Genomic DNA, 113,039 nt, shown 5'->3' with positions numbered 1-113,039 from the left:
GTTTCTGGCGTGACAATGGCCATTTCCTCTACCGGCCGGTCGAGGGCGACTTCAGCGCCGAAGTCACCGTCAAGGGCGATTACAAGGTGCTCTATGACCAGGCCGGGCTGATGCTGCGGCTGAGCGAAACGCACTGGATCAAGGCCGGTATCGAATACACCGACGGGCTGGCCTACTTTTCCGTCGTCGTCACCAACGATACGTCCGACTGGTCGCTGGTCACCATCCCCAACGACCCCAATGGCGTCCGCATACGCTTGACCCGCCACGCCGAGGCCATCCGCATCCAGTATCTGGATGCCACCGATGGCCACTGGAAGCCGGTGCGGCTCGCCTATTTCCCGGTCTCGAAATCCGTCGATGTCGGCATGATGTGCTGTTCGCCGCAGCGCGAAGGGTTCGAGGTCACCTTTTCCGGCTTTTCGGTCGGCCCGCCAATCTCCCGGCAATTGCACGACTGACGGCGATTTCGATCGAATCGATCAGCGAAGTGGTTCGGCATTGAACACCTTCTGGACGATCAGCCAGCGGCCATCGAGGAAGAAGCACGACAGCAGGTCAGTCACTTCGCGTGGCGGGATTCGCAGGCTGAGCTTGAGGAGCGCCATGTCGCGCACCAGGTTGATGGAGAGAATCTGGTCCTTGCGCTCGACTCCGGTTTCTCGCGGCGACTTCAGCGTGCGAACGATGTCCAGCCAGGCGGCAACAGGGGTAACGACGACAGTGTCGTTTTCGCCTTTCCGTGTAACGAAGGCCGCCTCGTGCAGGATGGAAGCGAATTTGTCGGCGTCCATGTCATGGGCCGCGTCGAAATAGGTTTGAGCCAGGGCGGCCAGCCCCTCGGTTCCCGGCAATTGGATGTCTGACGTGGTCATGATGGCTTCCCTTCAGGTCTGGCAATGCGCTTGCTATAAGGGTTTCCCCGGCCGCGTTTAACTGGCGCGCCCTTATCAGCCTTGTTAGCTGAACTACACAATCACGGGTGACCATGGACCCTCTCCTTCCGTCCGCGGGCGATTTCAACCAGCTTCGCGCATTCGTCGCCGTGGCTGGCTCGCTCAATTTCAGTCGCGCCGCGGAGAAGCTCGGTGTGTCGTCCTCGGCGCTGAGCCAGATGGTCCGCGGGCTCGAGGAGCGCGTCGGTGTCAGCCTGTTCAATCGGACGACCCGAAGCGTCTCTCTGACCGAGGCGGGCGCCAACCTTTTCGCGCGCGTGAAGCCCGCCGTCGATCAGCTCGGCGAGGCGTTGGGAGAAACAAGCGAACGGCGGGCCCACCCCGCCGGGACAGTGCGGATGCATTGCTTTCACAGTGCCGCCAGCCTCTATTTGACGCCGATCTTGCGGGCGTTCAGCGACGCCTATCCTGAGGTGGTCCTGGACGTCGCGCTCGACGATACCGTGGTGAACATCGTCGCCGAGGGCTATGACGTTGCCATCCGGCTGGGAGAGGTCATCGACAAGGATCTGATCGCGGTGAAACTCGGTCGCGAGCTGCGGCAGACCGCGGTCGCCTCCCCCAACTATCTCGCGCGACGCGGCACGCCTGCTCACCCACGCGACCTGCTCGCCCACAGCTGCATCGGCTGGCGATGGCCTGGCCAGGCGACCCCGTACAAATGGGAGTTCATGGCGGACGGCAAGTGGTTCGAGGTCGCCGTGGAAGGGCCCGTCATTGCGAGCCAGAAGGATTTTGGCGTGCAGGCGGCGGTCGACGGGCTCGGCATCGCCTTCGCCAGCGAACATCTGATCGAAGCGCATATCGCGGAAGGACGTCTCGTCCCGCTGCTCGAGGCCTGGTCGGCGCCCTTTCCTGGCTACTACCTTTGTTATCCGGCGCAGCGGCAGATGGCGCCGGCGCTCCGCGCCCTCATCGATACCATCCGTCGGGGGACGCGGGGTCAGCCAGAGGTGACCAGTTCCTAGCCGTCGGCGCGATGCTGGAAGAACTGCAAGAACAGTTCCCGCTCAGTGGTGATGTCGAGCTTTTCGTAGATGCGGCGGCGGTGGTTCTTTACCGTTCCGACGGTGATGCCGAGCCGCCCGGCGATGTTGGCGGTCGGATGACCCGCCAGGATCAGTTGCACCAGTTCGCGCTCGCGCAGCGAAAGCTCCGGCCACAGGCTTGCAGGGATGGTCGGCTCTTGCCGGGGCGAGGCGCCGGGGCCGGTCGGTGCCGAGGTGCGGGAGAATTCGGCTCCGCGCGCCTTGGTGTCCAGCGCATGCAAGGCTTCGAACACCGGCAACCGCTCATCCAGCAGCGCAATCTCGCTGTCCTTGAAGGAGGCCGTCGAACGGTCGAGGAAAATGCCGAGGCACCAGTCGCCGCCATCGGCCAGCATGATGCCGACCTCGTCGCAGATTTCCGACTGCGCCAGGAAGCCGGCTATGTACTGGCCACGCTTGGCTTCCTCGTCGGCCAGGCCCTTGAGCGGCAGGATGCCCAGCCTGCGCTTGCGTCGCCACGAGGCGTAGAAAGGGTCGAAGACGTAGTAGCTGGCGAGATAGCGCTGCACCATCTCGTCGGAGAAGCGCCGGTGTTTGATGAACTCCGGCGTCTGCGTGGCCGAATAGCGTGTCACCGTCACCAGATCATGGTCGATGTCCGCGCCGATCAGGTCGATCAGGCAGTCGACATGCCTGTCCGTACCGGTGGCGGCGATCGCCTTTGCCAGCGGCCCCCAGATAGTGCTCATGCGCATGCCCTTTTCTCGGCGATGTCAGCCGCACGGTCATTGTGTCTTTAGGCATATGGCGCGATCCGGCACCGAGCCTCTAGCCTGCGGTCATTCTCGAAGAGGGAAGGCGACCCGTGGACCAGATCACTACCAACCCCATCGTTATCGGCATCGACGCCGGTGGCACCATGACCGACACCATCCTTGTCGATCAGGACGGCCACTTCAAGATCGGCAAATCGGCGACCACGCCGAAGGACGAGGCCGAAGGCTTCCTTGCCTCCGCCGAAGACGCGGCCGATGCCTGGGGCATCTCGCTGGAGACGCTCTTTTCCGGCGTCAACGTCGTGCTCTATTCCGGCACCGGCATGCTCAACACGCTCTTGTCGCGCACCGGCCGCAAGCTTGGCCTGATCACCACCAAGGGCCTCGAGGACATGATCCTGATGGGCCGCGGCCTGCAGGCCTGGGCCGACTATTCCTATGCCGACCGCCTGCATGCGGTGACCCACCAGCATCCCGATCCATTGGTGCCGCGCCGCCGCACTCATGGCGTCACCGAGCGCATCGACCAGTTCGGCGACATCATCCTGCCGCTCTACGAGCACGAGGTGCACCTCGCCGCCAAAAAGCTCATCGCCGACAAGGTCGAGGGCATCTGCATCATGACGATCTTCTCGCACGTCAATCCGACGCATGAGAAGCGCATCGCCGAGATCTGCCGCGAGGAGGTCACTGCTGCCGGCGCCGATATCCGCGTCTACACCAGCCATGAGGTCCGCCCGGTCATCCGCGAGCAGTCGCGCCTGAACTCGGTGCTGATCGAGGCTTATGCCACCTCGCGCGGCCGCAAGCAGCTCAAGGGCATCGAGGACGTCGCCAAGAAATACGGCTTCAAATATGGCGTGCAGACGCTGCTCTCCTTCGGCGGCCTGACCTCGATCAACCATCCGCGCCTGCATGAAACCATGATCTCCGGCCCGATCGGCGGCATCCTCGGTGCGGCCTATGTCGGCAAGCTGATCGGCAACGACTCGCTGATCTGCTCGGATATGGGCGGCACTTCCTTCGACATGGGTGTCATCACCCGCGGCCAGACGCGGATCGAGAATGAGCCGCTGATGGACCGCTTCAAGCTCAACGTGCCGACGCTGCATCTCGACACGATCGGCGCCGGCGCCGGCATGATCCTGAAGGTCGACCCGCTGACCAAGAAAGTCTCGCTCGGGCCGGAAAGCGCGGGCTCCGATCCCGGCCCGATCTGCTTCGCCAAAGGCGGCACCGAACCCACCATTGCCGATTGCGACGCAATCCTCGGCCGCCTCAACCCGCACTATTTCCTCGGCGGCAAGGTCGTGCTGCAGGTCGAGAAGGCCCGCAAGGCCTTCCAGGAGAAATGCTCCGACATTTTGGGCGTCGGGTTGGAGGAAGCCGCCGAAGGCATGATCGACATGCTGGAGGCCGACGCCAACAATGCGTTGCGCCGCGTCATCTCCGGCCAGGGCATCCACCCCTCGGAGTTCACGCTGCTCTCCTATGGCGGCTCGGGTCCGTTGCATCTCGCCGGATGCTCCAGGGGCATCGGCTTCAAGGATATCATCACCTTTCAGTTCGCCGCCGCCTTCTCGGCATTCGGCTGCACCACCGCCGATTTCATGCGCCGCCACTCCGTGTCGACGCAGCACGACATCGGCGCGCGGGCCAGCGATGACGAGCTCACCGCCTTCGGCAAGAAGGTCACCACTGTCTGGGACGATCTGACCAAGGCGGCGGTCGACGAAATGATCGAGGACGGCCACGCACGCGAGAAGATCAAGACCGTGCCGTTCCTGATGATGCGCTACACCGGCCAGCTCGAGGACGTCGAAGTGATGGCGCCGCTGTCGGCCATCAATTCCGCCGACGATATGCGCAAGGTGATCGACGAGTTCGAAGCGGTCTATGCCAAGGTCAACCATCGCGTCTCGCGCTATGGCGAAGCCGGCTTCTCGATCACCGAGCTCGGCCTCATCGCCACCGCCGACAAGGTCAAGCCGGTGCTCTTGAAGCGCCCGCTCGGCAAGTCGGATCCGGCATCGGCGCACAAGGGCGTGCGCGAGGCCTATATTGGCGGGCGCTGGCACAAGGCCAATCTCTACGAGATGGACCTTTTGCAGCCCGGCCATGAGGTCATCGGCCCGGCCATCATCGAACACCCGGCGACAACGCTCGTCGTTCACCCGCAAGACCGTGTCCATGTCGATGAATGGACGCTGCTGCACTACACCCACGCTTGAGAAGGGCGAACGCCATGCTGGACAAACCCGCCTCCGCCCTGCGCATCCGCGAACGGCTGATCGAATCCGAACGGCTCATGGAAGAGACCGGCTGCTATGACGGCATCACCGAACTCCATCTGCGCAACCAGGATCCACTGAAGTTCGAGACGCTGCACACCAAGCTGCGCGCCTATTGCGTGTCGGCACGCGAAATGGCCCGCCGCATCTCGGCTTCGCCCGGCGTGCGCGAAGTCGGCGAAATGGTCGTCGCCATCTACACGCCGGAAGGCGATGCGATTGCGCTCTCCAACGGCATCATGGTGCACGTGCACACGATGAGCAGGTTCATCAAGTGGATGATCCGCAACGGCTACGAGGAAAACCCCTGCATTCGCGAGGGCGACATCTTCGCCAACAACGACGCCTTCATTGGCACCGTCCAGGTGCCTGACGTGATGGACGTGGTGCCGATCTTCCATTCCGGCAAACTGGTCGGCTGGGCGGGCGCCGTCTGCCACGAGCTCGAGGCCGGCGGCATCACGCCCGGCGGCGACGTGGCGCTGGCACAGGAACGCTTCACCGAAGGCCTGTTCGTCTGCGCCGAAAAGGTCGGCGAGAATGACGAGATCCGCCGCGACTATGTCATTCGCTGCGAGCGCAATCTGCGCATGCCGATCTACTGGGTGCTCGACGAAAAGGCCAAGGTCGCCTCCTGCATCGACATGCGCGAAAGCGTCAAGGCGCTGATCGACGAGATCGGCCTCGACTACTGGATGCAGGTGTCGAAGGAATTCATCGAGGAGGGCCGTCGCGCCCAGCTCGCCCGCACGCGCCAGCTCACCGTCCCCGGCATCTATCGCGGCCACACTTTCTACGGCCACGTCACCGCCGGCAAGCCGGGCTACCAGCCGCTCGGCGATCCCGACTGGCTCTACAACATCCCGATCGAGATGGAGATCACCACCGACGGCAAGATCATCATGGATTTCGAGGGCACGCAGCCCTGGGGCTACCATTCGATGAACTGCACGCCGGCCGGCATGGATGGCGGCATGTTCGTGACGCTGACCCAGCACATGAATTTCGAAGGCCTGGTCAATGACGGCGCCTGGATGGCGACCGAGCTGAAACTGCCACACGGCACCTGGACCAACCCCGACAATGAAATGGTGGCGACCGCCACCTCATGGGCCTTGCTGCTGCCAGCCTATGGCGTCTTCCAGCGGCTTCTGTCGCGCTCCTTCATCGGACGCGGCTTCGTCGAGGAAGCTTTCGTCGGCCAGGTCAACAGCCCGATGATCGAAATGGGCGGCACCAGCCAGTACGGCAAGCTGTTCGGCATGGCGCATTTCGAATGCGCGGCCGCAGGCTCCGGTGCACTGGCCATCAAGGACGGGCTCGACACCGCCTATGTCGGCTGGAACCCCGAATCCGACATGGGCAACATCGAGATCTGGGAACAGAACATGCCGATGCTCTATATCGGCCGCTCGATCGTTCCCAATTCCGGCGGCGCCGGCAAATATCGCGGTGGCTGCTCCTTCATCTCGACCTGGCTGGTCAGCAAGACTGATCATTTGCGGCTGGTGACCTCGGAGCATTCGTCTCGCGTCTTGGACAATGGCGGCATGTGCGGCGGCTATCCGGCGCCGACCTGCCAGAAGCATCGCGCGGTGCGCAACTCCAACATCTTCGAGCTCGCCGCAAAGGGCGCGCCGCTGGCGCATCACACCGGCACCAACCCGCACCGTTCGGAACTCGAACTGCGGTTTCAGGGCGAGCATGTGACGATGGAGGGGCCCTACATCACCGCCCCGCACAAGACCGGCGACGTCTTCACCCATTCCTACAATGGCGGTGGCGGCTACGGCGACGTGCTGGAGCGCGATCCGCTCAAGACGGCCATGGATGTCGAGAATGGCTATCTCACCAAGGAAGCGGCCGAGGGCATTTTCGGCATCATGCTGGACGAGGATGAGGAGGGTTATCCCGTCGCCAATCTCGAAGCCACCAAGCGCCACCGCGCCGAAATGCGCGCCAAACGGCTCGCCCAGGCAAAGCCGGTGTCGGAGTGGATCGCCACCGAGCGCAGCCGTGTCGAAAAGGCCGACTTCGCGCCCGAGGTGAAGAAAATGTACGCCAGTGCGATAAAACTGTCGTCGCGCTTCACCAAGGATTTCAGCGATTTCTGGAACGTCGACGCCAAATCGATGTTCATGCCGGGAGCAAAGCCATGACCTCATACAGCAAGGAAGTCATTGCCGATCTGGTCGCGGGCACGCTGCCCTGGCCGCAGACGCGCCGCGTCATGAGCGCCTACAAGGACGACGACCGCTTCTTCAAATATGTCGCGGTGCTGCAGGACCGCGTCGGCTGGAAAGACCCCATCCTGCTGCCGGTCTCGGACCATCTGTTCATCTGCCAGAGCGGCGATGAGCGCGTGACGCGCTGCGAATGCGGCCACTCCTTCGGCGACTATCGCAAGAACTGGAAGCTCAAGGCTGCGATCATCGTGCGCAACACCGAGGAGGCCCTGCGCGAAATCTATCCCAACAGCGATATTCCCGATCCGCAGTGGATGGAGATCCGCGAATTCATCTGCCCGCAATGCGGCACCATGCACGAGGTCGAGGCTGCGGCGCCCGGCTATCCGATCGTCCACGATTTCCAACCGGACCTCGAAGGGTTTTATCGCGAGTGGCTGGGAAAGCCGCTTTAAGGAAACTGATTTTGTGACCATGTCGCCGGCAAGGTAGCGCTCCTTGCCGGCGCCAGCCTATGAATAGCGCATCGGATTTCGGCATCGGAGACCGGCCACCCATGACAGACCTTTCCGGCCGCAGCGCGATCGTCACCGGCGGGTTCTCCGGCATGGGCTTCGCCATTGCCACGGCGCTGGCGCAAGCTGGCGCCAATGTCGCTGTCGGCTCCTACATTGCGCCCGCCGACGCCGATAGATCGGACGCCGCCTACTACCCGGGCGCCGACGAAATCGAGCGCGTGCGCGCGGCCCTGTCGGCCCACGGCACCAGGGTCCATGCCGCGCATCTGGATGTCCGCGACAGCGAGGTGACCAACCGGTTTGCAGCCGATGTGCAAGCCGCAATCGGACAGGCTGACATCCTGGTCAACGCCGCCGGAACCACCGCCGAGCAGCCGGTCTGCGGCCATTCCGACGCGCTCTGGGACAAGATCGTCGACACCAACCTCACCGGTGCCTTCCGCGTCACCCGAGCCGTGTTGCCAGGCATGATCGAGCGCGGCTGGGGTCGCATCGTCAACATAGGCTCGACCGCCGCCACCGTCGGCTGGAAGGACAATCCAGCCTACTGCGCCTCCAAGGCCGGCCTGCTCGGCCTCACCCGTTGCGTGGCGCTGGAGGGCGCGGCGCACGGCGTCACCTGCGTCATGATCAGCCCGACCTGGGTCGAGACCGAACTGATGCGCCGCAATGTGGCGCAGGTCGTCGAGCGCGAGGGCAAGGGCCGTACGGCGGAAGAAGCCATGGCCGAGATCGCCAAAGGCAATCCGCAGCAGCGCCTGCTGCAGCCGCAGGAGATTGCGGCGCTCGCCGTGTTCCTGTGCTCGGATCTGGCCAAGGGCATCACCATGGAAAACATTCAGGTCACCGGCGGAGCGCTGTGGTAGCCGCCACCCCCTGGATTTTGAGGGAGCAGGCCGTATTCACGCCACTTGGCTGTTGCATGGTCGTTTTGGCTGGCGCGCCTTTTGCCCGTGACAACATTTCCGGTTGAGCCGCCGGCGATAGGGCGCTAGATTATGCTGCAGTGCACAATCGGTGCCGGAAAGCCGCTGTGGGCGTTTGCGCCTGCTTCCGAGACCAACGGATGAAAGATCCGGCATGAAGATCCCGAAATCCATTCTGATCGATCCGGACAACAACAAGGCCTATGCCGCCTTTGCCGTTGCCGTGTCGGTCTTTGCCTTCGCCTATTCCACCAATTTCGGCCAGATCCTGATCCTCGCCTACTATCTGGTGTGGCTGCCGCTGCTGTTCGTCGATTACCGGCGCTTCGCGCGCGATCTTTCCAGCGCTTGGTTGCCGCTGCTCTTTGTCACCTATGTCTGCCTGTCGCTGTTCTGGTCGCAAGCGGCCGGCACCAGCGCGCGGGCGGGGCTGCAGTATTTCTCCCACATTCTGTGCGCCTACATCGCCGCGCGCACCATCAGCACACGCGCACTGGTGCTGGGCTCGCTGATCGGCATCTTCATCGTGCTGCTTTACTCGCTGAAAGTCGGCGCCTATGCGCTCGACACGATCGACGGCACCACCAATTTCGTCGGCGCCTTCGGCTCCAAGAACCAGATCGGCTTCTTCGCCTCGCTGGGCATCTTCTTCTGCCTTGCTTTTCTGGCCTTCTACCGGCGCAACTGGATGAGCTTCGTGTGGACCGCGCCGATCATGCTGTTGTCGGTCTATCTGCTGGCGATCGCCCATTCGGCGACGTCGGTTGCTTCGTTGCCGGCGGTGATCGGCGTCGTTGCCTTGCTCACCATGAGCAAGGTTCTGTCGCGCCGTTATCGCCGCGTGCTGTTCGTCGTCGGCGCCGGCGCGCTGGTGGCGGGTGTGGTGGCCGCGCTGAACCTCGGCCTGCTCGACGTCGTGCTCGGCATCTTCGGCAAGGATTCGACGCTGACCGGCCGCACCTATCTCTGGGAACAGGGTTGGGAAGCCGCACAGCAGCGTCCGCTGCTCGGCTATGGCTATGCCGCCTACTGGATACAGGGCTTTGCCGATCCGGAACGGCTGTGGGCGGAGTTCTACATCTCGACCCGCACCGGCTTCCATTTCCACAACACCTATATCGAGACGCTGGTCGAGCTCGGCTTCGTCGGCGTGGTCATGCTGGCGCTGATCATCCTGCGCTCCTTCTATGGCCATGTCTCGAAAGTGGTGTTCGGCGATTGGAGTGCCGATTCGGTGGTGCTTGCCGGCGCGGTCGGCATGATGCTGATCCGCTCCTTCTTCGAGGTCGAGATCCTCGGCCCCTATTTCATGGCCTCGTTCATCGTCTATTACGGCCTGTTCAAGCTGCGCCCGGTGCCGGTTGCCAGGGCAAGTCGGATCTATGCTCCGGTGCAGGACGAAAAGGCCACCAACGGCCGTATGCCGGCACGCGTCTGACAGCCGCAAAATAGATTCTTGCGAAGCGGGACCCCACCCTAACCCTCCCGCGCCTTTGCGGATCAGGCTCAGCTGAACATCAGTAATATGCCGAGGTAAGCACAAACGAAGTCTCCCTCCCCCTTGTGGGGAGGGATTAAGGGTGGGGGTACTGTAGGGCGAAAGTCCCCGCTATATGCGGCCATCCTCGGGGATCAGGCGACGGCCCGCTTGCGCAGCATCAGCCGTTGCAGGAAACGCCGCAACGGCTCGTCATAGATCCGCGTGGAAATGTCGGCGATGACGATGACCGCAGCCGCCATGACGATTCCGAACCAGGGATGGTGCGCGAACGGGTCGATCGCGGCGGCCTTGCCGGCGCCGGCGATGATCATCAGCATCGGCGTGTGGATGATGTAGATCGGGTAGGAAATCCGCCCGAGCCAGCCGTAGAGGCCTGACAGGCGTGGAGCCGTCGGCGCTACGGCGCCGACCACCACCAGGGCCGGGAAAACGAAGACGATGCAGGCGAGATCATAGGCGACGCGCGCGCCGCCGTCCGGTGCGATGGCGAAAACGACAAGCGTCAGCGCGATCGCGGCCTCGACCCACCAGCCATGCCGCAGGAACCCGAGCCCGCTTTGATAGCGCGCCATGGACCGGCAAAGCAGCACACCGAGAAAGAACGAGAAACAGACGCGCGGCAGCCCGCTGATGATGGTCGAGCCGGTCATGCCGAAGTCGAGCGTGCCGGCCACGATCGAGGCGACTACCAGCAGCACGAGGCTGACGGCGATGAGGACTGTCAGAACACGTTTCGTCAGCAGGACGAAGACGGCGACATAGGCGATGTTGACGATCAGCTCGAAGAACAGCGACCACGACGCCGGATTGAGCGGAAAGATGGTGTGATAGGCATCGCTGACCAGCGGGATGAAGAACATGCCTGTCGTCAGCATCGTGCCAATCTCGGAGATCGGCATGTATTCGGCCGGGATCAGCCGGTTCTTGACCATGAGATAGAAGAAGCCAAGCAGCGTGCCGGCAAGGTAAAGCGGGTAGAGACGGATCAGGCGGATCGCCACGAACGTGCCGAAACCCATGCCGTTCTCGATCTTGCGGTCATAGGCATGCGCGATGACGAAGCCGCTGAGCAGGAAGAACAGGTCGACCGCCAGATAGCTCGACGGCAGCACCTTGCCCTCGGCCAGGAACGGCGAGAAGTGGTAGAGCATCACGCTGATCGCCGCCACGCCGCGGATGGCGTCGAGATTGAGGTAGACGTGGCGCGGGGCGGCGGGTTGCATGGGATGCCTTCAAGCGGTCGAAACGGAATTGCTCGCCCGCGCCCTTGGCGCGAACGAGCCGAATGCATTCCTCCTGCCCCGTCGTGTCAGTCTCGTCGCGCGAGCCCGAGCGGCGAGAGCTACTGGCTGGCCGTCGGCGCCAGCTTCACCTTGATGACGTCGCCCGGCAGCACCGGCGTGTCTTCCTTGGCGTCGATCTCGCTGGTCTTGCCGTCGGCAACGCGCACCAGCGAATAGGTGAGCGTCGGCTCTTCACTGTTGTTTGTGATGGCGGCAGTCGTGGCGGGATCCGATGCCTGGGTGATCAGCCCCTTTTGCATGTTGACCCTGAGTGCCGCCTCGTTCAGGTCGGCCTCGACCTGCTGCCGGTCGGCGGCAAGGCTCGAGCTCAACGTGTTCTGGGCATCGATGGCGTCCTGCGTCGCTTTGCTGATCGACTGCTTGGCGGTGAGGATCGCCGTCTCATAGTCCAGGATCTTGCCTTGCAGGTCGGTGACCGATTGCTGCGAGGACAGCAGGCGCGCGTTGGCGACCAGGCCCTTTTGCGCCAGCGGACCGATGCTGTCCGCCTGCTGCTGCGCCAGGTCGACCTGCTTCTGCTGGTTGACGATCTTTTTCTGCAGCGCTTCGATTTCGGACTGCAGGACCCCTTTCAAATCGTCGAGCGCCTGCAGCTTCAGCTTCAACGCCTTCTGGTCGGAGGTCAGGATCTGCATTTCGTCGGCGACGATGGTCGGCAACCGCGGATCGCCCTCGACCTCTTTCGGCGCCTCGAAGCTCGCCTGTCCCGCGAGGTCGGCATCGATGCGTGCACGCCTGACGATCAGCCGCACGCGCTGGTCGTCGTAAATGTCGAAATTGCCCTTGGCGGTGACCAGGTCCTTGCCGAGCTGCGAGCCGTAGTCGGCGCTGCGCCTGATGCCGCCGGCTATGCTGATCGCCTTCAACACGGTCAGCTCGGGCACATAGGGGAACTGGCCAGGCGTCTGGATTTCGCCCGAGATATAGAACGGCCGGAACTGCACCATTTCCACCGAGGCTTCCGGCTTGTCCGACAAGGCAAGTTTGCGCTGCAAGGCGACGCTGACAGCCGCCGCAATCTCCGACGTGGTCTTGCCGGCAGCCGGCAATTCGCCGACGAACGGCACCGACAAATTGCCGGCCGGACCGACCGAATACTCGCCGTTCACCGCCGACCAGTCACGGAACGTGCCTTCGACGGTCTGCCATTCGGCGACGCGGATGTTGAGCTTGTCCTGCGAGCCGAGCCTGTACTCGTCGGCCATGGCCGGAACCGTGAGCGAAAGTGCGAGGCACGTGGCGACGAGCCGTGCCGGCCGCATCGGGCCGGCAAGGCGAAAATACGCTGATATGTCTGTTTTCAACTGAACGTTTCCGATCCGTTTTTGGCCCCATCCGCCCGATAGGCCTGCCGCAGCGGTTGACCACCGCGGCTGCAATGCAAGACCGGCCCGTCGCCGCATGGCTTGGGGCCGGATTGACTTCGGGCCGGACCGGCCCGATTGCTGACCCGTTGCGGTCGGTCAGTAGGAACCGCGCGACATCCATACCGCTGGCACGGTCTTGAGGATGATGCGAACGTCTTCGAACAGCGACCAGTTCTCGACATAGTGGCGATCGAACGCAACGCGGCTGTCATAGGAGACATCGTTGCGTCCGCTGACCTGCCAGAGCCCGGTCAGGCCCGGCCGCGACTTCAAATAATAGACCGCGGCGCTGCCATAGATCTCGAGCTCGTCGCGCACCACGGGACGAGGCCCGACAAGGCTCATGTCGCCCTGCAGGATGTTGATGATCTGCGGCAGTTCGTCGAGGCTGAGCTTGCGCAGAACTGCGCCGACGCGGGTGACGCGCGGGTCGTTCTTCAGCTTGCGGGTCGCGATCCACTCGGCGTTGGCTTCCGGATTGGCCGCCAGATAAGCGGTCAGCACGCGTTCGCCGTCTTCGACCATGGTGCGGAACTTGAGGCAGGGGAAAATCCGACCGCCGCGTCCGATTCGCTTGTGTCCGTAGAAGATCGAGCCACCGTCGGAAAGCTTGACCAGAAGGGCCACCATCAGGAACAGTGGGCTGAGCGCCACCAGGCCGATAAGTGAACCGAAAATATCGAAACTGCGCTTTAGCAGCCCGCCGATTGGTGGCGGAAAATCTACGCCGACCTGCGAAAATGCCGCATTGGCCGACTTGGCAACATCCCTCATGCAAAAGCTCCATACGTTGAACGGATGGTTTATGTCACGATACCAAAAAAATGCTGCAGCGCAACACACAATTTCCCATACGAGTGAAATAGTCACGTCATGAATTGACTAAATAATAAACGTCTCCTGCCCAAATTTTGCCCTTTATGGCACGTTTGTGACGAACAACGAGCAACACAAGAAAATGCAGTGCCGTTTTGGGGCCGATTTTGGGCGAATCGTCCTTTGCCGCAGAGAGAATGGCTTTAACTGATTTTTGAATCCATCGTTTTGCTAATGTAATCAAATAAAATACTAATCAACATCATACATTCTACTGCAGCATAAATTGCGTGGCGAGTTAGGCCACCACCCCTGCGTGTGCATCGCAGCATGGCAGAGTCCAGCGCCCTTGCGGACTGAAAATTATCCCCGGTTGCCCTTGCTGTCAGTTTCGCGCCTTAATAGAGTCGCAAATTATTTCTGTTAGAGTCTGGATGGGTTGGGAGGGCCGGAAGCAACCGGCCGAAAAAGAGCAGCTGAATAAGCTCGCATGGCGAATGGGGAGATACTCGGGTGGGTAAGTCATCGCTTTTGCATGCTCGGGCCGGTTGACGGGCCGCCGATCATGTCATTACCAAAATTCGTCATTGGAATGGTTTTCGCCCTCGCGATTGTAGTCGCGTGGTCCTATGCCGACGGCGCGACGGTCACCACAACGGTGCTTCGCGTCATTGGTTGCGCTGTCCTCATCCAGATCGGTTATTTCCTGCTGGTCTATGTGATGATCGCCAGGACCGCGCCGACATCGGCCGACAGGGCTCGCGACGCCGAACGAAGCGTGGGCGCGGAAAAGGCGGCCGAAGGCAAGAAGCTCTCGGCCAGGCGCAGCGTGCATTGAACACAGGCTGAGGGCGGCGCAGTGCCGGCCTCGGATCTTCTTGCAGCCGGACTCAGCTTGCCTCGGCCGGCTCCGGTTCTGATTGCTCGCCTGAAAGCATTTTGGACAGGCGGCTGCCGGCCTTCGCCTTCAACCTCTGATATTGCCCGACTTCGACGATCCGGCCGGTTTCGATCGCAACCACCCAGTCGGCGAAGGCTATCATCGATGGCCTGTGCGCGATGGTCAGGATCGTCATCGAACCGCGCAACCCATCGATCGATTTGGCGATCAGGGATTGGTTCTGCCAGTCGAGCGCGCTGGTCGCCTCATCGAGAATGAGCAGCAAGGGCTTGCGCAGCAGCGCGCGCGCCAGCGCAATGCGCTGGCGTTCGCCGCCCGAAAGCCGCACGCCGCGATCGCCGACCACCGTGTCGAGCTTCAGTTCCAGCCGTTCGACGAAGTCGGCGCCATGCGCGGAGCGCAGCGCGGCCCACAGTTCCTCGTCACTGGCTTGCGGCGCGGCGAGGCGCAGGTTGGAGGCGATGGTGTCGTGCAGCAGGAACACGTCCTGCGGTACATAGGCCACCTGATCGCGCCAGCGCCGCCGGTTGGCAGCACTGATCTCGACCCCGTCGGCGAGGATCTTGCCCGCGCTCGGCTCAAGCAGGCCGAGCAGCATGTCGGCAAGCGTGCTCTTGCCCGAACCTGACGGCCCGATCAGCGCCGTCACCTTGCCGGCAGGCAGGCCGAAGGTGACGTCGCTCACCACCGGCTTGCCGCCGGCCTCATAGGCAAAGGAAACATTGCGGATGTTGAGCCCGATATCGAGCGACAGCTTGGCGTCGGATTCCGCGCTCGCCGGTTCGCGCTCGGCATCGAAACGCGCCTGCATGTCGCGCATCGAAGCGTAGGCGGGCAGATTGATCAGCACCTGCTGCGCCTGCATCTGCATATCCATGAAGCGCGGCGCAATGCGCATGAATACCAAAAGCAGCACGACGATCTCCGCCAGCGAGAGATTGAAGCGGACCAAAGCGACATAGATGAACAGGCTGAGGCCGATGACGCTGGCGACCTGGAACAAAGCCGTGCCGATAGTGCTGTTGCGGACATAATTGATGTTGTCCGTCTTCATCTTCTCTAGCGTCGCGCGAAGCTGCGCGTAATAGGTCGCCTCGACATTCAGGCTCTTGGCCACCTTGATGCCGCCGAGAAACTCCGAGACCGTGCGGTATTGCTCCTGGCGATTGGTGGTCAAAACCCGACCGAAGGCGCTGGCCCGCGCCCGAAATGGTTGCAGCGCCAGGAACATGATTATGCCGATGACGATGGCGAACGCGGTCATGACAGGCGAAATGAACAGCGACACCACGAGATAGCCTGCCGACAGCACTGCGATCTGCACCAGCATCAGCAGCGAGAACGCCGCCGACTGCACGCGGTCGATGTCGCCGGTCAGCGCATGGTCGAGATCGGAGCTGCGCATGCGGGCAAAAATGCCCCAGCGCGCCCTGCCGATGCTCTCGAACAAATTCATCCGCAGGCGGTTGATGAAGTCGAGCAGCAGCCGCGCCATGTAGACGGATTTGTAGCGGTTGAACGCCGCTTGCAGCGCGACAAGCCCGACCAGCAGGCAAAGCACCGTCGTCAATTGCAGCGTCCCGTCCGGCGCCAGCCAGCGCACGAACTCGTTGTTCGGCAGCTTGACCGCAAAATTCTGCTCGGGCCGTCCGACCAGATGCAGCAGCGGCACCAGAAGCAGGATCGAGATGCCTTCGGTCAGGCTTCCGAGGATCAGGAACAGCAGCGCCGTTAGCGTTCTGCGCCCGCCGATCCTGGCCATGACGGCGCCTAAGCCGGCAACGTCACGGTAGAACGACAGCTCAAAAATCTTCGATGCCGACATGTCTCGTCACCGCGGCCGGTTGCCGGCCGTCAGATCGTTTTCGATCAGGGCGATGGCTTCGTCGATGCGCTCAAGCCCGGTCGGCACTTCGAGGCGGCAGACTCCGATCTGGCTGGCCAGCGCCGCGCATTGGCGAAGATGCGTCGTGGCAAAATCGCCGACGAGCGCCGGACGGCCGAACCGCGTCACATAGGAGAATTTGATGATTGCCGGCAGGGCACCGATGCTCGGCAGCGGCGTGATCGCGGCCTTGTCGCCGCGCTCGAGGATGTAGATCCGCGTCGCAGGCACCGCATCTGCCGAAAATCCCCCATGCAGGCGATGCTGCATCTTGTCGATGGCCGCATGCACCTGCGGACGTATCTCTGCTTGGCCGAGCGGTATGGCGGCGGCGGCATCGGCGGCGAGTTTTAGTTGCGGAAAGCCCGGAACGATCATCGGCTGTTCGGTGAGATCGAGCGCCACGACATCGTCGGTCAGCAAGCGATGTCCGGCGCGGATCATCGCGCTCGCCGTCGTCGATTTGCCGGCGCCCTTGTCGCCCATGAAAACAGCGCTCTTGCTGCCGACGGCAATGGCGCTGGCATGCAGGATGAGCAGGCCGCGCTGGTGCAAGAGCAGCGCCATGACCGGGCCGAGCAGCGGAAACGCCAGCAGCGCATCGTCGACATCAGGCGCCGGCTCGACCTCGATGCGGCAGGCGTCGGTGATCAGGAAGGCGCCGACCGTCTGCCACGCGAGATATTGCTGCCGCGGCTCGAAGCGGAAAGCGGTTCCGGTCTCGGGCGAGGGTTTTGGCCGGTCGATCGGGCCGACCGTGATCAGGACATCGACAGAGGCCGGCGCGCTCGGCTCGAGTTCGGGCAATTCTATCTGCGAAGCGATAGTCAGGCCATAAGCCCTGTAGAAGTGCTGCGCGCGGGCAGCGCTTGGATGCCGGTCATCGGCGGCGAGCGACATGTTGGCCGGCATCATGCATGGCTCCCGCGCAGTTGCACCTGCCGCAGCCACAGCGACAGCGCGATTGAGCGCCAGACATACTGGACATCGGGCAAGGTGGCTTCGTCCGGTTGCCGCGAGATCCGGCCATAAGCGGCGGTCACTTCGGGCAGGTTGACGTAAGGGGCAATCAGCGCCGCATCCGCCACCAGCACCTTGTCGAGAAGATCGCGGTGGTTGCCGAGCATGCCTTTGACCAGATTGGAGGTGAAATCGATCTTGTCACGCCGCCACTGCACCGCCGGCGGCAGAATCCCTTCCATGGCGCGCCGCAGCACCGAACGGCCAAAGCCCTGGTTCAGCTTTTCCGCGCCGGGCAGCGCCAGGCAGAACTCGACCAGCAGCTTGTCCCAGAAGGGATAGCGTGGCTCGACGCCGAAATTGGCGGCGGCCTTGTCGAGAACCTCGAATGCGTGCGGCACCATGCCGTTCGACAGCAGCCAGCGATGGGTCAAGGTCTCGCTGGCGCTGACCGCGGGCGGCATGTAGCCGGCCCGACGAAACCGCTCGACGAGGTCCGTCCGCCTCGCCAGATCCGGATTAATCAGGCCGCGCCAGCTTGTCGCCGGCCGTCCAGCGGGATGGCGCCGCAATTTGCTGAGCGCACGGTTCGCGAACCGCCTGATTTTCGCGATGCGCCAGGCCGGCCCATAAAGGGTGAGAAACTGGTAGTAGAGGCCGAGCATGCCGTCGCCATAGGTGTTGGAGGCGCTGCGCAGCTCGCGCCACAGCTCCATCCATCTGCCGGCGTCGGCGAGTTCGTGCAGATGGCCGTGGCCCTGCGAAACCACCTCGTCGCCGCCATGGCCGTCCAGCAGCACTTTCATGCCCTTGGCGCCCGCGGTCCGGTAGATGTCGCGGGTCAGCGACAGGCCAGGCGCCAGGAATGTTTCTTCCTGCTCTTCCAGGATGCGTTCGAACTCGGCGAAAGGGGCGTAATTGCCGACTGAAATCAAGGTGCCGTCGACCTTCTGCTGCCCAAGCACCGCTTCGATGAAAGGCCGCTCGTCCATCGGCGAACCCTTTTCGAACACCAGCGAGAAGGTCGGCAGCCTCGGCTTTCGCTGCGCGGCATTCTGCAGGCCTGCCACGCAGGCGATCGAGGAGGAATCGAGCCCGCCGCTCAGCATCGCCCCGACCGCCGGCGTGCCACGCATGCGGTTGCGGACCGATTGCGAAAACAGATGGCGGAATTCTTCGGCCGCGTCCGCGCGCATCGGCCTCCGCGACGGCTCGATCTGCCAGTAGCGGCGCAACACCACCTGGTTGCCGGTCACCGTCAGGCTGTGGCGCGCCGGCAGGCGGAAGATGTCGGCGTAGGCGGTCGATCGCGGATCGTCGGGCAGCCCGGCCAGAAATCCCGAAATCTGGTGCTCGCTGATGCGCATGTCGACGCCGCCGACATCGAGGATCGGCCCGATCTCCGAGGCAAAGACGAAGCGCCGGTCGCTCGAATGGTAGTAGAAGGGTTTGACGCCAAAATGGTCGCGCACGCAAAACAGCTGCTGGCGCTCGCCGTCCCAGATGGCAAATGCAAAATCGCCTTGCAGATGTTCGGGGCAGGCTTCGCCCCAGCGCAGATAGGCGCGCATCAACAGCAGGGCGTCGGCAACAGAGCTGTCCCTGACGCCGAGCCTGGCCAGCAATTCTTCGCGATTGTCCAGGCGGCAGTCCGCCGTGATCGCGAGCTTGCCGCCGGCCATCGTCTGCGGGCCGGGGCCGGCTTCATCTGTGGTGTTGAGCCAGGCGTGGCCAAGAACGACGCCCTGGTCCATCCACCACGAACTGCCGTCAGGCGCGCGATGCTGCATGCGGGCAAGCATGCGCTGGATATCGGCCGCGGCCGCCGGCTTGCCTTCCTGCCTGAGCAGAATTCCGGCGACGCCGCTCATCGGTCACTGGCCGTGGTCGACGAGATGGGTAAACCTGCCAAGCGAGCCGCCAAGCACGATATGGTCGCCGCTGACCAGCCAGGCATGCGCCTTCAATTCAGTGCCGGTATCGCGCTCGATGCCGATGCGGATCTTCGAAGCGTTGCCCTGGCGGGCAAGCAAATACTGGCCGGAAAGCGCCTGGGTGAGGCAGCTTGCGCCCGGCACCAGCCGCGCCGCGGCCGCAACGCCCCAGGCGACGCGCCTGAGGTCCCCGATGCCGGCCGGCTCGCTCGCGTCGAGCCGCGTCACCACACGGCGCACCCGGTTGTAGGAAAGCATCGTCAGCCCCAGCCGCACCACGACGACCACCGCGAGGCAGTGGGCGAGAAAGAGCATCTCCGGCCCGCTCAGCGAGAGAACTCTAGACAAGTTCCTCATCATGGAGCCTCGCAAGTCCGGCATCCGCTAGGCCTTTCAACAATCCGTCGACATCGGCTTTGCAGCGTTCGGGCTCGACATTGTAGCGCTCGAGCACGGCGCCGCGGATCTCGGAGATGGGCTTCGGCTCCTGGATCAGTTCCCAGATATAGGCGCCGACGCTGTTCAGGCTGTAATAGATGTTGGATCGCATATCGAGCAGCGCCAGGCCGTTGCCGAATTCGCAGGCCACGGCATCCTTGCTCGCGCTCACCCGATCATGATCCGAGGGTTTCCAGTCCATCCTAAACCTCGCTCACACGACACTGCTTACAACACCAACGCTTCGGCAATTCCGGACAAGACGCGAGAGCCGGGACCTGAGCCCCGACTCTCCTTAATGCGCTCTGTTTCAGAGTCCGGACTTTGTCACCCCAACGAGAAGAGTCTCAGGAGAAGGTGAGTTCGCCGACCGGCGTATGTGCCGGAAACGAGGCGTCGAGAGCCGTCGAGCCGCTACCGCCTTGCGTGATGGTCTCGATCGAGCCGTGGACCGTCAGGCTTGGGGTTTCGTACTCATGCTTTTCAACATTCTGTTCCATTTTACTCTCCAATTATGGACTGGAAGCGGCCTGTCGATTGCCGACAGCGAGACATTGCTGCACCGCAATAGCTGCATGGCAGCATTTATGAGTCAAGCCTGATTTACCTGCCGTTAATCAATTCTCGGTTGCGGCTGCCTTCAAGGGTGATCAAAACGCTTGCATCTGCACTCTAGCCGCGCAGCCCAGGGGGATTCAACGACCTATCCGTGACGCTTAATTAAGCATCTGATTTAATTGCATTAAAATTTTCGCCTAGGATGCCTGTCTTTTGGGCTCGGCCGAATTCGGACAGAATTGTTGCGGGGCGTGCCGCAGCATGGCCGGATTCGGCCGACGATCGCGTCCGCTTGTGCAGTTGTGTCGCTAAACGCTCAGGTTGCAAGGAAAATTGGCCCTGAAGGAAAAACTGGACGCGGCACATGATTTTGGCGATGCTTTGCTTCGCACTTGCAATATAACTCGCCTCACAAAATCTTTTGCGGAGATGCTGCAGCATATGGCCTTGCAGGAAGGGACCTTCGAAAGGTTGCGCGCCGCCGGCTGCGCCGACGAAGTGGCCTATGTGCAGGCGTGCCTGCGGCTGTTCTTCAACGCGGAGGCGAGCGCCAGCACCGCGCCTGCACCGGCCATCTCCGTTGCCGATGTTTGCGACATCGCACGGCTGAACAAGGTCGCGACCTTTGTGCTGAAGGCTCTGTCGCGCCCACCTGTGGGCCAGACCCCGCCTGGGCTACTCGCGTGGCTCGACACCTACCGCCGGCGAACGATCGCGATGAACTCGTCCGGCATCATGGATTCGATGGCCATCGACAAGGCGCTGCGCGACCGCAAGATCGATTTCGTCTTCCTGAAGGGACCATTCCAGCAGCAGCTGCTTTATGGCGACCATTTCATGAAGCCGTCCGGCGATGTCGACATACTGGTGTCGCCGGCCGGCTTCTTCAAAGCCCGCGATGCGCTGCGCTCGATCGGCTACGAGGTCGCCGGCAAGTCCCGCTCCGTCTGGTGGGTGCGGTTTTTGGGCGAACAGCACATGGTTCGCATTGAGGGCCAGAAACCGTCCACCGTCGATCTCCATTACCGGCTGCAGCAGCCCGGATCGCCGAGCCCACGCGACACGGACGGCTTCCTGCGCCGCAAGCGGGCGCTTGCGATCGCCGGCTCCAGCGTGCCTTTCATCTCGGCCTCCGACACTTTGCTCTTGTCCTGTATCAGTGTCGCCAAGGCACTGTTCAACCGCGAGCCATGCGCAGGCTATGTCTGCGATATCAGGGCTGCCGCCAGCCGCCTGAGCGAGGCCGAACAGCAGACTGTGCTCGACCACGCGGCCGAGCAGGGGCTGGCCGACACATTGCTGCTGGGCTTGCGCGCCGCCGACGTGCTGCTTGGCGGCGCCGGCACACTGCTGTCGGATCGGGCGACGCGGATCCTGTCACGCATCGGCAATGAAGATCTGTTCCACATGGTCATCGCGCCGTGGCTGTCGTCGCTGAGATGGCCGCAGCGGCGCACGGTTTTGTGGGAACTGTGCGGCCGCGAACCGGTCCGCTACCTGACCGAGGCCGGCTGGGCTGCGTCCGCCGACCTCAGCCGGCGGATTTTCGAACGACCGGAAGGCCGGTGATGATGGCTATCGCAGAACGGCAGCAGGCAGAGACGATTCCGTCCCGGTTGGGTGGCGACGGATCATGGGAGGATGGGTTGGGGCACCCTGCGGTGGACAAGGCGCAGGGCAAAGTCAGCAACCATCCATGGAATTGAAAGGCGTCCCCATGTCCGTATCAGAATCCCAGGTCTGCGTGATCATCGCGGCCCGCAACGCGGCCCGGACCATTCCCGCAGCCATTGGGTCTGCACTGCGTGAGCCGGAGGTGGCGGAAGTCGTCGTCGTCGACGATGCCTCCACCGACGACACCGCAAAAGTCGCCGCTGCCGCCGACGATGGCACCGGCCGGCTGTCGGTCATCCGCCTCGACGTCAACCGCGGGCCGTCCTTTGCCCGCAATGCCGCCATTGCCGGCTCGAAATCGCCTTTCATCAGCATTCTCGACGCCGACGATTTCTTCCTTGAGGGCCGGTTCCGCCAGTTGTTTGCCAGTACCGACTGGGATTTCGCCGCCGACAACATCATGCTGATCCGCGACGATACGGCGACCGATGTCTCGAAGATTGTCGCCCCCGCCTTTTCGGCCGAGCCGGAGTTCCTCGATTTCGAGCGCTTCATCGAAGGCAACATCTCCAGGCGGCGCGTGCAGCGCGGCGAACTCGGCTTTCTCAAGCCGGTCATATCGAGGGCTTTCCTCGACCGGCATGGGCTGCGCTACGACGAGAACCTGCGTCTGGGTGAAGACTATGAACTCTATGCCCGCGCCTTTGCGCTTGGCGCGCGATTCAAGGTCATCCGCTCCTGCGGCTATGGCGCGATCGTGCGCGCCGATTCGCTCAGCGGCCGCCACAAGACGCAGGATCTGAAGCGCCTTGCCGATGCCGATCTGGCGCTGCTCGAGATCGACAGTCTGCCGGAAGGCTCCAAGGCGGTGCTGCGCAAGCACGAGCGGCATGTGCGCGACAAATACCGGCTGCGCAATTTCCTCGATGTGAAGGCCGAGCGCGGCATGGCGTCTGCCGCCGCCTATGCGCTGGCCAGCCAGTCGAACCTCATTCCCATCGTTCGCGGCGTGGCCTCGGACAAGCTCGATGCGTTGTTTCGTCACGTCGGTTTGTCACCGAGACAACAACCAGTGCCGCCCTTGCGGTACCTGATGGCGGGAACCAGCACGTCCGTGGACAAGTAGGCCTCTCCAGTCCGCGGCGACGAGCACGGAAGCTGAAAAAATTGCCTTGCTGAAACTCGGAGGTTGCCTACGTGCTCCGACGATGGCACTGTATGTTGCGGTGCAGCAATTTTGGAAGGCCAAGCGGATGGCTTCAATTTTCGGCTTCAGGTCCAGGGACCCGGCCCGGGACAAGCAGACCGATCTGGCGCGTTTCGACCGTCTGGCAAAGCTGCTGGATCAGATCACGGCCGAGATCGCGGCCGAGAAAACCGGACTGGAGAATCGCTACCGGTCGAAGTCCACCAACGCGGCCTTCCTGGTCGAATCGATGGAGAACGGTTCAGCGTCGGCAAGCAAGCGGTCGGAAGTCGGCAATTTGACGAAGTCGATCCTGAACTGCGAACAGCGCATTGCCGAATTGGTGCGCCAGACCAGCCGGATGAAGGAACTGCGTCATTCACTCGACGCGATCGTCGAGGAAAATGGGCAGGGTTCCGAGCAGCAAGGCGAATACGTCAAATCCGCGGGCCGCTGAAGCCGGTCATACGAGGCACAGAAGAGAAAGTTCGGGGGACGGAGGATCGGGATCGGCCCGTTAGCAATGTGGGCCAGTCGGTGACTTTGGGTTGGGGCGGAACAGCACAAAGGTGAATTGATATGAACGCAGACCCGAAGACGACCTCCATCGTGGCAATCGATGCCATGGCGTCGGCGCAGCCAAATCGGCAATTGCGTCTTCTATCCGTCGGTGCGCTTCTGCTGGCGGCAGCCGCAGCATTCTTCGGCGCCGCGCAGCCGTCCCGCGCCCAGGATGCCTCCCCGGAGATGCAAAGCGCGCCATCCTTTGTCGACGATTTCAAGAGTTTCGATCGCTCGCGCTGGTATGTCTCCGACGGTTGGTCGAACGGCAACCACCAGAATTGCACCTGGTCGAAAGGCTTGGTCAAACTTTCCGACAACATGCTGACGCTCGGTTTCGAAAAGCGCAAACTGAAGGACCGCGAGTTCGCCTGCGCCGAAATCCAGACCAAGCAGCGCTTTGGCTACGGAACCTATGAGGCGCGGATGAAGACCGACACCGGTTCCGGTCTCAACGCCGCTTTCTTCACCTATATCGGCCCTGCCGACAAACAGCCCTGGTATGAGATCGACTTCGAGGTCCTGACCAAGGATACCTCCAAGGTGCAGGTCAACAGCTACATCGCCGGCAAGCCCAAGAACGAGAAGCTGGCCGAGGTCGAAGGCGGCGCCGACAAGGGCTTCAACGACTATGCCTTCATCTGGGAAAAGGACCGGCTGCGCTGGTACGTCAACGGCAAGCTGGTCCAGGAAGTGACTGACCCGCAAGAATTGCCGACCCATTCGCAGAAGATATTCTTCAGCCTGTGGGGCAGCGACACGCTGAAAAACTGGATGGGCGCCTTTTCGGATCCCGGCCGCCAGGTGTCGATGCAGGTGCAACGCGTCGCCTTCACCGCGCTCGGCCAGCCGTGCCAGTTTCCAGAATCGCTGGCATGTAGTGTAAGCAGCATAAAGTAGATCTGAACCGGCTCGGCCATATCAGGCCAAAGGGCGTGAACAGGAATTAACCCGAATGAATTTGACGGTCTTTGGAATTGGCTATGTCGGTCTCGTGCAGGCCGCGGTGCTGGCGGAAGTCGGGCACCAGGTGGTGTGCGTCGATGTCGATGCCAAAAAGGTCGAGCGGCTCAACCAGGGCTTCGTGCCGATTTTCGAGCCCGGACTGGAGGCCCTGGTCAAGGAGAACCACGCCGCCGGACGCATCCAGTTCACCACAGACGCCGCAGCCGCGGTCAAGCATGGCGAAATCCAGATGATCGCGGTCGGCACGCCGCCCGGCGAGGACGGCTCGGCCGACCTCAAATACGTGCTGGCGGTGGCCGAGACCATCGGCCGCGAGATGGACAGCCCCAAGATCGTGGTTGGCAAGTCGACCGTCCCGGTCGGCACCTGCGAAAAGGTCAAGGCCAAGATTGCCGAGACGCTGAAGGCGCGCGGCCGCCAGGATCTGGCTTTCGACGTCGCCTCCAACCCGGAATTCCTCAAGGAAGGCTCCGCCGTTTCCGACTGCATGAAGCCCGACCGCATCATTGTCGGGACCAACAGCGAGGACACCGAGGCGGTGATGCGCGAGCTCTACGCGCCATTCAACCGCAACCACGAGAAGATGATCGTGATGGACGTGCGCAGCGCCGAATTCACGAAGTACGCCGCCAACTGCATGCTGGCGACGAAGATCTCCTTCATGAACGAGATGGCCAATCTGGCAGAGCAGCTGGGCGCCGACATCGAGGAGGTGCGCAAGGGCATCGGCTCGGATCCGCGCATCGGCTACCACTTCATCTATCCCGGCCTCGGCTATGGCGGCTCGTGCTTCCCCAAGGATGTGCGCGCCCTGATCAAGACCGCCGAAGGCGTCAAGTTCGACGCCAGGTTGCTGCGCGCCGTCGAGGAGCGCAACAACGAGCAGAAGACGGTGCTGTTCGACAAGGTGCACCGCTATTTCAAGGGCAACCTCAAGGGCAAGACCTTCGCGCTCTGGGGCCTCGCCTTCAAGCCCAACACCGACGACATGCGCGAGGCGCCGGCGCGCGTCCTGATGGAGGCGCTGTGGCAGGCCGGCGCCAATGTGCAGGCCTATGATCCCGAGGCGATGCAGGAATGCCAGGCCATTTACGGCCTGCGCGACGATCTGCTCTTGTGCGGTACCAAGGAGGCGGCACTGCGCGGCGCCGATGCGCTTTTGATCGCCACCGAGTGGAAGAGTTTCCGCGCCCCGTCCTTCGACGCGGTGAAGGATGCGCTGACCACGCCGGTCATTTTCGACGGCCGCAACCTCTACGATCCCAAGGTCATCGCCCGCCACGGCATCGAGTATTTCTCGATCGGCAGGATGGCGGCGTAGTCTAAACGCCGCAGAGAAAATCGGCTGACCGGGGGGTGGGCCTGGACGAACGACAAAGACGCCATGGGGTGGGGCGTGTCGCAAGAAAGGCAATATCTGATGGTGCTTGACGTCAAACCCGAGCAAATCGCCAAGGAACATTTCGATCTCGTCGTCATCGGTTCCGGTTTCGGATCGTCCTTCTTCCTGCATGCCTTCGCGCAGCGCCGCAAGGCGCGCGTCCTGGTGCTGGAGTGGGGCCGCCACAACACGCATGAATGGCAGCTCGAGCAGAATGCCAACACCGACATCGATGACGAGACGACCTACAAGACCGACAATGCCGACAAGCCCTGGAATTATACGATCGGGCTTGGCGGCGGCACCAATTGCTGGTTTGCGCAGACGCCCAGGTTCCATCCGAGTGACTTCCGCCTGAAGAGCCTCTATGGCATCGGCAATGACTGGCCGATCTCCTATGACGAGCTCGAGCCTTTCTATTGCGAGGCCGAAGAGGTCATGTCGATTTCGGGCGATCCCGACATGGCGACGATGCTGCCACGCTCAAAACCGTTTCCGCAGCCGCCGCATCGCATGTCGACGCCGGACCGGATGATGAAGGCGGCGCAGCCGGGCCAGCATTTCGTCATGCCGACCGCACGCGCCCGGTTGCCGACCGCACAGCGCACATCGTGCTGCGCCAATCTGCGCTGCTGGCTCTGCCCAGCCGATGCGAAATTCACCGTCAACAATGGCCTCATGCACGTCTTCGAGCATCCCGACGTTTCGGTCTGTCTCGGTGCGGAAGTGCGGCGGCTCGATCATGTCGGCGGTTCCGTGCGCTCGGTGACGTTCATGCATGACGGCAAGGAGTACACCGTCAGCGGCGACCTGTTCGTGCTCGGCGCCAATGCCATACAGAGCCCGGCGATCATGCTGCGCTCCGGACTGGGCAGCGAGTTCGTCGGCCTCGGCCTGCACGAATCCTATGGCTGGAATTTCGAGGTCTATCTCGACGGTGTCGACAATTTCGACGGCTCCACCATCACCACCGGGTTGAATTTCGGCCTCTATGACGGCCCGCACCGGGCCGAACATGCGGCAGCCCTGGTCTATTTCGAAAACCGCTGGCAGCACGGCATGCGGGCGGAGAAGGGACGGCTGCGGCAGACGCTGCCGATCGTCATGGTGACGGAAAACCTGCTCGACCCGGACAATCACGTTGTCCTCGACGAGGACGAGAACGCCTTCGTCTCCTTCAAGGGGGCTTCCGACTACGCCGTCCAGGGCATGGCGAAAGCGCTGGACAAGCTGCCGGCACTGCTCGCCCCGCTGCCGGTGGAACGGATTTTCGACCGCGGCATAAGACCGACGGAATCGCATGTCCAGGGGACGCTGCGGATGGGCACGGGCCCGGCCGATTCGGTGGTCGACCGCGACTTGATCCACCACCAGTTGAGGAACCTCGTCGTCGTCGGCACAAGCACCTATCCGACCTGTTCCTGCGTCAATCCGAGTCTGACGGCGGCAGCGCTCTCGATGCGGGCGGCAAGCCGGATAGCGGCATGAAGGGAGCTGCCGGAATGATGAAGATATCGCGCCGTGCAGCACTCGCCTTCGTCGCCGGCGGGGTCGCCTCGACCGGCATCGCCTATGCCGCCGTGTCCTCCTTCTCGGACGAGGACCTGGTCCTGGTCACGCTCGAAAAATACCTCGGCAAGTTGAATATGCGGGTCGAGCATCTGCAGCAGTTCGTTGTGGAATTTCAAAACCGCAATCCCTGGATATCCCCGAGCGGAAACCTGGGCGACGCCGTCACCTTGCTCGAGACGGCAAAACTGGGTCAGGCGCGCCAGCTTCTGCCGCGGGAGAAGCGCCGCTATCTCCATCACTTCGACCGCGTCGTGCTCGCCGAATTCCACATGCTGACCGACTACGCCTGGCGCAGCTCGCCGAACGATCCCATCCGCTTCACCGGGTGGCAGTCATGCACCAATCCATTCGCCAATCTGGAGCCGCCCAAGGTCGCTTGAGCAACGGCAACGGCGTCGTCTGCGGCCGTCCAGAATAACGACAAGGAACACAGTCCGATGAAAGTGCTTTTTGCAGGAGGCAGCGGCTACCCACCCGAGTTCAGCGGCGGTGTCCAGTCCAGCACCCACCATCTGGCCGAGCAGTTGCTCGAACATGGCCACGAAGCCTCGGTGCTGGCCGCTTTGTTCGGCGACGGCATGTTCGGCCTCAAGGCGCGCGCCAAGATGAAGCTCTTGCGACAGCGCGGCGCCATCGATTCCCACCTTGGCTACCCCGTGGTACGGGCCTGGTTTCCGTGGGAGGCGGCTGGCTTTGCCGTCAAGAAGCTCAAGCCGGATGTCGCCGTGGTCCAGTGCCACAACTCGGTTCCGATCGGCAAAGCCCTGCAGGCCGAGGGCGTGCCGCTGGTTGTCTATCTCAGGAATGTCGAGTTCCACGAACTCTCCGGCGACCTGCGCGACCTGAAGTCTGCGCTGTACATCGCCAATTCCGAATTCACGGCGCGCACCTACAAGGAAAAATTCGGCATCGAGGCGACGGTCATTCCGCCGACCATCAACCCGGCGCATTACGCGACGCCAACGACCGGGCAATTCGTCACGCTGATCAATCCCTATGAGGAAAAAGGCTTCGATCTTGCGGTGCGCATTGCCGGCGCATGCCCCGAAATCCCGTTCCTGTTCGTCGAGAGCTGGAAGTTGGAGGACGACCATCGCGCCCGCATCGAAGCGACCATCGCACCGCTCGGCAACGTCACGCTGGAAAACCGCACCAGCGACATGAAGACCGTCTATGGCCGCACGAAGATTCTGCTGGCGCCCTCAAAGTGGGAAGAGGCCTGGGGCCGTGTGGCGTCGGAGGCCCATTGCAGCGGCATTCCCGTCGTCGGCTCGCGCCGCGGCGGCCTGCCCGAAGCGATCGGCTCCGGCGGCGTGGTGCTGGACTATGACGCGCCGCTCACCGACTGGGCAGCAGCGGTCAGTCGGCTGTGGAACGACAGCGAGGAATACAAGCGGGTATCAGCGGCGGCACGCGCCTTCTCCGAGCGGCCGGCGCTCAACCCGGAAGCGCAGTTCGCGACCTTCTTCTCGCTGATCGATCGGGCGGCGCAACAGCGCTCGCGCAAGGCCGCGTAGCGCCAGCGATATCTAGGCCGGCCGCTTGACCCGGTTCTTCAAGCTCTCGTAGCCGCGTTCGCCGAGCAGTGTGCGCGCTGCCTTCTTGACCACGGATTTGCGCCCCTCGGGCGAATTGATCTGGCGCAGTCTGGCCGGCAGGTTGCGCGCCGCCTGCTCCAGCGCCGGCAGCGACAGCGTGTCGGGGAAGGAGACGATGTTGGTTTCGACGCACAGCACCGGCTTGCCCGACAGTTTGGCTATTCTGAGCGCCTGCTCGTGTTCGCTCTCGATGAACAGGATGGCGTCCGACTTGCGGTAGAACTCGGCCTTGAAGCTGCCATGCGCGCCGAGCCTTTGCCGCTCCGCCTTGCTCGGCAGGTCGAGCATGATCAGGTGGTCGTATTTGATCTCGTGTTTGGCGAGCCAGGCTTCGGTCAGCTTGCGGTATTTCTCCAGCCGGCTGGTGACCAGCCAGCCGATCTTGCGGGTCGGTCCGAGCAGGGTCCGCGCCTCGGCCAGGAACTTCTCGTAGATCGGCCCGTCGTCGTTTTCTTCCTCGGTCGGATCGAGACAGAGCACGCCGTCAATGTCGACGCAGCATTGCTCGAGGAAGATGTGGTGCATGAAATTCCACTGGAACATCCGGGGATGCGGCACGACCTCGAGCACGACATCCGTCTCCTGGTGCTGCGGCTGCAGCCCGAACACCGCGGCGTAGATGAAATCGCCCTGGATGCCGGCGGCAGCGATCTTGTTGCGGGCATCGCGTATGGCGTTGCCGCCGGCGATGCTGTCGTCGATCACCAGGATCTTGCGCATGTCGGCATGCTGCCGGTCGAGCGCTGCGCGCCGCTTGGTGATGCCCGACGTGTAGATCCTGCCGGCGAGAAAGCTGTCGAGATCGGTCATTGGAATGTTGGCCGTCAGGCTGACAAGCGTCGCCGCGAGAATGCCGCTGCGCGGCACGCCCACCACCAGGTCGATGTCGCGCGGCAACCGGTGCAGATTGCGCAGGATGGCGTCGTTCATGTCTGAGATCGATCGGTAATTCATGGTGCTAGCCCTCAAATAGACGCGCGACAAAACATGGTCACTTCGCCTCGCTGGGTGCCGGGGCAAAGCCCCGTGCGGGTATCAATTTTATGGCCTCCCGGAGTGCCTCGCGGCCGGCGCTGAACACAAGCGAGACGGCAATGGTGATGACGTAGGCGAGCACGGCTCCTCCAGCCAGCGCGATGACCGGCTGTGCCGGCAGCAGCGGCTTGGCGAACCACACGGCGGCCAGCGCCAGATGCGCGCCGAGCACGAAAGGCGCTGCCCCGTAGAGCACATGGCGGGCCTGCAACGGTCCGCTCTTGCCGACATAGAGCCACAGGAATGGTGTGCGCATATATTCGCTGACCGCATAGGCGACCGCGACGCCGAACGCGCCATATGGCAGGCCGATTACGAAGGCGATCACCGATGTCACCGCGGTGACGATGCCCCAGCGCATGAAATCGCCGGAGCGGCCCTGGCTGACGAACAGCCAGCCCGCGGGATTGTTGAGCGGCTGCAACAGCCCGGCAAAGCCGAGCGCCAGGAAGATCGAGGCGCTTGCACGCCATTGTTCGCCAAGCACGAAAGGAATGAGCACGTCGGACATGGCAGTGGCGAAGGCAACGCCCGGCAACGCCACCAGCAGGATCAGCGGCATGACGCGCAGATAGGCGCTGCGGTAGCGGTCCGGCTCGTCCTTCAGCCTGGACAGCGCCGGCACCATCACCTTCGACAGCGGATTGGTGATCTGGCTCAGCGGAAACAACAGCAGCTTGTAGGCACGGTCATAGAGACCGAGCTGCGCCTCGCCCCAATATTTGCCGATCAACACATTGTCGAGATTGCGGGCAAAGAAGTTGGCAAAGTTGAAACCGGTAATGCCGGCGCCGAAATTGATCAGCGCCCTGATGCCGTCGACCTTGCGCGGCAGGCCGGGGCGCCATTGCGAGCTTGCCCAGTAGCAAAGCGTCGGCAGCACGGCACCCGTCAGCGTGCCGGCGAAGAGCGCCCAGTAGGAGCGGTCGATGAAGGTCCAGGCGATCGAGACGGCCAGCCCGAAGACCGCGCTTGCCACCTCGATTGCCGCCAGCCGGGCGAAATGCATGCGACGCGTCAAAAGCGCCAGATGCTGCGCGCCGAGCCCATAGGCCATGATCTGCAGCCCGAACGCGGCCACCAGGCCCGTCACCCGCGGTTCGCCATAGAAGGCTGCGACCAGGGGTGCCGCGCCAGCAAGCACGCAAGCCAGCACGGCGCTGACCGCGACATTGACCCAGAAGAGGTAGTTGACCTCCTCGTGCCGGATCCCGGTCTTCTGGATGGTCGCCTGGGTCAGGCCGAAATCCTGGAACAGCGCGATGAAGGCGAGCACCGGCGCACACATCGCCACCACGCCGAAATCCTGCGGCGACAAAAGCCGCGACAGCACGATGACTGAGACGATCTGCGTTGCGACCCGGACGCTTTGCGCCATGGCGGTAACGACAGCGCCGCGTCCGACCGATTTGCGCAGTGAGCCCTCGGGCGGATCGAATGCACTGGTTTCCAAATTCAGGATTCCTGATTTTACGCCGGTCCGACAATCGTCACGACCGGCGCCCGCCGCCATCAACAAACTACAGCAATACGTTTTTGCAGTGCAACAAAAAACGTGCACTTATTGCTACGGCGCACCAAAAATGTTGCGATGCAGCAAAAGCTGGGTTAGCATTCCCTTGGGTGGGCCAACAGCGGTCGAGTTTTCATGCTGCATGTCTTGTACCTTGTGCACGACGTTTCCGACCCGGCCGTGCGCCGGCGGATCATAATGCTCAGGGCAGGCGGCGCGCGGGTCACATTGGCCGGCTTCCGTCGGACCACAAATGCTGTTCCCGACGTCGAGGGTCTGCAGCCGATCGACCTTGGCGCGACGCGTGACGGCCGATTCGGCCAGCGCATGGCGGCGGTCGCCAAGGCGGCGCTGTCGATAGGCTCGAAGCTTGCGGCGATGCCCAAGCCCGGCCTCATCATCGCGCGCAATCTGGAAATGCTGGCGCTGGCCAGGCGTGCGAAGGCAGTCTTCAGCGGCGTGCCGATTGTTTACGAATGCCTCGACATCCACCGCCTGGTGTTGCGCAACGACATGCTGGGCAAGGCGCTGCGCACCGCGGAGCGTTATCTCGCCCGCGACGTGAAGCTTCTGGTGACCAGTTCGCCGGCCTTCATCGCCAACTATTTCAAGCCGTTCGGGCAAGTCGCCGCACCGGTGGAACTGGTCGAAAACAAATATTTCGAAACCGCGCCGATCGCCACGGACGATCGCCTGAAGGCGGAAAACCCTGTCGCGCCGCCCTGGCGCATTGGCTGGTTCGGCGCGCTGCGCTGCCGCCGCTCACTGGAGCTGCTCGCCGATTTCACCCGCCGCCAAAGCGGGTGCTTCGAGGTCGTCCTGCGGGGCCGTCCGGCACTTTCTGAATTTCCGGATTTCCACGCTTTTGTCGAAGCCGAGCCCTACCTCTCCTTCCGTGGCCCCTACCGCAACCCGGAAGACATGGCGGCGATCTACGGCGAAGTGCATTTCTCCTGGGCCATCGACTTCTTCGAGGAAGGGCAGAACTCGGAATGGCTGTTGCCCAACCGTCTTTATGAAGGCTGCCGCTTCGGCGCCGTGCCGATCTCGATGGGCAACACCGAGACCGGGCGCTTCCTCAACCAGCAGGACATCGGCATTCTGCTCTCCGAAGCCACACCCGAGACGCTGGAAACCGCGCTCGGCCGGATGGACCAGGAGCGCTTTGGCAAGGCCAAAGCGCGCGTGCTGGCCCGCAATCCGAGAACCTGGAGCTACGACCGCAGCGACTGCCGCGCCTTTGTCGACAAGCTGCGTGGTCTGGCGGCGGCACCCGGCGGCCCCTTCGTCACCGAGGCATTGGCTTAGGGATGATTGGCGATGGGAAAAGAGCAGAGCATGGGAAGACGCCGATGACGCAAACCGGAGCGCTTCCGCCAAGCCTGATCGTCATTCCGTGCCTCAACGAGGCGGCGCATATCGGTGCGCTGCTCGAACAGCTAAGGCCGGCCTCGCTAAGGCTCGGCGCCCGCATCGTCGTTGCCGATGGCGGCAGCACCGACGGCACTTTGGCCATTGTCGAGGCGGTTGCGGCCAAGGACCCTCAGGTCATCCTCCTGCACAACCCGAAGCGCATCCAGAGCGCTGCGATCAACCTTGCCGTCGCCAGCTACGGCGCCGGCGCCGAATATCTCATCCGCATCGACGCGCATGGCGGCTATCCCGCCGACTATTGCGACCGGCTGGTCGAGGAGGCGCTGGCCACATCGGCGGATTCGGTTGTCGTGTCGATGCTGACCAGCGGCAGCGGCGCGGTGCAGAAAGCGGTCGCGGCGGCTCAGAATTCCAAGCTCGGCACCGGCGGCTCCAAGCACCGGCACCTCTCGGCCGGCGAATGGGTCGACCATGGCCATCACGCGCTGATCCGCATTTCAGCCTTCACTGCGGTTGGCGGCTATGACGAGACCTTCAGCCACAATGAGGACGCCGAGCTCGATTACCGGCTGCGCCAGGCCGGCTACCGCATCTGGATGAGCGGCAAGACGCAGATGGTCTACTATCCGCGTTCGTCGCTGAAAGGCCTGTATTTCCAGTATCTCGGCTATGGCCGCGGCCGCGCCAAGAACGTGCTCAAGCACCGCATGATCCCGAAGGTCCGGCAGATGATTCCGCTGCTGGTGGCGCCGGTCGTTCTTCTCGCGGCATTTTCCTTCATCCATTGGCTGGCGGCGGTGCCGCTGCTGGTCTGGGCCTCGGTCTGTCTCGGCTATGGCATCGTGACCGCGATTACCCAGCGCAATCCCAACAATGTGCTGGCCGGTATTTCGGCCATGGTCATGCATTTCGGCTGGTCGGTCGGCTTTTGGCTGCAACTGCTCGGGGCGCGATCGCAGCGCAAGGTGGCGTGATGAGCATGGCCTCCAGGGATCGTCGCATCGACATCTGCGTCTGCACGTTTCGCCGGCCGGAACTGGCCGACACGCTGCGCTCGCTCGCTGCTCTTGCCATGCCCGCCGGCTTCGGCATCGGCGTCATCGTCGCCGACAATGACGACGAGCCGACCGCCGAGCCGCTGGTGACCGCCCTAGCGAGCGAATTGCAGCTGCTGGTCCGCTACCGGCATGCACCGGCGCGCAACATCTCGGTCGCCCGCAACGCCTGTCTTGACACCAGCACGGCGGATTTTGTCGCCTTCATCGACGACGACGAAACCGCCTCCTCGCAATGGCTGGCCGAATTGGTCGCTGCGGCGGAGACAAGCGGCGCCGAGGCCGTGCTCGGTCCGGTGCGGGCGCTCTACCGCCCGGATGCGCCGGACTGGATGCGCAAGGGCGATTTCCATTCGACCTTGCCGGTCTGGGTGCAGGGCGAAATCCGCACCGGCTACACCTGCAACGTGCTTCTGAGGATGAGCGCCGACAGCTTGCGCGACCGGCGTTTCAGCCTGGCGCGCGGCCAGAGCGGTGGCGAGGATACCGAGTTCTTCGATCGCATGGTCAGGGACGGCGGCCGCATCGCTTTTGCGCCGCAGGCCTGGGTCGAGGAAGTAGTGCCGCGTTCGCGCGCCGCATTCGACTGGCTGCGCCGCCGCCGCTTCCGCTTCGGCCAGACGCATGGCCACCTCATCGGCCAAAATGCCGGTGCTGTCAGACGCGCGAAGAATATCGGCCTTGCCTCGGCCAAGGCCGCCTACTGCTTCGGCATGGCGGCACTCACCGCGATCAGCCCCGTCCGCCGCAACCGCAGCGTCTTGCGTGGCATCATGCATGTCGGTGTCGTCAGCGGCCTGGTCGGTATCAGCGAGATCCGCCAATACGGCCTGCCATCCCCACAGCAAGGAGGCAAGCGTGCAGCCTGACGTCTCCTTTGTCATCGCCGCCTACAATGCCGCGGCCACGCTTGACCGGGCGATCGCCAGCGCCATCGCCCAGCGCGATGTCAGTGTTGAAATCATCGTCGTCGACGACCAGTCGCGCGACAACACGCTCGACGTCGCGAGAGCCTACCCGCAGGACATCGTCCGCGTCGTCGCACTGCCCGCAAATCGCGGACCGGGTGGCGCCAGGAATGCCGGGCTCGAGCTGGCCTGCGGCCGCTGGGTCGCGGTGCTCGATTCCGACGATGCCGTCCTTCCCGGGCGGCTTGCCGCCATGATCGCGCGGGCGGAAAAGGCAGGCGCTGTGATCGCCGTCGACAACCTCCAGGTGGTGCGCGAGGACGGCGTCGCCGAAGCGACGATGTTTCCCGCCGAATATCTGGAAGGCCTGCGTGAAATCACGCTCGCCGACTACATCGCCGGCAACATCGTTTTCGAGTCCACGTTCAATCTCGGCTATCTCAAGCCGATCTTCCAGCGCCGCTTCCTGACCGAAAACGGACTTCGCTATGATGAAAATCTGAGCATCGGCGAGGACTACATCCTGCTCGCCAACGCGCTGGCCAAGGGTGGCAAATGCGTGGTCGAGCCGACGACCGGCTATATCTACCACATCCGCACAGGTTCGATATCGCGCGTGCTCGAGCTTCACCATGTCGAGGCGATGCGCAAGGCCGATGCGGTCTTCGCCGAGGCGAATTCCATGGACGCGGCTGCTGCGGCCGCCTTCGCCAGGCGCGCCCGCAGCCTGCGCAAGGCGGCATCGTTCCTGTCGCTGGTCCAGCACATCAAGGCGCGCTCGCCGTTGAAGGCGTTACGCACCGCGCTAAGTGATCCGGCGGCTGTCAGGCATATGTCGATGCCGATCGCCGTCCGGCTACGGAGGGTGGCGGCACAGTTTGCCGTGGGGACGGGGAGATGAGGCATGCGGGCCAGAGCATGATCCCGAAAAGTGGAAACCGGTTTTCGGAAAAGATCATGCTCCAACAATGAATCAGCCGGCGATAGGTAGAAATCTTTTTCTCTCAGAAGGAATACCAGATGCAGAAAGTCAGGAAGGCAGTCATCCCGGTGGCGGGGCTCGGAACACGGTTCCTGCCGGCGACCAAATCGATGCCCAAGGAAATGCTGCCCGTGGTCGACCGGCCCGTCGTCCAATATGCGGTGGACGAGGCTTTCGAAGCCGGTATCGAGCACATTGTGTTCGTCACCGGCCGCAATAAGGCGGTCATCGAGGACTATTTCGACCTGCATCCTGAACTGATCGGAACGCTTGAGCAGACCGGCAAGAAGACCCAGCTGGAGGCACTTGAAAGCATGCTGCCGGTGGCCGGCGCCACCAGCTTCATCCGCCAGCAGTCGCCGCAGGGCCTCGGCCATGCGGTGTGGTGCGCGCGCGAAGTCATCGGCGACGAGCCGTTTGCGCTGCTGCTTCCCGACATGGTGTCGTTCGGCGGCCGCGGATGCCTGGCCGAAACCGTCGACCTCTATCGGCAGACCGGCGGCAACGTCATCGCCGTCGAGCGCTGCGAGCCGTCTGAGACCAGCAAATATGGCATTGTCGGCCGTGGCGCCGAGGTCGGCGGCGGCTTCGAGGTGACGGCCATGGTCGAAAAGCCTGCGCCGGCCAATGCGCCGTCGAATTACTACATCAACGGCCGCTACATCCTGCAGCCTGAGATTTTCTCGTTGCTGGGTAACCAGCAGCGCGGCGCCGGCAACGAAATCCAGCTCACCGACGCCATGGTCCGCCTGGCGAAAAGCCAGTCTTTCTATGCCCAGCCGTTCCACGGCCGGATGTTCGACTGCGGTTCCAAGGAAGGCTTCATCGAGGCCACCATCGCCTTCGCGCTGGCGCGCGACGACATGAAGGGGCCGGTCTTCAAAATGCTTCAGGAGTTCGTGCGGTCGCATGAGCGTCAGGAAGTGGCCGCATAATGCCCATCTTTCGAGGGCATATGCGTTTGGACGATGGCGCAGCTCATGCTTGCGCGCCTGGCCGTTCAGGTCCGGCACCAGATGGCATGAAGCTTGCGTTGCATATCTTGCCCCCGATCTCCGCAGCTTCGGATGAGACGGGGACTGACCCCGTCTCGCTCCGGCGCCTGTAAAAAAGAATTGGACCGAAGATGAACTATGCCAGCTTTCCTCTCGACAAGAGGATGCCATTGCCCAACACCGATCAGGAAAAGGGTGAAGACTTCATCGACGTCGAGCGCCTGCTTGGCATGGCGGCGCGCCAGGTCAAGGTGGTGGCGGTCTGCGCCATCATCGGCCTGTTCCTGGGCGTGCTTTATCTGCAGACCACGCCCAAGCAATACATGTCGGTCGCCAGCGTGCTGATCGACGAAGGCCTGAACAAGGTCGTCGACGACATCTCGGCTGCCTCCGTCACCATGCAGACCGACGCCGCCCTGCTCAGCCAGATCGAAATCATTACCTCGGCGCGGTTGGCTTCGGTGGTGGTCGACAAGCTGAAGCTCGACGAGAACGCAGAGTTCATGAACCCGCCGCAATCGGCGCTGGTCAAGGGCATCGGCTTCGTGCGCGGCGTGATCGGCTATTTCCGCTCCAGTTCCGCCGACCAGATCCCAGGCATGGAAAACGTCGACGAGGCGACACGCCAGGCCATGATGCAGACGGCGCGCCACGACTACGCCGTGCTGAAGTTGCAGAGCGAGGTGCTGGCGCAGCGCAACGGCCGCTCCTATGTGCTGGCCATCGGCTACCAGTCGACGAATCCGGCGCTGGCCACCGCCATTACCAAGGCCTATGCCGATGCTTATCTGGCCGACCAGCTCAACGCCAGCTTCGACGCCACCGAGCGCGCGGCGGTCTGGCTGCAGGGCCGGTTGACCGAGCTTCGGCAAAACTCGCAGGCAGCGGCGCTCGCGGTCGAGAAGTTCAGGTCCGAGCACGGCCTGGCCGCCAACAGCGACGGCCAGCTGATCAGCGACAAGCAGATCGCCGACCTCACCGCCCAGCTCATTGTCGCGCAGGCCGATACGGCGCGCGCCAGCGCCCGCTACCAGCAATACAAGGCGATCGTCGAAAGCGGTTCCGACAACGCCTTCAACGATTCCGCCATATCGAGCGACCAGCCGGCGAGTTCCGTCATTGCAACGCTCAAGACCCGCTATCTCACCGTCGCCAAGCGGCTTCAGGACGTGACGGCCAATTTCGGCGCCGACCATCCGCAAGCCGTGGCGTTGGCCAAGGAGAAGGCCGATCTGTCGACACAGATTTTCGGCGAGTTGAAGCAGCTGACCGAAAGCTATCGCAACGAATATGAAGTCGCGCTTTCGCGCGAGACGTCGCTGAGGCAGAAGATCGCCGACGCTGCCGGCAAGAGCTCCATCGACAACCAAAGCCAGGTCAAGCTGCGCGAACTCGACCAGCAGGCGCAGGCGCTGACCACGCTCTACCAGACCTTCCTTGGCCGCTACGAGGAAGCCTCGCAGCAGCAGTCTTTCCCGGTCGGCAAGGTGCGCATCATCTCGGATGCTTCGCAGCCGCTTTCCGCCTCGAGCCCGCGCTCCTCCAGGGTGCTGGCGCTGTCATTGGTGCTTGGCGTGCTGCTTGGCGCCGGCTTTGGTGGCCTGAACGAGTTCAACGAACGCTTCTTCAGGACCGGCGAGGACATCCGCGATCGCGTCGGCCTCAAATTTCTCGGCTATCTGCCGACAATCGGCGGCAGGCTGGGCAAGGATACTGACGACGGTGCGGCGGATGCCAAAGGCACCAACACCTTGTCGGCGGCCGAAAAGCGGGCGCGCATGCGGGTCAGCGTCGACGCGCCGGCATCGATGTTCTCCGAAACGCTGCGCAACGCCAAGATCGCCTTCGATGTCGTCATGGAAGGGCAAGGCAGCCGGGTCATCGGCGTGGTCTCGGTCCTGCCCGGCGAGGGCAAGTCGACGGTCGCCGCCAATCTCGCCGGATTGCTTGCCGCCAACGGCTCGAAGACCCTTCTGATCGATGCCGATCTGCGCAATCCGGGCCTCAGCCGCAACCTCGGCATGGAGGCCGAGCAAGGGCTGATGGAAGCCGTGGTCAACGGCCAGACCTGGCAGTCGGTCGGCAAGGTCGACCGCCAGACCAAACTGGCGATCATCCCGGCCGTGCTGCGTGGGCAGTTCTCGCACACCAGCGAGCTGCTGTCGTCGGCCGGCATGCGGCGCTTCATCGACAACGCCAAGGAGACGTTCGAGTACATCGTCGTCGACCTGCCGCCGCTCGGGCCTGTGGTCGACGCCAAGGCCTTCGCGCCGCTGGTCGACGGCTTCGTGCTGGTCGCCGAATGGGGCCGCACGCCGCGCGCCATGGTGCGCTCGCTGCTGGAGCAGGAGCCTTACGTCGCCAACAAGGTCGTCGGCGCCGTGCTCAACAAGGTCGATCTGAAGAAGCTGGCGAAATACGGTTCGCTCGGCGGCTCGGAGAAATTCTTCGACCGCTATTCGAGCTATTATCTCGAAAAGTCAGACCTGCGTGCCAAGACGGCCGCGTAAAGCCAGCGCAGAACGAGTTCAAGCAGGCCAGTGTTAGACGCTGGCCTGCTTTGGTCCCTTGGCTTGCGGAATGGGGCAAGACGCCGGCGCCGGCGGTATGGCGCTGCTGACGGGTGGCGAGGGATAGTACTGCGTCGTTTGCTGAACCTGCTGTGCGGCAACCGTCCCTTTCAGCAGCTGGATCAACATCAGCGCTTCGTCCAGTCCCGACGAAATCCCGCCGCCGGTCAGGCGGTTGCGGTCGAGCACGAAACGCGGGTGGCCTTCGGCGACGATGACTTTGGGAAAGCGCTCGGCGAAGCAGGGAATGAACGCCCAGTGCGTGGTCGCATTGTATCCGTCAAGCAGCCCCGCGGTGGCGAGCAGCATGGCGCCTTCGCACACCGAGCATACCATCGGCGTGCGCTTCGCCTGCTTGATCAGAAAATCGAGATATCTGCGCTTGGGGTCGTCAATGATCTTGGCAAAGCCTTCGGGTCGCCGCCTGGTACCCAGAGCGCATCGTATTTGCGCGCTTCGGCAAAGCCTTTGGTGACTTCAAAGGCGAATCCGTTGCCGCGGAACCGTTTCATGCCCGGCTTTTCGGCAAGCAGATCGATGTCGAATCCGGCCCAGCCGAACATTTCGAACGGACCTGTCACGTCGAGCATATCGACATGATCGTAAACCGGAATGCCGATCCTCATCGTCGCGCTCCTGGCAAAGCCTCATTCAACTGTCGAATGAGAGTATTATTGCCATGGTTACCTCGAATTCGAAGCATGGGATAGAGAATCGCCCGGCCTTTTTCTGGACAGGCTCTGCCTCAGGAAAAGATCAGCTTGCCGAATTTGTCGGCGATCCTGACGGCCGTCAGCCGGCCGCTGTGAAAGGCGCCGGTGTCGATATCGAGCCTGCGTCCGTCGAGCCGGGGGATGTCGACAGGCGTGTGTCCGTGCACCACAAAGCGGTCGAGCAGATGGGCGGCGTCGAAGAACTCGTCGCGGATGTTGAGCAGGTCCTGCTCATCCTGCGCCACAAGGTCGATGCCCGGCCTGATGCCGGCATGGACGAAGACGAATTTGTCCGAACAGAGCAACACCGGCAGGCTGCGCAGGAAGTCGATATGGCTGGCCGGGATGACCTCCCTTACGCGCCGGTCGACCTCGTCGCTGGATGCATAGAGGCTGGCAAGCCGCGCCGGATCGACGCCATAGGAGAACAGCGTCTCGCGACCGCCGACCGCCAGCCAGCGATCGCGCGAGAGATAACCGTCGAGATAGTGCAGCATCGCCACTTCATGGTTTCCCGCCAGGCAGACGCGCAGGAAGCCTTGTGGCGGCGGCGCCAGAAGATGGTCGAGCACGCGCGCCGATTGCGGCCCGCGGTCGATATAGTCGCCGAGCATGACGATGATCTTGCGCCCGCGAAATTGCAGGCCGTCGAGCGCGATCTTCTCTTCCAGCGACAGCAATTCCTTGTAGCAGCCATGCACGTCGCCGATCGCGTAGACGACGGTGTCCTCCATATCCATTTCCAGGCGCTCGCGCGGCGCCTGCCTTGGGGGTCTGGATCGCTGAAACAAGGCCACTGGGGCTCGATGCCTGCCGAAAGTCGGGTTTCGTTTCCGCGGATGCGCCCTCGTGGCGCACCGCAAACCCGTGGATACAGGGCAGGCGTTGGAAATTCCATAACGTTGGCAGGCAGCTTTCGCCGGCCGGCCTCAAGGCTTGGTGATCAGGCGGCCTTGAGGCGGTAGCGGAACACGGTGTGGTCGAGCAGAAGCCGGATGCGCGGCTCGGCCTCGATCGCCACCAGCCAGCTGGCGGCAATCATCGTCGCCCCGGCAACGGCGATCGAAAGCGGATAGGGCACGCCGGCGCGCATCATGGCGCCGATCATCGCCGCGCCGACGACGTCATGCAGGAGATAGAGCGGATAGGTCATCAGGCCGATGCGGCGCCAGCCGGACCAGGACAAATCGAGCCGCAACGACCATGCCATCGATGCCACGGCGGCGAGGAAGATTACGATTGGCGGCGCATAGGGCATCGCCGCTTCGACCTTGATGGCATGCACGTCGACGGAACTCATGATCTCCAGCACGCCGCCGGCCAGAAACACCGCGGCAAAGCCGAGCCGAGCCGGGGTCACCGCCTTGAACCGCATCAGCCACAACAGGACGCCGAGCGCAAAGAAACAGCCATGATGCACCAGCGTCAGCAGCAGCCAGCGCGTCTCGGCGAGGTTGGAAAGATCGAGGGGATAATACAGGCACCAGAACAGCGTGCTGACCAGCCCGATGACGATGGCGACCGTTTCCATCAGGTCGAAGCGGCCGAGCCTGAGCAATGTCCAGACAATGGCGTAGAAGGCGATCTCGATGCCGAGCGTCCAGTAGACGCTGTCGACCCACGGATCGAAGGGAACGAACAGCCCGGTGCGCAGCAATCGGATTACCGCATCTGTCGGCCAGCTGAGGCCGAGATAGAGCAGCACGACAGCGGTGATCGGGGCGCAGACCCAGACGGCCGGCGCCAGCCGCTTCACCCTTGCCTCGAAGAACCGCAAGGGCGTCGAGCGCTCGGCGCTGAAGGCGATGACGAAGCCGCTGATGACGAAGAAGATTTGAACACCGACCCAGCCGGAGCCGACAAAGGCCATTTCCGGATGCGGCGGGATACCGCCGGTGGCGCGGGCCGAAATACCGTCGGGAAACGCCCATACCCAAAAGCCGTAGTGGTAGAACATCACCATGACGGCGGCCAAAAAACGCAATATGTCGACGCCGCCGAATGTCGTCTTGTGCTGAGCCATGCCGTACCTTCGGGATGGCCCCCCGCGCAAACTTTAAAGTCTGTTGCTGCATTGCACAACAGACGATTGCAGTGCGGGATGATTTTGCCGCCACGCTTCTGTGCGGCTCCGCCCCCGCAGCGCCGGTGGTCAGATCCCGATGCCGCGGTCTTTGAGCGCCGCGGTGATCTCGTCGAAGATGACGGGGTCGTCGATGGTCGCCGGCATCGTCCACGCTTCCTTGTCGGCGATCTTCTGCATGGTGCCGCGCAGGATCTTGCCGGAGCGCGTCTTGGGCAGGCGCTTGATCGTCACCACCGTCTTGAAGGCGGCGACCGGGCCGATCCGTTCGCGCACCAGCGAGACCACCTCGCTTTCGATGGCAGCGGCATCGCGGGCGACCCCGGCATTGAGCACGACGAAGCCGAGCGGTATCTGGCCCTTCATTTGATCGGCGATGCCGATGACGGCGCATTCGGCGACATCGGGATGCGCCGAAAGCACCTCCTCCATGGCACCGGTCGACAGCCGGTGGCCGGCGACATTGATGATGTCGTCGGTGCGGGACATGACATAGAGGTAGCCGTCCTCGTCCATCATGCCGGCGTCGGCGGTCTTGTAGTAGCCGGGGAACTCCTCGAGATAGGCCTGCCTGAAGCGGGCGTCGGCGTTCCACAGCGTCGGCAGGCAGCCCGCCGGCAGCGGCAGTTTCACCACCACATTGCCCAGAGTGCCGCGAGGCACCTCATGGCCGGCATCGTCGAGGATGCGGATGTCGTAGCCCGGCATCGGCACGCCGGGCGAGCCGTATTTGACCGGCAGCAGGCCAAGGCCTGCCGGGTTGATGGTCATCGGCGAGCCGGTCTCGGTCTGCCACCAATGGTCGACCACCGGCACGTTGAGTTTCTGCTCCGCCCATTTGATGGTTTCGGGGTCGGCGCGTTCACCGGCGAGGAACAAGGTGCGGAACTTGGACAGATCGTATTTCGGCACGAATTCGCCCTTGGGGTCCTGCCCCTTGATGGCGCGAAAGGCGGTCGGCGCCGTAAACAGGGCCACCACGCCGTGTTCGGCGATCACCCGCCAGTAAGTGCCGGCGTCGGGCGTGCCAATCGGCTTGCCCTCGAACAGCACGCTAGTCGCGCCATGCAGCAGCGGCCCGTAGACGATGTAGGAATGGCCGACCACCCAGCCGACATCGGATGCCGCCCAGAACACCTCGCCCGGCTTGACGCCGAACTCGTTTTCCATCGTCCATTTGAGCGCGACCATATGGCCGCCATTGTCGCGCACGATGCCTTTCGGCTGGCCGGTCGTGCCGGAGGTGTAGATGATGTAGAGCGGGTCGGTGGCGAGCACCGGCACGCAGTCGACATTGGCGCCTGCAGCGCGTTCGCGGGCGACCGCGTCGGCGAAATCGATGTCGTAATGGTCCTTCAGATCGCAGCGCAGCTGGTCGCGCTGCAGGATCAGGCAGGCGTCCGGTTTGTGCTTCGACATCTCGATCGCCTTGTCGAGCAGCGGCTTGTAGGCAACGACGCGTCCCGGCTCCAGGCCGCAGGACGCCGAGATGATCAGCTTCGGCTTGGCGTCGTCGATGCGCGTCGCGAGCTCGTGCGAGGCAAAGCCGCCGAACACCACCGAATGCACCGCGCCAATGCGGGAGCAGGCCAGCATGGCGATCGCTGCTTCCGCCACCATCGGCATGTAGATGATCACGCGGTCGCCCTTGCCGATACCGCGGTTCTTCAGCACCGACGTCAGCGCCACCACTTCGCGCTTGAGCTCGGCATAGGTGAATGTCTTGACCGTGCCGGTGATGGCGCTGTCATGGATCAGCGCGATCTGGTCGGCGCGGCCGCCGGCGACATGGCGGTCGAGAGCGTTGTAGCAGGTGTTGCAGGTGGCGCCGTTGAACCAGCGTCCGTAAACGCCCGCACTGGCATCGAACACGCTGGTCCAGGGCGAATACCAGTCGATCGCCTCGGCGGCATCGGCCCAGAATTTTTCCGGGTCGCGTTTCCAGCCGTCGTAGACCTCATGGTAGCGTGACGCCATTCACCCCTCCTCGGGAAAATTCCCTACCTGCAATAGCCTATGCGGGTTTTTTCGGCCATGTCTTCCCTCAAATGCCATGTGGCTCCCGAAATTCGGCGGATAGTCGATCTCGCCTTGGCCACAAATTGCAGGCACGATTGCCTGGGTTTGAAATCGGGGCAGGGCGCGCAATGATGGTGCGATACGGGGTTGGATCTGCCGTTGCAGCAGCGTTGCTGTTGACAATCGTTTCCGCCGCCCAGGCTGGCGATGCCGCGGCCAGGCGCATCATCGGCTTTTCGCCCGACGGCAATTATTTCGCGTTCGAGCAATATGGCGAGATCGACGCCGCCGTTTCCGGCTGGTCGCAGATCGATATCATCGACACGAGAACCGACGAATTCGTCGGCGGCAAGCTGATCCTCATCGTCGACGAATCGGAAGAGGCGACAACGACGGTGGAGCAGGCACGCGCACAGGCGGCAAAGCAGGCCGCGCCCATCCTGGCCAAATATGCCATCGCCGCACGCGGTGAGCGCACGGCCTTTGACAGGTTCACCTTCCCGGACGACACGGTCGAGTACAACGACATCTTCCGCCTCGAGCAAGCTGGACAGAAATGGCTGTCGCCGTTCTACGACGAAACGGGGATTTCGACCTTTCAGCTCGATGAGATCCTGGCCGACTCGAAGACGCATTGCTCGGCAAGCTTCGACGATGCAAAGCCGGACGACCAGCAAGGCGACAAGACACTCCAGGGTGACAAGGCACTTCAAGGTGACAAGACGGGCAAGGCGCTCGGCTTCCGCCTGTCGCTGCAGGGCCAGGACGGCAACCCGTTCAAGGTGCTGCACGAGGACAAGGCGGTGCCCGGTTCGCGCAATTGCCCGACCTCCTACAGCCTGTCGGAATCCTACAAATACACCCCACCCGGCAAACCGGCCGTGCTGGCGGTGCTGGTGCAGCGTTTCAGCCAGGGCTTTGAGGGGCGCGACCGCCGCTTCATTGCGGTGACCGGGCAGGCACGCTGAGCCGCATCCTGCCTTGCGGCAGGCAGCAACCGCTTATGAGCCCTGAAACAGGGCATCGTGTCAGACATCAGTTCTTAAAGCGGCAAAGCCGCCAGCATCAGACCGACGCCACCGGCAATCAATATGGCGGCTGCCAGTGCCTTCCGATGGCGTTCGAACGCCGTCGGAGCACGCTCCCAATTGTAACGCATACCCAATGCTCTCCCAAAACCCGGCGACTCCATAGCTTACTTAAGGTAAGAAAAGCAAGACTTTGACACCGTCCGATAGCCGGCTTGACGGTTTGCGGCAGTGATTATCGCGACTATTTCTGGGGTGCTTTCCTGCCTTCAGACCTTGAACGATGTGGAAGCTACCACAACCCAGGATTGGATGTCCCCACCATGTTTTGGTTGCGTGTGTCGTAGAGGCGTTGCCGTTGCCGGATTGCCACAGGTCGGTCAGACTGACCTGTTCTCCTTCCCGCCCGCACAATGGACAGCGCCGCATCGCCGCGCTATCTGCTCTCCAGCAAAATGGTCTGGAGGGCGCCATGGCCCAAATCGCTTCTGAAATGGTCCTGCGGCTGGCGGACGACGCCTCGGTCCAGCATGTCGGCGACGGCGCTGTTGTGCTTTTGGCGCGCAGCGGCCAGCTTTACACCTGCAACGGCACCACCGAAGCCTTTCTCGACAAGGTCGACGGCGCCCGCAGCCTCGACCAGATCGTCGTCCTGCTTTCCGATGAGTTCGAGATCGACAAGGATACGCTCGACCAGGACATGGCGGCGTTGGCCGCCGAGCTGGTGAGCGAAGGCATTCTGGCCGACCCGGCTCTCTGATGGCGGACGGCGTTCTCCTGCGCACCCTGTTTCGCGTCCATTTGTGGACAAGCGCGCGACTGATGCCGGTCCTGATAGGCCACCGCAGCTTCGAATCGGTGTTGAAATGGGCGCCGCTCAGCGCGCCTACCCCCTATCGCGGCCTGTCGTCCGCCTACATCGTGGCTGCCGTCAACCGCACCGTCAGACACCCCTGGCTGATGCGCGATCGCAGATGCCTCAGGGAAGGCCTGCTCGCCCACCGCTTCCTGCGCTTTGCCGGCTTCGATCCGGACCTGCGCTTCGGCGTCGATCCGAAGTCGATGCAGGAACCGCGCATGTCGGCCCATTGCTGGGTCTGCCTCGACGGCCGGCCGGTGGTCAGCGACAGCCTCCCCGGCATGGTGCAGATCTATCGCCATCACGCCGATGCCGGAAAGGCGCATGCCGCTTGACCGGTTCGGCGGCCACGTTCTGTTTTGACCTCAAGGGTCAGGTCATCAGCATATCGGCCTCGCGGGCCGATCTCTGGCCGAGCTTCGACCTTTTGCTTGGCACGTTGCGTGTGGCTGACCCCGTCGAGCCCGCTTTCCGCGTCAACATCGTCGAGACATCGGAGTTACAGGAATCGCCTGCCGGCAAACTCGCTTTCGACGGCGAGGTGCCGGAGGACGGCCATTGCCGGCTGATCGATAGCGGCGGCATCGTTCACCTGATCTTTCCCGGCCTGCAGACCGCCTCGATCAATGCCGATGAGGGCTGGGCCGAGATCCGCGTTCATCCCGACGCCAAGGTCAAATGGACGTTGCTGATGATGGTGCTGGATGCTGCGCTCGATGCCGGCGGTCAGCACATGCTCCACACCGCCGGCCTGACATTGCCCGGCCGCGAGGCACTCGTGCTGATCCACGCGCCGAGCGGCACCGGCAAGTCGACGACGTCGCTGGCGCTGGCCTCGCAAGGCTTCGGCCTGTGCTCGGACGACGCCATGATCCTCAAGGTGTTGGCCGACGGCGGTATCACCGCCTGGGGCTTGCCGCGCAAGGTGAAGGTCCACCGCAACACCGCGGCAATGCTGCCTTTCGTAGTCCCCTGCCTTGGCGACAAATGGGACGCCAATGGCGAGCAGGCCGTTTCGCTGGAACGTCTCGCCGAGATCATCCGCGTCGAGGAGACAGTTGACAGGCCGGTTGCGGCGCTGCTTCATCTCGCCCGCTCGGCGGATGCGCAAACCAGGCTCGTACCCATGACTAGGACTGACGCCATGGTGGCGCTCGCCACCGACAATGTCAGGACCGGCATGACCGGCCTTTTGCCGGCGCAGAAGCGCCGCATGGCAACGATCGCAACGCTGGTCAAAGCGGTTCCGACCTTTACGCTGGAAGTCGGCGCGAACCCGGCCGAGGCGTCAACATTGATCCGCGCCGCACTGGCAGACTAAGGCGCACTCAATCTTCAGATCCAAATCTTCGTATCGGAAGCGCCGGCCTTCGTTGGCCCACGGGCCGGAGCTTTGGTCGCAGTCGCATAAGCAGTCGGGTTAGCCGGTTGTAGGTCAAGTGAACAACGCGGCCGTCTGCGCAATCAAATGCCACAACGCCCCATCGGTGCATCGACGCCTTGCCGGTCACGGGTCGGGGCCGCAGGATAGGCTGCGCCAGTCGAACCGGTTTTCCGTTTACCAGCACGTTGACCGCAACGCTCGGTCCTACGATGCGGCATAGTCGTGCGACATGGGCGGTCGACCATTCGCGGCCAACGATCAGCGGGTTTCGCCCCAGCTGCGCCCAAACATACTCGCCGCTGGGCTGGGGCATGCCGGTCAGCCTGCCACGGCAATGCTCGGGTGCGGCGTCCGCCACCAGCCTGGCCATTGCGATGGCTGTAGCGGCTGAGACCGTCGCTGCCGAATGCCAATCCTCTCGGGATAACGCGACCTGCGCCAGAATATCACCCTGGTCGAATGCCGCTGTCATCTTGTGAAGCGTCACTCCGCCGTGGATTTCGTGGTTGCCGTCGATGACCAGCCTGTGAATCGGATGCGGTCCGCGATAGTGCGGCAGCAGCGCCGGATGCAGGTTCACCCCGCCCTTTGGAAACAGTGCCAGCACCGTCTGCGGGATCAGCCCGCGAAAACCGAAGCAGATCAGGAGATCGGCCTTGAGCGCAGCCAGCCGATGCCCCAGCTTTGCCCAATCATAGGGCGGACTAAACTCGATCGGCGGTGGGTGTCTGTGACCGAGATAGCGCCTTAAGATCGGCCAGCGGCGCCGGCGCCGCCGCCATGTGCTGAAGCTCGACTGCTTGCCCGGCAGCGGGCCGGGAACGACAATGGCTGCAATGCGATGACCTTTCTCAACCCAGGCAGCCAGCATCGGTGCGGTGATTGAGGAGATTTCGCAGACAAACACCGCCGAGAGCGGCGCTTCCGGATCCACGGCCTGCTCAGGCTGCATGGGGTTTGGATCGGGTAAGCCGCTGGACCCAGCGGAAGGCGTCACGGCGCAGACGCGAATGCATCCTGTCCCTGGAATTGACGCCCAGCAGCGTATCGCCGGTGATCAGCCATTTGGCCAAACGTATCGACAGGTCGGGCTTGATGCGCTCAGCCAGCTCGATCGCGCGCGGTGCATTGAACAGCCGGCCCGTCACATTGAGGACCGTCGCCAGTTCCAGCTCGATGCCGCTCATCCGCGCCGCCTCGAACAGCCGGTCCTCATCCGCGGGTGACCGCAGTGCGCGTACGCCCTGCAGCACGTCGACACAGAGCTGCAGCCGGTGGAACTTGTGCCCGCCCGCGGCGTGCACGATGGCGATGGTCAGCAAAGCAGCCGGCGTGTCGCCCTCGTCACTGTCGATGATCTTCAATTCGCGAAAGCCGAGCGACAGCCGCCGCCGCATGCCGGAATCATGCACCAGATTGCCGTGCAGTTCGATCAGCAGGCTGGAATTCTCCTTCTCCAGCCATTTGAACTCCTGCAAATCCTGCGACTGCGCCTCACCGCTCCAAAGATCGAAGCCGCATCCGGCAATCACCGCGTTGGCCTCGGCGATGCTGGCCGGCTCGACCAGGATGTCGATGTCGGTGAAGGGCCGGTCGGCGGCGTGGCGGTAAAGTTTGAGCGCGAACACCGGCCCCTTGACGATCCGGGCCGGAACGCCTTTCGCCGCCAAAGCCTTCATGATGCGGTCGCCATGATACTGCAGCAGCATCGACTGGCCGGTCGCCAGCGTCGACTGGTCGCGCAGGTCCGACAATTTCTGCTGCAACGCGGCTTCCGCCGGCAGCTGGGCGTCGCCGATTTCCCTGAGCTTGCGCAGCATGATCGGCAGCACGCCGTGGAACTCGGCATTGGCGAGCAGCGCCAGCAAGGTTTTGGCAGCAACGTCATTGCCAACAGCAGCCGGCGCCTCCGGATCGGCGAAGGTCAGCAGCAGTTTTTCATCGGCAGGCGCAAGAGATGGCAGCATCAAACCCGGATGACGTTCGACCAATCGAGCAATTCCAGGAAAGTGTGAAGCGGTTTTCCGTCCGGAATTGCGTCAAGACAAGAAGCCAGAGCAGTTCGCCTTTTCGGTGAGCTGCCCTAGGAGGGCGTATGTTGCAGAAAAGCATGCATGAAGCCAGCGTGTGGTGGCAAAACCCGGCTCATGAATTGACTTTCCGCGGTTTCCGTCCATTCTTTTGCATTGGAATCTGGAGGGCATTGGAATGACCAAGAAAAAGTATGAGGCGCCTGTGCTGCGCAAGGCGGGAAAATTGTCCAGCCAGGTGGCCGGCGGGGTGTCAAAGGCGCCGCCGCCCTAAGACTTCTGCGACTTTCAGTTTGCTGAAGCCGGAGCCAGTGGCCTTGTCGGGGCCACTATGGACTTGCCGGCAAAGGGGGAAATGCGATGACCAGGAAGCCATACGAAGCGCCGGTGCTGCGCAAGGCGGGCAAGCTCTCCAGCGTGACCGCGGGCAACGGTCCGTCCGGTCCCGCGGGCTGACGGTCAAGGCAGCCATGGAGCAGGGGGACTGAGATGACCAAGAAACAATATGAGACGCCGATGCTGCGCAAGGCCGGCAAACTGTCCAGCGTCACGGCGGACACGGTTCCGTCGGCCCGATAGGCTGACGGCTAAATCGCCCGTCAGCATCTCCGCACGCAAAGCTTTCCTGCTAGAGCCCCCAGCGCAGTGCCGCCGTATGCACCGGCGCATCCCATAAGGACGTCGTTTCGCCATCCAGCATGGTCAGCGTGATCGAGCAGCCGGCCATGTCGAGTGACGTCACATAGGAGCCGACCAGCGAGCGGGTCACTGTCACGCCCTGCCTTTCAAACATCGGTCGGGCGCTGTTGTACATCAGATAAAGCTCCATCAGCGGCGTGCCGCCGAAGCCGTTGACGAACAGCAGGGCGGGGCCTTTGGCCTTGCCGCCGAGATCGCCCAGGATCGCCGCGCAGATTTCCGCAGCGATGACATCGGCGCTCTTCAGCGTGTCGCGACGCCGGCCGGGCTCGCCATGGATGCCGACGCCGAATTCCATCTCGCCATCGCCGATGTCGAAGGTTGGCCGGCCGGCCGCCGGCACGGTGCAACTGGTCAGCGCCACGCCCATCGAACGCGTCGCAGCGTTGACGCGATCTCCGAGCGCCTTGAGATCCGCCAGCGCCATGCCTTGCTCGGCGGCAGCGCCGATGATCTTTTCGACCACCAGCGTGCCGGCAACGCCGCGCCGGCCGGTGGTGTAGGACGAGTTCTCGACCGCGACATCGTCATTGGTCACCACTTGCAGGACGCCGTCGGCCATCTCGGCCGCCATGTCGAAATTCATCACATCGCCCTCATAGTTCTTGACGATGAACAGGCAGCCGGTGCCGGTGTCGACGGCTGCAGCCGCAGCCAGCATCTGGTCCGGCGTCGGCGAGGTAAACACCTGGCCGGGGCAGGCGGCGTCCAGCATGCCGTGGCCGACAAAGCCGGCATGCAGCGGCTCGTGACCGGAGCCGCCGCCCGAGATCAGCGCCACCTTCCCCGGCTTCAGCACCTTGCGGCGGATGAATTTGTGCTCGTCACCCAGCACCAGGATGTCGGCATGGGCGGAAACGAAGCCATCGAGGCTTTCGCTCAGCACCGTGTCGACTGAATTCATAAATTTCTTCATGTATCCTCCCGAACGCCAGGAAACGCTCAGCCCCCGCTTTTACCGGTGATGCTGGTGATCTTCTGGATGAAATCATTAACCGCCCTGTCGAGCGCCGCGTTCTGCTTGTCGTCGCCAAAATCCGGCACGATCAGCGACACATGCCGGGTTTTGCGCATGCCTGCGGCTACCGACAGTTTCCCCGGATGCGCCAGATGGTAGGCAGCCAGAAAATGATCGCGCTCGGCCGGACTGAAATGGCAGACGGAAAAAATAGCCGGCAAATGTTTTGACGGTATCGGGATCGAATAGGCCGGGCTGGAGATCTGCGTCACGAAGCTGCGATGCTTGCCCAGCGCGTCGGCAAGGCGCTGGCGCATGCCCGAGGGGCGCTGGTCGATGACCTGCGACAGGATCATCTTGTAGGCGCGGATCGCCTCTTCGGAGCCGGGTTCTGGTGTCTTGTCGACCATCTCAGCCACGCCTAGACCGCAACATCGGCGATGGCCGCCTTGGCCATGGCGAGTTGTGCAGGAGCGACGGAAAGATCGCGCAGGCCGGCTTCAATCAGCGCCGGTATCGCCGCGGGGTCTCCGCCGCCATCGCCGCACAGGCTGACCGGAATTTTTGCGCGCAAGCCGAACGCGGTCACTTCCGCAACGAGCCGCAGCACGGCCGGATGGCGGACCGAATTGAGGTGCGCTACCGCAGCATTGTCGCGGGCGGCGGCCATCACATATTGGGTCAGATCGTTGGAGCCGATCGAGAAGAAGGCGACATCGGCAAACGCCTCCGGTGCGATTGCCACCGACGGCACCTCGACCATGATGCCGAGCGGCGGCATTTTGTGCGCGACACCGCGTGCGACGAGCCCTGCCTGTTCTTCTGCGAACAGAGCGGTGGCGCGCTGGTACTCATCGACGACGGCAATCATTGGAAACATCACCTTCAGATTGCCGTGCATAGCGGCGCGCAGCAACGCCCGGATCTGCACACGAAACACGTCCGGCCTTGCCAGCGACAGCCTGATGCCGCGCAGGCCGAGGAACGGGTTGCCTTCCTCGACCGTAAAGCCCGGCACCGGCTTGTCGCCACCGGCATCGACGGTGCGGATGGTCACCGGCTTGTCGCCGGCCCATGCCAGCACTTTGCGGTAGGCGCGGTATTGCGTCTCCTCGTCCGGCGGCGCCTTGCCGAACAGGAATTCGGTGCGCATCAACCCGACGCCATCGCAGGTCGAAATGTCGATGCTGTCGACTTCGGATGGATCGGCGATGTTGACCTGCACGCGCACAGCCGTTCCGGCCTTGGTTACCGCCGGCTTCGCCAGATAGGCTTCGGCCTTGTCGCGGCGCGCCGCGAAGGACGATGACGAACGGTGGAACGCCTCGATCTCGGCCGTCGATGGCGCCAATACAATGCCGCCATGTTCGGCATCGAGCAGGGCTGTGCCATTGGGATTGGCCGGCGAAGAGCCAAGCCCCACCACCATGGGTACGCCACGCGAGCGCGCCAGCATGGCGACGTGGCTGGCAGTGCTGCCGGCCCTTAGCGCGATGCCGCCGCCGGCGCTCCAATCGGTTTCGAGAAAGCGTGTCGGCGCGATGTCCTCGCCATAGAGGATGGCGCCCGCGGGCGGAGTGCTCTCATCCTCCTCGGTCAGCGCGCGCAGCACGCGGTCCCTGATGTCGCGGATGTCAGCGGCGCGGGCGCGGAAATAGTCCTGGTCCGATGTTTCATAGCCTGCGATCTCGGTGTCCAGTGCCTGCCGCCAGGCCATGTCAGCGGGTATGCCTGATGCGATCGCGGCAAAGGCCGGGCCGGTCAGGGCATCGTCCTCAATCATGGCGATCTGGAATTCGAGAATGCCGGCGGCCTCGTCATCGGCGGTTTCGATCAGGGTCGCGAGCCGGTCCGTCGCGCTGGCGAGTGCTGCTTCCAGTGCAGCCTTCTCCTCGCCGGCTGTCACCTTGCCTATGTAGCGCGCAGGGCCGCGGTCGAGATTGAACAGCGGCCCCTCGGCATAGCCGGCCGAGGCCGAAATGCCTTGCAGCCTAAGCGGTTCGGGCATGGCCCGCGCCCTCGTCGAAATCGCGCCGCACCAGCTCGGCCAGCGCACCGACCGCCTCGGTGGCGGCTTCGCCACTGGCCCGGATATGCAGCATGGTGCCTTTCGGCGCCCTGGTTGCCATCACCTTGACGATGCTCTTGGCGTCGAACCACGGGCCATTGGCGGCAAGCGCTATTTCCACCTCGGCGGCAAAGCTCTTGGCAAGCTTGGTGAACTTCACCGAAGGGCGCGCATGCAGACCCACCTCGTGGGTGATCAAGACGGTGGCCTCGGCAAATGCGGACATGCGCTCAAACTTCCCGTTCACTCACGACGGCGACAATTCATGCGCCGTCGCCACCACTTCCTTCAGTGAGGCGCCACCGGACGCCTCGGTTGCCGCCATCACCGCGCCTTCGACGATCGGCGCGTTGCAGACGATGATCTTCTGCGCCCGCGGCTCGCCGATCATTTCCACCGCCATCTCCGAGTTGGTCTCGGCGCCGCCGAGATCGACGAGGATGGCGACGCCGGCCTCCGACCAGGCCTTGTCGATGGCGCCCATGATCGCCTCGACGCTGGTGCCGAGCCCGCCATGGCCGTTTCCGCCGCACCATGCAAGCGGCACTTCGTCGCCCACCATCTGGCGCACCATGTCGGCCGTGCCTTCGGCAACCAGCGGCGAATGCGAGACGATGACGATGCCGACATTGCTCATGGCTGACCTTCCAGCGTTTCGCCGACAGCCCGCACCAGCAACGCGACCGAGCGTCCGCCGGCATCCATGTGACCGATAGAACGGTCGCCAAGGAACGAAGCGCGGCCGCGCAAAGCCTTCATCGGGATGGTCGCCTCGGCCGCCCGGTCAGCGATGTCAGCGATCTCGGAACCTGTCTTTCCCTTCGCCAGCGCGTCATGCACCGGCTGCAGCACATCGAGCATCGTCTTCTGGCCGACCTGCGACTTGCCTCGGGCGGCCACCGCCTCGATAGCCTTGCCGAAGGCTGCCGTCAGATTGGCGCGATCGGGCGCTGCCGAAATCTCTTTGCCGAGCGCCAGGAACAGCGTGCCGAACAGCGGTCCGGAAGCACCACCCACCGTCATCACCAGCTTGGTGCCGACGCCCTTCAGGGCTTCGGGCAGTGGCTTTGCCGAAAATCCCGCGGCTTCGGCCCGCACCGCATCGAAGCCACGCTTCATATTCAGCCCATGGTCGCCGTCGCCGATCGCCTGGTCGAGCGCGGTCAATTCGTCGGCGTGCGCGGCAATCCTGTCCGCTGCGGCTGTGATCAGCCTGGCAAGGTCCAACGCCGCCATATCCAAATTCCCGGTTTCGGTCCTGCCGGCAGTATCGAAAGAAATTTCATTCGACAACTGAAGCATACCGTCAGGCCGCTGCATACAGCGCGGCGGCGGCCGCAAACACTTCGGCCACGGCATGCGCACCGGGGTCGACCACGCCTTGCAATTTGGTGCCGACATAGGCGGAGCGTCCGGCTTTCGCCTTCTCCATGGCGGCAGTGGCCTCGGCACCGTACCGTGCCGCTGTCGCCGCAGTGTCCAGGCCCTTGGCGTCGAGGGCTTTCAGCGCTGGTTCCAGGGCATCGACCATGGTGCGGTCGCCGACCTTGGCACCGCCGTAGAAGGTCATCCGGTCAAGCCCGGCAAGCAGCGCCTTGGAAAGGGTCGCACCGGTATTCGAAGCCTGCGCCGCCGCGGTGAAGAAGATCGACAGCAGCACGCCTGAGGAGCCGCCCATGGCGACACCCAGGAGGTCGCCCACCGCCGCCAGCGTGGCGGCTGGGTCGGCCAGCGGCAGGGCATCGAGCTTTTCCAGCATGCTGCGCGCGCCGGTCGCCACCGTCGAGCCGGTATCGCCATCGCCCGCCTTGGCATCCAGCCCGTTCAGTGTCTCTTCGAGCGCAATCAGCCGTTCGCAGATCGTGACGACAAGCCGCCTGGTGCCGGCGTCCTGGCTGGCCTTTAGGGCTGCGCTCTTTCCGGCCGCTTTCGCCATCGGCACGATAGCCGGCGCTGCAACCGGCTTTGCCGGCATCCAGGCGTGCGGGCCGACCGGCGCCAGCAGGGCGGCTTCGCGCGCGGCATCGAGCTTGATCAGCGACAGCGAGAAGCCGTTCATGTTGAGCGCCGTCATCAGCGGGCCGGGGCCGATCGCAAGTTTGACGGTCTTGGCCAAGGGCGAGGCCAGCACAGCATTGGCGACCAGCGACATCTCGAGCGGCGGCACCGAGCCGAGATTGTTGATCAGCAGCGCATGCTTGGCCGTCGGGTCGAGCCGTGCCGCAAGCCGCTCGGCCATGATCGCGACGAGCTTGTCGGCGCTTTGTACCGCGATCCGCTCGACGCCGGGCTCGCCATGGATGCCGAGGCCGAGTTCGCCGTCGTTTTCGCCGAACCGCTCTTCATGAGGCTGGCCAGGGATGGAGCAGGATGACAGCGACATGCCGAGCGAGATGATGTCCTTCGCCGCCGCGCGAGCCGCTGTTGCAATGGACGTCAGATCGCTTCCCGTCTCAGACAGATGGCCTGATATCTTGTGCACGAACAAGGTTCCGGCGACGCCGCGTGGCTGATTGATGTCAGGCAAGGCGATGTCGTCGGCGACGATCGCCATCTCGACGCGAAAGCCTTCGGCGCGTGCCTTCTCGGCCGCCAGGCCGAAATTGAGGCGGTCGCCGGTGTAGTTCTTGACGATCAGCAGGCAGCCGGCCGGGCCGGTCACCGCGCGGATCGCCGCCAGCACGGCCTCGACGCTTGGCGAGGCAAAAATCTCGCCCGAAACGGCCGCCGTCAGCATGCCCCTGCCGACAAAGCCGGCATGCGACGGTTCGTGCCCGGCGCCGCCGCCGGAGATGACGGCAACTTTTGCCTTGTCCCAGTCGGCGCGCAGCACGACCTTGATCTCTGGATAGCCGTCGAGGCGCGCCAGGTCGCCCGAACCGATGGTCCGCAGCAGGCCGTCCAGCGCCTCGGTGACGATCGTTTCCCTGCGGTTGAAAAAGTGCTTCATCGAATTCGTCCTGTATTCGTCAATCAGAAGCCGGTGCCACACCTTTGGCGAGACACCGAAAACCTCACATCAGCCTTTGCCCATCGGCGCCGAAATAGAGCGGCGAGCGGTAGCGGATCACCACCTTGTCGCCTTGCGCCAGATCCGTATCGGGGTCGGTCAGCGTCACCAGCTTCTTCGGGCCGACCGTCACATGCAGATGGTTCTGGTCGCCGAGATGCTCGACCCAGTCGACGACACCGTCGGCATGGCCATTCTTCGCCTTCTCGATCGACAGGTGCTCGGTGCGTGCGCCGATCGTGCTGGTGCCCGCAGGTGCGCCACCATCGGGCAACAGTCCGGCCGGCAGAAGATTGATCGCCGGCTGGCCGAGCCGTGCCGCGACATGAAGGTTTGCCGGCTCCGAATAGATCGTGCGCGGCGTACCGATCTGCACCAGCACGCCATCGGCAAGGATGCCGATGCGGTCGGCCATGGTCATCGCCTCGATCTGGTCATGGGTGACATAGAGCATGGTGGCGCCGAGTTCGGCCTGGATGCGTTTCAGCTCGAGCCTGAGATCGGCGCGTAATTTGGCGTCCAGCGACGACAGCGGTTCGTCCATCAGATAGATCGACGGCTTGCGCACCAACGCCCGGCCGATGGCGACGCGCTGCATTTCACCGCCCGACAGCTTGGTCGAGCGGTTGTTCAGCTTGTGATGGATGCGCACCATTTTCGCCACCTCTTCGACGCGGCGGCGGATCTGGTCTTCCGGAATCTTCCGCGCCGGCGAGCGCAGCGGGAAGGCGAGGTTGTCGTAGACCGACAAATGCGGATAGAGCGAATATTGCTGGAACACGAAAGCAGTGTCCCGCTCGGCCGGCGACAGCATCGTCGCATTGTGCCCGCCAATATGGATCGTGCCGCTGTCGGGCTGCTCCAACCCGGCGATCAGGCGCAGCGTCGTCGTCTTGCCGGCGCCTGTGGGACCAAGCAGCACGACGAACTCGCCATCCTTGATCTGGAGGTCGAGATTGCTGACGGCGGCATGGTCGCCAAAGCTCTTGGTCACGCCCTTGATGTGTATGTCAGCCATGCTGCGCTCTCCCTTGAGAGGCCGTATCGTGGATCGCGGTGCGTACGGCGCGGCCCGATCCCTTGTCGAAGAGTGACAGCCGTGCGCTGTTCAGGGTCAGGCCGACATGATCGCCGGCGGCGAGCCGGATTTCGGCCGGCACCCGTGCCTTGATGATGCCGTCCGCGGTCTCCACCGCCACGATCTGCGTGGTGCCGAGATACTCGGTGCCGTAGATCGCGCCGCGCAGCTTTGAGGCATCGTCGAAGCGGATGTATTCCGGCCTGATGCCGAGCGCCATGTCGGCTGGTGCGATGTCCTCGCGCACCTCCGGCACCGCCACCTTTGCACCCTGGACGACGATTTCCTTTGCCCCCTTGGCCAGTCCGCCGCCAAACCCCAAAAAGTTCATCGGCGGCGAGCCGATGAAATCGGCGACGAACATGGTTGCCGGGCGGTCGTAGATTTCGCGTGGGCTGCCGAACTGTTCGATGACGCCATGGTTCATGACAGCGATCTTGTCGGCCATCGACATCGCTTCCATCTGGTCGTGCGTGACATAGACGGTGGTGGCGTGGATGCGGTTATGCAGCTCGCGCAGCTCATGCACCATAAGGTCACGGAATTCGGTATCGAGCGTCCCCAGGGGCTCATCCATCAAAAAGCATTTAGGCCGCCGCACGATGGCGCGGCCGAGCGCCACGCGCTGGCGGTCGCCGCCGGCAAGGCCGGAGACCGATTTGTTCAGCAGATGGTCGATGCGCAAAAGCTTCGCCGTCTCTTCGACGCGTTGGCGGATCTCGGCCGAGGACATGCCTTGCGCCAGGAGCGGGAAGCCGATGTTCTTGCGCACATTCATGTGCGGGTAGAGCGCGAACAGCTGGAAGACGAAGGCGATGTCGCGTTCCCGCGCCCGCCGCATGGTGACATCCTCGCCGCCGAGCAGGATCTGGCCGCCTGTCGGCAGTTCGAGTCCGGCGATCATGCGCAATGTGGTCGTCTTGCCGCAGCCCGACGGCCCGAGCATGACGAAGAACTCGCCGTCCTCGACGACGAAGCTGGAATCCTGCACGGCGACGAAATCGCCGAAGGCCTTTCTCAGGTTCTGGACGCGGATTTCGGCCATGACTATTCCGGAAATTTCGAGACGATGATGAACATCACCGTGCCGGCGAGCATGGTGATGAAGGAGTAGGTGTAGAGCGCCAGCGCGAAGGGCTGGAACAGCATCAGGAAACCAATGGCGATGATTGCCGTGGCGATGTTTTCCAACATGCCGCGACGAGCCCAGCGTGGCCAGCGCGACTTCCGTTTCGTGGGTTGGGTCAGGCTCATTTGCGCACCGCGCCGAAGGTGATGCCGCGCAGCAATTGCTTGCGAAGCAGGATGGTGAAAACCAGGATCGGCACCAGGAAGATCGTCGTGCCCGCCGCCACCGCCGGCCAGTCCTGGCCGCCTTCGCCGATAATGGTCGGGATGAAGGGCGGCGCGGTCTGTGCGGTGCCCGAGGTCAGGAGTGCCGCGAAGGCATATTCGTTCCAGGCGAAGATCAGGCAGAAGATGGCGGTCGCGGCTATGCCGGTGGTGGCCTGCGGCAGCACGGTGCGCCAGAAGGCCTGCAGCCTCGTGTAGCCGTCGATCATCGCCGCTTCCTCGTATTCGCGCGGGATCTCGTCGATGAAGCCCTTGAGCAGCCACACAGCCAGCGAGACGTTGACCGCGGTGTAGAGCAGGATCATGCCAAGCGCCGTGTCGGAGAGGCCGAGCTCGCGATACATCAGGTAGATGGGAATCGCGACTGCGATCGGCGGCATGAAGCGCGTCGACAGGATGAAGAACAAAAGGTCATCCGCCAGCGGCACCTTGAAGCGCGAGAAACCGTAGGCCGACAGCGTGCCGAGGAAGACCGCGCAGAAGGTCGAGCCGAAGGCGATGATCAGCGAGTTGACGAAGCGCGGCAGGAAGTTGGACGGGCCGGCAATCACCATGTTGCGCTTGCGCACCGTCTCGTCGCAGAAGCCGGTCGCCGGCCCCAGCGAGTTGATGTATTCCGGCGTCTGCCGGGTGCGGGTCGTGAACAGGTTGCAATAGCCCTCGATGCTCGGCTGGAAAACGATCTTCGGCGGATAGGCGATCGAATCCGGCGGCGTCTTGAAACTGGTGGCAAAAATCCACAGCAGCGGCACGATCGAGATCAGCGCGTAGGCGACGATGATCGTGCCGGCGATGCCTTTTGCCGTTCCCGAAGGAGCAACGACGGAGTGGGCGGTGGTCAGGCTCATCTCTGCTTCACCTTGTTGAGCGCCTTGACGTAAATGTTGGCCAGACCAAACACCGCGACGAACAGGATGATGGCGAAGGCCGAGGAATAGCCGGTGCGCCAGCTCTCGAAAGCCTGCCGTTTCAGCGTGATCGAGGCGACCTCGGTGGTCGAGCCTGGCCCGCCGCCGGTCAACAGATTGACCATGTCGAACATCTTGAAGTTCTCGATGCCGCGAAACAGCACCGCCAGCATGATGAACGGCAGCGCCATCGGCAGCGTGATCGACCAGAACTGCCGCCAGTTGGAGGCGCGGTCGACCTCGGCCGCCTCATAGATGTATTCGGGGATGGAGCGCAGCCCGGCGAGGCAGATCAGCATCACGTAGGGCGTCCACATCCAGGTGTCGACGATGATGATCGACCACGGCGCCAGCGACACGTTGGACAGCATCTGGATATCGGTCGGCGGGATGCGGGTGACGAACGAGATGGCGTAGGCGAACAGGCCGATCTGCGGCTCGTAGAGGAAGCGCCAGAAATTGCCGACCACCGCCGGCGACAGCATCATCGGCACCAGGATGATGGTCGTCCAGAAGGCGTGGCCGCGGAATTTGCGGTCGATCAGCCAGGCCAGCGTGAAGCCGATCAGCGTCTGCAACAGGATGGTCCAGAACACGAAATGCGCTGTCGTCTGCATGGCGATCCAGATGTCCTGGTCGCCGAGGATGCGCTGGTAATTGGCAAAGCCGAGGTTCTTCACCACCTCGTTCGGCCGATTGGCGCGGAAGTTGGTGAAGGACAGATAGATCGCCCAGAACAGCGGGAAGATGTTGATGGCGAGCAGCAAAAGGATCGTCGGCGAGATGAACAGCCAGGCGAGGCCCTTGTCGCTGATGCCCCGGACCTTGCGGGCCAACGGCTCCGGGGTCGCCCGGGCAACGTTCTCCGCAGTCCGATTGAGCATGGTAAGTCCTGCTTCGGTCACGTGGGTCGTCTCTGTCATGAATTTATCTGAACTGCGTCCCGTGCCAAGGGCGGCACGGGACGCGTCGGTCTGGCTCGGGAGGAGCCGTTGGTCCGGTTACATCTTGCCGTCGTCCTGGAACACCTGCGTCCAGTCCTTGACCAGGCCGTCAAGCGCATCCTTGGCCGAACCCTGGCCGGCAACGACATAGTCGTGGAAGCGCTTCTGCGAGGCCTGCAGCAGCGGTGCGTAGCTCGGCTCGGCCCAGAAGTCCTTCACGATCGCCATCGAGTCGAGGAAGGTCTGCGCATAGGGCTGGCTGGCCGGGAAGGCCGGGTCCTTCACCACCGCGTTCAGGCAGGAGTAGCCGCCGAGCGACCACCACTTGGCCTGCACGTCCTTGTTGGCGAACCACTTGATGTATTTCAGCGCCGATTCCTGCTTGTCGGAATAGGACACCACCGAAATACCCTGGCCGCCGAGCTGGGCGAACTGCTCGCCGTCCGGACCCTTGGGGTTGACGAAGTAGCCGATCTTGTCGCCGCCGACATTCTCGTCCTTCTGCAGGCCGGGCCAGGTGAAGGCGAAGTTCATATGCATGGCCACCTGGCCGGATTTGAAGGCGTCGACGCCTTCGCCCATGTAGCTGTTCGACGCGCCGGGCGGGGTGCAGCAATCATACAGCGCCTTGTAGAATTCCAGCCCCTTCACCGATTTCTCGGAGTTGACGAAGCCTTCCATTTCGTAGGGCTTCTTCGGGTTTTCGTACTGGAAGCCGAAGCTGTAGAGCACATCCATGGCGCCCATGGTGATGCCTTCCGAGCCGCGCTCGGTGTAGATCGAGGCGCCATAGACGGTCTTGCCGTCGATCTCGCGCTTCTGGAAGAATTCGGCGATCTGCTTCAGCTGGTCGAAGGTGGTCGGCGGGCCGAGGTCCCAGCCGTACTTTTCCTTGAACTCCTTCTGCAGTTCCGGCTTGGAGAACCAATCCTTGCGATAGGTCCAGCCGACGACGTCGCCCATGGCCGGCAGCGCCCAGTAGTTCGGGGTGTTCTTCGGCCATTCGGAATAGCCGACAACGGTTGCCGGCACGAAGTCGTCCATGCTGATCTTCTCCTTGTCGAAGAAGTCGTTCAGCTTGACGTAGTGGCCGTTCTCGGCCGAGCCGCCGATCCACTGGCTGTCGCCGATGATCAGGTCGCAGAGCTTGCCGTGCGAGTTGAGCTCGTTGAGGAAACGGTCGGCATAGTTGGTCCACGGCACGAACTCGAATTTCATGCCGATGCCGGTTTCCTTGGTAAAGTCCTTGGACAGTTCGACAAGTGCGTTGGCCGGGTCCCAGGCGGCCCAGCACAGCGTCAGGTCTTCAGCGTGCGCAACGTTCGAGACGGCTGTCGACGCGGTAATCGCCGAGGCCAGTCCCAACGCCAGTTTCAAGCTCGATTTCATGCCTTCCTCCCATTTGCGAAACGCGCCCGGATGGCGGTTTCAAGAGCCCCTCAACCCTCGCTCCTCCGAGGGCCTAAACATGGCGGCGCGGTGCGTCGCAGATGTTTAGTAATTTGTTTAGTGATGCAATTTTTACTAAACAAGGCAAGCGAAATCGTTGCTGCGCCGCAGCATGACGAAACGGGCATTGAAATCGTTGGGAAATGATTGCCGGGGCGGCTCGCCCGGGAGTTGCTTAGCCGGCGTCGATTACAACGTTGGTCTGTGGCGTCACCGGTCGGACAGGCGGCGCGGGCGGCAGCAATGCGCGAATATCGGCAAAGGGAAATGTCGGCTCGAAGCGGAAAGCCTCCGCCAGGGAGCCGGGGACGCTGTTGCATTGCCCGGCGCGAAATTCATTCTGCACGCGCGCCCTGTCGACATATTGTTCCGGCCGCTGCGAGCGATGCGCGCGGATCGCCTGTGTCTTGATATCTCGGTAGGCGGAGATGTCGACATAGTGCGTCGGCGAAAATCCGGTGCCGCCCATCGTATCGGCATGCAGCACCGGCACGGCGAAGGAGGCGGCGATGCGCACCCCGTCCGAGAGCGCGCGGTGGTCGGCGTGATAGTCGTTGGGCGCGTGCGTGATCACCAGATCCGCCGCGGTGTCGCGTATCAGCGCTTTCAGCGAAGCGATCAGCGCCGCATCGGCAGCCAACTCGCCGTCGGGAAAGTCGAGAAAATGAAGGGTTGCGCCGAGCAGTGCGGCCGCCGCCGCCGCTTCCTCCCGGCGGACACGCGCCAGAACGCTGGGGTCGCCCTTGCCGCCCTTGGCGCCATCCGTGGCTATGGCAAAACTGAGTTCTGCGCCTTGCGCCGCATAGGCGGCCAGCGTACCGAACATGAATATCTCGATGTCGTCCGGATGCGCGCCGAGCGCCAATACCTTCACTTAACTCTCCCCGGAAATGGAAACACGTGACGAACGGAATCCTGCTCGCTCTCATCGCCTATGCAAGCTATTCGTGCAGCGACGCCGTTATCAAGAGCCTTGGCGCACAGTTCACCGTCTTCGAGATCGCCTTCTTCGTGACGCTGTTTGCCGGCGGCTTCCTGTTTTTCAGCCGGCCGGCCGATGAGCGCTGGCGCGGTTTCTGGCGTACCAAGCGACCATGGGCGGTGCACGCCCGCGCCTGGGCCGGCATGGCATCGGGCTTGCTCAGCGTCTATGCCTTCACCACCATTCCGCTGGCTGAAGTCTACGCACTGGTCTTCCTGGCGCCGCTCTGCGTCACCATTCTCTCGACGCTGGTGCTCAAGGAAAAGGTCGGCCCATGGCGCTGGCTGGCCGTGGTTGCCGGTTTTGCCGGCGTCATGCTGGTGGTGCGGCCGGGTTTTCGCGAATTGCATCTCGGCCACCTTGCCGCCTTCGCTGTAGCCTTCCTGGCCGCCTCCAACATCATCCTGACCCGCTCGCTGGCGCAGCAGGAAAAGCGCACCACCATGCTGGGCGTGCTGGTTGGCTATGGCCTGGTGTTCAACGGCATAGGCGTCGCCGCTACATCGTTTACCCTTCCCAACGCGATGCAGCTGCTGTGGCTGGTGATGGCCGGCGCGTTCGCCGCTTGCGGACAGTTGCTGCAGCTGCTGGCCGCCAAATATGCGCCCGCCAACCGCATCGCGCCGACACACTATTCGCAGATCGTCTGGGCGGTGATCCTCGGCGCGCTGTTCTTCCAGGAATATCCCGACTGGCTGTCCCTGGTCGGCCTCGCCGTGGTTGGCGCTTCCGGCCTGCTCACCATGGTGCGCGAGGAAGTGCGGTTGGGCACGGTGCGCTGGAACCCGCTTGCGCGGACAAGACTGTGAGCGAGCGCTGGTTGCACGGTTATGGTGACCGCTGATATGCGGACGCGATGACGACAAGACCCTTGCCGGAGCTTCCGGTGTCCGCCGTACTGCCGGCGCTGAGCGAGGCGCTCGGTGGTGGCAACAGCGCCGTGCTGGTGGCGCCGCCCGGCGCCGGCAAGACGACGCTGGTGCCGCTGGCGCTGCTCGATGCGCCTTGGCTGGGCGCCGGCAAGATCATCCTGCTCGAACCGCGCCGGCTCGCCGCCCGCGCCGCCGCCCGCCGCATGGCCGAATTGCTCGGCGAAGAGCCCGGCGCCACAGTCGGTTATGCCATGCGCATGGAGAACCGCACGTCGGCGCGGACCAAAATCCTGGTCGTGACCGAAGGCGTGCTGGCGCGCATGATCCTCGACGACCCGGAACTGCCCGGCGTTTCGGCGGTGATCTTCGACGAATTTCACGAGCGCTCGCTGGACGGCGATTTCGGGCTCGCGCTGGCGCTCGATGTGCAAGGGGCCTTGCGGCCCGACCTGCGCTTGCTGGTTATGTCGGCGACGCTCGATGGCGCACGCGTCGCCAAACTTCTGTCCGGCGCGCCGGTGATCGAAAGCGAGGGCCGCGCCTTTCCGGTCGATGTCCGTTACGACGAACGGCCGGCTGGCGTTCCCGTCGAAGACGCGATGGCCAAGGCGATCCGTTCGGCGCTGGCCGAGGAGAGCGGAAGCGTGCTCGCCTTCTTGCCTGGCCAGCGCGAGATCGAGCGCACCGCCGAGCGGCTCGACGGCCGATTGGGCGCCGACACCGACATCGTGCCGCTCTACGGCCAGCTCGACAACAGGGCGCAGGACGCCGCCATCAAGCCGGCGCCGCCCGGCCGCCGCAAGGTGGTGCTGGCGACGTCGATAGCCGAGACTTCGATCACCATTGACGGCGTGCGCGTCGTCATCGACTCCGGCCTGTCGCGGCTGCCGCGCTATGAGCCGGCAAGCGGCCTGACGCGGCTGGAGACGGTGCGTGTTTCCAGGGCATCGGCCGACCAGCGCGCCGGCCGCGCCGGGCGTACGCAGCCGGGCGTCGCCATACGGCTGTGGCGGGCCGAGCAGACGGCGGCTTTGCCTGCCTTCACGCCGCCCGAGATCCTTGAGGCCGATCTGTCCGGGCTGCTGCTCGACTGCGCCGCCTTTGGTGTCGCCGATCCGGCGAGCCTGTCCTTTCTCGATCCGCCGCCTACGCCGGCGCTCAACGAGGCGCGGACGCTGCTCGGCGCGCTGCACGCCATTGATGACGCCGGCCGGCTGACGGAGCAGGGCGGCGCGATGCGCAAGCTGGTGCTGCCGGTGCGGCTGGCGAACATGGTCGCCGAAGCCTCTAACAGCGACCACGCGTTGGAGGCGGCGATGCTGGCCGTGCTGCTCACCGAGCGTGGTCTCGGCGGCGACGGCGCCGACCTCGAACGGCGGCTGATGCGCTTTCGCAGCGAAAAATCGCCGCGCGCCGTGGCGGCAAAGCAATTGGCCGAGCGGCTGGCGAAACAGGCGGGCGGTCGCAAAGGCGATGCGCCGGCGGGCGCGGGCGCTCTGCTCATCCACGCCTGGCCGGACCGCGTCGCCAAAGCGCGCGGCGAGCGTGGGCGTTTCGTGCTCGCCAACGGCTCCGGCGCCATGGTCGACGCCGCCGATCCGATGGCCGGCGAGAGCTGGCTGGTCGTCGCCGATCTGCAGGGCAAGGCGCAAAACGCCCGCATCACGGCGGCGGCTGCGGTCGACGAGGCTGACATCCGCGCCGCCCTATCCGACAGGATCGAGACCCGCCGCGAGACGAGCTTTGACCGCGAGCGGCGCGCCGTGCGTGTGCGCGAGACCGCAAGGCTCGGCGCCATCACTTTGTCGGAGCGCATGCTGCCGGCACCCTCCGGCACTGACGCCGACCGCGCCATCCTGGATGCCTTGCGTGAACACGGGCTCTCTCTGCTGGAGTGGGGCAAGGAGGGGGAGACGCTACGCCAGCGCCTTGGCTGGCTGCATCGCGGCCTTGGCGCTCCTTGGCCCGATGTTTCGGACGCGGCCCTCATCGAACGCCTCGACGACTGGCTGCTGCCGTTCCTCTCAGGCAAGGCATCCTTCGCCGCGATCGACCCGGGCGCACTGTCTTCGGGCCTGATGGCGCTGGTGCCGCATGAATTGCAGCGCAAGATCGGCGCACTGGCGCCGACTCATTTCGACGCGCCGTCCGGCAGCCATGTGCCGATCCGCTATGACGGCGAATGGCCGGTGCTGGCGATCCGCGTGCAGGAGCTGTTCGGCCTCGACCGCCATCCCGCTATCGCCAACGGCACCGTGCCGCTGACGCTGGAGCTGCTGTCGCCGGCGCATCGGCCGATTCAGACGACGCGCGACCTGCCCGGCTTCTGGCGCGGCTCCTGGGCCGATGTGCGCACCGACATGCGCGGCCGCTATCCCCGCCATGTCTGGCCGGAAAATCCGCTGCTCGCCGCCGCTACGGCGCGGGCAAAGCCGCGCGGGACCTAGCGCTCGTCCTTTCCCGGCTATAATCCTTGGCCATGATCAAAATTCTGCACGCGCCAGACTTCCAGCAAAGCCAGCGGCTGCGCCTCAACACGCTGATCCGGCTGCGCTGGCTGGCCATTGTCGGCCAGAGCCTGACCGTGCTGGTCGTCGCCTATGGGTTGAAATTCCCGCTGCCGGTCAGCCTCTGCTTCGCACTGATCGCCTGCTCGGCCTGGCTGAACCTGGTGCTGACCTTCCGCTATCCGGCAGCGCACCGGCTGACCCCGTTCCCGGCCTTCTTCATCCTGACCTTCGACAGCCTGCAGCTTGCCGGCCTGCTCTACATGACCGGCGGTCTCACCAATCCGTTTTCGCTGCTGATGACCGTGCCTGTGGTCGTCTCGGCGACATCGTTGCCACTGCGTCTCACAGCCATTCTTGGCGGGCTGGTGATCGTGGGGGCAAGCTTGCTGGTGTTCTTCCACCTGCCGCTGCCCTGGTATGAGGGCGCGCCGCTGCCCATGCCGTTTATCTATGTCGCCGGCATATGGATGGCGGTGTTTTCCTCGATCGCCTTCACCGCCATCTATGCCTTCCGCGTCGCGGAGGAAGCCCGCCTGCTCGCCAACGCGCTTGCCGCCACCGAACTGGTGCTGCAGCGCGAACAGCATCTGTCGGCGCTGGACGGTCTGGCTGCCGCCGCAGCACACGAGCTCGGCACGCCGCTCGCCACCATCGCCCTTGTCTCCAAGGAGATGGAAAAGGCGCTGGGCGACGACCCGAAATACGCAGAGGACGTCAAGCTGCTGCGGTCGCAGAGCGAGCGCTGCCGCGAGATCCTGAAGCGGCTGACCAGCCTGTCCTCCGAGGGTGAGGCGCATCTGTCGCGGCTGCCGCTGACCTCGCTGGTCGAGGAGGTGACGGCGCCGCACCGCGATTTCGGCATCTCGATCAAGCTGCGGCCGGGCGAGCGCATCGGCCCCGAACCCGTGGGACGGCGCAACCCCGGCGTCATCTACGGCCTCGGCAATCTGGTCGAGAACGCGGTCGACTTCGCCCGCAAGACCGTCACCGTACGCTGGAGCTGGGACGAGCTCGACGTCACATTCTCGATCATCGACGACGGGCCCGGCTTTCCGCCCGAAATCATCGATCGCATCGGCGAGCCCTATATGTCGACGCGCCAGGGCAACGAGGCCGGTGGCGGCCTGGGTCTCGGGCTCTTCATCGCCAAAACCTTGCTCGAACGCTCCGGCGCCACACTCGATTTCCGCAATTCGAGCGGGCTGGGCGAGGGCGCCATCGTACAGATATCGTGGCCGCGCACCGTCTTCCTAAACCCGGAATCGGTGGGAACCACGATGTTCGACACCGCCTGAGGCATTTTGATTTGGCGCATGATCCTTTCTGAAAATCGACTACGATTTTCGGGGTCATGCACTGGCTGAGACCGGCAAAATTGGACAATGGCGTTCAGGAACTATATCTGCGTAAAATTAAGGCAGCAGGATTTTTGAAAGACGATGACTGGCGAAGAAGCAATAGGCGCAATGGTTGAAGGCGAGGATACCTCGCTGCTGATCGTCGACGACGACAAGCCGTTCCTGACGCGGCTGGCTCGGGCCATGGAAACCAGGGGTTTCGTGGTCGAGACGGCCGAGAGCGTCGAGGAGGCGGTGGCCAAGGCGCGCGCCCATCCGCCGGCCTATGCGGTGGTCGACATGCGGCTTGGCGACGGCAACGGCCTCGACGTCGTCGCCGCCATCCGCGAGAAGCGCGACGATGCCCGCACGGTCATCCTCACCGGCTATGGCAACATCGCCACTGCGGTGACGGCGGTGAAGCTCGGCGCCATCGACTATCTGTCGAAACCCGCCGATGCCGATGATGTGTTTGCAGCACTTACCCGCACCGCCGGCGAGCGCGCCGCACCGCCCGAAAACCCGATGTCGGCCGACCGCGTGCGCTGGGAACACATCCAGCGCGTCTACGAAATGTGCGACCGCAACGTCTCCGAAACCGCGCGGAGGCTCAACATGCACCGCCGCACGCTGCAGCGGATCCTGGCCAAGCGCGCACCGCGTTAGATTCACCAAAGCGCGTAGACCGCCAATCGCAGGAAGTCAGCGCCGCCCCTCATCGCCCTGCCGGGCACTTCTCCCCGTATAGCGACGGGGCGAAGGAGGATGGCCGCGACGCCGGCATTTTTCATGCGAATGCTTTGTGATTGGCGAAACCGCCGATGACAGCGCCCCTCGCCCCGTTTACGGGGAGAGGATGCCGGCAGGCAGGCGAGGGGCAGCGCCGGCGCTTGGCAGGTGAGACGCTTGCCCTGCCATCGACCTTTGCGCATCATCGCAAACAACGCTGGAGGACCAGCCCGGTAACGGAGGAAGCATGCGCGACGAACGGCCGAAATCCATCCTTCGCGAATTCCTCGATGGCGAGGCGGCGGGCGGCATCATCCTGATGGTGGCGGCAGCGCTCGCGCTGATCGTCGCCAATTCGCCGCTGGCCGAAACCTATTTCGCCGCACTCCACGCCTATCTCGGCCCGCTCAGCCTCTCGCACTGGATCAATGACGGGCTGATGGCGGTGTTCTTCCTGCTGGTCGGCCTCGAGATCAAGCGCGAGATGCTCGACGGCCAGCTCTCGACCTGGCCGCGCCGCGTGCTGCCGGGCGTCGCCGCCGCCGGCGGCATGCTGGTGCCGGCGCTGGTCTATGTCGCCATCAACCGCAACAATCCGGCCGCGCTCTCCGGCTGGGCGATCCCGACCGCCACCGACATCGCCTTTGCGCTCGGCGTTCTGTCGCTGCTCGGCAGCCGCGTGCCGGCGTCGCTGAAGATCTTCCTCACCGCGCTTGCCATCATCGACGATCTCGGTGCCGTCATCATCATCGCCATCTTTTACACAAGCGGGCTGTCGCTCGCCTATCTCGGCGCCGCCTTTGCCGTCATTGCGGTCCTCATCGTGCTCAACCGCATGCGGGTGACGGCGCTGACGCCCTATCTCGTGCTTGGCGCCGTGCTGTGGGTGCTGGTGCTGAAATCCGGTGTGCATGCGACGCTGGCCGGCGTGGCGCTGGCGCTCACCATCCCGCTCAAAGTGTCTCCCGGCAGCGGGCATGATCTCGACCATTCGCCGCTGCACCGGCTCGAACACGGCCTGCACAAGATTGTGCCCTTCTTCGTCATCCCGATTTTCGGCTTTGCCAATGCCGGCGTGTCGCTGGCCGGTCTCAGCGCCGCTGCTTTGGTCGAGCCGCTGACGCTCGGCGTCGCCGCCGGCCTGGTGCTGGGCAAGTTGGTCGGCGTCTTCGGCTCGTCCGCTCTGGCGATTCGGCTCGGCTTTGCCGACCTGCCGGTCAATGCCGGCTGGCTGCACATGGTCGGCATTTCGCTGCTCTGCGGCATAGGCTTCACCATGAGCCTGTTCATCGGCCTGCTCGCCTTCGCCAGCGATGTGGCGCTGCAGGACGCGGTCAAGGTCGGAATCCTTGCGGGCTCGTTCATCGCTGCGCTGCTCGGCGCCGCCGTGCTGCTGATGGCGCCGGTCGCGGAGGAGATCGACGAAGACTAGAGCAATTCCAGGAAAAGTGTGATCGGTTTTCCCGGGAAAAGCGCGAAGCGCTTTCCCTTGGGAATTGCGTAAAAACAAAGAGATAGAGCGGTTCGCCGTTTCTGTGAAACGGTGAAACGCTCTAGATGGGCGGCAGGCCGAAAGCCGCGAACAGGTCGGGTCCGAGCGGCGGCACGTAGATCGTCAGCGAGGCGATTTTGCCGTCCGCAGCTTCGATGACATGCAGCGAATGCGGGCGCCATAATGCATCCTGATTGCTGCGTGCGTAGACGCCGACCGCTGGTTGGGCGTTGGCTCCGATGGCGACCGTGCGGTAGCCCGAAAAATTGCCCCAGACGGTCTCCAGGAAAGCGTGGATCGCTTCGCGTCCCCGGTACCATTCCCGCCATGGTGGCATGTGGTAGGTGGCGTCCTCCTTCAAGAGCTCGATAAGGCTGTCGAGCCTGGCCGCCTGCCAGGCCTGCATGTAGCGTTCGAGCAGCATGGCCTCTTGCCGGTTGGGCCGCGAGCGCTGCTGCGGCCGCCCCTGGGGATATCGCTCGCCCAGTGTTGCGCGCGCCCGCTGCAAGGCGCTGTTGATCGAAGCGGTCGAGCCGCCCAGCAATTGCGCCGTCTCGACAGCCGACCATCCCAGCACATCGCACAAAAGCAGAATGGCCCGCTGCCTGGGCGGCAGAAGCTGGATCGCCGCCACGAAGGCGAGTTGCACCGCCTCGCGGGCTTCGTAGCGCGCTTCCGGCCCGGGCTGGTCGTCAACGAAGTCCGGAAACTCCGTGTCCGGGTACGGCTCCAGCCAGGTTAACTCGGCGGCGGGCCCGCCAGTGGCCCGCCCGGCGCTCTCCGGTCGTCCGGGCTGCTGGAGAATGCGATGCGCCGTCGACCGCGCCTTGATGGCGTTGAGGCAGCTGTGGGTGGCGATCGTATAGAGCCAGCCGCGCACCGAGCCCCGGCCGTCGAATTGCGACCTGCCGCGCCACGCCCTCAGGAAAGTGTCCTGGACAAGGTCGTCCGCCTCATGCAGCGAGCCCATCATCCGATAGCAATGGAGTTTGAGTTCGCGGCGGTGGGCCGCCGTCAAACGCTCGAAGGCCAGCCGATCGAGGATCGGCCGGCTCAAAGGCTCAACAGGGCCGGGAGCGTCTGTCATGAGGAGCCTGCGGTGCTGAAGCTGCCTGCCACCGTGCGCGCCTCACGCCGCCGCCGCAAGTCCGCTGCCGCTAACGGTGAAGGAGCTGCCTTCCGATTTGCCGGTGGCGAGCGCGACCACCGCGCGGCCGACATCGGCCGGCGTCTGCAAGTCGGTCATGCTGGCAAGGACATCTGCAGGCCGGATGCCCAAATAGGCCGCAAAGCCATCGAGCCCGGCATCGCCTATGCCGGTCCCTGGCATGATGCGAGCCGGTGCGAGCGCCATAAAGCGCAGGTTCAGTCCAAGCCGATCCGATTCCTTTTGGCAATGACCGGCCAGGAACATCTGCATGCGTTTTGCGCCTGCATACCCGCCGGAGAACGGCGGTCCGCCGCTGAAGGCTGCGCCGCTGGAGATCAGCACAACCCGGCTCCCCGCCTTCAACCGGCCCTGGAGTGCGGCCTTGCAGAACAGGAACGACGCCTTGACGTCCATTTCCCAGTTCACCGAGAAGTCCTCCCAGCTCTGATCCTGGACGGGCGCGGACGGGGCAAGGGCGCCGGCGCAGATCACCAGCACGTCCGGCTCGAGCGCGGCGAAAACCGCATCGGGTGCGGTCTCGTCGGTGGCGTCGAGCGCAAGCGTCTTCACACCTGATGTCTCCCAGGAGAGATCCTTCAGCGCGGCTGCACCGCGAGCAACGGCGAGCACTGTCGCGCCCTCGCCAAGCGCGGCCTGCACGATCGAGCGGCCGACACCCCGGCTGCCTCCGATGACGACGACATTCTGACCTTGCAACGATCCCATGGACCACCTCTCTTTCCGGCCGCCGGACCATCCAACGCGCCTACTGATCAGGACAGCCGAGGTGAGCGGAAATCATCGGTGCAGGTCAAAAAATTCTCTCAATGGATCGGCGGCCCCCGCACGAAACAATGGTCGGGCACCAGCGGCGACGCGCCGTTGGCCCGGCGCACTGCTATTCGCTCTCCCCCTCCAGCGCCGGCACCGCCACCCCGGCAAGTTCCGCCGCCAGCAGCCGCGCCGCACCCGCCCGCGCAATGCGCAACATCAGCGCCTTGCGCGTTGCCGCCGCCATGCGGTGCTCCGGCGCATCGCGCAGGATCTCGGCGCCGTAGCCGTCGGAAAGGATGAAGCCGCATTCCTCGGGGAAGATTTCCGAGGGCACGCCCGGATGCGTGGCGAAGAAGAAGCGGTCCGAATGCAGCCGGTAATCAGGCCATTTGCGGTCGACGCGAAAATCCTCGATCGAGGATTTGATCTCGATGATCCAGATGTCGCCTTGCCGGGTCAGCGCCACCAGATCGGCGCGCCGGCCTGTGGCCAGCGACAGTTCAGGCAGCACATGCATGCCCATCTGCATCAACAGCCGCTGCACGCCCCGCCGCACCAGCATGGCGCGTTCCGACTGGCGGCCGTCGATCAGGGGATTGAGGGGAATCGGCGAAATGATCGGCATGGCAGCCACCATGCCAGATTTTGTTCACGGTTTGAACCTGTTTTTGGAAGGCGATTGTGTACTTTGCGAACACAAGCCACAGAGCGTCCCAGCGCTAGACCTTGTGGGTTAGCATCGCTGCGAACTCATCCGGGTTTTTCGGCGTGATCGCTGGGAACCGGGGCCACCACCGCTTTTCGACTAAGACCAACCTTCGAGGCCAGCGATTGACGATGCTGATGGTATTCCAAGGATGCGAGCCTAGATTCAAGATAGCGGCGAAATTGAAACGACCTTCGATGACGTGTGCAGCGACGATGTTCGTCGTTTTCAGCCGATAGAACGGCAGCAACCGAAAGAGTCGAATCTCAAAGCATTCGGGCGTCGCATAGAACTCCCAGAGCAGACCCCACATTCTAGTCCCTCTACGGCTGGGGAGCGCCTAGCCATACAATGCGCGAGAGTCCGCAGGCGCCTCTGTGCGGTTTTCCAAACTATAATCCCAAAGGACGCTGGTCGCCCGTATGTGATAGTCGCGGAGTATGCCGCCACGGCCCTTAGCCATAATCACGCGATGTTCTTCGAGATTGCGCCAGCGCGCCAACGCAGCTTCGTCGCGCCAGAGTGAGAAGGACAGGTACTTTCCTGGCTCTGTGGAACTCTCAAACCGCTCTGCCGATATGAAGCCATCAATAGCTTCAAGTAGCGGGCGTATTTCCTTCGCCAACGCCTCGTATTCCGCGCGCCGCTCTGGGTAAGGCCACAATTCCGAGACGACAGCTATCACCATGGGGATACCCGCTAGCATCGCCGGGGAATCGTACTCCTTGCCTAGAAATTTGCGAGTCAAATCAAATGCCGGCCCGTCGAGCACACCGCTGACGACGCTCATTGTGCCTTCGTCCCTTCGGCTTGTTTTTAGGGTCCGGCGGCGCTTTCGCCAGTTTGCTCACTAGCGTCGACGGCTGACTTTTCATTGTCGGCCTCAAGCTGCCGAGCCATCTCCAGAAACACCTCGTATTAGGGCTGGGTCACCCTGGAGTGACGGCTTGATCCCGGCCCCTTACGCGATCGCACCATATTCGTCTGGGTGCAGTCTGGTATTGATCCGCAGCGGCCCTATGTCGTGCCGGTCAACTTCCGTTCTTATCCAATAAGACGGCAGGACTAAGGTCTTGCGCCGTGAGGACGAAGGTCTGATGTAACCGCTTTGGTTCCGGTCTTGTCCATTGGACGTTCCGTATTTTAGCCAAATGAGATGTTAGACCTTTGGAGGATTTCGTGCGCGTCGGCGCCAGTCCATTCCGGCGCAGCCTTTCAAACCGTGGCCGAAGCCGGCCTGTCTCCCAACGCCGATCCCGCAATATCATCCAAAATCGGGCAGTCCGGCCGGTCATCACCATGGCAGGCGTGGATCAGCTTCTGCAGCGTCGCGCGCATCGACTGCAGCTCGCGCACCTTCTCCTCGATGGCGCTGACATGCGCGGCGGCGATCTCGCGCACGTCGTGGCTGGCGCGGCTGCGATCGCGGTAGAGCGCCATCAACTGGCGGCAATCGTCGATTGAAAAGCCGAGGTTGCGGGCACGCCGCAGAAAGGCCAGCCGGTGGATGTCGTCGCCGGAATAATCGCGATAGCCATTGCCGGCGCGCGCCGGTGCGATCAGGCCGATCTCTTCATAGTAGCGAATGGTCTTGGCCGGCAGGCCGGACCGCGCCGCGGCATCGCCAACATTCATAATGGTTCCTCGATGTGGTTCCCTGATTCTGGGCTATCCGACAGGACCGCCCATTGATTTTCCTTCACAATCCTGTGACCCCTGTTGCCGAATTGCCATAGTTGATGGCTTACCGGCATGTAAGCCCTTGCATATAGGCATCGCGTGCTTGGCAAGCAAAGCAAATGCCAGCAAGAATGATTTCAGGAAAAGCGGCCGCAACGTGCCGCTCGATTCTGGGCGGGGCATCGGACCATTTCATGCGCATGAAGTCATTTGCAATCGTCGCTGCACTTGCGTTGTCGACCGCGATCTCGGGTTGCAGCACGATCGGCTCGCAGCTCTTCAGCAACAACTACGGTTCGGTGAACGATGCAGGCTATCAGCTTCCGCGCATCCCGATCGAGAAAGTGCCGCTGAAGTACCACCGGCAAGAGGTGAACTACGACACCTCGGAAAGACCCGGCACCATTGTCGTCGATACCCAGAACAAGTTTCTCTACTTCGTCGAAGGCGACGGCCGGGCGATCCGCTACGGCATCGGCGTCGGCCGCGAAGGTTTTGAATGGCACGGCACCGCCCACATCGCGCTGAAGCGCGAATGGCCGACCTGGACCCCGCCGCGGCAGATGATCCAGCGCCAGCCCGAACTGGCCAAGTTTGCCGGCGGCATGGAGCCCGGCCTGAAGAATCCGCTCGGCGCGCGCGCCATGTACCTGTTCAACAAGGGCGGCGACATGGGCTATCGCCTGCATGGCAGCCCGGAATGGAATTCGATCGGCAAGGCGATGTCGTCGGGCTGCATCCGGCTGATGAACCAGGACATCATCGACCTCTACGACCGCACGTCGGTCGGCGCCAAGGTGATCGTGATGTGAGACCATGATCCCGAAAAGTGGATACCGGTTTTCGGGAAAGATCATGGTCAACTAAAGAGTTTTATGACGCGGACCGTCTAGGCAACAACGGACGTCCCAAACAGAAAACCGGGCAATTTGGCCCGGTTTTTTGTTTTAAGTCCGATGGGGAAGGTCCTACGAGACCTGCTCGACCTGCTGCACTTCCGGCACGAAATGCCGAAGCAGGTTCTGGATGCCGTGCTTCAGCGTCGCCGTCGACGACGGGCAGCCGGCGCAGGCGCCCTTCATGTGCAGGAACACTGTGCCGTTCTCGAAGCCGCGGAAGGTGATGTCGCCGCCATCCTGGGCAACCGCCGGACGCACCCTGGTGTCGAGCAGTTCCTTGATGGTGATGACCAGTTGCTCGTCGGCCTTGTCGTAGAATTCGCCGGTCTGGCTGGTCTCGGCGGCGGGGCCGGCGTTGACCATGACCGGCGCGCCCGACATGAAATGTTCCATGATGGCACCGAGGATCGCCGGCTTCAGATGCTGCCAGTCGGGGCCGTCCTTGGTCACGGTGATGAAGTCATAGCCGAAGAAGACGCCGGTGACGCCGGGGATCTCGAACAGCCGGCCGGCCAGCGGCGAGGCGCTGGCTGCACTGTCGGCATCGCGGAAATCGGCGGTGCCTTCAACAAGCACTTCCTTGCCGGGCAGGAATTTCAACGTTGCCGGGTTCGGCGTCGATTCGGTCTGGATGAACATGGCCGTCTCCGTGCCCCAGTCGGGCAGCTAGTTTGGAATAATTCTAAATAGGCTCAATCGGCTGGACATTCAAGCGAAACGCATCGCTCAAAGGGCTGGCTGGCGGAATGTTTTTGCTGGCCCTTACCGCAAACCGAGGTGCGTTGAGATTCAGGTCAGGCCGGCCTCACCTGAATATCAGCTCACCTCAGGCGAGGCTGTCGATCTCCTCGTCCGACAAATTCTGCGGCACCACTGTGACCGGAATAGGGAAGGCAGCGCCCTTGCCGGCCACGGCGCCGACCAGCGGTCCGGGCCCTTCCTTGCCGGCGCCTGCCGCCAGCACAAGGATGGCGATGTCCTGGTCTTCCTCGATCAGCTTGTGGATCTCCTCGGTCGGCTTGCCTTCGCGCACCACCATTTCGGGCTCTATGCCAAGCTTCTGGCGCACCTTGTTGGCATAGCCGTCGAGCGCAGCGCGCGCCGTGGCATTGGCCTCCTCGCGCATGATCTTCTCGACACCCAGCCAGTGCTGGAAATCGTCCGGTGTGATGATGTAGAGCAACACCAGCGTACCACTGGTGCTCTGCGCCCGCTTCGAGGCGTAGGCGACGGCGCGTTCGCACTCCGGCGTGTCGTCGATGATCGTCAGGAATTTCCTGCGATGGCCGGCTTCGCGACTGAGGCGTTTGGAGACCATGTCTATCTACTCGATGCCAATTCGGCCGCAATCTGCCACCCGCGCCGGCCGGCCGCAAGCGGCCGGCCTTGTGCCAGTATGGTGCGGTGCACAGGCGATGCAGATCAGCCTTGCAGCAGGCCGATAATGTCGCGCACCGTCTTCATGGTGGTCTCGGCCAGCACGCCGGCGCGTTCGCCGCCGTCCTTAAGCACCGCATCGACATAGGCGCGGTCGCCCTCGATGCGGCGCATCTCGCCGGCGATCGGCGCCAGTTTTTCCACGGCAAGGTCGGCCAGCGCCGGTTTGAACACCGAAAACTGCTGGCCGCCGAACTCCTTGAGTACGTCGGCCTTCGACATCTCGGCAAGCCCGGCATAGATGCCGACCAGGTTTTCCGCCTCGGGTCGGCTTTCCAAACCGTCGACCTCGCTCGGCAAGGCCTCGGGATCGGTCTTGGCCTTGCGAATCTTCTTCGAGATGGTGTCGGCATCGTCGGTCAAGTTGATGCGCGACAGGTCGGACGGGTCCGACTTCGACATTTTCTTCGAGCCGTCGCGCAGGCTCATGATGCGCGCCGCCGGGCCGCCGATCACCGGTTCGGTGATCGGGAAGAAGCCGTTCACCGTCTCTTCGCCAACCTGCATCTCGACGCCGACGCCAAGGCTGGCGATGCGGCTCGAAAAGTCGTTGTTGAACTTTTGCGCGATGTCGCGGGTCAGCTCCAGATGCTGCTTTTGGTCCTCGCCCACCGGCACATGGGTGGCGCGGTAGAGCAGGATGTCGGCCGCCATCAGCGAAGGGTAGGCGAGCAGGCCGAGCGAAGCATTCTCGCGGTCCTTGCCGGCCTTGTCCTTGAACTGCGTCATCTTGTTCATCCAGCCGATGCGCGCCACGCAGTTGAAGATCCAGGCAAGCTCGGCATGCTGCATCACCCGCGACTGGTTGAAGACGATGTGCTTCGTCGGGTCGATGCCGGAGGCGAGGAAGGCGGCGGTGATCGAACGGGTCTGGTCGGCGAGATCGTCATGGACGAGCTGTGCCGTCAGCGAATGCAGGTCGACGACGCAATAGATGCAGTCGGACGTGTCTTGCAGGGCGACGAATTTCTTGATGGCGCCGAGATAGTTGCCGAGATGCAGATTGCCGGTCGGCTGGACGCCGGAAAAGACGAGCTGTTTGAAGGCGGTCATGATGTCCTCATGGCTTGTGGAGGGCCGTTTCGCGCGCGGCGAAAGTCTTTCGACGGCACGCTTATGGACGAGAGCGGCCTTGCGATCAAGACCGGCGCCGTCGGGCTGCCCCGACTACTCGTCCAGTTCGGTGTTTGCGGCGGGTGGGGTTGCCTTGCCAGATCCGCGTTTCACATTCCGGCGGATCATGCCGAAATCGGCGCCGCCGGTGGCAAAGGCGGTGACGAAATAGAGCAGCGCCCCGCCGGCGACCAGCGCCAAAAGCGTCGTCGCCTTGATCACCAGTGGCGAGCCGGGGCCGAGCCTGACGGCCAGCCAGTGTTCGGCGAAATAGAGCGCTGCCGCCATCACCACCGCCGACAGCACCAGCCGGGGAATACGCTTCAACAGCGGCACATCGCGGCCCCAATGGCCGCGTCGGATCAGGACAGCAAGCAGCATCATTGCATTGACCCAACCTGCCACGGCCGAGGCCACCGCGATGCCGGGCGCGCCCATCCTGGGAAACAGCGTCAGCGCGGTCGCGACGTTCACGCCGACCGAAATGGCGGCGAACATCATCGGCGTGCGCGTGTCCTCGCGGGCGAAATAGCCGGGGGTGAAGGCCTTGATCAGTACGAAGGCGGGCAGGCCGAGGCCGAAGATCGCCAGGATCGCCGCCACCGTCGGTGTCGAGCCGTTGGCGGCAAAGGCGCCGCGCTCATAGACCAGCCGCACGATTGGCTCCGACATTACCCACAGGGCCGCCGCCGCCGGCAAGGTCATGAACAGCGTAAACTCGACCGAGCGGTTCTGCAGATTGGCCGCCTCGACCAGATTGCCCGACTTCAGCGCCCGCGACAGTTCCGGCAACAGCACGATCGCCACCGCGACGCCGACGACGCCGAGCGGCAGCTGGTAGATGCGGTCGGCGTAAGCCAGAGAGGACACTGCGCTATCCTGCGCCGAGGCGATCGCCGTGCCGATCAGCTGGTTGATCTGCGTGATGCCGCCAGTGATCGCCGCCGGCAGCGCCAGGATCAGCAGCCGCTTGACGTTGGGCGTCATCTTCGGCCGGCGAAAACCGATCGCGATGCCGGCATTGCGCACCGCGATCCAGACGATGGCGAGCTGCACCAGTCCGGCCGCCAGCACGCCCCAGGACAGGCTGAAGCCGACTTCGCGCGCATCCATGCCGTGGTACCAGGCATAACCGAGCACGCTGATCAGGATGATGTTGAGGAAGGCGGGTGCGACGGCTGCCGCGAAATAGCGGCGCAGCGAATTCAGCATGCCGGCCATCATCGCCGCCAGCGACATGCAGATGAGATACGGGAACATGATCGTCGCAAGCAGGACGGTGGTCTCGAACTTGCCCGGCGTGTCGGCAAACCCCGGCGCCACCAGATAGCGCACGATCAGCGGCATCGCCAGTTCCATGATGATGGTCAGCGCCAGCAGCGCCGAGAACAGCACGCCGAACACTTCCTCCGAAAAGCGCTTGGCGCCGTCGGTGCCGTGCGTCTCGATCTCCTTGGCAAACAGCGGCACGAAGGCGGCGTTGAAGGCGCCTTCGGCAAACAGCCGGCGAAACGTGTTGGGAAACTGAAAGGCGGCGTTGAAGGCGTCCGCCACCGGTCCGGTACCGAGTGCAGCCGCCATCAGCATCTCGCGGCCAAAGCCGAGCGCGCGGCTCATCAGCGTGCCGGACGCAACCGTGGCGAATTTCTTGACGAGGCTCATGCGCGGGGAGATTGCCTGGATGATTGGGAAAAAGGGGGTGATTGGGACAAAGTGATGGTCACTCAGCCGCCGCCTTGGCCTTGCCACCGCGCTCCGGGGCAATGCCCTCGAGTGCGGCGATCAGCCTGGTGCGGATGGCGGCGGTGCGCGCCGGGCTGTCGATCTTCTGTCCGGTCAGGTCGGTGACATAGAAAGTATCGATGACCTTCTCGCCGAAGGTGGTGATGTGGGCCGAGGCGATGTCGAGCGACAGGTCGGACAACGCACTGGTGATCTCCGACAACAGGCCGGGCCGGTCGAGCCCCTCGACCTCGATCACCGAAAACCGGTTCGACAGCGTGTTGCGGATTTCGGCGCGCGGCGGAATTTTGAACACCTTGGCGCCGCGCCGCGGCCGGGTGCGCTTCTCGATCATTTCCGGCAGCCAGCTCTTGCCCGACAGCACGTCCTCGATCAGCCGGCCGACGCGCTCGGCGCGGCGGCGCTCGTCCTCGTCGCGGTCGAACTCTCTGGAAATCAGGATGATGTCCAGGGCGCGGCCGTCGGACGTGGTGAAGATCTGCGCGTCGACAATGTTGCCGCCGGCTCCTGCACAGGCGCCGGCAATGACCGAAAGCAGGCGCGGATGATCCTGCGCCAGGACGGTGATCTCGGTCACTGCCTCGAACTGGTGGGTCCTGACCACTGTGGCGAGCTTCTTGCCCGCCACGTCCGCCTCGCGGATGAATTCGGCATGGCGCAGCTGGTCGGCGAGATCGACGGTCAACAGGTAATTCTCATAGTGCAGGCCGACATAGCGCTTGCGCGCCTTGTCCGGCCAGTCGGCCAGCGCCTCGGCCAGACGCTCGCGTGATGCCGCCGTGCGCTGGGCGCGCGACACTTCCGAAAAGCCGCCGGTCAACAACAGTTCGGTCTCGTAGTAGAGCGTGCGCAGGAGCTGGCCTTTCCAGCCATTCCAGACGCCCGGTCCGACGCCTCTGATGTCGCACACGGTGAGGATCAGCAGCATCTTCAACCGCTCGACCGACTGCACGATCGCGGCGAAATCCTCGATCGTCTTGCGGTCGTTGAGGTCGCGGGTCTGCGCCGTCATCGACATCACCAGATGGTTCTCGACCAGCCAGGCGACGGTCTCGGTGTCGGCGGCCGACAGCCCCATATGCGGGCAGATACGCCGCGCGATCCGGGCGCCGGCCTCGGAGTGATCCTCAGGCCGGCCCTTGGCGATGTCATGCAAGAGCACGGCGACGTAGAGTGCCTCGCGGCTCTTCTTCAGCCCCGGCATCAGCGTATGCGACAGCGGATGCACCTTCTCGCCGTCGCCACGCTCGATTTCGGCCAGCACGCCGATGCAGCGGATCAGGTGCTCGTCCACCGTGTAGTGGTGGTACATCGAGAACTGCATCATGGCGACGATCTTGCCGAAGTCGGGGATCAGCTTGCCGAGCAGGCCGGCCTCGTTCATGCGCCGCAGGTTGAGCTCGGCATTGCGGTCCGAGGTCAGGATGTCGAGGAACAGCCGGTTGGCCTCTTCGTCGCGCCGCAGCGACTTGTTGACGAGGCCGAGCGAACGGGTGAGCAGCTTCAGCGCATCGGGATGGAACTCCAGCCCGTGCTTGTCGGCGAACCAGAACAGCCTGAGCAGATTGACCGGGTCGCGCTCGAACACCGTGTCGTCGGCGACGTTGATGCGATGGTTGTCGACGATGAAATCAGAGGTGCCGGCCAGCTTGCGCTTGCGGCGCTGGAAGGTGAGGAAGATGCGGTTGAAGCCCGGAACGTGCTTGGCCTGCTCTTCCTCGAGCGCGGCGCAGAAGATGCGGGTGAGGTCGCCGACATCCTTGGCGACGAGAAAATAGTGCTTCATGAAGCGCTCGACCGCCGACAGGCCGGGATGGGTGGTGTAACCGAGACGCTCGGCGATTTCGCGCTGGATGTCGAAATGCAGCCGCTCCTCGGGCTTGCCGGTGAGGAAATGCATGTGGCAGCGCACTGCCCACAGAAAGTCCTCGGCCTTGAGGAATTCCCTGTATTCGGCTTCGGTGAAAACAGCCTTGTCGACCAATTCCTCGCCAGTGCGTACGCGATAAAAATATTTGGCGATCCAGAACAGCGTCTGCAAATCGCGCAGGCCGCCCTTGCCGTCCTTGACGTTGGGCTCGACCAGATAGCGGCTTTCGCCGGCCTTGGCGTGGCGCTCGTCGCGCTCGGCGAGCTTGGCCTGCACATATTCCGGTCCGGTGGTGCGCACCACTTCATGGTCGAAGCGGGTCAACAATTCGTCAAAGAGCTTTTGCTCGCCCCACAGGAACCGGGCCTCCAGGATCGAGGTGCGGATGGTGATGTCGCTGCGCGACAGCCTCAGGCACTCGTCGATGTTGCGGGTGGCGTGGCCGACCTTCAGCCCGAGGTCCCACAGCATATAGAGCATGTATTCGACGATCTGCTCGCCCCAAGGCGTCTGCTTGTAGGGCAGCAGGAACAACAGGTCGATGTCGGAACCCGGCGCCAGCGTGCCGCGGCCATAGCCGCCGACGGCAACGACGGCCATGCGCTCGGCGGTCGATGGGTTTTTCACCCGATAGACATGGGTCGCCGCGAAGTCGTAAAGGGCGCGGATGATCTCGTCCATGAGATGCGACAGCCGGGCGGCGCAAGCCGTACCGCTGCCATCGTCCATCAGCATGCGCTCGGCGACCTTGCGGCCCTCGGTCAGCCGACCCTTGAGCAGCCGGAGCGCGCCGACGCGCGCCCCGGGCTCGGCGCCGTTGCCGGCCGAGGTCAGCGCCGTCATCTCGCGGCGCAGGGCGTCGCCGTCGATCAGCTCGTCGAGTTTGAGGGAGATTTTTGCCATAAGTTACCGGTTGGCCTCGCCTTTCGGCGGCGTCTATAGCGCGTTTTCACGGCGCTGTGTATGGGGCCGACGGACGCGCCGGCCGCGATACTCGAACGGAATGACCTTCTCCTGCCGGAGCCGGAAGAGATCGATGATCTGCCGCGCCAGCCGCCTGGTCTCGATCTTGACCTTGGCGGTGATCGGCTTGTGGCGCCGTTCAGCCATCCCGCTTGCGGCCCATTCCTCTTCGCGCTCCTGCTTGAGCAGGCTCGGCAACTGCACTGGTCCGCCGCCAAGGAACTGAGCCTGCAGGCACAAAGCCGGCACAAGCTGATAAATGACGTCGCGGGACGAGGTCGCAAAACGCGGATTGAAGACGAGCTGATCGACGGGAATGGCAATGTCATTCGTTGCCTCGATGAGGTCTCGGGCGGCCTGTCTCGACAGGATGTAGCCGGCCGTGCCGATATGGACGGCGTACAGCCTGCTCGCAGAAAAACCGTGGCCACAGGCAATCTGCTTGCGTGAAATCACGGTTCGATTGAAGAATGTTTCCAGCTTGACGATGTCCGCGTCGGCGGGAATCCAGTCCACATCGGCAAGCAAAGCGCCGGCATTGTCAGCGAAGACGACATCGTCCTCGAAGATGGCGCCATAGGCGTCATCGCCTGCCGCAATGATCGACCAGCATTGTTTATGGCTGAGCAGGCAGGCGATCTCGCCGTCGGCCATACGCAACTGCTTCTTGCCCTGCGGCATTTCGGCCAGATCCGGCCGATCGCGCGCGTCGATGGCGACGACCCGTTCAAAGGCGATGCCAATGCGGGCGAACTCGGCCGACACGTGGGCGAGGCGGTCGCGGGACCGATCGAGATTGATAACCAGGCATTTCATTCAGGTGGGATCGATGCAGTGGATGCGGGTGGTCGGGTCCATAACATAGGAAAGAAATTGCGTAAGCGATTTTCCCTCGATGCCGTCAGGTGGCGGCCATGATCGAAAAGTCGAAATCGCCCCTTGACCTTCCAGTTACTGGAAGCACTACCTCCGCATCCAGACAGACATGAAGGCATTTGTTCGATGGCGCATTCCGAGCATCACCACCACGCGCATGCTGCCGATGGCAGCTGCTGTACGGCAAAGGCGGCTGCGCCGGCCGCCGAGGCGGTGGTGCGCGACCCGGTCTGCGGCATGAGCGTCGATCCGGCCGCAGGCAAGCCGACGGCCGAACATGGCGGCCGTCTCTTTCACTTCTGCAGCGAGGGCTGCCGCACGAAATTCGTCGCTGCGCCTGAAAAATACCTGACCGCCACCGACCCTGTCTGCGGCATGAGCGTCGACCGCGCCACTGGGAAGCATTTTTTCCGCCACGAAGGTCAGGGTTTCTATTTCTGCTCGGCCGGCTGCCAGGCGAAGTTCGAGGCTGAGCCGCAAAAATATCTCGGCGACAGGCCGGCGCCGTCGCCAATGCCGAAAGGCACGCAATACACCTGCCCGATGCATCCCGAGGTGATCAGGGACAAGCCCGGCTCTTGCCCGATCTGTGGCATGGCGCTGGAGCCGATGGGTGTCCCAACCGGCGACGAGGGCCCGAACCCCGAACTGGTCGACTTCACCAGGCGCCTCTGGGTCAGCGCGGTGCTGTCCGTGCCGCTGCTGATCGTCGCCATGGCGCCGATGCTCGGCCTGACCTTCCAGGCCTTTGTCGACGAGCGCACGATGGCCTGGCTGGAACTGGCGCTGGCCAGTCCGGTGGTGCTGTGGGCAGCCTTCCCGTTCTTCCATCGCGGATGGGATTCACTGGTCAACCGCAGCCCCAACATGTGGACGCTGATTTCGCTCGGCGTGGGTGCTGCCTATCTCTACAGCGTCTTCGCTACGCTGTTTCCGGACATCTTTCCGCATCAGTTCCGCGGGCATGGCGGCGCGGTGCCGGTCTATTTCGAGGCCGCTGCCGTCATCGTCGCGTTGGTGTTCCTCGGCCAGGTCCTCGAATTGCGGGCGCGCGAAAAGACCGGCTCGGCCATCCGCGCGCTTCTCGACTTGGCGCCGAAGACGGCGCGGCTGCTCGGCGCGGATGGTTCCGAGACCGACGTGCCGCTCGATGCGGTCAAGGCCGGCGACCGGCTGCGCATCCGTCCGGGCGATGCCGTGCCGGTCGACGGCATCGTGCTTGAGGGTCGCTCCTCGGTCGACGAATCGATGATCTCGGGCGAGCCGCTGCCGGTAGAAAAGACCGAGGGCGATGCCTTGACCGGCGGCACGCTCAACAAGAACGGTTCGCTGATCATGCGCGCCGAGAAGGTCGGCGCCGAGACCACGCTTTCGCGCATCGTCGAACTGGTGGCCAAGGCGCAGCGCTCGCGTGCGCCGATTCAAGGGTTGGCCGACCGCGTCTCCTTCTACTTCGTGCCTGCCGTCGTGCTGGTCGCGCTTGCCGCCTTTGCCGCCTGGGCGGTCTTTGGCCCCGAGCCCAGCCTGATCTTCGCCATCGTCTCGGCGGTCTCGGTGCTGATCATCGCCTGTCCCTGTGCACTCGGCCTGGCGACGCCGATGTCGATCATGACCGCGACCGGGCGCGGGGCGCACGCCGGCGTGCTGATCAAGGAAGCGGCAGCACTCGAGCGCTTTGCTTCGGTCGACACGCTGATCGTCGACAAGACCGGCACATTGACCGAAGGCCGGCCTCGGCTAACTGACGTGATCGCTTCGGAAGGCTTGTCGGAGAATGAATTGCTGACGCTCGCCGCCGGCCTGGAGAAAGGCTCGGAGCATCCGCTGGCCGAGGCCATTGTCGGCGGAGCCGGCGAACGCAGCCTGACGGCCGAAGAGGCCAGCGGCTTCGAAGCCGTCACCGGCAAGGGCGTCTCCGGCACGATTTCGGGCAGGAAGGTTGCGCTCGGCAACGCCGCCATGATGGCTGATCTCGCCATCGACATCGCGTCCCTGTCGGCCAAAGCCGAATCCCTGCAGGCCGAGGGCAAGACCGCGATGTTCGTTGCGGTGGACAAAAAGCTGGCCGGCATCGTCGCTGTCGCGGATCCGGTCAAGGCGACCACGGCAGAGGCGATCAGGGCGCTGCACGACAGAGGCTTGAGGATCATCATGGCGACCGGCGACAATGAGCGCACGGCACGCGCCATCGCCAAAAGCCTCGGCATCGACGAAGTGCGCGCCGGCCTGCTGCCAGAACAAAAGGCTGCCTTGGTCGAGGAATTGCGCGGCAAAGGTGCGGGCGTCGCCATGGCCGGCGACGGCGTCAACGATGCGCCGGCCTTGGCCGCCGCCGATGTCGGCATCGCCATGGGCACCGGCGCCGATGTCGCGGTCGAAAGCGCAGGCATTACGCTGGTCAAGGGCGATCTCAACGGCATCGTCAGGGCGCGAACGCTGGCCCAGGCGACGATCCGCAATATCCGCCAGAACCTGTTCTTCGCCTTCCTCTACAATGTGCTCGGCGTGCCGGTCGCCGCCGGCGTGCTCTATCCGCTCACCGGCACGTTGTTGTCGCCGATGCTGGCGGCGGCGGCGATGAGCCTGTCTTCGGTTTCGGTGATCGCCAACGCATTGCGGCTGAGGACATTGAAACTCTGAACTCAACCCCCAAATACGAAATCCAATCAACAGGAGATCATGGATGACCTTGGCTAAAAAGATCGTGCTTTTGCTGATGGCGGCGGGAATGCTGCTTGCCGTTTTCCTCGAAAGCGTTCCGGCGCAGTCCGAGGAGATGAAACATGACATGGGCGCGATGGCGACAGACGCGACCAGTCCGTCGACCGAAGGCTACAAGGCGGCGATGGACAAGATGCATGCCGACATGATGGCCTCCGAATATTCCGGCAATGCCGATGTCGATTTCGTGCGCGGCATGATCCCGCATCATCAGGGCGCGATCGACATGGCCAAGGTGGAACTCGCCAATGGCAAGGATCCGGAGATCCGCAAGCTGGCCGAAGGCGTCATCGCTGCCCAGGAAGCCGAGATCAAGCAGATGCAGGGCTGGCTCGCCGCCCATCCGGTGAAGTAGGGTATCGGCGGCCGCGGCGGAATATCCTTTCCGGATGTCTGTCGCTCGCTATAGTGCCGGCGACGACTCCGGCATGTCGTCAAGACGGTCGAGGCGTCGAAGAAATGTGGCAAGAGGGCCCGAATGATGGATAGTGCCAGGCAGTTGCCATCTTGCCCGTGATCCTGGCCTTTAAGCTTGCCACTGCGCCGGTTCTTATCCTTTGCCTTACGCTGCTGAGCCGCAAATACGGCCCCGCTGTAGGCGGAATGCTTATGGGCGTTCCGCTGATAACGGGACCGATCTCTGTCTTTACGGCGCTGGAGCATGGCGCTTCGTTTGCGCAGCACGCAGCGGTGGCAAATTTCGTCGGCCAGGTTTCGACCTGCATCTTCTGTTTTACCTATGCGCTGCTGGCAAAGCGGCTCAATGTGGCCATGACCGTTCTGTGCAGCGCAGGCGCGTTTTTTGCAGCGACATTGATCTGGAATGAATTCGAATGGACTGTCGCATCCGGATTGGGGTCGCTTCTGGCAGCGATCTTGCTTTTCATGGCCATATTGAAGCCTGTGAACATTGACGCCGCTGCAAAGGTTACGATCCGTTTTGATCTCACTCTGCGGATGCTGGTATCAGCTGCCTTCGTGCTTCTGATCACTTTCTTGACAGGGCATGTCGGCGCAAAGCTAAGCGGCCTGCTTGCGCCATTTCCGGTTTTCGTTCTGATCCTGAGCGTTTTTACTCACCATCAGATGGGACCGGGTGCCGCATCAAATCTTGTTCGAGGGGTGATCACTGGCTCGTTTTCGTTTGCCGCGTTCTTCGCCGTGGTGGCAGTCTGGCTGGACAACCTTGGCATTGCTGTCACCTATTCAGCGGCGGCACTCGCGAGTGCGATGGTAAGTGGAGTGGTCTATCTGATCCTCCACCGTTCAACCGCATCCGCCGCATAGCCGGCTTTGTCGAACAATCGCCCGGACGAAGACGAGGAGCTTCAGTCTGGATTTCCCGCCGCGGCTATGCCGCGATCTACCTTCACACGGAGCTGGCCATGTCATCTAAAATCAGAACCACCACGCTGCCCTCGGGAGAAGCCGTCCAGGTGCTGGGCCAGGGCACGTGGAAGATGGGCGAGGATTCCCGCCGCCGTGCCGGCGAGGTCAATGCCCTGAAGCTCGGGCTGGACCTCGGCATGACGCTGATCGACACCGCCGAAATGTATGCCAGCGGCGGCGCCGAGGAAGTGGTGGCCGAGGCCATAGCCGGACGCCGCGACGAGCTGTTTCTTGTCTCCAAGGTGCTGCCGTCCAATGCCTCGCGCGCCGGCGTGGCGCGGGCCTGCGAAAACAGCCTGAAGCGCCTGCGCACCGACCGCATCGATCTCTATCTCCTGCATTGGCCGGGCAGCGTGCCTTTGGCTGAAACGGTCAACGCTTTCGAGGCGTTGAAGAAGGCCGGCAAGATCCGCCATTGGGGCGTCAGCAATTTCGACACCGACGAGATGGAGGACCTGACCGGGCTGTCGTCCGGAGATCATGTCCAGACCAACCAGGTGCTCTACAATCTGTCGCGGCGCGGCCCGGAATTCGACCTTGCGCCATGGAGCAAGCAGCGCGGTATTCCGCTGATGGCTTATTCGCCGGTCGAGCAGGGCGCGCTGGCGCGCAATGCCAGGCTGGAAACCATTGCCGCACGCCACAACGCCACCGCAGCGCAGATCGCGCTGGCCTGGGTGATTGCACAACCAGGCGTCATCGCCATTCCGAAAGCCAGCAGCCAGGACCATGTCCGCCTCAATGTCGCCGCGCTCGACATCAAGCTGACAGCTGAGGATTTCACCGAGCTCGACCGCGCCTTCCCGCCGCCGACCCGCAAGCGCGGGCTGGAGATGATCTAGATTGGAACGGATTTCGACTGGGCCTCGTCACACGGCGTACAAGATCGGCGATATCACGGTCACGTCGCTGCGCGACGGTTATGTCGACATGCCAGTCAGGCGGTTGCGCCAGCCAGGAGACCGGCCGTTCGGCGATGACCTGCCCTCGCAGGTGCCTCTCGTCGGCGGCGCGCTCAGGCTATCGGTCAACGCCTTTGCCATCGACGACGGCAACGACATCACGCTGATCGACACCGGCTCCTCGAACGCCTGGCACCCGACAATGGGGCATCTGCCCGAGGCGCTGCGCGAGGCGAAGCTCGCCGTCGACCGGATACGGACCGTTGCCTTCACCCACACCCATCTCGACCACATCCACGGGCTGATCCTTGCCGATGGTAGCGACGGCTTCCCGCAGCTCGCTCACCTGCTGGTCCCGCGAGGAGAGCTCGGCATGTTTCGCGAGGTGGCGAGGCTGGAACGCTTCCACGGTCGCGCCCAGCCTTTCGACGCTGGACAGCGCCTCAGCACTGACATCGACACGCTCGCCACGCCTGGCCATGAAGTCGGCCACACCTGCTTTCGCGTTGTGAGCGGGGGCGAAACACTGTTGATCTGGGGCGACATCGTGCATGTGCCATCGCTTCAGTTCGATCGGCCTGACATCGCATGGGAGTTCGACGCCGACCAGGAACAGGCGAGGGTAAGCCGGCTGCAGATCCTTGCGCTTGCGGCCAACAACGACTGCTACGTCGCCGGCGCGCATCTCGATTCACCGGGCGTCGGCCGGGTTTTTCGAACTGAGACGGCCTTCCGCTTCGAACCTCTGTAGAACTGGATCAGCCGAGCGCCGCCCGCGCTCGTTGCAGCGCGCGCGAAAATACCGCCGCGTCATCGAAGGCGCGTGCTAGCGTGAGTGCACCCTGGATGGCGCCGACCGTCTCTTCGGCGAGTTCTCCCGCCTTGGCCGGGCTGTGGCCGGTGCGGGTCAGCGCCTCGGCAAGATGCGCCACCCAGCGGCCGAAATAGCTTTTGATTGCCTTGGCAAAAAGGTCGCGAGACTCGTCCAGCGCAAAGGCGCCGATCAGGCAGACACGTCGGCCGGAGCGGAAATAGCTGTCGGTTGCCTCCAGCATGCGCTCAATGCCGGCTTGCGGATCACCTTTGTCCTGCAGCGGCACGAAGACATTCTCCTCGAACCAGCCGTCTATGTGGGCAATCACAGCCGCTGCCATCTCCTCCTTCCCGCCGGGAAAGAAGTGATAGAGGCTGCCTTTGCCTAAGCCTGTCGCCGCGCCGATCAGCGCCAGGCTGGCGCCCTCATAGCCATGCTCGCGAAAGACCTCTCCGATGATGGAGAGCAAATCGCCACGATCGGGCGCAATCCTGCGCATAAGTGCCTTACAGTCCGAGTTCGGTAAGGCCCGGATGATCGTCGGGCCGACGGCCGAGCGGCCAGTGATATTTGCGCTCGGCCTCAGTGATCGGCAGGTCGTTGATGCTGGCGACCCGCCGGCGCATCAATCCGGCGGTGTCGAACTCCCAATTCTCATTGCCGTAGGAGCGGAACCAGTGGCCGCTGTCGTCACGCCATTCATAGGCAAAGCGCACGGCAATGCGGTTCTCGTTCCAGGTCCAGACCTCCTTGATCAGCCGGTACTCGAGCTCGCGCGCCCATTTGCGCGTGAGGAAGCCGACGATCTCACTTCTGCCTGAGACGAATTCGGCGCGATTGCGCCAGGTGCTGTCCTCGGTATAGGCGAGCGAAACCCGCTCCGGGTCACGGCTGTTCCAGGCGTCCTCGGCCATACGCGCCTTCTGTGCGGCGGTCTCGGCGGTGAAGGGCGGCAGCGGTGGACGGCTCATCGTATTTTCTCCCATCGTCAGGCGATGGCGAGTATTGTACCGTTTGGTACAGTCGGGTCAAGTCTGGAATTGGGCTACCGTTTTCCCGCCAGCCCCTTCAGCCGGTAGAGCGCTTCCAGTGCCTCGCGCGGCGTCATCTCATCCGGGTTGATCTCGCCGAGGGCTGCGCCCAATGCATCGCTCTTCACGGGCTTCGGCGCTTCCCGCTTCACCGCCACAGAAAACAGCGGCAGATCGTCTACCAGCCGGTTGGCCTTGCCTGAGACTTCGCCTTCCTCGAGCTGGTGCAGCACCTCTTTGGCGCGCCCGACCACCGCTTCCGGCAGGCCGGCAAGCCGGGCCACCTGGACGCCATAGGAGCGGTCGGCGGCACCCTTGCCGACCTCGTGCAGGAAGACCACGTCGCCCTCCCACTCCTTGACCCGCATGGTGACGTTGGAGAGGCGCAGCAGTTTGCCGGCGAGCGCCGTCATCTCGTGGAAGTGGGTGGCAAAGATCGCCCGGCAGCGGTTCTTCTCGTGCAGGTACTCGACCGCCGCCCAGGCGATCGACAGGCCGTCGAACGTGGCGGTGCCGCGGCCGATCTCGTCCAGGATCACCAGCGCGCGCTCGCCGGCCTGGTTGAGGATCGCCGCCGTCTCGACCATCTCGACCATGAAGGTCGAGCGGCCGCGCGCCAGATCGTCCGAGGCGCCGACGCGCGAGAACAGCCGGTCGACGACACCGATATGGGCCGATGTCGCCGGCACGAACGAGCCGGTCTGCGCCAGGATTGCGATCAGCGCGTTTTGCCGCAGGAACGTCGATTTACCGCCCATGTTTGGGCCGGTCAGCAGCCAGATGGCGCCGGCCCTGGCGCCGCCTTGCGGCGACAGATCGCAATCATTGGCGACGAACGGCCCTTCGCCAGAACGCCGCAGCGCCTGTTCCACCACCGGATGCCGCCCGCCCGAAATATCGAAGGCAAGGCTGGCATCGACCAGCGGCCGGCACCAGGCTTCGCTCTCCGAGAGGAGCGCAAGGGCGGCGGAGACGTCGAGCACGGCGAGCGCATCGGCGCCGGCGCGAATCGCCTGCGCCTCGCCCACCGCTTCAGCCGTCAGCGTGTCGAAAGCGGCAAGCTCGATGCTCAGCGCCCGGTCGGCGGCGTTGGCGATCTTGGTCTCGAGTTCGGCAAGCTCGGTCGTGGTGAAACGCATGGCGTTGGCCATAGTCTGGCGGTGGATGAAGCGCGCCTTGGCGCCGTCGCTGCCGGTCATGATCGAATGGTGGTTGGCGGTCACCTCGATGTAGTAACCCAGCACATTGTTGTGCCGGATTTTCAGCGAGCGGATTCCGGTCTCGTCGATCAGCGAGCGCTCCAGCCCGGCGATCACCTTGCGTGATTCATCGCGCAGCGCCCGCATTTCGTCGAGTTCGGCATGGTAGCCGCCGCGCACGAAGCCGCCATCGCGCCGGAGCAGGGGCAGTTCGTCGCCAAGCGCCTGCGACAGATGCTCAGCCAGCGCGCGCGGCAGCGCCTCCACCGCCGCCAGCGCTGCGGCCAGCTCTGTGGGCAGGGCCGTCGTCCCGAACAGGTCAGCGATGGTGGCCGCCGCCTCGAAACCGGCGCGCAGCGCGCCGAGGTCGCGCGGGCCGCCGCGGTTGAGCGCCAGCCGCGACAGCGCGCGCGGCATGTCGGCGACGCTCTTCAGGCTTGACCGCACCGCCTGGCAGAGCCGTGTCTCGGCGCGAAAAAATGACACCGAATCGAGCCTGGCCGCAATCGCCGCCGGATCGGTCAGCGGCGCCATCAACCGGTCGGCCAAGAGCCTTGCGCCGCCGCCGGTCACCGTGCGGTCGATCGCCTTGAACAGCGAGCCGTCGCGGCTGCCCGACAGCGTGCGCAACAGCTCCAGATTGCCGCGCGTCGCCGGATCGATGAACAGCGTCGATCCCTGCTCCTCGCGCTCGGGGCGCGACAAAGGCGGCCGCTCGGCCTTCTGCGTCTTCTCGACATAGGCGATGGCGCCGGAGATCGCCGACAGTTCGGCGCGCGAGAAGGCGCCGAAACTGTCGGGTGTCGCCACGTCGAAGAAACGGGCGATCCTGCCCGCCGCCGAGGCCGAATCGAACAGCGAAGGCGGCTGCGGACTGGCGACACGGCCGATGACGTCGAAGATAGGCTTCAGCTCGGGATCGTAAAACACCGGCTCGGCGACGATCAGCTCGCGCGGGTCGACGCGGAAGACATCCGCCAGCAGCCGGTCGGCCGTGGTTTCGGCGACACGGAAGACACCAGTCGAGATCTCGATCCAGGCCAATGCAAAGGCGTGATCGCTGCTGCCGCCCTTCACCCGTCCCAGCGCCATCAGGAAGCTTGATTCCGACGGCGCCAGCAATTTGTCCTCGGTGATGGTGCCCGGCGTCACCAGCCGCACCACGTCGCGGCGCACCACCGATTTGCCGCCGCGTTTCCTGGCTTCCGCCGGGTCCTCGATCTGTTCGCAGACGGCAACGCGGAAACCCTGGCCGATCAGCTTCTGCAGATAGTCGTCGGCCGCATGCACCGGCACGCCGCACATCGGAATGTCGTGGCCCTGATGCTTGCCGCGCTTGGTCAGCACGATGCCCAGCGCCCGGCTCGCCTTCTCGGCATCGTCGAAGAACAGCTCGTAGAAATCGCCCATGCGATAGAACAAGAGCGAATCCGGGTTCGCCGCCTTGATCTCGATATACTGCTCCATCATCGGCGTGACGCTGCCGGGGGCAGGCGCAGGCGGTGTCACCTCGGGGGCGTCGGTTTCTGCTGAAGTGTGCATGTTCATGCCGGCACGCTAGCAGATGTGGCCGGGCGGTTTAATGCCGGCTGCTTCGAAAACAGGGGACGACTTGGCATCAATGACGGCTTGCGGCGAGTCTGTGCCCCCGCCAACCTGACCTTGCCCGAGTTCGAGATTTAGCGCGGCCGGGTGTGAAGATCGCTTGGCGGTTTACAGCGCTGGCGTGTAGCCTTAATCCGGAAGGTCAAAAACACGCACCCGTCTCAAGGGTCCGGCACCGGCGAGGAAATCAAAAGCATCATGGCCAAGAAAACCGAAAACAGCGGCCCGTCCGTCAGCGCCCAGGAGGCGCTGGAGTTCCACGCCATGGGCCGCCCCGGCAAGCTGGAGGTCGTCGCCACCAAGCCGATGGCGACGCAGCGCGATTTGAGCCTCGCCTATTCGCCTGGCGTCGCGGTTCCGGTCCTGGCCATCGCCGAGGACCCCAGCCGCGCCTTCGATTACACGACGCGCGGCAACATGGTCGCCGTTATCTCCAACGGCACCGCAATTCTCGGCCTCGGCAATCTCGGCGCATTGGCCTCCAAGCCGGTCATGGAGGGCAAGGCGGTGCTGTTCAAGCGCTTCGCCGATGTCGATTCCATCGATCTCGAGGTCGACACCGAGGATGCCGACGAATTCATCAATTGCGTGCGTTTCCTCGGGCCGTCCTTCGGCGGCATCAACCTCGAAGACATCAAGGCGCCGGAATGCTTCATCATCGAGCAGCGGCTGCGCGAACTGATGGACATCCCGGTCTTCCACGACGACCAGCACGGCACCGCCATCATCTCCGCCGCCGGACTGATCAACGCGCTGGAGATCACCGGCCGCGACATGAAGACCACGAAAATGGTCTGCAACGGCGCGGGTGCCGCCGGCATCGCCTGCATCGAGCTGATGAAGGCGATGGGCTTTGCGCCGGAAAACATCATCCTGTGCGACACCAAGGGCGTGGTCTTCCAGGGCCGCACCGAGGGCATGAACCAGTGGAAATCGGCGCATGCGGTCAAGACCGACACGCGCAGCCTGGCCGAGGCGCTGGATGGCGCCGATGTCTTTCTCGGACTTTCGGCCAAGGGCGCACTGACCACCAAGATGGTGCAGTCGATGGCCAAGAACCCGATCATCTTCGCCATGGCCAATCCCGATCCGGAGATCACGCCGGAGGAAGTAGCCGAGATCCGCACCGACGCCATCATGGCCACCGGGCGTTCCGACTATCCGAACCAGGTCAACAATGTGCTGGGCTTCCCCTACATCTTCCGCGGCGCGCTGGATGTCAGGGCCACCACCATCAATGACGACATGAAGATCGCCGCAGCCCGGGCACTGGCCGAGCTGGCGCGCAAGGACGTGCCGGACGACGTCGCCGCCGCCTATCAGGGCAACCGGCCGAAATTCGGCCCCAACTACATCATCCCGGTGCCGTTCGATCCGCGCCTGATTTCGGCCATTCCGCTGGCGGTGGCGAAGGCGGCGATGGAGTCAGGCGTCGCCCGCAAGCCGATCCTGGATCTCGACCGCTACGCGCAGGAGCTTTCCGCTCGCCGAGACCCGATTGCGTCCACTTTGCAGCGCATCTACGACCGCGTCCGCCGCCAGCCCAAGCGCATCGTCTTCGCCGAGGGCGAGGAGGAACAGGTGATGCGCGCCGCCGTCTCCTATGTGAACCAGAAGCTTGGCACCGCAATCCTGCTCGGCCGCGACGACATCATCAAGGAGAACGCCAGGCACGCCGGCATCGACCTCAACAAGCAGGGCATCGAGATTATCAATGCCCGCCTGTCGCGCCGCAACGGCATCTACACCGACTTTCTCTATGAGCGCATGCAGCGCAAAGGCTTCCTGTTCCGCGACTGCCAGCGGCTGATCAACAACGACCGCAACCATTTTGCCGCCTGCATGGTGGCGCTGGGCGATGCCGACGGCATCGTCACCGGTGTCACCCGCAATTACTCGACCGCGCTCGACGACATCCGCCGCATCATCGACGCCAAGCCCGGTCACCGCGTCATCGGCGTGTCGATCGTGCTGGCGCGTGGCAAGACCGTGCTCGTCGCCGACACCGCCGTGCACGACATGCCCAATGCCGAGCAGATCGCCGACATCGCCGAGGAGGCGGCCGGCTTTGCCCGCCGCATGGGTTATGAGCCGCGGCTCGCCATGCTCGCCTATTCCACCTTCGGCCATCCGCAGGGCGAGCGCTCAGAGCGGGTCCAGGAGGCGGTGCGCATCCTCGACAAGCGCCGCGTCGATTTCGAATATGACGGCGAAATGGCCGCCGACGTCGCGCTCAACGCGCGCGCCATGGCGCAATATCCGTTCATCCGGCTGACCGGCCCGGCCAATGTGCTGATCATGCCGGCGTTCCACTCGGCCTCGATCTCGACCAAGATGCTGCAGGAACTCGGCGGCTCCACCGTCATCGGCCCACTGCTGGTCGGCCTCAACAAGCCGGTCCAGATCGTTTCGCTGAACGCCAAGGACTCAGACATCGTCAACATGGCGGCAATCGCGGCCTATACGGCGGGGGCTTGACGAGCGGTCCGCGCCGCAGACTGTCTTTTTCTTGCTTGGGCAGAGTCGCTGGCGTTTGCAGCGGCTCGTGTCGCCGAACGCTTGCACCGATGGCCTAGTCGCGCCGCCCCATAAGAGATTGATAATATTCAGCTGATATAGAACCCCTCTCGCCGACTTGCCGCTACGGCATCTACGGCGCGCTCAGACCGCCAAAACGGGGGTGCGGCCATGAAGCATGACGGGGTTTCTGCATCCGTGGTTGGCCAGGGGGTCTACCACGACGAGCGGCTGGACGCGCTGCTCAGCATCACCGGCCGCATGGACGGTTATCTCTACCGTTGCCGCAACGATGCGTCCTACACCATGCTCTATATCAGCGACGGCATCTTCACCGTCAGCGGTTATCGGCCGAGCGATTTCATCCACAACGCGGTGCGCGACTACGTCTCGGCCATCCATCCGGATGATCTTGCCGCCGTCTATGCCGCCGTCGACACCGCGCTCGAGGCGCGCTGCAACTGGAACGTCGACTACCGCATCGTGCCGCAGGTCGGCGAGCCGCTCTGGGTCCGCGAGATCGGCGGCGGCGTCTGGGACGAGGCCGGCGAACTGGAATTCCTGGAAGGCTTCGTCGTCGACATCAGCGACCGCAAGGTGGTCGAGGATCTCAACGCCGAGCTGCTTTTGGAGCTGAAGGCCGCCAATGAGGAACTCTCCGCGCAAAAGCGCGAGATCGAGCTGGCCAAGCAGCAGAGCGACCATTCGGCCAACCACGATGCGTTGACCGACCTACCCAACCGGCGCGCCTTCCACAACGAGCTGAAATCGGTGATCGACCGTTGCGCCGGCACCGGCGATGCAGCCGGTCTCCTGTTCATCGACCTCGACCGCTTCAAGCAGGTCAACGATACGCTCGGCCACGAGGCCGGCGATGCGCTGCTGCAGCGCGTGTCGGACAAGCTGCGCACGATCCTGCGCAGCGCCGATTTCGTCGCGCGGCTCGGCGGTGACGAGTTTGCCTTCCTGTTTTCGGGGAACGCGGAGCAGGCCAGGGAGAAGGCCGTGCGCGTGGCGGAGCGCGTGCTGGAGCGGCTGCGCATCAAGGTTCCCGCTCCGGGTGGCGACATCCATGTCGGCTGCACTGTCGGCGTTGCGATCTATCCGACGGAGGCCGCCGATCCGGACGCGCTGGTCGCGCTCGCCGACCGGCTCATGTACATCGGCAAGAAAAACGGTCGCGACCGGCTGGTCACCACCGACGCTTTGGGGTCCGAAGCCGGCGAGCTTCGCCAGTCCGCCTGAGCGAAGCTCGAATGAAAAGGCCCGCAGCGATGTGCTGCGGGCCTTTCTTTTTGGATCGTCGAACGATCAGAACGAGCGCTGGAAGCGGACGATGCCGCCTACGCTGTTCTTCTTGTCGGCCTTCGTCCAGTTGAAGTCGTCGGCGTCGCCGAACTTGCCGTCATGGACATAGTCAACTTCGGTCGTGACCGTGAAGCCGGGAACGACCGTATAGGCGATGTTTGCCGCAATGGCGAAGTTCTTGTCGTCGTCAGCCGAAACCTGAGTGTTGAATGAGGCCTTGTCGGTGAACTTGTAGGTGCCGCCGCCCCAGACAGCCCAGTTGCCGCCCCAAGGCTTGTAAAAGCCGCGACCACGACCCGGGATCGCGTAGGACGGATCCGACAGGTTGTCGTCGGTGCCATAGCCGCCCATGATGAACAGCGACAACTCCTTGCTGACATTGACGTCCAGGCGAACCTTGCCGGCCACTTCCTCGTAGTTGCTGTCATAGGCGACGACACCGGTGATCGCACCCCATTCACCCTTGTACTTCAAGCCGCCGACGACATGCGGGACATAGCTGTCGATTGTGCCGTGAATGGCCGTAGAGCCAGTCGAATCGGAACCCTCTTCGAGCGAGATAACGCCGGTGAAGCCGCTGCCAGCGTCGAAATAGTAGCTGACAACATTGGAGTCCTTCTGGCCGTAATGAATCAGCGTGTCCTGGATGACATTGCCGGCATAGCCGATGAACGCGTCATAAGGCGTTTCATCCTTGCCGACACGCAGTCCGCCGAGCTGGATCCAGGCGAAGCTCATCGAGACGCTCGTGGGGCCGCCATTCGGATAGTTGAACTTGGTCTCGGTATAGGTTTTCAACGTTCCGAGTTCGGTTTCCTGGCCGGTCCACGTCTTCAGGTTGAAGCGGGCGTTCTTCTTCCAGGTGTCTTGCGAGTCGCCGTCCTCGACGTCGGTGGCCGTGCGGCCGTCGAAGGAGCCGACATCACCAACGCCAGCGTCGTAACGGACATAGCCGCCGATGCGCAGGCAGGTCTCGGTGCCGGGGATGTAGAAATAGCCAGCGCCGTAGACATCGCAGATCTTGACGTATTCGGCCGGTTCCGGCTCGGCGACGACGACCGCGTCGGCGGCGCGCGCGCCCGAAACCGCGATCAGCGCCGCGGCGGAGCCGAGAAGAAGGCTCTTGATGTTCATTTTCTTGAATCTCCAGTCAAAGGTTCAAATTCAGGTCGGACACGGCGCTTGGGCCTGCCGCTTCACCCCATATTGAGAGCCGCGCATCGCGCCGTGCTCTCGCCTTCGACATGGCCTATGCCGTGGCGGCGATCAACAGAGATTGTGTCCCAAAAGCGGCTTTCTGACTCTTCGAAAAGTATTGTTGCGCAATTATCACGTCATATATTTGATAAAATGGCACAATTGGCACAATCGGTACATAAGAGACGGAGATTTATGGAGATATATGGCAAAGATCGCCGTTCGAGCCGATTATGACTGTTTTGTGAAATCTATTTACCTGGCTTAGCAGTGCCAAAGGCGCGAATAGCCGATCGTTCTCGATCGAGGTGGAAAATCAGGTCGGCGAGAAATCGCGCGCGGCCAGAACGACTTCCTGCACCATGTCTTGCTTGAGCATCTCTATCGGAACGCGGCCGCCGAGTTCCGGCACGGCGCGGTTCAGCCAGAACCAGGCAAGCCTCGGATTGGCGATCGCCGACAGCACCTCGCTGATTCCTGCAGCCGGCCTGCCGTCGACGAACTGCGCCAGCGGGAAGACATGCTTGCGGCCGCCCTTGCGCAGCGCAATGACCTCGCTGCGCCTTTGCCAGCGATGCAGTGTCGAGCGCGGGATGCGAAACTTCTCTTCCAGATAGGTCGACCCGGCGACCTCGCCGGCCCAGTCCTCGATCAGCATCGACTGAAGCATTCGCTCGCCCGAAAGCGAGCCCGACAGGGTGGATGCAGCATTGCCGGCATTGGCTGTCGACGACGATTCGTCGATTGCGGCAAATGCTGGATCTTCAAGCGCAGTCTCTCGGCGTGCAGCCTTGTCCGTCATCCATTGGACGAACTCGGTGGCAAGCGCTGTTGCCTTCACGGTCTCGATGGTCACCTGCTTCATCGGCGAAAGGAACGTAAGGGCGGCAGCGATGCTGCCCGCAACGGCGCCGGTTGAAGCCAGTGCCTGTGCGTCCAGGGCGATGCCGTGGTTGATCAGCGCCTGCTGCACCGCCTCGCCGACAAGGCCTGCCAGGGCTTCTTGCGAAATCCCGTCCGTCGGGTTGTGAAATCTGCTCATGCATCTGTCTTGCTGGCCACGCGCTCTCCTCCCAGGCTGCGGCCGGTTGTTGAACGGGCTACAGCGGAAAGCGGAAAACGCAGTAACGACAGGCGCAGCGACCTGACCGGTTGCTGTCTTGCATTTTGACACCCCAACTGTCTGTGGGGCGTCTCGAAATGTCAGTCGCGAGACGCCTCACTGTGCGTGTAGGTCTGCTCTGTGACAAGCGCACGACAGTGAGCGATCGGTTTCGCCGAAGGCGACATTCATCGGTGGCACGATGAAAGGACGCGAACGCTGGGGAGTTGCCGGAGGCAACAGGGCCCGGCAAGGCGGGTCCGGATTCGCCCTGCTCGCTACAGCAGCCCGGCCAGTTGGGCCGCGCTGCGCAGGTTCTGCCGCGGCCGCGGCCCGAGCTGCTGGATCACCAGACCTGCTGCCAGCGAGCCGAGATCGCCGCAATCCTTCAGGCTGCGCCCGGCCGTGTAGCCGTAGAGGAAGCCGGCGGCATAGAGGTCACCGGCGCCGGTGGTATCGACCAGTTCGCGAATCGTCGTCGCCTGGATGGTGACGGTCTCGTCGCCGCGCACGATCACCGAGCCTTTTTCGGAGCGGGTGACGGCGGCAATCTTGCAGTCCTTGCGGATCGCCTCCAGCGCCTCGTCGAAGGACTTGGTCTGGTAGAGCGACTTGATCTCGTGGCTGTTGGCAAAGACGATGTCGACGGTGCCTGAGCGCATCAGCTCGAGGAACTCGTCGCGGTAGCGGTCGACGCAGAATGAATCCGACAACGTCATCGACACTTCGCGCCCGGCGGCGTGCGCCAGCTTTGCCGTCTGCCGGATCGCCTCCTTGGCGCGCGGCGGATCCCACAGATAGCCTTCGAAATAGGTGACCTTGGCGCCGGATGCCTTGTCGGCCTCGACGTCCTCCGGGCCGAGTTCGACGCAGGCGCCGAGATAGGTGTTCATCGAACGCTCGCCGTCGGGGGTGACGAAGATCATCGAGCGCGCCGTCGGCGGCTGGCCCTCGAGCGGCCTGGTGTCGAAGGCAACGCCCTGGGCATGGATGTCGTGGGCATAGATTTCGCCGAGCGGATCGTTCGAAACCTTGCCGAAGAAGGCAGCACGGCCGCCGAAACTGGCGACGCCCGCCGCCGTGTTGCCGGCGCTGCCGCCCGAGGCCTCGATCGCCGGGCCCATGCGGCTGTACAGCAGCTCGGCGCGCCTGGTGTCGATGAGGTTCATCGCACCCTTGATGATGCCGTTGGTCTCGAGAAAACCGTCGTCGCACTGGGCGATGATGTCGACAATGGCATTGCCGATGCAAAGCACGTCATAATCCGGCATCAATGTCTCCGCCTTGGAACCTGCCGGCTTTCTGCCACGCCGGCCGGGCGCGGGTCTAGACCATGATCCCGAAAAGTGGAACCCGGTTTTCGGACAAGATCATGGTCAAACAGGAATAGAGCCCCGTCCCGATGCAATCGGGACGGATCAGGCTCTCGATTCGGAACCGCTTTGCCTAGCCGTCAAATCGAACTGGACCATGCGCGCCGTAGAGATGTGCGTCTACAGTTGCACCGCCATCGAAGCATCTCGTCCGATTCCGGACTAGAACGGCGTCGATCGCAACAGCTGAAGGCGCTCACAGGCATGCAAGCAAAGACCGACATGACCACCGAACTGGCGCTGCTTGGCGTGCTGGCCGCTCTGTGGGGCGCGTCGTATACGTTCATAAAAATCGGTGTCGAGACCATCCCGCCGATAACCTTCATCGCTGCCCGCACCTTGATCGCCGGCGGCATCCTGCTCGCGCTGATCCGCTGGCGCGGCCTCTCCATGCCGAAGGACAGCGCGACCTGGTGGCGGTTCATGGTCCAGGCCTGCCTCAACAGCGTCGTGCCGTTCACGCTGATCGCCGCCGCCGAACGCTCCATCGATGCCGGCCTCGCCACCATCCTCAACGCGACATCGCCAATCTTCACCTTCCTGCTGACCGCGCTCATCACCCGCCACGAGCAGGTCACCGCACGCAAGCTCTTCGGTGTCGGCGCCGGCATAGCCGGCATTTGCCTGATCGTCGGCACCCAGGCGCTTGGCGGTCTCGGCCATCAATTGTGGGCGCAGCTTGCCGTTGTCGCGGCCACGGTCTGCTATGCCGGCGCCGCCATTTTCGGCCGCGGCTTCAGGGGACTCGACCCGATGCTGCCAGCCGCCGGCTCGATGCTGTGCGGCGCGGTCATCCTCGTCCCCTTGAGCCTGGTGGTCGACCGCCCATGGACGCTTTCGCCGTCTACGGCCTCGATCCTGGCCTTGCTGGCACTGTCGGTGTTCTCGACGGCGCTGGCCTTCTGCATCTTCTTCCGCCTCATCCACACGCTGGGTTCGGTCGGCACGACATCGCAAGCCTATCTGCGTGTGCCGATCGGCGTCGGCATCGGTGTCCTGTTCCTCGGCGAAAGCCTGGGGCCGACGGCGTTCTGGGGCATGGGTTGCGTCGTCGTCGGCGTTGCGGCGATGACCATCCCCGCCCGCTCACGGGCGCTGGCGCGCTAGTTTCGGGAAAAAATTGCGTCCGCTCCAGCAGGCTTGCGGCTGACCGGGTCTCCGCCTATGTCGGAGATATCAGTTTGTTACCGGGAAACGCCGTGATCTCCAACGCTGCCCGCGCCGCCTTCAGCCGGCTGTTCTCTCCCGAATTCCGCGCCGTCTTCCTGAAGACATTGGGACTGACTGTACTGGCGCTCGTCGCCTTATGGTTCGCCTTGACCGGGCTTGTCGATTGGCTGGCCCTGCCGTGGGTTCACTCCCTGTTGCCTGGCCTGCCGTCCTGGGCCGGATGGCTGAGCGGCATCATCGCCGCAATCGCGCTCGCTTTCGGTATGGCGCTGCTGATCGCGCCGGTGACGGCAATCGTGGCCGGCCTGTTTCTCGACGACATCGCCGAAGTGGTCGAGCGCACCGACTTTCCTGGCGACCCGGCCGGCAGGGCCATGCCTGCGCTGCGCTCGCTGGTGCTGTCGATAAAATTCCTCGGCGTCGTTGTAGCGGGCAACATCATCGCCCTGCTGCTTCTTCTGGTGCCAGGCATCAACATCGCCGCCTTCTTCGTCGTCAACGGCTACCTGCTCGGCCGCGAATTCTTCGAATTTGCCGCCATGCGTTTTCGTCCTGAAGCAGAGGCGAGGGCGTTGCGCAGGAAATATGCCGGCACGGTGTTTCTGGCCGGGTTGCTCATCGCCGCCTTCCTCGCCGTGCCGCTGCTCAACCTTTTGACGCCGCTCTTTGCCGCCGTCATGATGGTGCATCTGCACAAGGCGGTTGGTGCGCGGGAAAACGCCAGGCGATAGGCGGCTTGCTCAACGCAATAGAAACCCGCGCCCCAATTCGTCATCCGGCTCGACAGTGAATTCGGCCCGCCCCGAATAATAGGCGCGGCCGCCGACGCGGGCGATGATCGCCTCATGCGGCCCGGCCTTGGTGGTACGCGCCGCCGCGCCGGAAAAGCGCGAGCCGGCGATGCTTTCGAAGGTCCGCTCCTGGCCAAGGTCGATCTCGCCCTTGGCATACATCGCCGCCAGCCGCGCGGTGACGCCGGAGCCGGTCGGCGAACGGTCGACCTCGGCATCGGCGAACACGCAGACATTTTTCGTCGCCTCGCCGGAAAACGCATCGTGCCCGTCAGTCAGGATGGTGCCGTAAAGAAAGGCGAGATCGGCATGGTCGGGATGTGACAGCGGGAACTCCGCCTTCAGCCGTTCGGTCAGCGCGGTTGCCGCGTCGACGAAATCGCGCACCCGGCTGCTGCCGAATTCCAGGCCGAATTGATGGCAGTCGGCCAGCGCATAGAAGGCGCCGCCATAGGCGACGTCGAAACCGATCTTGCCGTATCCTGCCAATTCGATTTTCTGGTCGCGGGCAAACAGGAAGGCCGGCACGCTCTCGAACGACACCGCACCGGTTTTGCCATCCCTGACCTCGATCGAAGCGACGACCAGGCCGCAAGGCGCCTCGATGTTGACGGTGGTGACGGGCTCCTGTTTTGCCACCAGGCCTTCATCGACGGCATAACGACCGAGCGCGATGATGGCGTGGCCGCACATCGTCGAATAGCCCTCATTGTGCATGAACAGCACGGCGAGGTCGGCGCCAGGCAGGTCGGGTTCGACCAGCAGCGCGCCATACATGTCGTAATGGCCGCGCGGCTCGAAGATCAGCAGCTTTCGCAGGTGATCCAGATTCTCGCGCACATAGGCGCGCTTTTCCAGGATCGTGCCCTTGGGGATATCGGGATAGCCGCCGGCGATGATCCTCAGCGGCTCGCCGCCGGTGTGCATGTCGACGACGGTGAGCGTCATTCGGGAGCCTTAGCCTGAGGATTTGGAAAACAGCGCCTGCAGCTTGCCGAACGGCATGGCGGCGCGGGTGAAGCCGAACGTGCCGTCCTGCTGGATCTCGCGTGCGGCCGTCTCCAGCATGCCGAAGGCGAAATTGGTCAGCCACGGCCCGAGCGAGATGCGCTTGACCCCGGCCATGGCGAGGTCGGCGATGGTGAAGCCCGGCAGCGCCATGACATTGACCGGCCGGCTCACCGCCGAGCAGACCTTCTGGATTGTTTCGACATCGTTGAGCCCAGGCGCATAAAGCACGTCGGCACCGGCCTTCTCGAAGGCCTGCAGCCGCTTGATCGTATCGTCGAGGTCCGGCCTGTCCCACAGGAAATTCTCGGCCCGCGCGGTGAAGACGAAATCGTGCTTGAGCGCCCGTGCGGCTTCGGCTGCGGCGGCGACGCGCTCGACGGCATGCGAAAACTCATAGATCGGCTTGTCCGGATCGCCAGTATGGTCCTCGATCGAGCAGCCGGCGAGGCCTGCCGCTGCGGCCGCGAAAATGGTTTCGCCCGCCTGTTCTGCGCTATCACCCTTGCCCTTCTCGAGGTCGGCCGACACCGGCAGGCTGGTTGCCGCCGTCAGCTCGCGGCAATGGTGGATCATCGCCTCGAACGTCACCGCGCCGTCGGGCAGGCCGCGCGAAAAGGCAAAGCCGGCGCTGGTCGTCGCCAGCGCCTTGAAGCCGAAGGAGGCCAGAAGCTTCGTCGTGCCGACATCCCAGGGATTGGGCATGACGAAGGTCGAGGCGTGCAGGTCGCGAAAGATCTTGCCCTTGTCCATGGTGCTTCCCTTCATGTGCGGAATTGTGGGTCGGATTCTAGCGTGCCGATTTGCACCGGGCAAACGAATGCGGTTGGCTCAGAAGCGTTTGGCGTTCTCTCCTGCCAATTTGTCCAGCGCGTCGGAATCCTTGATGTAATGCGATGCCGTCTTGTCCCAATGATAGGTGACGGAAATCGCGTGAGATTGAGCCTCGGGCGGTTGCTCGTCACAGCTTTCGTCGCTGGGCGCCGTGGCATCCGTCACCGTCACTTTGATCGCTGCATAAGGCTGTCCGTCGGCGATGGTTTGGAACGCTACATCCTGCGTGCGCCTGTAGGCACAGAGGTTCTCGTCGAACGTATAGATCATGTCGACCAGTTCGAACTTGTCGTCGCGCACCATGATCAGCGGCGTAATCACATAGCCCTGGCTTGAATTGAAATGCGTGCTCATGGTGATGAGGACATCGTCGCCGGCGCCGACGGAAAGCTTGCCGGGCTCGCGGAAATAGGTGCTGCGGTCGACGGCGACATTGACCGCATCGAGCAGTTTTGGCTTGGCCGTGACGTCGTAGAGCGCCAGAACCGCATAGCCTTCGGCGCTGTCGGGAGAGTCGCCGAGGTCGTACAGCATCGTCAGCCGGTCCTTGCCGCCGGCTTTGACCGGAAGCACGCCGGCATTGGAGAGGCCCGAGGTCTCAGGCGGCGAGCCACCGCTATCCGGACCCTCGATGTGGCGCATCTCGATTGGCGATCCGCCCTTGTAGAAGCCGCCACTGTCGCCTGTGAGGTTGGGAATGACCATTCTGGCGAGGTCGAGATAGGTGACATCCGTGTGGCCAGGGATGGCGCTGTCGAACTCCGGAAAACTGACGGCTTGCGCGCCCGCCGCGGTCCACAGCCATGGCAGCAGCACAAGCGTAAGAATGAAGCGAAGCAGGTTGGTTGGCATGGGCGCCCCGGGCTGGCTGCGCGGACCCTAGCACAGCTTCCGAAGGCGTCCAGCTTGCCAAACGGCCCGGATCAGTGGATCGGCACCAGCCCGGCCAGTGCGCGCATGTCATCGAACAGGACACCGCCGGCGTCGGCCAGGCCATCGCGGTCGGAATAGGGATCGCCATGATAGGAATAGACGCGCATGCCGGCAGCAATGCCGGCCTGTGTTCCTGCGACGCTGTCCTCGATGACGATGCAGTCGGCAGGCGCAAAACCCATGCTCTTTGCCGCATGCAGGAACAGGTCCGGGAACGGCTTGCCGCGGCCGACCATGGTCGAAGAGAACATGGCGTGCTCGAACAGCGGCAGCAGCCCGGTCTGGCCAAGTGTGATGTGCATCTTCGAAATACGCGCTGATGTGGCGACGCAATAGGGGATGCCGGCCGCCCGAATCGCCTCGATGAAGTCGCGCACATAGGGGATCGCCTCGACGCCATGCGCGAACAGATCGGGCAGGCCGGCATTCCAGCGGTCGACGAAATCGGCGCCGAGCCGGACAGCGGTCGTCTCTTCGATTTCTTTCTGCACCGAAGCCATGCTGCGGCCGGAAAAGTATTTGCGGCAATATTCGAATGTGGTGGTAAAGCCGGCCTCGCTCAGCCACTCGGCAAGCCGCCGGTTGGCAAGGTTCTCGGTGTCGACGAGGATCCCGTCGCAGTCGAAGATGACCAGTTTTGGTATGCTCATTCAGGCGGTGCCGGTCGATCCGAACCCGCCCGCGCCGCGTGTCGTGGCGCCGGCTAGGCTGCGCTCCTCGACCGTCGCTTGCGTCACCGTGGCAAACACGATCTGGGCAACGCGCATGCCGCGCGTCACCGCGAAATCCTCGTCGCCAAGATTGACGAGCAGCACCTTGACCTCGCCGCGATAGTCGCTGTCGACCGTGCCCGGTGAATTGAGCACGGTCAGCCCGTGCTTGAAGGCAAGGCCGGAACGCGGCCGCACCTGGCCTTCCATCCCCTCGGGTATCTCCAGGATCAGCCCGGTCGGCACCAGGGCGCGCTTGCCCGGCAGGATCAGCAGCGGCCGGTCATCCGGCACCGCGGCGCGCAAATCCATGCCGGCGGCGCCGGTGCTTTCATAGGCGGGGAGGGGAAGTCCTTCACCATGCGGCAACCGGACGAAGCCGACAGTGGGACCAATGACGGAGGAATTTTGGAGGGCTGCGCGCATAAAATCGATCCTATCGGCGCGAACCGCGATTCGGTCAACTCGCCCGCCACGCTATCAACGGCTTTCTTTGCGGCGTCACGATGACCTGGAGGTATGTTGAGATTCAGGTCAGGCCGCGTCGAAAACGGCGGGTTTCGAGAACCGGAGCGGAGCGTACTTAACGTACGTGAACACCGGAAGCGCAGAAACCCGTCGTTTGCAGGCCGGCATCACCTGAATATCAACGTGCCTCAACGCAGTTCGACCGGCACGACCGTGGTCTCCTTGATCTCTTCCATGACGAAGGAAGCCGAGACGTCCGACAGCGCCACCTTGGCGATCAGCCGCTGGTAGAGCCGGTCATAGGCCTTCACATCGGAGACGCGGGCGCGCAGCACATAGTCGAGATCGCCGGACATGCGGTAGACCCCGGTTATCTCTGAGAAACCGGTCACCGCGGCGCGGAATTTCTGCAGCCAGTCCGGATCGTGGTTGGAGGTGCGGATCAGGATGAACACCGAAAGCCCGAGCCCGAGCTTGTCGGCATCGACCAGCGCCACCCGGCCGGTGATGACGCCGTCCTCCTCCAGCCGCTTGACGCGGCGCCAGCAAGCGTTGCGCGACAGCGACACTTTTTCCGAGAGTTGGTCGACGGACAGCGTGCCGTCGCGTTGCAGCTCGGCCAGCAATCTTCGGTCTATTTCATCGAATTCAAGCGCCATGTTGGGATGAATGTCCCGAACTACGGCGTTAGGCAAGGACGAATTGAGACCGATGAACCTTTCCCCCGTGGCAAGATACCCAGCATCGGGGCTTATCCCGGCAGGAGGGATCACCATGACGACGCTGTTTTCGAAGCTGTTCACCTCGCACCCGGCCAAGGTCGGCGAAACCTATTTCAGCCACATGGCCTTCGCCGCCTGGTTCTCCTCGCGCCTCCTGATGGCTGCCGGAGCAGCACTCGTTCACGCTTTCTTGCCATTTCTCTTCGAGACTACGGCAAGCCGAATCGTTCGCGAACTCTACGAGCGGACGCACAACAGAGGCTCACACGCGGTCAAGGAGCCCCAGGCTCTCTTGGATCGCGCCTAGGAACGGTCGAAAGCGATGTGCCGATGGGCGGCCTATCTGGGTGAAGCGGTCTTCCTCGAAGACATCGTCACCGCGCCCTGTCATTCGCTGATTGCCCAGAGCCATTGCGCCCCAGGAAGCCAAATCGCCGACCAATGGCGACGGTTTCGGTCTTGCCTGGTATGGCGAGCGGCCCGAGCCCGGCCTCTACCGCGACATCCTGCCGGCCTGGTCGGACCCCAACCTGAAGAGCCTGTGCCGACAGATCAAATCCGGCCTGTTCCTCGCCCACGTCAGGGCATCGACCGGCGGCGCCACCAGCCGCATGAACTGCCATCCTTTTATCTCCGGCCGGTGGTCGTTCATGCACAACGGCCAGATCGGCGGCTTCGAGAAAATCCGCCGCGCGCTGGAAAATTCGCTGTCCGATGCCGTCTTCGACCAGCGCGAAGGTACCACCGATTCCGAACTGTTTTTCCTGCTGATGATCGACGAGGGCCTTGCTGAAGACCCGCAAGGTGCCGTGTCGCGCGCCACCGCCCGCGTCATCGAGGCTTCACGCCGCGCGGGTCTGGAACTGGCCTTGAAGCTCACCGCCGCCTTTTCCGATGGGCATGCGCTTTATGCCGTGCGCTACGCCAGCGACGCCCACGCACCGACGCTCTACACTTCGGTTCGCAATGGCGGCCGTTGCATCGTGTCCGAACCCTTCGACCGCGAAGGCGGCGACTGGCAAGCCATCCCGCCGGCGAGTTTCGTCACCATTACAGGTGATGGCATGGCGATTCGGCCGTTTGTTCCGGCGTCGGCAAGGTTGGCGCTGGTCGTCTAAGCCAATCTAGGCCGCATTCCTTCGCGCCCCCTCGACCGAACCGGCTAGCGCAATTCCGATCAAGCGCTACCTATCCTCGAATGCTGAACTTGGCTTCAAGCCGTCATAGCGGGACAGCAGCCGGAGCATTCGTCATGGACCTCGTCTTCTCCTCGACCACCGACCTTGCCGCCGCAATCGCTGCGCGAAAAATATCCGCCGTCGAAGCGCTTGACGCGCATTTGGCGCAGATCGACCGGCACAACGAAGCTGTCAACGCCGTCATAAATCTCGACCGTGAAGGGGCTCGTGAGCGCGCAAAAGAGGCCGACGCGGCATTGGCGCGCGGTGACGTGCTCGGCTCGCTGCATGGCGTGCCCTTCACCTTGAAGGACATGCATGAAACGGCCGATATGAAGACCACCGTCGGGTTTCCGTCATTCGCCAACTATGTCGCAAAAGCAGACAGCCCGGTCGTCGCCCGATTGAAGGCGGCAGGCGGCATCCTCATAGCCAAGACCAATGTCGCCATCATGCTGGGCGACTGGCAGTCGGACAATCCACTGTTCGGCCGTACCAGCAATCCTTGGAACCTCGCGCGCACATCGGGCGGCTCCAGCGGCGGCGCTGCGGCAGCGGTGGCGGCTGGGATGACGCCATTCGACATCGGCACCGACATGCAGGACTCGATCCGCCTGCCGGCAGCGTTCTGCGGCGTCTATGGCCTGAAGCCGACCGAACACCGTGTGTCGCTGGCTGGCGCCTTTCCCGATCCTGGCGCCGCCGCGCGCAGCGTGCGGCTGATGTCGTGCCTCGGCCCCTTGGCGCGTAGCGTGGACGATCTGGCGCTGATCTACAAAATCATCGCCGGCCCGGATGGAGCCGACACCGACCTTGCGCCCGTGCCGGTCGAGGCTATGCCGGAGGTCAACCTCAAATCGCTGCGCATCGCCGTCGCGCCGTCCTTCCCCGGTTTTCCGGTGGCCGGCGACATTGCTGCTGCCGTCGAGGCTCTGGCGAAGCAACTTCAGGCGGCAGGTGCGATCGTTGAGCCGGCAAAACTGCCGAAGCTCGATCTGCAGGATGATCTGGAGCAAGGCGGCGACCTGATCGGCATGATGCTGGAGGCCGCGCAACCCGAACCGCCTGAGCAGCCGACTTCGGTCGCGCGCTGGTTCGAGGCGCTCGCCCGCCGTGACCTCTCGATCCTGGCGTGGGACAGGTTCTTCGAAACCTGCGATGCCTTGCTGTGCCCGGTCGCTATGACCACGGCCTTTCCGCATTGCGAACCCGGAACACCGATCGAGGTCGACGGCAGGCAAGAAAGCTATTGGATGCTGCCTGCCTATGGCGCTGTGTTCAACTATTCTGGCCATCCCGCGCTGACGATGCCCTGCGGGCTGGACTGCAACGGTTTGCCCATCGGCCTGCAGCTGGTGGGCAAACGCTGGTCGGAAGCGCGTCTGCTCGGCATCGCCAAGGCGATCGAACCGCTTACCGGCGGCTTTCGTCGTCCGTCGGGCTACTGAGCAAACCGCTCCAGGCCATAGGGCGCCAGCAGGGGGTCGCGTTCGCCGTCGAGGATTTCGCGCGTGGCGAACAGGCCAACGGTTGGCGCCAGCGTGATGCCGGAATGCATGACGGCGATGTAGAGGCCGTCGGCGCCCTCCGCGCGGCCGATGATCGGAAAGCCGTCGATCGGATTGGGCCGATAGCCGATGGTATGGAAGTCGAGCTCCAGCCCTTCGGCGCCGTGCAGGGCTGCCTTCGCTACCGCAAACAGTTCGCGCGCCGTGGCGTCGGGGTTCTCGCCTGGATCCCCGCCGGCGAAGTCCGAGCCGGCGATGATGCGGCCCTCGGCCGTCTGGCGCATATGCAGTCTCTCGGCATGGACCAGCCCGTTGAGCAGCTTCTTGTATGGCCGCGAGTGGACAATCAGGCCGGGAGGCGTCTCGATCGGCAGTTTGATGCCGGCGGTAGCGGCAATATCGGGCGCCCCGACACCGGCTGCGATCACCACTTCGTCGGCTGCCATCAGCCCATGCGATGTATCGACACCGGTAATCCTGCCATCGGTCTGGACAAGTGCGGTTACAGAACTGGAGAGAATGCGCGCGCCGCGCCTTTCTGCGTCGGCCAGCAGCGCCTTGGCCGCCGCGACCGGCTCAGCCACTCCCTCTTCAGCGACAGAAACAGCGAATTCGGGAGGCTCGACGAGGTTGGGCTCGATCTGCGCCGCCCGCTTGGCGTCGACGCGTTCGATGCCGTAGCCCCATGCAGAATGCTCGGCCGCATAGGCTTCGAGCTTGTCCGCCGGCAAATCCCAGCACAGCCCGCCGCACCAGGCGAGCGGCAGGCCGGGCAGCTCGTTTGCCAGCCGTTTCCATTCGGCCATGGCGCGGATGCGCAGCCGGAAATAGGTCTCGGGATTGCCCCAGCTGGCGTTGATCCAGGCAAAGGAATTGGGCGTGGCGACGCCACCGGCGCCGCTCTCGGAAACAACGGTGACCCCTGCGCCCACCTTGGTCAGGTGCCAGGCGATCGATGCGCCGATGATGCCGGCGCCGATGACGATGATTTGCTTCGGATTGCTCATGCCGGTCCCCTTCAAACTGGCACCCGTGATGCCATTGCAGCGGCCCAAGCTCAAGGGCGGTCAAGGGTCCACTGGCCCGAAACGGTCGACAGGCCGGGAAAGCGCTGCTAGAAGCCCGCGCCACAGACAGGATTCCGAAAATTGGCTGAAGACATCGATCAGGCGGTATCGCGCCGCCGCACTTTCGCGATCATCGCCCACCCCGATGCCGGCAAGACGACGCTCACCGAAAAGCTGCTGCTGTTCGGCGGCGCCATCCAGCTTGCCGGCGAGGTCAAGGCCAAGAAGGACCGCATCCAGACCCGGTCCGACTGGATGAAGATCGAGCGCGAGCGCGGCATTTCGGTCGTCACCTCGGTGATGACCTTCGAGTACGAGGACAATGTCTTCAACCTGCTCGACACGCCCGGCCACGAGGATTTCGCCGACGACACCTATCGCACGCTCTCGGCGGTAGACTCCGCCGTCATGGTCATCGACGCCGCCAAGGGCATCGAGCCGCGCACGCTGAAACTGTTCGAAGTCTGCCGGCTGCGCGACATCCCGATCATCACCTTCATCAACAAGATGGACCGCGAAAGCCGCGACCCCTTCGAAATCCTCGACGAGATCGAGCAGAAGCTGGCGCTGGACACCGCCCCCATCACCTGGCCGATCGGCCGCGGCAAGACTTTTGCCGGCACCTATCACCTGGCGCTGAACGCGGTGCGCAAGGGCGACGCGGAGAAAGACCGCACGCCGGTCAACGGTCCCGATTCCAACCGCGTTGCCGGCCTTTTGCCGGAAAATGAGCGCGAAGCCTTCATCGAGGAGCTCGAGCTGGCGCGCGAGGCCTGCCGACCTCTTGATATTGACGCTTTTCGCGAAGGCCATCTGACGCCGGTCTATTTCGGCTCGGCGCTGCGCAATTACGGTGTGCGCGACCTGATCGAGGCGCTCGGCGCCTTCGGTCCGCCGCCGCGCGCACAGGAGGCAGACACCCGCAAGGTCGAGGCCACGGAGGACAAGATGACCTCCTTCGTCTTCAAGATTCAGGCCAATATGGACCCCAACCACCGCGACCGCATCGCTTTCGTGCGCGTCTGTTCGGGCAAGCTCGAGCGCGGCATGAAGGCCAAGCTGGTGCGCACCGGCAAGCCGATGTCGCTCTCGGCACCGCAGTTCTTCTTCGCCCGCACCCGTGTCACCGCCGATGAGGCGTTTGCCGGCGACGTCGTCGGCATTCCCAACCACGGCACGCTGCGCATCGGCGACACGCTGACCGAAGGCGAGGAAATTCTCTTCAGGGGTGTGCCGAACTTCGCCCCGGAAATCCTGCGCCGTGTCCGCCTCGGCGACGCCATGAAGGCCAAGAAACTCAAGGAAGCGCTGCACCAGATGGCCGAGGAAGGCGTCGTGCAGCTGTTTTCGCCCGAGGACGGCTCACCGGCAATCGTCGGTGTCGTCGGCGCCCTGCAGCTCGACGTTTTGAAGGAACGGCTGAACTTCGAATACACGCTGCCGGTCGAATTCGAGATGTCGCGCTTTTCCGTCTGCCGCTGGATTTCGGCCGACGACAAGGCCGAGACGCTTCGTTTCATCGAGGCGCATCGCGGCGACATCGCCCGCGACCTCGACAATGACCCGGTGTTTCTGGCCCAGCACGCCTTCTCGCTGAACTACGAAGCCGAACGCTGGAAGGCTATCCGCTTCGCCACCATCAAGGATTATCAGGTCCGCGATAGGGCGGCGTAGGTTCCCGATTTCGATCTTCTATGGCGAACCAACGCGGTTCCGACATATGCTTCCTCAGAAGCTAAACTGTGCGTCGCAGCGGACTTGGTCGGATGTTTGGGATTTTGAGCGGCATCAGGTCGGCCCGCAACGGCCTGCGCAACGCTTTGCGCGAGGATGTGTTGCGCAAACCGGAAGATGGTGCGGTGCCGGCAGCCGAACCGAATCCGGCGCCTGAGCTGGCAGGTGATGCCGGTGACGGCCGCGGCGACGCCGTAGGCATCCAGCTTCCACCGCCAGTTCTGCGCTACAAGGTTGCCGGTACCGAGGACGGCGACTGGTTTGTGGAATCGGGCCGAAGGTCTCTGGGCGATCTGGACCGGGCTCTGGCTTCCGTTCAGAAATCATATGATGATTTCGACGCCGTTCTCGATTGGGGCTGCGGTTGCGGCCGTATCTTGCGGCACCTGCCCGTGCCGGTATTGCCTCGCAAGCTCTACGGAAACG

The 113,039-nt window shown here is 63.4% G+C and carries 105 protein-coding genes and 1 pseudogene (2 of these 106 cut by a window edge); 47 read left to right on the top strand and 59 right to left on the bottom strand.

Annotated features, from left to right (window positions below):
• Nucleotides 1-461: the 3' portion of a DUF1349 domain-containing protein gene (locus AC1DYC_RS23810; RefSeq protein WP_477410243.1), read on the top strand. The gene continues 121 nt to the left of window position 1, outside the view; the window shows 461 of its 582 coding nt (coding positions 122-582); its start codon lies beyond the left edge, outside the window; the stop codon is at nt 459-461.
• Nucleotides 462-482: 21 nt separating this feature from the next.
• Here AC1DYC_RS23810 and AC1DYC_RS23805 read toward each other — a convergent pair whose 3' ends face one another.
• Nucleotides 483-875, bottom strand: a complete 393-nt coding sequence (locus AC1DYC_RS23805) for a nuclear transport factor 2 family protein (RefSeq protein WP_477410242.1) — start codon at nt 873-875, stop codon at nt 483-485.
• A gap of 113 nt (nt 876-988) precedes the next feature.
• Between AC1DYC_RS23805 and AC1DYC_RS23800 the strand changes: the two genes are divergently transcribed.
• Nucleotides 989-1,924 (top strand): LysR family transcriptional regulator, encoded by a 936-nt coding sequence (locus tag AC1DYC_RS23800; protein ID WP_477410241.1) that lies wholly within the window; start codon nt 989-991, stop codon nt 1,922-1,924.
• Here the strand turns inward: AC1DYC_RS23800 and AC1DYC_RS23795 are convergent.
• On the bottom strand, nt 1,921-2,700 hold the full coding sequence (locus tag AC1DYC_RS23795; RefSeq protein ID WP_477306464.1) for a helix-turn-helix transcriptional regulator: 780 nt from the start codon (nt 2,698-2,700) through the stop codon (nt 1,921-1,923). The two genes, AC1DYC_RS23800 and AC1DYC_RS23795, sit on opposite strands and share 4 nt — an antisense overlap.
• 110 nt (nt 2,701-2,810) lie before the next feature.
• Between AC1DYC_RS23795 and AC1DYC_RS23790 the strand changes: the two genes are divergently transcribed.
• The 5 genes from AC1DYC_RS23790 to AC1DYC_RS23770 all read left to right on the top strand — a co-directional run bounded on the left by AC1DYC_RS23790 (nt 2,811) and on the right by AC1DYC_RS23770 (nt 10,080).
• The gene (locus AC1DYC_RS23790) at nt 2,811-4,952 is read left to right on the top strand and encodes a hydantoinase/oxoprolinase family protein (protein ID WP_477410240.1); all 2,142 of its coding nucleotides are present in this window, start codon (nt 2,811-2,813) and stop codon (nt 4,950-4,952) included.
• A gap of 14 nt (nt 4,953-4,966) precedes the next feature.
• A complete protein-coding gene (locus tag AC1DYC_RS23785; protein ID WP_477410239.1) occupies nt 4,967-7,171 on the top strand; it encodes a hydantoinase B/oxoprolinase family protein in 2,205 nt (734 codons plus the stop codon).
• A complete protein-coding gene (locus tag AC1DYC_RS23780; protein WP_477410238.1) occupies nt 7,168-7,653 on the top strand; it encodes an acetone carboxylase subunit gamma in 486 nt (161 codons plus the stop codon). Before AC1DYC_RS23785 ends, AC1DYC_RS23780 begins: the two co-directional genes overlap by 4 nt.
• Nucleotides 7,654-7,754: 101 nt before the next feature.
• On the top strand, nt 7,755-8,582 hold the full coding sequence (locus AC1DYC_RS23775; RefSeq protein WP_477410237.1) for an SDR family NAD(P)-dependent oxidoreductase: 828 nt from the start codon (nt 7,755-7,757) through the stop codon (nt 8,580-8,582).
• A 214-nt stretch (nt 8,583-8,796) separates the two neighbouring features.
• Nucleotides 8,797-10,080: an O-antigen ligase family protein gene (locus AC1DYC_RS23770; RefSeq protein ID WP_477410236.1), complete on the top strand. Its 1,284-nt coding sequence runs from the start codon at nt 8,797-8,799 to the stop codon at nt 10,078-10,080.
• Nucleotides 10,081-10,274: 194 nt separating this feature from the next.
• Here AC1DYC_RS23770 and AC1DYC_RS23765 read toward each other — a convergent pair whose 3' ends face one another.
• From AC1DYC_RS23765 to AC1DYC_RS23755, 3 genes are all read right to left on the bottom strand, one after another.
• Complete coding sequence (locus tag AC1DYC_RS23765) at nt 10,275-11,366, bottom strand: acyltransferase family protein (RefSeq protein WP_477410235.1); 1,092 nt, start codon at nt 11,364-11,366, stop codon at nt 10,275-10,277.
• 119 nt (nt 11,367-11,485) lie between these two features.
• Entirely contained in the window at nt 11,486-12,709 is a 1,224-nt protein-coding gene (locus AC1DYC_RS23760) for a polysaccharide biosynthesis/export family protein (protein WP_477410543.1), read from the bottom strand.
• 201 nt (nt 12,710-12,910) lie between these two features.
• The gene (locus tag AC1DYC_RS23755) at nt 12,911-13,588 is read right to left on the bottom strand and encodes a sugar transferase (protein ID WP_477410234.1); all 678 of its coding nucleotides are present in this window, start codon (nt 13,586-13,588) and stop codon (nt 12,911-12,913) included.
• Between the two features lie 532 nt (nt 13,589-14,120).
• Between AC1DYC_RS23755 and AC1DYC_RS23750 the strand changes: the two genes are divergently transcribed.
• Complete coding sequence (locus AC1DYC_RS23750; RefSeq protein WP_477410233.1) at nt 14,121-14,468, top strand: exopolysaccharide production repressor exox; 348 nt, start codon at nt 14,121-14,123, stop codon at nt 14,466-14,468.
• Nucleotides 14,469-14,520: 52 nt separating this feature from the next.
• Here AC1DYC_RS23750 and AC1DYC_RS23745 read toward each other — a convergent pair whose 3' ends face one another.
• From AC1DYC_RS23745 to AC1DYC_RS23720, 6 genes are all read right to left on the bottom strand, one after another.
• Nucleotides 14,521-16,356 (bottom strand): ABC transporter ATP-binding protein, encoded by a 1,836-nt coding sequence (locus AC1DYC_RS23745; RefSeq protein WP_477410232.1) that lies wholly within the window; start codon nt 16,354-16,356, stop codon nt 14,521-14,523.
• Between the two features lie 6 nt (nt 16,357-16,362).
• Nucleotides 16,363-17,331, bottom strand: a complete 969-nt coding sequence (locus AC1DYC_RS23740; RefSeq protein ID WP_477410231.1) for a phosphoenolpyruvate carboxykinase (ATP) — start codon at nt 17,329-17,331, stop codon at nt 16,363-16,365.
• On the bottom strand, nt 17,328-19,247 hold the full coding sequence (locus AC1DYC_RS23735) for a lasso peptide isopeptide bond-forming cyclase (RefSeq protein ID WP_477410230.1): 1,920 nt from the start codon (nt 19,245-19,247) through the stop codon (nt 17,328-17,330). The genes AC1DYC_RS23740 and AC1DYC_RS23735 overlap by 4 nt, the downstream gene beginning before the upstream one ends.
• 3 nt (nt 19,248-19,250) lie before the next feature.
• Complete coding sequence (locus AC1DYC_RS23730; protein ID WP_477410229.1) at nt 19,251-19,658, bottom strand: lasso peptide biosynthesis B2 protein; 408 nt, start codon at nt 19,656-19,658, stop codon at nt 19,251-19,253.
• Nucleotides 19,651-19,920 carry a PqqD family protein gene (locus AC1DYC_RS23725; protein ID WP_477410228.1) on the bottom strand — a complete coding sequence of 90 codons (270 nt, stop codon included), beginning with the start codon at nt 19,918-19,920 and terminating at the stop codon, nt 19,651-19,653. The genes AC1DYC_RS23730 and AC1DYC_RS23725 overlap by 8 nt, the downstream gene beginning before the upstream one ends.
• A 175-nt stretch (nt 19,921-20,095) precedes the next feature.
• Nucleotides 20,096-20,248: a lasso peptide gene (locus AC1DYC_RS23720; protein WP_477279040.1), complete on the bottom strand. Its 153-nt coding sequence runs from the start codon at nt 20,246-20,248 to the stop codon at nt 20,096-20,098.
• Between the two features lie 499 nt (nt 20,249-20,747).
• Between AC1DYC_RS23720 and AC1DYC_RS23715 the strand changes: the two genes are divergently transcribed.
• From AC1DYC_RS23715 to AC1DYC_RS23680, 8 genes are all read left to right on the top strand, one after another.
• Nucleotides 20,748-21,875 (top strand): nucleotidyltransferase family protein, encoded by a 1,128-nt coding sequence (locus tag AC1DYC_RS23715; protein WP_477410227.1) that lies wholly within the window; start codon nt 20,748-20,750, stop codon nt 21,873-21,875.
• A 148-nt stretch (nt 21,876-22,023) separates the two neighbouring features.
• Nucleotides 22,024-23,046 carry a glycosyltransferase family 2 protein gene (locus tag AC1DYC_RS23710; RefSeq protein ID WP_477410226.1) on the top strand — a complete coding sequence of 341 codons (1,023 nt, stop codon included), beginning with the start codon at nt 22,024-22,026 and terminating at the stop codon, nt 23,044-23,046.
• A gap of 127 nt (nt 23,047-23,173) precedes the next feature.
• On the top strand, nt 23,174-23,563 hold the full coding sequence (locus AC1DYC_RS23705; RefSeq protein WP_477410542.1) for a hypothetical protein: 390 nt from the start codon (nt 23,174-23,176) through the stop codon (nt 23,561-23,563).
• A 122-nt stretch (nt 23,564-23,685) separates the two neighbouring features.
• Entirely contained in the window at nt 23,686-24,567 is an 882-nt protein-coding gene (gene exoK, locus AC1DYC_RS23700; RefSeq protein WP_477410225.1) for an endo-1,3-1,4-beta-glycanase ExoK, read from the top strand.
• Between the two features lie 55 nt (nt 24,568-24,622).
• On the top strand, nt 24,623-25,954 hold the full coding sequence (locus tag AC1DYC_RS23695) for a UDP-glucose dehydrogenase family protein (protein ID WP_477410224.1): 1,332 nt from the start codon (nt 24,623-24,625) through the stop codon (nt 25,952-25,954).
• 99 nt (nt 25,955-26,053) lie between these two features.
• On the top strand, nt 26,054-27,502 hold the full coding sequence (locus AC1DYC_RS23690) for a GMC oxidoreductase (RefSeq protein ID WP_477410541.1): 1,449 nt from the start codon (nt 26,054-26,056) through the stop codon (nt 27,500-27,502).
• Between the two features lie 14 nt (nt 27,503-27,516).
• Entirely contained in the window at nt 27,517-27,966 is a 450-nt protein-coding gene (locus AC1DYC_RS23685; protein WP_477410223.1) for a hypothetical protein, read from the top strand.
• 57 nt (nt 27,967-28,023) lie between these two features.
• A complete protein-coding gene (locus AC1DYC_RS23680; RefSeq protein WP_477410222.1) occupies nt 28,024-29,103 on the top strand; it encodes a glycosyltransferase in 1,080 nt (359 codons plus the stop codon).
• A gap of 12 nt (nt 29,104-29,115) precedes the next feature.
• Here the strand turns inward: AC1DYC_RS23680 and AC1DYC_RS23675 are convergent, their stop codons facing one another.
• Together AC1DYC_RS23675 and AC1DYC_RS23670 are read right to left on the bottom strand one after the other, a co-directional pair.
• Nucleotides 29,116-30,138, bottom strand: coding sequence for a phosphoribosyltransferase (locus tag AC1DYC_RS23675; RefSeq protein ID WP_477410221.1), 1,023 nt, complete (start codon nt 30,136-30,138; stop codon nt 29,116-29,118).
• Between the two features lie 37 nt (nt 30,139-30,175).
• Nucleotides 30,176-31,672 (bottom strand): lipopolysaccharide biosynthesis protein, encoded by a 1,497-nt coding sequence (locus AC1DYC_RS23670; protein ID WP_477410220.1) that lies wholly within the window; start codon nt 31,670-31,672, stop codon nt 30,176-30,178.
• A 195-nt stretch (nt 31,673-31,867) separates the two neighbouring features.
• On the opposite strand from AC1DYC_RS23670, the gene AC1DYC_RS23665 reads away from it, so the two are divergent.
• From AC1DYC_RS23665 to AC1DYC_RS23640, 6 genes are all read left to right on the top strand, one after another.
• Nucleotides 31,868-33,040, top strand: coding sequence for a glycosyltransferase family protein (locus tag AC1DYC_RS23665; protein ID WP_477410219.1), 1,173 nt, complete (start codon nt 31,868-31,870; stop codon nt 33,038-33,040).
• 44 nt (nt 33,041-33,084) lie between these two features.
• The gene (locus AC1DYC_RS23660; RefSeq protein WP_477410218.1) at nt 33,085-34,080 is read left to right on the top strand and encodes a glycosyltransferase family 2 protein; all 996 of its coding nucleotides are present in this window, start codon (nt 33,085-33,087) and stop codon (nt 34,078-34,080) included.
• Nucleotides 34,080-35,030 (top strand): glycosyltransferase family 2 protein, encoded by a 951-nt coding sequence (locus AC1DYC_RS23655; RefSeq protein ID WP_477410217.1) that lies wholly within the window; start codon nt 34,080-34,082, stop codon nt 35,028-35,030. The genes AC1DYC_RS23660 and AC1DYC_RS23655 overlap by 1 nt, the downstream gene beginning before the upstream one ends.
• Nucleotides 35,020-35,970, top strand: coding sequence for a glycosyltransferase family 2 protein (locus AC1DYC_RS23650; protein WP_477410216.1), 951 nt, complete (start codon nt 35,020-35,022; stop codon nt 35,968-35,970). The genes AC1DYC_RS23655 and AC1DYC_RS23650 overlap by 11 nt, the downstream gene beginning before the upstream one ends.
• Before the next feature lie 119 nt (nt 35,971-36,089).
• Nucleotides 36,090-36,986 carry a UTP--glucose-1-phosphate uridylyltransferase GalU gene (gene galU, locus AC1DYC_RS23645; RefSeq protein WP_477279069.1) on the top strand — a complete coding sequence of 299 codons (897 nt, stop codon included), beginning with the start codon at nt 36,090-36,092 and terminating at the stop codon, nt 36,984-36,986.
• A gap of 191 nt (nt 36,987-37,177) precedes the next feature.
• Nucleotides 37,178-39,556, top strand: a complete 2,379-nt coding sequence (locus tag AC1DYC_RS23640; RefSeq protein WP_477410215.1) for a polysaccharide biosynthesis tyrosine autokinase — start codon at nt 37,178-37,180, stop codon at nt 39,554-39,556.
• Nucleotides 39,557-39,589: 33 nt separating this feature from the next.
• Here the strand turns inward: AC1DYC_RS23640 and AC1DYC_RS23635 are convergent, their stop codons facing one another.
• The 5 genes from AC1DYC_RS23635 to AC1DYC_RS23615 form a co-directional block, all read right to left on the bottom strand.
• The gene (locus AC1DYC_RS23635; RefSeq protein WP_477410214.1) at nt 39,590-39,952 is read right to left on the bottom strand and encodes a type 1 glutamine amidotransferase family protein; all 363 of its coding nucleotides are present in this window, start codon (nt 39,950-39,952) and stop codon (nt 39,590-39,592) included.
• 23 nt (nt 39,953-39,975) lie between these two features.
• On the bottom strand, nt 39,976-40,242 hold the full coding sequence (locus AC1DYC_RS23630) for a type 1 glutamine amidotransferase family protein (protein WP_477410213.1): 267 nt from the start codon (nt 40,240-40,242) through the stop codon (nt 39,976-39,978).
• A 119-nt stretch (nt 40,243-40,361) separates the two neighbouring features.
• A complete protein-coding gene (locus AC1DYC_RS23625) occupies nt 40,362-41,069 on the bottom strand; it encodes a metallophosphoesterase (protein ID WP_477410212.1) in 708 nt (235 codons plus the stop codon).
• 203 nt (nt 41,070-41,272) lie between these two features.
• Complete coding sequence (locus tag AC1DYC_RS23620; protein ID WP_477410211.1) at nt 41,273-42,352, bottom strand: acyltransferase family protein; 1,080 nt, start codon at nt 42,350-42,352, stop codon at nt 41,273-41,275.
• Between the two features lie 129 nt (nt 42,353-42,481).
• Nucleotides 42,482-44,389 carry a propionyl-CoA synthetase gene (locus AC1DYC_RS23615; protein ID WP_477410210.1) on the bottom strand — a complete coding sequence of 636 codons (1,908 nt, stop codon included), beginning with the start codon at nt 44,387-44,389 and terminating at the stop codon, nt 42,482-42,484.
• Nucleotides 44,390-44,607: 218 nt separating this feature from the next.
• On the opposite strand from AC1DYC_RS23615, the gene AC1DYC_RS23610 reads away from it, so the two are divergent.
• The 4 genes from AC1DYC_RS23610 to AC1DYC_RS23595 all read left to right on the top strand — a co-directional run bounded on the left by AC1DYC_RS23610 (nt 44,608) and on the right by AC1DYC_RS23595 (nt 47,639).
• Nucleotides 44,608-45,399: a DUF2259 domain-containing protein gene (locus tag AC1DYC_RS23610; RefSeq protein ID WP_477410209.1), complete on the top strand. Its 792-nt coding sequence runs from the start codon at nt 44,608-44,610 to the stop codon at nt 45,397-45,399.
• A 532-nt stretch (nt 45,400-45,931) separates the two neighbouring features.
• On the top strand, nt 45,932-46,219 hold the full coding sequence (locus AC1DYC_RS23605; RefSeq protein WP_477410208.1) for a PqqD family protein: 288 nt from the start codon (nt 45,932-45,934) through the stop codon (nt 46,217-46,219).
• Nucleotides 46,219-46,653, top strand: coding sequence for a lasso peptide biosynthesis B2 protein (locus tag AC1DYC_RS23600; RefSeq protein WP_477279082.1), 435 nt, complete (start codon nt 46,219-46,221; stop codon nt 46,651-46,653). The genes AC1DYC_RS23605 and AC1DYC_RS23600 overlap by 1 nt, the downstream gene beginning before the upstream one ends.
• Nucleotides 46,650-47,639 carry a serine kinase gene (locus AC1DYC_RS23595; RefSeq protein ID WP_477410207.1) on the top strand — a complete coding sequence of 330 codons (990 nt, stop codon included), beginning with the start codon at nt 46,650-46,652 and terminating at the stop codon, nt 47,637-47,639. The genes AC1DYC_RS23600 and AC1DYC_RS23595 overlap by 4 nt, the downstream gene beginning before the upstream one ends.
• 7 nt (nt 47,640-47,646) lie before the next feature.
• Here AC1DYC_RS23595 and AC1DYC_RS23590 read toward each other — a convergent pair whose 3' ends face one another.
• Nucleotides 47,647-48,654 carry a formyltransferase family protein gene (locus AC1DYC_RS23590; RefSeq protein WP_477410206.1) on the bottom strand — a complete coding sequence of 336 codons (1,008 nt, stop codon included), beginning with the start codon at nt 48,652-48,654 and terminating at the stop codon, nt 47,647-47,649.
• Nucleotides 48,644-49,669, bottom strand: a complete 1,026-nt coding sequence (locus AC1DYC_RS23585; RefSeq protein ID WP_477410205.1) for a nucleotidyltransferase family protein — start codon at nt 49,667-49,669, stop codon at nt 48,644-48,646. Before AC1DYC_RS23585 ends, AC1DYC_RS23590 begins: the two co-directional genes overlap by 11 nt.
• 423 nt (nt 49,670-50,092) lie before the next feature.
• On the opposite strand from AC1DYC_RS23585, the gene AC1DYC_RS23580 reads away from it, so the two are divergent.
• Nucleotides 50,093-50,188, top strand: a complete 96-nt coding sequence (locus AC1DYC_RS23580; protein WP_477410204.1) for a lasso RiPP family leader peptide-containing protein — start codon at nt 50,093-50,095, stop codon at nt 50,186-50,188.
• Between the two features lie 172 nt (nt 50,189-50,360).
• Here AC1DYC_RS23580 and dhaK read toward each other — a convergent pair whose 3' ends face one another.
• From dhaK to AC1DYC_RS23510, 14 genes are all read right to left on the bottom strand, one after another.
• Complete coding sequence (gene dhaK / locus AC1DYC_RS23575) at nt 50,361-51,347, bottom strand: dihydroxyacetone kinase subunit DhaK (protein WP_477410203.1); 987 nt, start codon at nt 51,345-51,347, stop codon at nt 50,361-50,363.
• Between the two features lie 26 nt (nt 51,348-51,373).
• Nucleotides 51,374-51,799, bottom strand: a complete 426-nt coding sequence (locus tag AC1DYC_RS23570) for a hypothetical protein (RefSeq protein ID WP_477410202.1) — start codon at nt 51,797-51,799, stop codon at nt 51,374-51,376.
• Nucleotides 51,800-51,810: 11 nt separating this feature from the next.
• Nucleotides 51,811-53,397 carry a phosphoenolpyruvate--protein phosphotransferase gene (gene ptsP, locus AC1DYC_RS23565; protein ID WP_477410201.1) on the bottom strand — a complete coding sequence of 529 codons (1,587 nt, stop codon included), beginning with the start codon at nt 53,395-53,397 and terminating at the stop codon, nt 51,811-51,813.
• Nucleotides 53,381-53,683 carry an HPr family phosphocarrier protein gene (locus AC1DYC_RS23560; protein ID WP_181056479.1) on the bottom strand — a complete coding sequence of 101 codons (303 nt, stop codon included), beginning with the start codon at nt 53,681-53,683 and terminating at the stop codon, nt 53,381-53,383. Before AC1DYC_RS23560 ends, ptsP begins: the two co-directional genes overlap by 17 nt.
• 21 nt (nt 53,684-53,704) lie before the next feature.
• Nucleotides 53,705-54,094, bottom strand: coding sequence for a dihydroxyacetone kinase phosphoryl donor subunit DhaM (gene dhaM / locus AC1DYC_RS23555; RefSeq protein ID WP_023738108.1), 390 nt, complete (start codon nt 54,092-54,094; stop codon nt 53,705-53,707).
• On the bottom strand, nt 54,091-54,693 hold the full coding sequence (gene dhaL, locus AC1DYC_RS23550; RefSeq protein WP_477410200.1) for a dihydroxyacetone kinase subunit DhaL: 603 nt from the start codon (nt 54,691-54,693) through the stop codon (nt 54,091-54,093). The genes dhaM and dhaL overlap by 4 nt, the downstream gene beginning before the upstream one ends.
• A 70-nt stretch (nt 54,694-54,763) precedes the next feature.
• A complete protein-coding gene (locus AC1DYC_RS23545; protein ID WP_477410199.1) occupies nt 54,764-56,407 on the bottom strand; it encodes a dihydroxyacetone kinase subunit DhaK in 1,644 nt (547 codons plus the stop codon).
• A 64-nt stretch (nt 56,408-56,471) separates the two neighbouring features.
• Entirely contained in the window at nt 56,472-57,485 is a 1,014-nt protein-coding gene (locus AC1DYC_RS23540; RefSeq protein WP_477410198.1) for an ABC transporter ATP-binding protein, read from the bottom strand.
• Nucleotides 57,478-58,590 carry an ABC transporter ATP-binding protein gene (locus tag AC1DYC_RS23535; protein ID WP_477410197.1) on the bottom strand — a complete coding sequence of 371 codons (1,113 nt, stop codon included), beginning with the start codon at nt 58,588-58,590 and terminating at the stop codon, nt 57,478-57,480. Before AC1DYC_RS23535 ends, AC1DYC_RS23540 begins: the two co-directional genes overlap by 8 nt.
• A 2-nt stretch (nt 58,591-58,592) precedes the next feature.
• A complete protein-coding gene (locus AC1DYC_RS23530) occupies nt 58,593-58,799 on the bottom strand; it encodes a hypothetical protein (RefSeq protein WP_477410196.1) in 207 nt (68 codons plus the stop codon).
• Nucleotides 58,796-59,746, bottom strand: a complete 951-nt coding sequence (locus AC1DYC_RS23525) for a carbohydrate ABC transporter permease (RefSeq protein ID WP_112560588.1) — start codon at nt 59,744-59,746, stop codon at nt 58,796-58,798. Before AC1DYC_RS23525 ends, AC1DYC_RS23530 begins: the two co-directional genes overlap by 4 nt.
• A complete protein-coding gene (locus tag AC1DYC_RS23520; protein ID WP_031198535.1) occupies nt 59,743-60,690 on the bottom strand; it encodes a carbohydrate ABC transporter permease in 948 nt (315 codons plus the stop codon). Before AC1DYC_RS23520 ends, AC1DYC_RS23525 begins: the two co-directional genes overlap by 4 nt.
• Before the next feature lie 117 nt (nt 60,691-60,807).
• Nucleotides 60,808-62,139, bottom strand: a complete 1,332-nt coding sequence (locus AC1DYC_RS23515; protein WP_181056473.1) for an ABC transporter substrate-binding protein — start codon at nt 62,137-62,139, stop codon at nt 60,808-60,810.
• A 235-nt stretch (nt 62,140-62,374) separates the two neighbouring features.
• A complete protein-coding gene (locus tag AC1DYC_RS23510) occupies nt 62,375-63,073 on the bottom strand; it encodes a PIG-L deacetylase family protein (protein WP_477410195.1) in 699 nt (232 codons plus the stop codon).
• A 26-nt stretch (nt 63,074-63,099) separates the two neighbouring features.
• Between AC1DYC_RS23510 and AC1DYC_RS23505 the strand changes: the two genes are divergently transcribed.
• The 5 genes from AC1DYC_RS23505 (at nt 63,100) to nhaA (ending at nt 70,061) form a co-directional block, all read left to right on the top strand.
• Nucleotides 63,100-63,990 carry a DMT family transporter gene (locus AC1DYC_RS23505; protein ID WP_477410194.1) on the top strand — a complete coding sequence of 297 codons (891 nt, stop codon included), beginning with the start codon at nt 63,100-63,102 and terminating at the stop codon, nt 63,988-63,990.
• A gap of 47 nt (nt 63,991-64,037) precedes the next feature.
• Nucleotides 64,038-66,500 carry an ATP-dependent helicase HrpB gene (hrpB, locus tag AC1DYC_RS23500; RefSeq protein WP_477410193.1) on the top strand — a complete coding sequence of 821 codons (2,463 nt, stop codon included), beginning with the start codon at nt 64,038-64,040 and terminating at the stop codon, nt 66,498-66,500.
• 32 nt (nt 66,501-66,532) lie between these two features.
• Nucleotides 66,533-67,858, top strand: coding sequence for an ActS/PrrB/RegB family redox-sensitive histidine kinase (locus AC1DYC_RS23495; protein ID WP_477410192.1), 1,326 nt, complete (start codon nt 66,533-66,535; stop codon nt 67,856-67,858).
• Nucleotides 67,859-68,002: 144 nt separating this feature from the next.
• Nucleotides 68,003-68,566 carry an ActR/PrrA/RegA family redox response regulator transcription factor gene (locus AC1DYC_RS23490; RefSeq protein WP_023672848.1) on the top strand — a complete coding sequence of 188 codons (564 nt, stop codon included), beginning with the start codon at nt 68,003-68,005 and terminating at the stop codon, nt 68,564-68,566.
• A 310-nt stretch (nt 68,567-68,876) separates the two neighbouring features.
• Complete coding sequence (gene nhaA, locus AC1DYC_RS23485) at nt 68,877-70,061, top strand: Na+/H+ antiporter NhaA (protein WP_477410191.1); 1,185 nt, start codon at nt 68,877-68,879, stop codon at nt 70,059-70,061.
• A gap of 121 nt (nt 70,062-70,182) precedes the next feature.
• Here nhaA and AC1DYC_RS23480 read toward each other — a convergent pair whose 3' ends face one another.
• The 6 genes from AC1DYC_RS23480 to cueR all read right to left on the bottom strand — a co-directional run bounded on the left by AC1DYC_RS23480 (nt 70,183) and on the right by cueR (nt 74,386).
• Nucleotides 70,183-71,208, bottom strand: a complete 1,026-nt coding sequence (locus AC1DYC_RS23480) for an RNA polymerase subunit sigma-70 (protein WP_477410190.1) — start codon at nt 71,206-71,208, stop codon at nt 70,183-70,185.
• A gap of 42 nt (nt 71,209-71,250) precedes the next feature.
• On the bottom strand, nt 71,251-71,997 hold the full coding sequence (locus AC1DYC_RS23475; RefSeq protein ID WP_477410189.1) for an SDR family NAD(P)-dependent oxidoreductase: 747 nt from the start codon (nt 71,995-71,997) through the stop codon (nt 71,251-71,253).
• A gap of 172 nt (nt 71,998-72,169) precedes the next feature.
• Nucleotides 72,170-72,670 carry an MmcB family DNA repair protein gene (locus tag AC1DYC_RS23470; RefSeq protein WP_477328911.1) on the bottom strand — a complete coding sequence of 167 codons (501 nt, stop codon included), beginning with the start codon at nt 72,668-72,670 and terminating at the stop codon, nt 72,170-72,172.
• 94 nt (nt 72,671-72,764) lie between these two features.
• On the bottom strand, nt 72,765-73,064 hold the full coding sequence (locus tag AC1DYC_RS23465) for a hypothetical protein (protein WP_477410188.1): 300 nt from the start codon (nt 73,062-73,064) through the stop codon (nt 72,765-72,767).
• A 27-nt stretch (nt 73,065-73,091) separates the two neighbouring features.
• The gene (locus AC1DYC_RS23460; RefSeq protein ID WP_477410187.1) at nt 73,092-73,541 is read right to left on the bottom strand and encodes an antibiotic biosynthesis monooxygenase family protein; all 450 of its coding nucleotides are present in this window, start codon (nt 73,539-73,541) and stop codon (nt 73,092-73,094) included.
• Nucleotides 73,542-73,966: 425 nt separating this feature from the next.
• Nucleotides 73,967-74,386, bottom strand: coding sequence for a Cu(I)-responsive transcriptional regulator (gene cueR, locus AC1DYC_RS23455; RefSeq protein ID WP_477410186.1), 420 nt, complete (start codon nt 74,384-74,386; stop codon nt 73,967-73,969).
• 239 nt (nt 74,387-74,625) lie between these two features.
• Here cueR and AC1DYC_RS23450 point away from each other — a divergent pair, with 239 nt between their 5' ends.
• Nucleotides 74,626-75,243, top strand: coding sequence for a L,D-transpeptidase (locus AC1DYC_RS23450; protein WP_477410185.1), 618 nt, complete (start codon nt 74,626-74,628; stop codon nt 75,241-75,243).
• 156 nt (nt 75,244-75,399) lie between these two features.
• On the opposite strand, the gene AC1DYC_RS23445 is transcribed toward AC1DYC_RS23450, so the two are convergent.
• The 6 genes from AC1DYC_RS23445 to AC1DYC_RS23420 form a co-directional block, all read right to left on the bottom strand.
• Nucleotides 75,400-75,969 (bottom strand): NifU family protein, encoded by a 570-nt coding sequence (locus AC1DYC_RS23445; RefSeq protein ID WP_023685140.1) that lies wholly within the window; start codon nt 75,967-75,969, stop codon nt 75,400-75,402.
• A gap of 187 nt (nt 75,970-76,156) precedes the next feature.
• On the bottom strand, nt 76,157-76,648 hold the full coding sequence (locus tag AC1DYC_RS23440; RefSeq protein ID WP_023672856.1) for a universal stress protein: 492 nt from the start codon (nt 76,646-76,648) through the stop codon (nt 76,157-76,159).
• Between the two features lie 104 nt (nt 76,649-76,752).
• Complete coding sequence (gene trpS, locus AC1DYC_RS23435; protein ID WP_477259171.1) at nt 76,753-77,820, bottom strand: tryptophan--tRNA ligase; 1,068 nt, start codon at nt 77,818-77,820, stop codon at nt 76,753-76,755.
• Between the two features lie 114 nt (nt 77,821-77,934).
• Nucleotides 77,935-79,542 (bottom strand): murein biosynthesis integral membrane protein MurJ, encoded by a 1,608-nt coding sequence (gene murJ / locus AC1DYC_RS23430; protein WP_477410184.1) that lies wholly within the window; start codon nt 79,540-79,542, stop codon nt 77,935-77,937.
• Between the two features lie 58 nt (nt 79,543-79,600).
• A complete protein-coding gene (locus tag AC1DYC_RS23425) occupies nt 79,601-82,396 on the bottom strand; it encodes a [protein-PII] uridylyltransferase (protein ID WP_477410183.1) in 2,796 nt (931 codons plus the stop codon).
• 33 nt (nt 82,397-82,429) lie between these two features.
• Nucleotides 82,430-83,272, bottom strand: coding sequence for a glycosyltransferase family 25 protein (locus AC1DYC_RS23420; protein WP_477410182.1), 843 nt, complete (start codon nt 83,270-83,272; stop codon nt 82,430-82,432).
• Nucleotides 83,273-83,458: 186 nt separating this feature from the next.
• On the opposite strand from AC1DYC_RS23420, the gene AC1DYC_RS23415 reads away from it, so the two are divergent.
• The 5 genes from AC1DYC_RS23415 to AC1DYC_RS23395 all read left to right on the top strand — a co-directional run bounded on the left by AC1DYC_RS23415 (nt 83,459) and on the right by AC1DYC_RS23395 (nt 89,095).
• Nucleotides 83,459-85,972 carry a heavy metal translocating P-type ATPase gene (locus AC1DYC_RS23415; protein WP_477410181.1) on the top strand — a complete coding sequence of 838 codons (2,514 nt, stop codon included), beginning with the start codon at nt 83,459-83,461 and terminating at the stop codon, nt 85,970-85,972.
• Nucleotides 85,973-86,015: 43 nt separating this feature from the next.
• Complete coding sequence (copM, locus tag AC1DYC_RS23410) at nt 86,016-86,408, top strand: CopM family metallochaperone (protein ID WP_352582186.1); 393 nt, start codon at nt 86,016-86,018, stop codon at nt 86,406-86,408.
• Between the two features lie 152 nt (nt 86,409-86,560).
• Nucleotides 86,561-87,340, top strand: coding sequence for a hypothetical protein (locus AC1DYC_RS23405; RefSeq protein ID WP_477410180.1), 780 nt, complete (start codon nt 86,561-86,563; stop codon nt 87,338-87,340).
• A 98-nt stretch (nt 87,341-87,438) separates the two neighbouring features.
• Nucleotides 87,439-88,284: an aldo/keto reductase gene (locus AC1DYC_RS23400; RefSeq protein ID WP_477410179.1), complete on the top strand. Its 846-nt coding sequence runs from the start codon at nt 87,439-87,441 to the stop codon at nt 88,282-88,284.
• Nucleotide 88,285: 1 nt separating this feature from the next.
• Nucleotides 88,286-89,095, top strand: coding sequence for an MBL fold metallo-hydrolase (locus tag AC1DYC_RS23395; protein ID WP_477410178.1), 810 nt, complete (start codon nt 88,286-88,288; stop codon nt 89,093-89,095).
• A gap of 7 nt (nt 89,096-89,102) precedes the next feature.
• On the opposite strand, the gene AC1DYC_RS23390 is transcribed toward AC1DYC_RS23395, so the two are convergent.
• From AC1DYC_RS23390 to mutS, 3 genes are all read right to left on the bottom strand, one after another.
• A complete protein-coding gene (locus AC1DYC_RS23390; RefSeq protein WP_477410177.1) occupies nt 89,103-89,657 on the bottom strand; it encodes a TetR/AcrR family transcriptional regulator in 555 nt (184 codons plus the stop codon).
• A 7-nt stretch (nt 89,658-89,664) separates the two neighbouring features.
• Entirely contained in the window at nt 89,665-90,129 is a 465-nt protein-coding gene (locus AC1DYC_RS23385; RefSeq protein WP_477410176.1) for a nuclear transport factor 2 family protein, read from the bottom strand.
• A 74-nt stretch (nt 90,130-90,203) separates the two neighbouring features.
• On the bottom strand, nt 90,204-92,936 hold the full coding sequence (gene mutS, locus AC1DYC_RS23380) for a DNA mismatch repair protein MutS (RefSeq protein ID WP_477410175.1): 2,733 nt from the start codon (nt 92,934-92,936) through the stop codon (nt 90,204-90,206).
• Nucleotides 92,937-93,191: 255 nt separating this feature from the next.
• Here mutS and AC1DYC_RS23375 point away from each other — a divergent pair, with 255 nt between their 5' ends.
• Nucleotides 93,192-95,471 carry an NADP-dependent malic enzyme gene (locus AC1DYC_RS23375; RefSeq protein WP_477410174.1) on the top strand — a complete coding sequence of 760 codons (2,280 nt, stop codon included), beginning with the start codon at nt 93,192-93,194 and terminating at the stop codon, nt 95,469-95,471.
• Between the two features lie 210 nt (nt 95,472-95,681).
• Entirely contained in the window at nt 95,682-96,755 is a 1,074-nt protein-coding gene (locus AC1DYC_RS23370; RefSeq protein WP_477410173.1) for a GGDEF domain-containing protein, read from the top strand.
• Between the two features lie 66 nt (nt 96,756-96,821).
• Here AC1DYC_RS23370 and AC1DYC_RS23365 read toward each other — a convergent pair whose 3' ends face one another.
• From AC1DYC_RS23365 to AC1DYC_RS23355, 3 genes are all read right to left on the bottom strand, one after another.
• Complete coding sequence (locus tag AC1DYC_RS23365) at nt 96,822-97,952, bottom strand: porin (protein ID WP_477410172.1); 1,131 nt, start codon at nt 97,950-97,952, stop codon at nt 96,822-96,824.
• A gap of 379 nt (nt 97,953-98,331) precedes the next feature.
• Nucleotides 98,332-99,057 (bottom strand): antitoxin Xre/MbcA/ParS-like domain-containing protein, encoded by a 726-nt coding sequence (locus tag AC1DYC_RS23360; protein WP_477410171.1) that lies wholly within the window; start codon nt 99,055-99,057, stop codon nt 98,332-98,334.
• 338 nt (nt 99,058-99,395) lie between these two features.
• Entirely contained in the window at nt 99,396-100,388 is a 993-nt protein-coding gene (locus AC1DYC_RS23355) for an adenosine kinase (RefSeq protein ID WP_477410170.1), read from the bottom strand.
• A 306-nt stretch (nt 100,389-100,694) separates the two neighbouring features.
• Here AC1DYC_RS23355 and AC1DYC_RS23350 point away from each other — a divergent pair, with 306 nt between their 5' ends.
• Together AC1DYC_RS23350 and AC1DYC_RS23345 are read left to right on the top strand one after the other, a co-directional pair.
• A complete protein-coding gene (locus AC1DYC_RS23350) occupies nt 100,695-101,597 on the top strand; it encodes a DMT family transporter (protein WP_477410169.1) in 903 nt (300 codons plus the stop codon).
• Between the two features lie 92 nt (nt 101,598-101,689).
• Complete coding sequence (locus AC1DYC_RS23345; protein ID WP_477410168.1) at nt 101,690-102,391, top strand: sulfate transporter family protein; 702 nt, start codon at nt 101,690-101,692, stop codon at nt 102,389-102,391.
• 9 nt (nt 102,392-102,400) lie between these two features.
• On the opposite strand, the gene AC1DYC_RS23340 is transcribed toward AC1DYC_RS23345, so the two are convergent.
• The 6 genes from AC1DYC_RS23340 to AC1DYC_RS23315 form a co-directional block, all read right to left on the bottom strand.
• Entirely contained in the window at nt 102,401-103,399 is a 999-nt protein-coding gene (locus AC1DYC_RS23340; protein ID WP_477410167.1) for a proline racemase family protein, read from the bottom strand.
• A 9-nt stretch (nt 103,400-103,408) separates the two neighbouring features.
• Entirely contained in the window at nt 103,409-104,212 is an 804-nt protein-coding gene (locus tag AC1DYC_RS23335; protein WP_477410166.1) for an isocitrate lyase/PEP mutase family protein, read from the bottom strand.
• A gap of 78 nt (nt 104,213-104,290) precedes the next feature.
• Nucleotides 104,291-105,145 carry a hypothetical protein gene (locus AC1DYC_RS23330; protein ID WP_477410165.1) on the bottom strand — a complete coding sequence of 285 codons (855 nt, stop codon included), beginning with the start codon at nt 105,143-105,145 and terminating at the stop codon, nt 104,291-104,293.
• Nucleotides 105,146-105,216: 71 nt separating this feature from the next.
• On the bottom strand, nt 105,217-105,876 hold the full coding sequence (locus AC1DYC_RS23325) for an HAD family hydrolase (protein WP_477410164.1): 660 nt from the start codon (nt 105,874-105,876) through the stop codon (nt 105,217-105,219).
• The gene (gene dut / locus AC1DYC_RS23320; protein ID WP_477279177.1) at nt 105,877-106,362 is read right to left on the bottom strand and encodes a dUTP diphosphatase; all 486 of its coding nucleotides are present in this window, start codon (nt 106,360-106,362) and stop codon (nt 105,877-105,879) included.
• A gap of 230 nt (nt 106,363-106,592) precedes the next feature.
• Complete coding sequence (locus AC1DYC_RS23315) at nt 106,593-107,063, bottom strand: Lrp/AsnC family transcriptional regulator (protein WP_477410163.1); 471 nt, start codon at nt 107,061-107,063, stop codon at nt 106,593-106,595.
• Nucleotides 107,064-107,178: 115 nt separating this feature from the next.
• Here AC1DYC_RS23315 and AC1DYC_RS23310 point away from each other — a divergent pair, with 115 nt between their 5' ends.
• From AC1DYC_RS23310 to AC1DYC_RS23300, 3 genes and pseudogenes are all read left to right on the top strand, one after another.
• Nucleotides 107,179-107,433 (top strand): DUF6356 family protein, encoded by a 255-nt coding sequence (locus AC1DYC_RS23310; RefSeq protein ID WP_112560713.1) that lies wholly within the window; start codon nt 107,179-107,181, stop codon nt 107,431-107,433.
• Nucleotides 107,434-107,448: 15 nt separating this feature from the next.
• Nucleotides 107,449-108,244: pseudogene (locus AC1DYC_RS23305) on the top strand (class II glutamine amidotransferase).
• Nucleotides 108,245-108,378: 134 nt separating this feature from the next.
• Nucleotides 108,379-109,752 (top strand): amidase, encoded by a 1,374-nt coding sequence (locus AC1DYC_RS23300; protein WP_477410162.1) that lies wholly within the window; start codon nt 108,379-108,381, stop codon nt 109,750-109,752.
• Here AC1DYC_RS23300 and AC1DYC_RS23295 read toward each other — a convergent pair.
• Nucleotides 109,746-110,819, bottom strand: a complete 1,074-nt coding sequence (locus AC1DYC_RS23295; RefSeq protein WP_477410161.1) for an NAD(P)/FAD-dependent oxidoreductase — start codon at nt 110,817-110,819, stop codon at nt 109,746-109,748. The genes AC1DYC_RS23300 and AC1DYC_RS23295 overlap by 7 nt on opposite strands.
• 141 nt (nt 110,820-110,960) lie before the next feature.
• Between AC1DYC_RS23295 and AC1DYC_RS23290 the strand changes: the two genes are divergently transcribed.
• Nucleotides 110,961-112,553, top strand: coding sequence for a peptide chain release factor 3 (locus AC1DYC_RS23290; protein WP_477279189.1), 1,593 nt, complete (start codon nt 110,961-110,963; stop codon nt 112,551-112,553).
• Between the two features lie 92 nt (nt 112,554-112,645).
• Nucleotides 112,646-113,039, top strand: the 5' end (the start) of a protein-coding gene (locus AC1DYC_RS23285; RefSeq protein WP_477410160.1) for a class I SAM-dependent methyltransferase. 488 nt of this gene lie beyond the right edge of the window; the window shows 394 of its 882 coding nt (coding positions 1-394); it begins with the start codon at nt 112,646-112,648; the stop codon falls past the right edge of the window.

The sequence above is a fragment of the Mesorhizobium sp. P2_E7 genome (genome assembly GCF_056403855.1).
Note: the sequence above shows the minus strand (reverse complement) of the source record. Positions and strands in the feature narration are given on the sequence as shown.

What these genes read in the sequence shown, in the direction of transcription:
- AC1DYC_RS23440 (WP_023672856.1), bottom strand. Translation starts at nt 76,648, where the DNA reads ATGGTCTCCAAACGCCTCAGTCGCGAAGCCGGCCATCGCAGGAAATTC.
- AC1DYC_RS23560 (WP_181056479.1), bottom strand. Translation starts at nt 53,683, where the DNA reads ATGTCCGCATTTGCCGAGGCCACCGTCTTGATCACCCACGAGGTGGGT.
- AC1DYC_RS23460 (WP_477410187.1), bottom strand. Translation starts at nt 73,541, where the DNA reads ATGAGCGTCGTCAGCGGTGTGCTCGACGGGCCGGCATTTGATTTGACT.
- AC1DYC_RS23370 (WP_477410173.1), top strand. Translation starts at nt 95,682, where the DNA reads ATGAAGCATGACGGGGTTTCTGCATCCGTGGTTGGCCAGGGGGTCTAC.
- AC1DYC_RS23680 (WP_477410222.1), top strand. Translation starts at nt 28,024, where the DNA reads ATGAAAGTGCTTTTTGCAGGAGGCAGCGGCTACCCACCCGAGTTCAGC.
- AC1DYC_RS23640 (WP_477410215.1), top strand. Translation starts at nt 37,178, where the DNA reads ATGAACTATGCCAGCTTTCCTCTCGACAAGAGGATGCCATTGCCCAAC.
- AC1DYC_RS23775 (WP_477410237.1), top strand. Translation starts at nt 7,755, where the DNA reads ATGACAGACCTTTCCGGCCGCAGCGCGATCGTCACCGGCGGGTTCTCC.
- AC1DYC_RS23525 (WP_112560588.1), bottom strand. Translation starts at nt 59,746, where the DNA reads ATGAGCCTGACCACCGCCCACTCCGTCGTTGCTCCTTCGGGAACGGCA.
- AC1DYC_RS23805 (WP_477410242.1), bottom strand. Translation starts at nt 875, where the DNA reads ATGACCACGTCAGACATCCAATTGCCGGGAACCGAGGGGCTGGCCGCC.
- AC1DYC_RS23355 (WP_477410170.1), bottom strand. Translation starts at nt 100,388, where the DNA reads ATGCCGGATTATGACGTGCTTTGCATCGGCAATGCCATTGTCGACATC.
- AC1DYC_RS23330 (WP_477410165.1), bottom strand. Translation starts at nt 105,145, where the DNA reads ATGCCAACCAACCTGCTTCGCTTCATTCTTACGCTTGTGCTGCTGCCA.
- AC1DYC_RS23530 (WP_477410196.1), bottom strand. Translation starts at nt 58,799, where the DNA reads ATGAGCCTGACCCAACCCACGAAACGGAAGTCGCGCTGGCCACGCTGG.
- AC1DYC_RS23390 (WP_477410177.1), bottom strand. Translation starts at nt 89,657, where the DNA reads ATGCGCAGGATTGCGCCCGATCGTGGCGATTTGCTCTCCATCATCGGA.
- hrpB (WP_477410193.1), top strand. Translation starts at nt 64,038, where the DNA reads ATGACGACAAGACCCTTGCCGGAGCTTCCGGTGTCCGCCGTACTGCCG.
- AC1DYC_RS23795 (WP_477306464.1), bottom strand. Translation starts at nt 2,700, where the DNA reads ATGCGCATGAGCACTATCTGGGGGCCGCTGGCAAAGGCGATCGCCGCC.
- trpS (WP_477259171.1), bottom strand. Translation starts at nt 77,820, where the DNA reads ATGACCGCCTTCAAACAGCTCGTCTTTTCCGGCGTCCAGCCGACCGGC.
- AC1DYC_RS23630 (WP_477410213.1), bottom strand. Translation starts at nt 40,242, where the DNA reads ATGAGGATCGGCATTCCGGTTTACGATCATGTCGATATGCTCGACGTG.
- AC1DYC_RS23655 (WP_477410217.1), top strand. Translation starts at nt 34,080, where the DNA reads ATGAGCATGGCCTCCAGGGATCGTCGCATCGACATCTGCGTCTGCACG.
- AC1DYC_RS23385 (WP_477410176.1), bottom strand. Translation starts at nt 90,129, where the DNA reads ATGAGCCGTCCACCGCTGCCGCCCTTCACCGCCGAGACCGCCGCACAG.
- AC1DYC_RS23445 (WP_023685140.1), bottom strand. Translation starts at nt 75,969, where the DNA reads ATGTTCATCCAGACCGAATCGACGCCGAACCCGGCAACGTTGAAATTC.
- AC1DYC_RS23340 (WP_477410167.1), bottom strand. Translation starts at nt 103,399, where the DNA reads ATGACGCTCACCGTCGTCGACATGCACACCGGCGGCGAGCCGCTGAGG.
- AC1DYC_RS23335 (WP_477410166.1), bottom strand. Translation starts at nt 104,212, where the DNA reads ATGGACAAGGGCAAGATCTTTCGCGACCTGCACGCCTCGACCTTCGTC.
- AC1DYC_RS23620 (WP_477410211.1), bottom strand. Translation starts at nt 42,352, where the DNA reads ATGGCTCAGCACAAGACGACATTCGGCGGCGTCGACATATTGCGTTTT.
- dhaK (WP_477410203.1), bottom strand. Translation starts at nt 51,347, where the DNA reads ATGAAGAAATTTATGAATTCAGTCGACACGGTGCTGAGCGAAAGCCTC.
- AC1DYC_RS23580 (WP_477410204.1), top strand. Translation starts at nt 50,093, where the DNA reads ATGACCAGGAAGCCATACGAAGCGCCGGTGCTGCGCAAGGCGGGCAAG.
- AC1DYC_RS23585 (WP_477410205.1), bottom strand. Translation starts at nt 49,669, where the DNA reads ATGCTGCCATCTCTTGCGCCTGCCGATGAAAAACTGCTGCTGACCTTC.
- AC1DYC_RS23495 (WP_477410192.1), top strand. Translation starts at nt 66,533, where the DNA reads ATGATCAAAATTCTGCACGCGCCAGACTTCCAGCAAAGCCAGCGGCTG.
- AC1DYC_RS23715 (WP_477410227.1), top strand. Translation starts at nt 20,748, where the DNA reads ATGGCCTTGCAGGAAGGGACCTTCGAAAGGTTGCGCGCCGCCGGCTGC.
- AC1DYC_RS23480 (WP_477410190.1), bottom strand. Translation starts at nt 71,208, where the DNA reads ATGACAGACGCTCCCGGCCCTGTTGAGCCTTTGAGCCGGCCGATCCTC.
- AC1DYC_RS23475 (WP_477410189.1), bottom strand. Translation starts at nt 71,997, where the DNA reads ATGGGATCGTTGCAAGGTCAGAATGTCGTCGTCATCGGAGGCAGCCGG.
- AC1DYC_RS23310 (WP_112560713.1), top strand. Translation starts at nt 107,179, where the DNA reads ATGACGACGCTGTTTTCGAAGCTGTTCACCTCGCACCCGGCCAAGGTC.
- galU (WP_477279069.1), top strand. Translation starts at nt 36,090, where the DNA reads ATGCAGAAAGTCAGGAAGGCAGTCATCCCGGTGGCGGGGCTCGGAACA.
- AC1DYC_RS23590 (WP_477410206.1), bottom strand. Translation starts at nt 48,654, where the DNA reads ATGCAGCCTGAGCAGGCCGTGGATCCGGAAGCGCCGCTCTCGGCGGTG.
- AC1DYC_RS23400 (WP_477410179.1), top strand. Translation starts at nt 87,439, where the DNA reads ATGTCATCTAAAATCAGAACCACCACGCTGCCCTCGGGAGAAGCCGTC.
- AC1DYC_RS23750 (WP_477410233.1), top strand. Translation starts at nt 14,121, where the DNA reads ATGGCGAATGGGGAGATACTCGGGTGGGTAAGTCATCGCTTTTGCATG.
- nhaA (WP_477410191.1), top strand. Translation starts at nt 68,877, where the DNA reads ATGCGCGACGAACGGCCGAAATCCATCCTTCGCGAATTCCTCGATGGC.
- AC1DYC_RS23325 (WP_477410164.1), bottom strand. Translation starts at nt 105,876, where the DNA reads ATGAGCATACCAAAACTGGTCATCTTCGACTGCGACGGGATCCTCGTC.
- AC1DYC_RS23415 (WP_477410181.1), top strand. Translation starts at nt 83,459, where the DNA reads ATGGCGCATTCCGAGCATCACCACCACGCGCATGCTGCCGATGGCAGC.
- mutS (WP_477410175.1), bottom strand. Translation starts at nt 92,936, where the DNA reads ATGAACATGCACACTTCAGCAGAAACCGACGCCCCCGAGGTGACACCG.
- AC1DYC_RS23540 (WP_477410198.1), bottom strand. Translation starts at nt 57,485, where the DNA reads ATGGCTGACATACACATCAAGGGCGTGACCAAGAGCTTTGGCGACCAT.
- AC1DYC_RS23770 (WP_477410236.1), top strand. Translation starts at nt 8,797, where the DNA reads ATGAAGATCCCGAAATCCATTCTGATCGATCCGGACAACAACAAGGCC.
- AC1DYC_RS23735 (WP_477410230.1), bottom strand. Translation starts at nt 19,247, where the DNA reads ATGAGCGGCGTCGCCGGAATTCTGCTCAGGCAGGAAGGCAAGCCGGCG.
- AC1DYC_RS23450 (WP_477410185.1), top strand. Translation starts at nt 74,626, where the DNA reads ATGCGCATGAAGTCATTTGCAATCGTCGCTGCACTTGCGTTGTCGACC.
- AC1DYC_RS23600 (WP_477279082.1), top strand. Translation starts at nt 46,219, where the DNA reads ATGGCGGACGGCGTTCTCCTGCGCACCCTGTTTCGCGTCCATTTGTGG.
- AC1DYC_RS23675 (WP_477410221.1), bottom strand. Translation starts at nt 30,138, where the DNA reads ATGAATTACCGATCGATCTCAGACATGAACGACGCCATCCTGCGCAAT.
- AC1DYC_RS23710 (WP_477410226.1), top strand. Translation starts at nt 22,024, where the DNA reads ATGTCCGTATCAGAATCCCAGGTCTGCGTGATCATCGCGGCCCGCAAC.
- AC1DYC_RS23755 (WP_477410234.1), bottom strand. Translation starts at nt 13,588, where the DNA reads ATGAGGGATGTTGCCAAGTCGGCCAATGCGGCATTTTCGCAGGTCGGC.
- AC1DYC_RS23365 (WP_477410172.1), bottom strand. Translation starts at nt 97,952, where the DNA reads ATGAACATCAAGAGCCTTCTTCTCGGCTCCGCCGCGGCGCTGATCGCG.
- cueR (WP_477410186.1), bottom strand. Translation starts at nt 74,386, where the DNA reads ATGAATGTTGGCGATGCCGCGGCGCGGTCCGGCCTGCCGGCCAAGACC.
- AC1DYC_RS23515 (WP_181056473.1), bottom strand. Translation starts at nt 62,139, where the DNA reads ATGAAATCGAGCTTGAAACTGGCGTTGGGACTGGCCTCGGCGATTACC.
- dhaL (WP_477410200.1), bottom strand. Translation starts at nt 54,693, where the DNA reads ATGGCGGCGTTGGACCTTGCCAGGCTGATCACAGCCGCAGCGGACAGG.
- AC1DYC_RS23490 (WP_023672848.1), top strand. Translation starts at nt 68,003, where the DNA reads ATGACTGGCGAAGAAGCAATAGGCGCAATGGTTGAAGGCGAGGATACC.
- AC1DYC_RS23785 (WP_477410239.1), top strand. Translation starts at nt 4,967, where the DNA reads ATGCTGGACAAACCCGCCTCCGCCCTGCGCATCCGCGAACGGCTGATC.
- exoK (WP_477410225.1), top strand. Translation starts at nt 23,686, where the DNA reads ATGAACGCAGACCCGAAGACGACCTCCATCGTGGCAATCGATGCCATG.
- AC1DYC_RS23520 (WP_031198535.1), bottom strand. Translation starts at nt 60,690, where the DNA reads ATGCTCAATCGGACTGCGGAGAACGTTGCCCGGGCGACCCCGGAGCCG.
- AC1DYC_RS23800 (WP_477410241.1), top strand. Translation starts at nt 989, where the DNA reads ATGGACCCTCTCCTTCCGTCCGCGGGCGATTTCAACCAGCTTCGCGCA.
- AC1DYC_RS23745 (WP_477410232.1), bottom strand. Translation starts at nt 16,356, where the DNA reads ATGTCGGCATCGAAGATTTTTGAGCTGTCGTTCTACCGTGACGTTGCC.
- AC1DYC_RS23425 (WP_477410183.1), bottom strand. Translation starts at nt 82,396, where the DNA reads ATGGCAAAAATCTCCCTCAAACTCGACGAGCTGATCGACGGCGACGCC.
- AC1DYC_RS23695 (WP_477410224.1), top strand. Translation starts at nt 24,623, where the DNA reads ATGAATTTGACGGTCTTTGGAATTGGCTATGTCGGTCTCGTGCAGGCC.
- ptsP (WP_477410201.1), bottom strand. Translation starts at nt 53,397, where the DNA reads ATGCCCGAACCGCTTAGGCTGCAAGGCATTTCGGCCTCGGCCGGCTAT.
- AC1DYC_RS23705 (WP_477410542.1), top strand. Translation starts at nt 23,174, where the DNA reads ATGGCTTCAATTTTCGGCTTCAGGTCCAGGGACCCGGCCCGGGACAAG.
- AC1DYC_RS23535 (WP_477410197.1), bottom strand. Translation starts at nt 58,590, where the DNA reads ATGGCCGAAATCCGCGTCCAGAACCTGAGAAAGGCCTTCGGCGATTTC.
- AC1DYC_RS23375 (WP_477410174.1), top strand. Translation starts at nt 93,192, where the DNA reads ATGGCCAAGAAAACCGAAAACAGCGGCCCGTCCGTCAGCGCCCAGGAG.
- AC1DYC_RS23720 (WP_477279040.1), bottom strand. Translation starts at nt 20,248, where the DNA reads ATGGAACAGAATGTTGAAAAGCATGAGTACGAAACCCCAAGCCTGACG.
- AC1DYC_RS23605 (WP_477410208.1), top strand. Translation starts at nt 45,932, where the DNA reads ATGGCCCAAATCGCTTCTGAAATGGTCCTGCGGCTGGCGGACGACGCC.
- AC1DYC_RS23315 (WP_477410163.1), bottom strand. Translation starts at nt 107,063, where the DNA reads ATGGCGCTTGAATTCGATGAAATAGACCGAAGATTGCTGGCCGAGCTG.
- AC1DYC_RS23465 (WP_477410188.1), bottom strand. Translation starts at nt 73,064, where the DNA reads ATGTGGGGTCTGCTCTGGGAGTTCTATGCGACGCCCGAATGCTTTGAG.
- AC1DYC_RS23765 (WP_477410235.1), bottom strand. Translation starts at nt 11,366, where the DNA reads ATGCAACCCGCCGCCCCGCGCCACGTCTACCTCAATCTCGACGCCATC.
- AC1DYC_RS23740 (WP_477410231.1), bottom strand. Translation starts at nt 17,331, where the DNA reads ATGATGCCGGCCAACATGTCGCTCGCCGCCGATGACCGGCATCCAAGC.
- dhaM (WP_023738108.1), bottom strand. Translation starts at nt 54,094, where the DNA reads ATGAGCAATGTCGGCATCGTCATCGTCTCGCATTCGCCGCTGGTTGCC.
- AC1DYC_RS23685 (WP_477410223.1), top strand. Translation starts at nt 27,517, where the DNA reads ATGATGAAGATATCGCGCCGTGCAGCACTCGCCTTCGTCGCCGGCGGG.
- AC1DYC_RS23470 (WP_477328911.1), bottom strand. Translation starts at nt 72,670, where the DNA reads ATGCCGATCATTTCGCCGATTCCCCTCAATCCCCTGATCGACGGCCGC.
- AC1DYC_RS23300 (WP_477410162.1), top strand. Translation starts at nt 108,379, where the DNA reads ATGGACCTCGTCTTCTCCTCGACCACCGACCTTGCCGCCGCAATCGCT.
- AC1DYC_RS23545 (WP_477410199.1), bottom strand. Translation starts at nt 56,407, where the DNA reads ATGAAGCACTTTTTCAACCGCAGGGAAACGATCGTCACCGAGGCGCTG.
- AC1DYC_RS23690 (WP_477410541.1), top strand. Translation starts at nt 26,054, where the DNA reads ATGGTGCTTGACGTCAAACCCGAGCAAATCGCCAAGGAACATTTCGAT.
- AC1DYC_RS23570 (WP_477410202.1), bottom strand. Translation starts at nt 51,799, where the DNA reads ATGGTCGACAAGACACCAGAACCCGGCTCCGAAGAGGCGATCCGCGCC.
- murJ (WP_477410184.1), bottom strand. Translation starts at nt 79,542, where the DNA reads ATGAGCCTCGTCAAGAAATTCGCCACGGTTGCGTCCGGCACGCTGATG.
- AC1DYC_RS23780 (WP_477410238.1), top strand. Translation starts at nt 7,168, where the DNA reads ATGACCTCATACAGCAAGGAAGTCATTGCCGATCTGGTCGCGGGCACG.
- AC1DYC_RS23350 (WP_477410169.1), top strand. Translation starts at nt 100,695, where the DNA reads ATGCAAGCAAAGACCGACATGACCACCGAACTGGCGCTGCTTGGCGTG.
- AC1DYC_RS23295 (WP_477410161.1), bottom strand. Translation starts at nt 110,819, where the DNA reads ATGAGCAATCCGAAGCAAATCATCGTCATCGGCGCCGGCATCATCGGC.
- AC1DYC_RS23665 (WP_477410219.1), top strand. Translation starts at nt 31,868, where the DNA reads ATGCTGCATGTCTTGTACCTTGTGCACGACGTTTCCGACCCGGCCGTG.
- copM (WP_352582186.1), top strand. Translation starts at nt 86,016, where the DNA reads ATGACCTTGGCTAAAAAGATCGTGCTTTTGCTGATGGCGGCGGGAATG.
- AC1DYC_RS23625 (WP_477410212.1), bottom strand. Translation starts at nt 41,069, where the DNA reads ATGGATATGGAGGACACCGTCGTCTACGCGATCGGCGACGTGCATGGC.
- AC1DYC_RS23360 (WP_477410171.1), bottom strand. Translation starts at nt 99,057, where the DNA reads ATGAGCAGATTTCACAACCCGACGGACGGGATTTCGCAAGAAGCCCTG.
- AC1DYC_RS23615 (WP_477410210.1), bottom strand. Translation starts at nt 44,389, where the DNA reads ATGGCGTCACGCTACCATGAGGTCTACGACGGCTGGAAACGCGACCCG.
- AC1DYC_RS23420 (WP_477410182.1), bottom strand. Translation starts at nt 83,272, where the DNA reads ATGAAATGCCTGGTTATCAATCTCGATCGGTCCCGCGACCGCCTCGCC.
- dut (WP_477279177.1), bottom strand. Translation starts at nt 106,362, where the DNA reads ATGCGCGCAGCCCTCCAAAATTCCTCCGTCATTGGTCCCACTGTCGGC.
- AC1DYC_RS23660 (WP_477410218.1), top strand. Translation starts at nt 33,085, where the DNA reads ATGACGCAAACCGGAGCGCTTCCGCCAAGCCTGATCGTCATTCCGTGC.
- AC1DYC_RS23760 (WP_477410543.1), bottom strand. Translation starts at nt 12,709, where the DNA reads ATGCGGCCGGCACGGCTCGTCGCCACGTGCCTCGCACTTTCGCTCACG.
- AC1DYC_RS23635 (WP_477410214.1), bottom strand. Translation starts at nt 39,952, where the DNA reads ATGGTATGCTCGGTGTGCGAAGGCGCCATGCTGCTCGCCACCGCGGGG.